The following is a 108,899-nucleotide window of genomic DNA, read 5'->3' on the forward strand; positions in this document are numbered from 1 at the left end:
ACCCCGAACACCATCTCGCGGGTCACGATGCCGCCTGCTGCCGCTGCGGAAAGAGATTCTTTCAGGGCATAGAGCGGGCTCGTTCCGATGTCGCCATAGACGACGCCGAGGGTCCCGAGCGTGAGGGTGAGGAAGCCGGAGCCATGGCCATCCCGGGTCCGGGAGGCCGGGTCGGATGGGATGATTGAGTCCTGCGCATATGCGGACATGGTGTGATCTGCCTGGAAAAGTCGAGCGATACGGAGCTCAGCCGCGTGCTATCGCGGGGAGCCCCCCTGGTCGCGGCTCCGCCGCTTCATTGGTCGTGAGGGATTGTGGACGTCCCGCGAGGGGCATCGCCAGCCTGACCTGTCAGGCACCCGGGTGCGCCCAGGATTTCCGGCCCGATGATGTCTTGGCCGCATCATGGCTGTCCAAGCGAACGGCTTCGAAGAACCGCGGGTCTGCCTGATGCAGCGTCCGTGACCCGTTGCCGTCGCGGCGTAGGAAGTTAGGCCTGTTGCACTGCAAAATCAATTTCGAAAGAGGATGAGGAGCCTCACCCGAAGCGGTGCAGGGCGCTGCCATACGCCTTGAGCCAGGCCTCGGCCTCCTCCGTGCGCGGGCAGAGATCGTGCGTCAGCTTCCAGAACCGGTGGGAATGGTTCAGTTCGCGCAAGTGCGCCACCTCGTGGGCGGCCAGATAGTCGAGCACGAAGGGCGGCGCCATGATCAGCCGCCAGGAGAAGTTCAGCGCGCCCGTCGCGGAGCAGGAGCCCCAGCGGCTCTTGGTGTCGCGAACGGTGATGCGCTTCGCCTTGACGCCGAGGGTGGCAGTGTGGCGCTTCACGGCCTCCGCGAAATCGCGCTTCGCCTCCGCTTCGAGGAAGTCCTGGACCCGCCGCGGCACATGCGGGCGCTCGCCGGAAACCGCCAGGATCGCGGTGCCGTCGCCGGTTCTGGCAGTCTGGGTTGTTCCCCTAATGTTCGACCAGTGAACGATCTTGTGAGGCACTCCGCGGACGGGCACCAGGGACCCGGGCTCGAAGAGCACGCGCGTGGGCACCCTGGCGAGGCGGGCCGCGATCCAGCCGCCATGGCTGTCGGCAAAACGCTGGGCCATTCCGAGGTCGGTCCGCTCGGGAATGGTCAGCACCACCTCCCCCGTCGCGTTGGAGACGCGCAGGGTGATCCGCTTGGCGGTCGGGCGGCGTTTCAAGGCCACCTTAAAGGCTTGGCCTTCATGGGAAACTTTGAGATGGGGAGGGTCCGCAGGGACGCGGCGGAACAGGGCGAATCTCATGTCCGCAATTTGCCCCGGCGGGGTATTTTTGTCAGCGCAGCCGTTTGCCGCTGCCTCGGCCAGACCAAAATCGCACAGAGACTCTTGACGTCCCAGCGACTCTCTCCACCACATCCAGAACAGCCCTGTCTCGGCCATCGGTTTCCGTCAGCTCGGCGACACTCTCACAGCGGGGCGCTTGAACGGATCGACCGCCGGGCCGACTGCCTCTGTCTCATCGGTACAGGATTTCAGTCTCGATGGCGATGTCATCGGTCAGGCCGCCGTGGCTACTTTCTGTTCATGCGACGCAATGAATTCGCAGATGCGCGGGGCAATCTCCGCACGGAAGCGGGAGCCATTGAAAACGCCGTAATGGCCAACGCCCTTCTGCAGGTGATAGAGTTTCCTGTCGGACGAGAGGTTGGGCGTCAGTTCCAGGGCGGCCTTGGTCTGGCCGATGCCCGAAATGTCGTCCCGCTCGCCTTCGATCGCCATGATGGCGCAACGGCGGATCGCCATCAGGTCGACGGGCCTGTCCCGGTGCATCATCTCGCCCTTCGGCAGCTCGTGCCGGACGAAGACCTTGTCGACGGTCTGCAGGTAGAACTCGGCCGTGAGATCCATGACGGCGAGATATTCGTCATAGAATTCCCGGTGCTTCTCGGCCGAATCGCCGTCGCCCTCGACGAGGTGGTCGAACATGTCCCAATGGGCGTTGACGTGCCGGTCGAAATTCATCGCCATGAAGCCGGACAGCTGCAGGAATCCGGGATAGACGCTGCGCCAGAAGCCGGGATGGGACGGCGGGACCCTGGTGATGCAGTGGCTCTCGAACCACTCGATGCCCCGCTCTTCCGCGAGCTGGTTGACGGCGGTCGGCGAACGGCGGGTATCGATGGGCCCGCCCATGAGGATCATGGAACGAGGCGTACAGGGATCCTTCTCGGCCTCCATCCGCGCGATGGCGGCGATCACCGGCACCGCCGGCTGGCACACGGCCATGACATGGAGATCCGGCCCGAAGGACCGGAACATCGCGATCAGGTAGTCGATATAGTCGTCGAGATCGAAGCTGCCTTCCGCCAGGGGGACCATGCGGGCATCCGCCCAGTCGGTGATCATCACCTGGTGGGTGGGCAGGAAGGTTTCGACCGTGCCGCGCAGGAGGGTCGCATAATGGCCCGACATGGGGGCCACGATCAGGAGCCTTGGCTGCGCCCTGGCGCCGGCGAAGTCCCGCTCGAACGAAATCACGTCGCAGAAGGGCCGCTCCCACACGACCCGCTCGGTGACCGCGACCTCCCTGCCGTTGATGGCGGTGGTGGCGAGGCCGAACGACGGCTTCCCATAGCGCCGCGTGGTGCGTTCGAACATCTCGCAGGCAGCGGAGACGGTGCGGCCGTAGGCCGTGTTCGCCAAAGGATTGTCCGGGTTCTCGAACAAGGATCTGGTGACATCCGAGGCCGCCCTGGCCGGACCGAGCAGCCAATGGGCGGTTTCATACCAATAATAGGAAAAGTTCATTAAAAAATCCCCATATGGCCGGGTGTCCCTTTTCTCCTCGAAACAAACGAGCCGGACTTATCCTCAACCATGACAATAAGATGAAAGTTCCTGTCCTTAAAAGCAAGGCTCCATAAGTCTGATGCGGAATCCTGGGATTATCGGCCCGTTCTTTCGAGGCAGGACCCGGAGCGATGAGAAATTTTGCGCACGCCATCTTTCTTGGCGCTTGCCGGGGCGGCCCTATCCTGTTGCCATATGATGATGGACATCGGACCGGCCCGCCTGACATACAACGCTCGGCAGCTGCGCCTGGACACGCTCGTGCGCCTGCGCTGGCTCGCCGTCGCCGGACAGATCGCGGCCGTCGCCGTCGTGCGGTTCGGTCTCGGGTTCAGCCTGCCCTTCGGTCTCTGCCTCGCGGTGATCGCCGCCTCCGCGGGCATCAACCTGGCGCTGCGCATCGAATATCCCGCCAGCCACCGGCTCGGCGATGATGCGGCGACGGGTCTCCTCGCCTTCGATACCCTGCAGCTGGCGGCGCTGCTCTATCTCACGGGAGGGCTGGAGAATCCCTTCGCGATCCTGTTCCTGGCCCCGGTTCTGATTTCGGCCACGGCCCTGACGCCGGAGCGGACCTTGGCCCTGGGCCTCCTGGCTGTGGGGCTCGCCACCCTCCTGACGCTGGCGCATCGTCCGCTGCCCTGGTTCCCCGGGCAGCCCTTCGCCCTGCCCTTCCTGTACGTGACCGGCATCTGGACGGCGATCCTGCTCGGCACGGTGTTCATCGGCATCTATGCGTGGCGGGTGGCCGAGGAGGCGCGCCAGCTCGGCCAGGCGCTGGCTGCGACGGAACTGGTGCTCGCCCGGGAGCAGCATTTGTCCCAGCTCGACGGCTTGGCCGCGGCGGCCGCCCACGAGCTCGGAACGCCGCTCGCCACCATCGCTCTCGTCGCCAAGGAGCTCGACCACGCCACGCCGCCGGACAGCCCCATTGCCGACGACCTCAAGCTCCTGCGCGAACAGGTCGAGCGCTGCCGAACCATCCTCACCAAGCTGACCTCCATGGGCCAGGAGGAGGGCGGGTTCCTGGAAACCATCTCCCTGCATCACCTGGTTGAGGAGATCGTCGAGCCACAGCGGGCGCTCGATCTCGACATCGAGGTTCTCTGCCACGGGGACGGGCCGGAGCCGATGGTCCGCCGCAATCCGGGGGTGGTCTACGGGCTCTCGAACATTCTCGACAACGCGGCGGATTTCGCGGCCGCCCGGGTGACCGTGGAGGCGACCTGGACGGCGCAGGATGTGACCCTCGAGATTCGCGACGACGGCCCGGGCTATGCCGCCGACATTCTGCTCCGGGTCGGCGAGCCCTATGTGACCACCCGCAGCGCCACCAAGCGCGTGGAAGGAGAGGAGGACGAGGGGGGATCGGGCCTGGGTCTCGGCCTGTTCATCGCCAAGACGCTGATCGAACGATCCGGCGCGCAGCTGACCCTCACGAACGCCCCGCCGCCCGATACCGGGGCCATCGCGCGGATCGTTTGGCCGCGTCATGCGTTTGAACAGGGTGCGGCAATTTCGCCGCAGGTGGAGGCAGGGAGAAGCCTAACCGAATAGGGGAACAATTCCCATATAGGGAAGCGAGCCGCACCGAGCTCGCTTTTCAAGGAGTCTTCTCGGATGCAAGGAGATGGTCTGATGGCCGACGCGCCCGTGGCGTTCGAAGATCGTGCCGACAAGAGCCTCTTGATCGTGGACGACGACCGTCCCTTCTCGACGCGCCTCGCCCGCGCCATGGAGAGCCGCGGCTATCAGGTCCGCGTGGCGGAGAGCGTGGCGGAAGGAATCGCCGCGATCGAAAGCGATGCGCCCGCTTTTGCCGTGATCGACATGCGTCTCGGCGACGGCAACGGCCTCGATGTGATCGAGCGCCTGAAGACCCGCCGCCCCGACGCCCGCGGCGTGATTCTCACCGGTTACGGCAATATCGCCACCGCGGTCACCGCCGTGAAGATGGGGGCCTTCGACTACCTCGCCAAGCCCGCCGACGCCGACGAGATCCACTCCGCCCTCATGGCCAGCCCCGGCGAACGGGCGAACCCGCCCGAAAACCCCATGTCCGCGGACCGGGTCCGGTGGGAGCATATCCAGCGGGTTTATGAACTCTGCGGTCGCAACGTGTCGGAAACAGCGCGGCGCCTCAACATGCACCGCCGGACATTGCAGCGCATCCTCGCCAAGCGCGCGCCGCGCTGAGGCGGCAGGCCATTTTGCGGAATGATCTAGAGCCGCCCGTCGTGGATCACGTCCGGATCGGCAAGGGCGTGTAGGGTCAATGCGGCCGCCCGTGCGAAGCGCAGGGTGACAGCCTTGCGGCGGGCGCCGGCAAGGGGGTGGCGCTGGGCCTCGCGCATGATGGCAGCGCCGAAGCTGTCGGCGATGATCAGGCCCCGATCCTCCGGCAGGATGGCCAGGGGCAGGGTTTCCGGCACGGCAAAATAGAACCGGTCGCAGAAATCCTCGTAATCCAGCCATTTCCGATCGGCCCGGAAATCCGCTGCGCTCGACTTGATCTCGATGATGGTCAGCGCCCCGTCGGGCGCCAGGGCCATGATGTCGGCGCGGCGGCCGTTGGCGAGGCTGAACTCCGGAATTGTCACGTGGCCGAGCTGGGCGAAGAGCCGGCGCACGCCCCGCTGCACGCCTGCGGCGACGGGCGACTGGCGGCCATCAGGGGGAAGGACGGGTGGGACGAGAATACGGGCGGACGAATCGGACATGGTTCCAGCCTACTCGCGGGCGCACGGCCCGCAACGTCACGTTTGTCGCGCCGACGGCCGGCGATGGAACTCAGTGGAGCATCAGATTGTCCGGCGCGAGGTCCTCGAGCATCTCCCGCAGGTCCTTCAGATGCGGGTTGATCGACAGGGCGATCTGAAAGGCCGCCCTCGCCTCGTTGAGGTAGCCGTGGCGAAGGCAGATCTGGCCAAATCCGGAAATGGCGCCGAAATGGCGCGGCTCGAGCTCGAGGGTCCGGGCGATATCGCGCAGGCTGTCGGCATCCCGCTTCTCGATGACATTCAACGTGGCGCGCTTGTTCCAGGCCTCCGCCCAGTCGGGATGGCGGGAGACGAGATGGTCGAGCAGGGGCCGCGCCTGCTTCAGGGCGCCGGAGGCCAGCGCCTCGATCGCGGCTCCCATCGCTTCCTCCGCCTTCTCGTCCTCGTGCGAGGCCCAGATCGCCCAGATCATGTCCTCGATATCCTCGGGCGGCCTTTCGCATTCGCTCCGGGCCAGTTCCCGAAACAGTCCATCGAGATCGCGGGGCATGCCGGGGGACGGGCTGCGGGACGGCAGGTCCAGGATCAGCCCGAACAGGGAATCGACCGGCAGGGAGGCGGTGGGGGGTCTCATGAAGGCTGTCGATGAGTCTTTCAGCTGCGGAATCCGGTGAGACCTGACACATAGGGAAAAAGCTCTTGGCGACGAGGGGCGCGGCCTACTTTCTCGCCTCCCTGACTTTCCATCGCCGATGTGGCCGAGCCCTCTGGCCCTCGCGGTCCGGCTTGGCTAACGTCGTGGCAGAGACCGAGCCCTGGAGCTGACATGGAGCGCGATCCGCTTCGCCTTGCCTGGAAGACCAATCGTATCCGCCACCTGCTGGGCTTTCTCCTCCTCGCCGTTGCCGGAAGCCTCCTCGTGCTCGGCTTCGACCTTGTCCGCGCGGTTGTCGACCTGGCCGTCGGGGCGGCGAGCCCTGCGGCCCCGTTCCTTCCTCTCTCCGTCAGCCTGCCGGAGGCGGTCGGCCGGGAAGCAATCGTGCTCTTTCCGGGCTTCATGCTGAGTCCGGATATCCATATCCAGGCTGCCATCACCGCCCTGGCGCTTACCCCCATCCTGATCGCCCTCGTTCTGACGCTTCTCAACTGGGTGACGGTCGGCATCCGCGCCCAGACCCTGGCGCGGATCCTGTCGCGCGTGCTCGACACGGTCCTCAAGGCGTCCCCCGCGGCGGGGGCCGACCTGGCGGAGACCGCGGAACTCGCCAGCGAGACCCTGTCCCGCGAAAGCGGAATTCTCGGCTCGGCCCTGATCTCCTCCGTGCGCCAAGGGGGCATGATCGGCCTGTGCTTCGCCTATGTCCTGGTCACGGACTGGCGATTGGGCCTGACGCTGGCGGTGATGCTCGGCCTCGGCGGCATTCTCAACGCCCGGCGGATCGTCCTGCGGCTCGACACGGCCAAGGCCCGCCGCCGGGAGGGCGAGGGCATCGAGGCCGCATGGAACGATCTCGTCCATCGCCTGCCCGCCCTGCGCGCGCACGGCACCGCCACCTTCGAGCAGGAGCGGATCGGCAGGAGCCTGGCGCAGCGCCACCACCCGGTCGTCACCCGGGAGCGGCGTCTCGCGCTGGCGGATTCCTTCGCCGCGGCGATCCTGCTGCTGGCACCCCTCGCCGTCCTCGCCGTCGGGACATGGCTCGCGCCCGAGCGATCCCTGACGGCCGGCGCTCTCGCGGCCGGCGCCCTGGCTGCATCCCTTGCCGCATTCGGGATCCGCGAACTCGTCCAGTGGCAGCAGCTCGTGGACCAGACGCGGCGGCTGTTGTCCGAGCTGGCCCAGAGATTGTCGAGCCTCCAGACCCGGGACCGGCTGCCCGCCACGACGCCCCTGCCGCAGAACGGCGCGCTGGTGGCGCACGGCGTCTCGGCCTACGACCCGGCCAGCGGCGCCCGTGTCGCGGGGGTCGATCTGCACATCTCCTTTCCCTCCCACATCGCCCTGGTCGGCGACGGCGATGCCGGACCTCGGGTCCTGGCAGCCCTGATCGGCGGCCAGCTTTCGCCCTCGACGGGGCGCCTGACCTATGGCGGCGTCGACCTGAGCACTGCCGATCCGGTCTCGCGGGCGCATCGCATCGCGCTCGCAGGAGAGACGGTGTTGATCCCAGGATCGATGCGGGACAACCTGGTCTATGGGGCGACGGCACCCGCCGCGGAGCTGGACAGGCGTCTCGCCGATGCGATCGTCACCGCGGGGCTCGACCGGCTGGTCCATGCACGGGGTCTGTCCGGCACGGTGGACCCCAAGCACGAGCCGCAGATCGCCGCGACCCTGGTGGAAACCCGCCGGGACGTCCAGAAGGCCCTGGCGCAGGAGGGGCTCGACCGGCTCGTCGACCCGTTCCATGCCGAGCGCTACAACCGCTACGCGACCATCGGCGAGAACCTCCTGTTCGGCAAGGCGATCGGCGACACCTTCCGGGAGGACCGCCTGGCCGGCCATCCTTTCGTGCGGGCGATCCTGGAGGCCGAGGACCTGACCAAGCCCCTCGCCCGGATCGGCCTGTCGATCGCCACGAGCATGATCGAGATCTTCGCCGATATCCCGGACGGGCATCCCCTGTTCGAGCGCTTCTCGTTCTTCTCGGCGGCGGACCGGACCTATTTCGAGGATCTGGTGGCGCGCCGGAAGGAAAACCGCCGCGGAATCCAGACGGGGCGCGATCAGGAACGCCTGATCGGCCTCGCCCTCCTCTACAATGAAAGCCGCCACCGCCTCGGCCTTCTCGACGAAGGCATGGAGACCCGGATCGTGGCCGCCCGCGGCGATTTCACCCGCATGCTGCCGGTCAGCCTGCAGCCCGCCATCGAGTTCTACGACGAGAACCGCCTCTGCACCGCGGCGAGCGTTCAGGACAACCTGCTATTCGGCCGCATTGCCGCCGATCAGGCAGGGGCCGGACAGGCCGTGCAAAACGTGATCCGGCGCGTCCTGACGGACCGCGGCCTGGATGCCGACGTATCCCGCATCGGCCTGGCCATGCCTATCGATCCGCAGGGCGGCGACCTCACCTCCAGCGAGATCGCGGCCATCGACGTGGTCCGATGCCTGGTCCGCCGGCCCGACATCCTGGTGATCCAGCGCGCCCTCGACGGGCTGCCGGGACCGGCGGCCGACAAGCTGGTGTCCGATCTGCGCCGCACCATGATCGGGCGGGGCCTCGTCCTCGTCACCCCGGAAATCACCCCCGCCATGGATCACCCGCCCTTCGATTCGGTTATCCGTTTCGAGAGAGGCGAGCCCGTTGCGGATACCCGCAGGAACCAGCCGGAGGCGATATCGGCATGACGATCACGGCACGAGCGATCGGACCCACCCGCCCGTGTGCGCTAGCGCACATGCGTGACCCCGAACATCAGCGATTGTCTTGACATGGTCAGGCGCGCGGAACCCTCCGATCCGCTCCAGGTCCGCTTCTGGGGCACTCGCGGCTCGATCTGTGCGTCGGGTCCGGGCTTCGTGGAATTCGGCAGCCACACGGCCTGCGTCGAGGTCCGGTGCGGCGACCGGCTGTTCGTGGTCGACGCAGGCAGCGGCCTTTCCGCCCTGGGGGCCGAGCTCGGCGCCTCGGCGCCCGGCGAGATCGATCTGCTCTTCAGCCATCTGCATCTCGACCATGTCTGCGGCCTCCCCTTCTTCAAGCCCGCTCTTCTGAGCAGCCACCGGGTCATCCGCACCCATTGCGGCAATCTCGACGGGCAGAGCGCCCGGGACGCCCTCGAGCGCCTGTATGCCCCGCCGCTCTTCCCGATCCATCTCGACCAGCTGCCGGCGACTTTCGAGCATTACGGCTTCAAGGCGGGCGAGACTCTGACCTTCCCGGACGGCGCCACGGTTGCGACCCATTGCCTGAACCATCCCGGCGGCGCGACCGGTTATCGCTTCCACCACGGCGGCCGCAGCGTGTGCTACATCAGCGATCTCGAGCACAGCGATCCCTGGCCCGATCCCGGCCTGACCGATTTCATCCGCGATGCCGACCTCGTCATCTATGACGGCATGTTCTCGGACGCCGAATATTGCCACTGCAAGGGCTGGGGCCACTCCACCTGGCAGAAGGGCGTCGTCCTCGCGCAGGCGGCCAATGTGAAGACCCTCGCGATCTTCCATCTCTATCCCGGCCATGACGATGCGTTCCTCAAGGCCGCCGAAGCCGAGATGCAGAAAGCCATGCCCTCCTCCTTCGTCGCCCGCGAGCGCCAATCCGTCTCCCTGGCTCCGCTGAGCGAAGCGGTTGCGGAACAGGCAAAGCCCGCTAAGGTGCCCGCCGTCTGAAGCAGGATGCATCGCGGCGGTCCCTCCGCCTCGATTCCCTTCTCCATGACGAGAATCGATCACGGAGCGGTCTCGGAATCTCATGTCGGCACCCATTCTTGTAACCGGCGCCGCCGGTTTCATCGGCTTTCATGTGGCCCAGCGGCTCCTGAGGGATGGCCGCCACGTGGTCGGCGTCGACAGCTTCACGCCCTATTACGACGTGAGCCTGAAGGAGGCCCGCTTTGCGAACCTGACGCCGCACAACGCCTTCGTCCCCGAGCGGATCGATCTCGCCGATCCCCAGGCGACGAAGGACCTGTTCCAGCGCCATCGCTTCGAGCACGTGGTCCATCTCGCCGCGCAACCCGGCGTGCGCTTCGTGGACGTCATGCCCTATGCGAGCTCGAACCTCGTCGCCTTCGTCAACATGCTGGAAGCCTGCCGCCATGCTCAGGTGAAGCACCTGGTCTATGCCTCCTCGAGTTCCGTCTACGGGGCAAACCGCAAGCTGCCGTTTTCCGAGCACGATGCGGCGGACCACCCGATCAGCGTCTATGCCGCGACCAAGAAGGCGAACGAGATGCTGGCGCATTCCTACGCCCATCTCTTCGGGCTGCCGGCCACGGGTCTGCGCTTCTTCACGGTCTACGGCCCCTGGGGCCGTCCGGACATGGCGGTCTACACCTTCACCCGGGCCATCGCCGAGGGCCGCGAAATCCAGGTCGCCAATGCGGGCAGGGTCTGGCGCGACTTCACCTACGTGGACGACATCGTCGAAGGCATCGTGCGCCTCGTGGACAGGGCCGCGCACGCAGACCCGGCCTGGAACGCGAAAGCGCCCGATCCGGCGACGAGCGATGCACCGCACCGGGTCTACAATATCGGCAACGACAGCCCGGAGGAGGTGAACCGGCTCATCGCGATCATCGAGGAGGCGCTGGGCCGCAAGGCGATCCGCGTCGACAAGCCCCTGCCCCCGGGCGACGTGCTGGAAACCCGCGCCGACGTGTCGGACCTGCGCCGCGACGTGGGCTTCGCGCCGTCGACCTCCCTCGAAGAGGGCGTGCGGCGGTTCGTGGCCTGGTATCGCGACTATCACGGCGCCTGACATGCCGCTCATTCTCGCTCTTGCCGCATCGGCGCTCCTTTCGGCCCTGCTCATCGTCGCGCTCAAGCCCCTGCTCGTGCGCTATGCCCTGGCGCGGCCGAATGCGCGCTCGAGTCACAAGGTGCCGACACCGCAGGGAGGAGGGATCGCGATCCTCGCCGCGACGGTCTCCGTCGCGGCCGCTCTTCTCGTATGGACCGATGTGCCGCTCCGCGACTTCGCGCTCGTGACCGGGGCTTCGGTCGTGCTCGGTTTCGTCGGAGCCATCGACGATATCCGTCCGCTGCCGCCGGCACCGCGCCTTCTGCTGCAGGTGCTCGCGGTGGCCGCCGTCGTCCTCGCCGCCGATTTCAGGATTTTCCCCGAGGCTGTTCCCCCGAGCCTCGAACGCGCCTTTCTCGTCCTCGGCGGTGTCTGGTTCGTGAACCTCGTCAACTTCATGGACGGTCTCGACTGGATCACCGTCGCCGAGATGGTGCCTGTCACGGGCTTCATCGCACTCGCCGGCATGTCCGGAGGGCTGCCGGCGCCGACCGTCCTCGTCGCGGCCGCCCTGTGCGGTGCCCTTCTCGGCTTCGCCCCCTTCAACAAGCCCGTGGCACGCCTTTTCCTTGGCGATGTCGGGTCGCTTCCCATCGGCCTTCTGGTCGGTTGGCTCCTCCTGAACCTCGCCGGAACCGGCGCCCTCGCAGCAGCCCTGCTGCTGCCCCTGTACTATCTCATGGACGCCACCATCACCCTGCTCCGGCGCCTCGCGCGGGGCGAAAAGGTCTGGGAGGCCCATCGCAGCCACTTCTACCAGAAGGCCATCGACAACGGCTTCTCGGCGCTGTCCGTGAGCGCCCATGTGTTCGGGCTCAACATCGCCCTCGCGGCCCTCGCGGCCATGACGATGCTGTGGCCCTCGACGCTCGGACAGCTTGCCGGCGTCATCGTGGGCATCGCCCTTGTCGCAGGGCTGCTCAACCGATTTGCAAGACCGCGTCCGGAGCCTGTCCGATGAGCGCACCCCTGATCGCCCTGACCGGCGCCACCGGCTTCATCGGGCGCCACCTCCTCACCGAGCTGCCGCGGCGCGGCTACCACGTCCGCGTGCTGCTGCGCCGCCCGTCCGAAGTGTCGCCCGGCGCCACGAGCGCGGTCATCGGCGACATCGCGCAGCCCTTCAACATGGCGGCGGCCCTCCGGGGCGTCGATGCGGTGATTCATTCCGCGGGGTTGGCCCATGCCATGTCCGGCATGCCGGAGGACGATTACCGCGCGATCAATACGCAGGCGACGATCGGCCTAGCCCAGGCGGCCGAACGCTCGGGCGTGAAGCGCTTCGTCTTCCTCTCCTCCATCCGCGCCCAGAGCGGCCCCACCGCCGAAGGCATCCTGACCGAGGACATGCCCCCGCTGCCGACCGATGCCTATGGCCGCTCCAAGCTCGAAGCCGAGCAGGGCCTCGCAGCGCTCGGGCTCGACTGGGCGGCCCTGCGTCCGGTTCTCGTCTACGGGCCCGGCGTGAAAGGCAACATGGCGTCCCTGCTCGCCCTTGCCCGGTCGCCCTGGCCCCTGCCGCTGGGGGGCCTGACGGCGCGGCGCTCGCTCCTCTCCCTGGACAATCTGACCGCCGCGGTGGATGCGGTCCTGAAGGCGCCGGCCCCCCTCAGGCGGCCTTTCATCGTCGCCGATCCGGAGGCCGTGACGGTGCCCGAGATCGTGACGGCCTTGCGATCCGGCCTGGGGCGCGGGCCGGGGCTGATGCCCGTGCCGGTCGCGCTCCTGAAGGCAGCGGCTCACCTCGCCCGACGCGGCGAGGCCTATGAGAGGCTTGCCGGCTCGCTGGTTGCCAGCCCGGCGGCGCTGAAGGCGCTCGGCTGGGAGCCGGTCATTGCGACGCGAGACGGGCTGGCGCAGCTGGCTGCGGCGGCGCCTTCGCCCGGCGGGTGAATTCCGGAATCGCCTCCTCGAAGACGTCTTCGGCCGCCGCGCGGTCTCCCGTCTCGACGGCCCTCGCCAGCCGTTCGAGCCACAGGGCGAGCCGGGCGCGGTCGGCGAAGATCGGACGGGCCGCCATGACGCCGTCGATGCCGATCTCGGCGCGGGGCTCCTCCCGGGCGAAGAGGATTTCATGGAGCCGCTCACCGGGCCGCGTGCCGGTGACGGAAATCTCGATCTCCTCTCCGGGCTCGAAGCCGGCGAGGCGGATCATGCGCTCCGCCAGTTCGTAGATGCGGACCGGCTGGCCCATCTTCAGGACGTAGATCGAGGTGCGCTCGTCGGCATTGGCGCTGTCCGTCAGCCTTCGCCCCTCCGCATCCGCATGCGAGGCGGACGTGAGGACGAGATCGGCCGCCTCGCGGGTGGTCATGAAATAGCGCACCATGTCCGGATGGGTGACGGTGACGGGACCGCCGCGGGCGATCTGCGCCTTGAACTTCGGCACCACGGAACCCACCGAGCCCAGCACGTTGCCGAAGCGGACCGCGATCAGCCGCGTGGCGCGGTCGCGATCCATGAACTCCGCGTCGAGCGCCTGCCCGTACATCTCGGCGAAGCGCTTGGTGACGCCGAGCATCGAGACCGGGTCGATGGCCTTGTCGGTGGAGATGATGACGATGGCGCGGGTCCCCGCCTCCACGGCCGCGTCGGCCACGTTCACCGAACCGAACACGTTGGTCTTGATGCCCTCGGTCCAGTTCTTCTCGAGATAGGGCACATGCTTGAGCGCGGCGGCATGGAAGACGACGTCCGGCTGGAACTCGCTCATGATCTCGCGGATGCGCTCGCGGTCGCGCACATCGGCCAGGACGCCGTCCACATCCGTGTCGCTGGACAGGATCGTGGGATTCTCGAGGATGCCGTGCAGGGATGGTTCCGAGCTCTCGACGATGAGGAGATGGCTCGCGCCGAAGGCCACGACCCGGGTGCAGATCTCGGACCCGATCGAGCCGCCGCCGCCGGTCACGAGGACGCGCTTGCCGCGGATGAAATTCTCCAGTCGGTTGCGGTCGATCTGCACGGTGGGCCGCAGGAGAAGGTCTTCGATCTCGAGGGGGGCGAGCTCCGCATCGCGCATGCCTTCGCCCAGGCTCGTCACGCGCACCAGGGGCAGGCCGAGGCGGCGGGCGCGGGCGATGAGCATGTCGGGATGCGCTTCCGGCGCCAGCGCGCTCGGTGTCGCGACGAGGCGGCGGATGGGAACGCCGCGCTCCTGGAACTCCTGGATCACCCGGTCGAGATCGGCGAAGGTGCCGAGCACAGGCACGCCACGGATCGACTGGCCGAGTTCGTCGGACCGGTACGACAGGACGCCTTTCGGCTGCAGCTTCTTGACCGCGCCGGATTCGATGGCGCGCAGCACCACCTCGGTATCGCTGCTGCGGCCGAGCAGCAGCGTCGGCGTGTTGGCGTCGCGCTCGATGGTGTTGCGGGAGCGGGCGTATTTCACATAGCGGAACGCGAGGCGCGGGCCGCCCAGCAGGAACATCTGGATCAGCCAGTAGAGGGCGATGGTGATCTTGCCGAAGAAGAAGGCCCCGAAGAACTGCGGCGAGACCAGCACATAGTCGATGACGAGGAGCGTCAGCGCCAGGACGGTCGAGGCCCGGAAGATATTGAACAGGTCGGGCAGGGAGGCGAACCGCCACTTGGACCGGTAGAGCTGGAAGAACCAGTAGACCACGCCGGCGAAGGCCACGAAGGGCGGCAGGAACAGGGGCAGACGGACCAGGCGCTCGTCGAGAAGATAGCCTTCGAAGCGCACGAAGAACGTCGCCAGGACGGCGATAGCCGTCATCGCGAGATCATGCACGACGATAAGGGTTTTCTTGAAGTCCTGGCTGGTCATGGGCCCCCGTCACATTGTGGAAGGCGGTATCCGCCGAGGCCGGAGCTTTGTCAATGTGAGGGCGGGCCCGCCCGCCGGGACGGATTTCAGGCCTGCGGAAGGGGCCGGTCTGCGACCACCACGAGGCCGCCCTCCTCGTGGGCGATATGGGCTGCGATGCCGAAGCTCCGGGCCAGCAGCGCCTCCGTCAGCACCTCCGCTGGCGGGGCGTGGGCCTGGAGGCGGCCCCGGTCGAGAAGCACGATCTCGTCGGCGAAACGGGCGGCCAGGGTGAGGTTGTGCATGATCGCGACCACGAGGGCGCCGGCCTTCGCATGGGCCTTGAGCACCTCGAGCACGACCAGTTCGTGACGCGGGTCGAGGGCGGCGATGGGCTCGTCCACCAGGAGCACGGGCGCCCGGGTCGCAAGGGCGCGAGCGAGGAGAACGCGGGCGCGCTCGCCGCCGGAGAGTTCCGTGGCGGGGCGATGCTCGAATCCCTGGAGGCCGACTGCCGCGATGGAAGCGGCCACGGCCTCCCGGCCCTCGGGCGGCAGGGCATCCGGTGCCTCGCCGTGCGGCAGGCGCCCGAGGGTGACCACGCTTTCGACCGACAGGGGCCATGCGACATGGCCGCCCTGCGGCAAATAGGCGACGGCCCGCGCCCGCTCGGCGGAGCGCATCCGCGCCACGGGCGCGCCGGCAAGGGTCACGCTTCCCCCGGAGGGCTCCACGAGGCCGGCAAGGGCCCGCAGGAGGGTCGATTTTCCTGCCCCGTTCGGCCCGACGATGACGGTGAACCGTCCGGGCGAGAACGTGAGATCGATGCCCGCGAGCGCCTGGTTGCGCCCGAGGCGGACGGAAAGGGACCGGGCGGCCAGGGTGGTCATGCCGGGGTCTCCGCAAGCTCGGCCTTGCGGCGGGCAATGACCCAGAGAAAGAACGGCACGCCGAGGATGGCGGTCAAAACCCCGATCTTGACCTCGACGCCGGACGGGATGAGGCGCACGGCGCAATCCGCCGCCAGGAGAAGGACGGCGCCGGCAAGGCCCGCGGGCACCAGGGTCCGGGCGGGGTCGTACCCGACGAAGGGGCGGACCAGGTGCGGGGCGACGAGGCCGACGAAGCCGATGGAGCCTGCCACCGCCACCGAGGCTCCCGTGCCGATGGCCGCCCCGCCGACGATGAGAAGCCGCAGGCGGGCGACATCGATGCCGAGGCTCTTCGCGGTCTCCTCGCCCAGGGCCAGGGCACGCAGTCCCGGGGCGGCGGCGAGGAGCATGAGGCTCGCAACCAGCACGAAAGGCGTGGCCAGGACCACGTGAACCATCGACCGGTCCTCGAAGGAGCCGAGGAGCCAGAACACGATTTCCGTGACGGCGAAGGGGTTCGGCGACAGGCTGATGGCAAGCGAGGTCCCGGCGCCCGCGAGACTTCCCACCGCGAGCCCCGCCAGAACCAGGACCACCACGGTCGCGTTGCGGCCGGCCACCGCCACCACGAGGGCGATGGAGACGAGCGCCCCGGCGATGGCGGCGAAAGGCAGGGCCCAGGACAGGGCGCCCGCGAGGCCGAAATAGAGCACCACCACGGCCCCCAGGGCTGCGGCCTGGGGCGCGCCGAACACGGCCGTATCGGCGAGCGGATTGCGCAGGAGGCCCTGGAGCCCGGCCCCGGTGAGGCCGAAGATCCAGCCGACGAGCAGGCTCAGGACGGTGCGCGGCAAGCGGATCTCCCGCACGACGATGCTGGCGCTGCCCTGGTCCGAGACGAGCGCCTTCACCGCCACGGCCGGGTTGATCGGTGCCGGACCGATGGCGAGGGAGGCGCAGCCCAGAATCGCGACGAGGATCGCAAGGATGAGGACGAGGAGGATCCGGGACGGAAGCATGGCGACTGCCTGGTAGGGTCCGCTGGCGATAGCAACAGCAGGGGCCGGTGTCACCCGTTCATTCCTTGTCGTCCCGGAACGACGAAGAAGCGCAATGAATGCCGGGTTCGATTGTGCCCGACTCCGTGCTACGAACGCATCGACCCTGCATTCCAACGAACGAGAGCGCCGCATGAACCCGATCTTCGCCAACAGTCCCACGACCATCTTCGAGGTGATGTCGGGTCTCGCGCGGGAAACGGGCGCCGTCAATCTCGGCCAGGGCTTTCCGGACGACCCGGGGCCGGAAGACGTGCGCCGCATGGCCGCCGACGCGGTGCTCAACGGCTACAACCAGTATCCGTCCATGATGGGCCTGCCGGAACTGCGCAGCGCCATCGCCGCCCATTACAAGCACTGGCAGGGCCTGGATCTCGACGCCAATACGGAGGTCATGGTCACCTCCGGCGCCACCGAGGCGCTCGCCGGCGCGATCCTCGGCATTGTCGAGCCGGGGGACGAGGTGGTGCTGTTCGAGCCCATGTACGACGCCTATCTGCCGCTCGTGCGGCTCGCCGGCGGCGTCCCGCGCTTCGTCACCCTGCAGCCGCCCCATTTCCGCCTGACAGAGGAGGCGCTGGCAAAGGCCTTCTCGCCCAGGACCAAGGCCGTCGTTTTCAACAACCCGCTCAACCCGACGGCAACGATCTTCTCCTCCGAGGACCTGGCGCTGCTCGCCGATTTCTGCCGCCGCTACGATGCCATCGCCATCTCCGATGAGGTCTGGGAGCACGTGGTCTTCGACGGCCGCCGGCACCAGCCCGTGCTCGGGCTCGAGGGCATGCGCGACCGGGCCGTCAAGATCGGCTCGGCGGGAAAGATCTTCAGCCTGACGGGCTGGAAGGTGGGCTTCGTCTGCGCCGCGCCGCACATCCTCAAGGTCCTGGCGAAGTCGCACCAGTTCCTGACCTTCACCACCCCGCCCAACCTCCAGACCGCCGTCGCCTACGGGCTGGGCAAGGAGGACGGCTATTTCGAGACCATGCGCCGGGATTTCGCCAGGAGCCGCGACCGGTTCGCGGCGGGCCTGAAGACCCTCGGTTTCGAGGTCATCCCGAGCCAGGGAACCTATTTCCTCAACATCGACATCGCCCCCCTGGGCGAGACCGACGACGTCGCCTTCTGCCGCCGCCTCGTCATGGATCACGGCGTCGCCGCCATCCCGGTCTCGGCATTCTATGCGGAAGGGGCTGTGAGGAACGTGGTGCGGTTCTGCTTCGCCAAGAAGGACTCGACCCTGGATGCGGGCCTGGAGCGTCTGGCGAAGGCGGCCCGGAAGGCCGCCTGAAGACCGAGGAACATTGTTCTTTTCGGCGTTGTGTCCGTCGCCGGAACCTCCTAGCTTGCAATCCTTCCCGTGGCTCACCTTCAAGGAGTTCAGCCCTCGATGATCCGACTTCTCGTTTCGCTGGTTCTCGGCTTCGGCCTTGCGACGGCGGCCGCCGCTCAGGAGCGCGTCGTCAATGTCTACAACTGGTCCGACTACGTCGATCCGAAGGCGCTGGACGAATTCACCAAGGCGACCGGCATCAAGGTCGTCTATGATACCTACGACAACAACGAGATCGTCGAGACCAAGCTCCTCGCGGGCAAATCCGGCTACGACATCGTCGTGCCGTCCGGCCCGTTCCTGCAGAGGCTGATCGGCGCCAAGATCTTCCAGAAGCTCGACAAGTCCAAGCTGCCGAACCTCGCCAATCAATGGCCCGACATCACCCAGCGCCTCGCGGTCTTCGATGCGGGCAACCAATATGCCGTCAACTACATGTGGGGCACGACGGGCATTGGCATCAACACCAAGAAGGTGCGCGAGATCCTCGGCAACGAGATGCCGCTCAACACCTGGGACCTGGTGATGAAGCCGGAGATCGCCTCCAAGCTGAAGGCCTGCGGCATCTACATGCTGGACAGCCCGGAGGACCTCTTCCCCGGGATTCTCGCCTATCTCGGGCTCAACCCCGACTCGAAGCGCAATGAGGATCTCACAAAGGCGGGCGACGCCCTGTTCCGCGTCCGCGGCAATGTCCAGAAGTTCCATTCCTCCGAGTACATCAATGCCCTTGCCAACGGCGATATCTGCGTCGCGGTGGGCTATTCGGGCGACGTGATCCAGGCCAGGAAGCGCGCCGAGGAAGCCAAGAACGGCGTCGAAATTTCCTACATCATCCCGCGCGAGGGCGCGCTGATGTGGTTCGACAACCTCGCCATTCCCGCCGATGCCAAGAACGTCGCTGAGGCGCATGAATTCATCAATTTCATGCTCAAGCCTGAGATCGCGGCCATGAACACCAACTTCGTATCCTATGCCTCCGGCAACCTGGCCGCGAAGCAGTTCGTGAAGCCGGAGATCCTCAACGATCCGGGCATCTATCCGGACGATGCCACCTTCAAGCGGCTGTTCACCAACACGGCCTATGACGAGCGCTCCCAGCGCACGGTGACCCGTCTCTGGACCCGGGTGAAGACCGGTCGTTAATCCGCCGCTCAGGAACGCTCCGCCAATCTGGCCTCCCATGCTCCGCCTCTCCGGCGGAGCATCCGTTTCGGGAGACCTCTGAACCATGCGCCTTGCCCCCCTCGCCGTCTGCGCCGCGCTTCTCGCCACGCCCGCTCTCGCGGATACGTCCACCACCCCGCCGCCGGCCACGATCAGCGTCATGGGCACGGGCGAGGCGCAGCTGAAGCCCGATTTCGCCCGCCTCTTCGTAGCGGTGGAAACCCAGGGCGACATCATTGCCAAGGTGGTGGAGACGAACCGCGCCTCCTCGGAGGAGGTGCTGGCGCGCCTCCAGGCCCTCGGGATCAAGAAGGAGGACATTCGGACCGAGAACTTCCAGGTGTTCCAGACGCCGCAGCGCACCGACAGCGCGGGCCGCGACGTCAAGGCGCCGAAATTCACCGCGAATCACCGCCTTCGGATCACCACGCGCGACCTCGAGGGCGTCGGGCGCCTGGCGGGCGAGATCCTCGCCAGTTCCAACATGCTGTTCCAGTCGGTCTCGTTCGGTCTCGACAAGCAGGAGGAAGGCGGCGACGAGGCGCGCCGCGCCGCCGTTCGCGACGCCAGGCGCCAGGCCGAGCTTTATGCCCAGGCCGCCGGCGTGGGTCTCGGCCGCGTGCTCGAAATCCGCGACGGCTCGGTGCAGCCCTACGAGGCGCCGCAGGGCGGGATGCGCATCCAGACGATGAAGGCCGCGGCCCCGGCGGAGGAGATCCCGATCGTGCCTCCGGCGACCCTGCGCTACACCTCGCACATTCAGATGGTGTGGGAGATCGCGGCAAAGCCGTGAGGAAGAATCACCTGCCCTCCCGGGCCTCACCTTTCCGGGCTGTGCGCCGCCGCCCCGGGATGGCAGGGCAGGACGGCCACGGTCTTGCCCGGGGTTCTTGCCTCAGGCCGCCTGGGGCAGCTCGGTCATGATGGCGTAGAGGGCATTGGCGTCGCGCGTCGCCCGGACACGCTCGACGAGGCCGGGCTCGCGCAGGACCCGGGCGACCCGGGCCAGGGCTTTCAGGTGATCGGCGCCGGCGCCTTCCGGAGCCAGGAGCAGGAACAGCACATCCACCTGCTGGCCGTCGAGGGCCTCGAAATCGATCGGCTTCTCGAGCCTCGCCACCAGGCCGAAGATCCGGCCGAGGCCGGGCAGCTTGCCATGGGGGATGGCGATCCCTTCGCCGATTCCTGTGGAGCCGAGGCGTTCGCGCTGCAGCAGCGCTTCGTAAATGGTGTTCTCGCTCAGGCCGACCAGCTTGGCCGCATGAGCGGAGATTTCCTGCAGGGCCTGCTTCTTGCCGCTGACGCGCAGCGCGGGCAGGACGGCCTGGGGATCAAGAAAGTCCAGCAAAGGCATCGATCAAGCTACATCCGTTGTGAAGCCGGCACGGCCGCGCGCCCTTCTAAGCAAATTCCGGGCCAAGAGAGAGAACTCAAGACTGGCCGAGCGGCGGGTCGATCCAGCCGATCGCCCCGTCGCTGCGGCGGTATACGACGTTCACGCGGCCGGTGCTAGCGTGGATGAAGACAAGTGCCGGAACTCCGGTCAGGTCGAGCTGCATGACGGCATCGCTGACCGAGAAACGATGCAGCGGCTTCGTGGTCTCGGCAATGACCACGGGGTGGTATCCCTCTTCCTGGACGGCTTCGTCTGTGGGCGTCTCAAAGACGGCATAGGGCGCCTGCAGGGCTGTCTCCCGCCCGTTGCGGCCCGGCGCATGCTCCCTCAGCCGCTTCTTGTAGCGGCGCAGGCGCTTTTCGATCCGCTCGGCGGTCTGGTCGAAGCTGGCATAGGCATCGCCGGCGGCGCCGGAGGCTTCCAGGGTCATGCCGGTCGGAAGGTGAACGACGCAATCCGTCCTGAATCCGCCGCCGTCACGGGTCACCGTCACGTGGCCCTTGTAGCCTCCCTCGAAATATTTGGTCATCGCCGTCGCCATCCGCGCCTCGACCTGGGTGCGCAGGGCTTCCCCGATATCGAGATTCTTGCCGGATACCCTCAAAGCCATGTGTTCCATCCCTCTTTCGTTGTTGACGGAAAGCCGCTTCCGATGGGCGACACGAGTGTGATGATGACGCTTCCTGCGGCCAATACAAGACTTGACCGCCCATCAGGACGCGCGCCGGTGCTTCGCCATGGTCCGGCGCTGCGCGGACGAGGGAATACGCATCGCCTCGCGGTACTTGGCCACCGTGCGCCGAGCAATATGGATGCCGTCGGCCTTCAATTTTTGGGCAATTGCATCGTCCGACAGCACCCGGCCGGGCTCCTCGGCCGCGACGATCTGACGGATGCGGTGCTGCACGGATCGGGCGGAATGCTCCGTCCCCGTGTCGCCGGAGAGGGTGCTGCCGAAGAGGAACCGCATCGGGAAGGTTCCGCGGGCCGTTCCGAAGGCCTTGTTGGCGGTGACGCGGGAAATGGTCGATTCGTGCAGGCCGATCTCCTCGGCGATCTCGCGCAGGGTCAGGGGCCTCAGGTGGGATACCCCATGCCGGAAAAAGGCCTCCTGATGCCGTACGATGGCGGTAGCGACCTTGAGGATCGTATGGGCGCGCTGATCGAGGCTGCGGGTCAGCCAGTGGGCGCTCTGCAGGCAATCGGAGAGAAATGCCCGGTCCTCCTCGCTGCGGGCCGCGGGCAGGACCCGGGCGTGATAGGACTTGTCGAGGAGGAGACGGGGCAGGGTCTCGGGGTTGAGCTCGACCATGAACCCGCCAGCGGGATCCTGGCGGACCAGCACGTCGGGAAGGAGAAGATCGACGGTGGCGGAGGAGAAGGCCAGGCCAGGCTTGGGATCGAGGCGGCGGATCTCCGCCAGCCGCTCCGCGAGCTCGTCCGTTCCAAGGCTGCACAGGCGCTGCAGTGCGGGGAAATCGCGCTTCGCCAGCAGATCCAGGCGTGAGAGCAGGATCTCCATGGGCCTGTCGAGCCGGCCCCGCTCGCGCAGCTGCAGCGCAAGGCATTCCGACAGGCTGCGGGCGCCGATGCCGGCCGGGTCGAGATCCTGGACCACGGCAAGTGCGGCCTCCACCTCCGCCTCGGTCCGGCCGAGGCGCACGGCGACGTCGCTCACGGCTTCCCTGAGATAGCCGGCCTCGTCGAGGCTGTGGACGAGATCGTGCCCGATGGCGCGCAGGACCGGGTCCGCAGTGGCGAGGTCGAGCTGGGATTCGAGATGCCCGGCAAGGCTCACCGACTGCGCCAGGCCCGAGTCGAGGTCCGGGGCCGCTTCGCTGGAGACCGAGCCGCCGGAGAGGCTGGCGCCCCTGGCCATCGCCGCCTCGCGGCGGCGGGGGGGAAGGCGGGGAAAAAGACGACCGATGGCCGCGTCGGCTGCGGGTCCGTCCCGTCCGGCGGACATCTGGGGAAGCCCGGAGACCTCGGAACCGGCCTCGGCCTGCTGGAGCAGCGGGTTGCGCTCGAGCTCCGCCTCCACGAAGGCACAGAGCTCGAGATGGGAGAGTTGCAGGAGTTTGATCGATTGCAGCAGCTGCGGGGTCAGGGTCAGGGATTGACCCTGACGCAGTTCCAGCCGTTGCGACGAGGTCATGACGCCATTCCGGAAACCCTCGCCATGTTCTCCATGGCTGCACAAGGTTTACCGCGCGGCCCCGGCATCGTCAAAGCCGGGACGGTCCGGATCAGAGGCGGAAATCCTCGCCGAGATAGAGGCGCCGGACATCCTCGTTGGCGACGATGGCGTCGGGATGGCCCTCCGTCAGCACGCGCCCCGAGTGAATGATGTAGGCCCGGTCGATCAGCCCGAGCGTCTCGCGGACATTGTGGTCCGTGATCAGCACGCCGATGCCGCGGCGGGTCAGGTGGCGCACGAGATTCTGGATGTCGCCCACCGCGATCGGGTCGATGCCTGCGAAAGGCTCGTCGAGGAGCATGAAGGTCGGCTCTCCGGCCAGCGCCCGGGCAATCTCGCAGCGCCGCCGCTCGCCGCCCGACAGGGCGATGGAAGGGGCCTTGCGCAGCCGCGTGATGTTGAACTCGTCCAGGAGGGCGTCGAGCTTGCGCTCGCGCTCCTTGCGGCTCGGCTCGACGATCTCGAGCACGGCGCGGATGTTGTCCTCCACGTTGAGGCCCCGGAAGATCGACGCCTCCTGCGGAAGATAGCCGATGCCCAGCCGGGCGCGACGATACATGGGCAGGTTGGTCACATCGTGCCCGTCGAGGCTGATGAGGCCGCGATCCGCAGAGACGAGGCCGGTGATCATGTAGAAGATCGTGGTCTTGCCGGCACCGTTGGGGCCGAGAAGGCCGACAGCCTCGCCGGCGCGCACGTTGAGGGCGGCATCGTGCACCACGGTGCGGCCGCGATAGCTCTTCTGCAGGCCCTTGACGGCAAGCGTGCCGGGCCCGCCGAAGCTGGCGACCCCTTCGCGCGGATCGAAGCTGGGAACATCCCGGTCGGATGGCGCAGCCGGGAACGGCATCTTGCCGGAGGCGGCGGGAGGGCGGTTGAAAAGCGATTTCAAGGGAACGGACCGACTACCAGGGAACAGGAATGACGCGAGGCACGACGTCAGTTCGCCGCCGGCTTCTGCGGCTTGGGCTTGGCGGGAGCGGGAGCCGCGCCCGGCTTCGCTTCGCTGCTGCCACTGCCCGGAACGAAGAGGGCCCTCACGCGTCCGCCCGGCTTCGTCTCCACATTGGCGATGCCGGTGTTGAGGTCATAGACCACCCGCTCGCCGCGGGTCACGTTCGGCCCGTCGCTCAGGGCGGCATTGCCGATCAGGTAGATCTTGTTCGCCACCCGGTCGAAGGAAGCGTTGTCGCCCGTCGCCACCTGCGTCTTGGACACGATGGTGACGGGACCCTTGCAGTCGATCTTCTTGATGGCGCTGTCGTCGGCGCCGGGGGCGCTCGGCCCGCTGTTCTGGCCGTCCCGCTTCTGCTCGTACAGAACGGTCATCAGAGTGCAGTTCATGGTGCTGTCACCCTGGACGGCGACCACGTTGCCGGTGAAGACCGCCCGGCCTTCCTTGTCGTAGACGTCGAGCTGGTCGGCATCGATCTTGATCGGCTCCTTGCTGGCGCCGAAATTGCCGAAGCCGGCCGCGCGCTCCTTGCCCGCCGGCGCGGGGGTCTGCGCGGAGGCAGCCTGGATTCCTGCGGGGACCGCGAAGACGAGCGCGCTCAGGAGCGCCGCGTGCTGGATCATCATCATGGACGGAGACTTGTCGGTTGCGCCGGCGGCGCGGGCTCGCCTGCGGCAGGAGGAGAGGAGGAATCGGACTCGGCGTTGGCAAACGTGGTGCGCACGCGGCCCTTGAAATGCATCACCTTGCCGTTCTCCGTGACCTCGAGGCCCGTCGCCTCGATCAGCCCGTTGCTGAGGGTCACGGTGACGGGCTCCTCGGAGAGCACCCGCCCGGCCTTGAAATCCACGAAAGCGGAGCGGAGATTGACCTGCTGGCCCGCGTCGGTGTGGACCTGGACGTCATCGCGCAGGTTCATCTGCTCCTTCTGGGTATCGAGAACGCCGGAGGAGGCCCGGAGCCGGGCGGCGCTGCCCTTGTCGTCGGTGACGACGCGGGCGCGCAGATCCTTGAGCTCGACGAAATTGGGCTTGCGGACGTCCTGGGTCGCCTGGCTCGCGGTCACCTCGTAGGGCTGGGACCCGTTGCGGAACCCGGTCAGCTTCGGACTTTCCATGGTCACCTGGGTCCCGCTGACGCCGATCGCCCCCACGGACAGGCCCTCGATGTTCCGGAACGGGTTGAAGTAGGCGAGGAGGATGACGACGCCCAGGGCGATCACCGAACCGAGAGGGATCGCGATCTTGGCGAACCGGACCCACCGGGAATGGCGTCGGGCGCGGGAAAAGTCGCGCAGGCGCGAGCCCGACCGCGCGGCCGAACCGGTTCCCATCGTGATTCCCTTCGATCCCGCCACGCTTGAACGCCCCTTCCCGTCAGAAACCGTGATGGCGCGCCTTGGCCGAGCGCCGTGGCGAAGTTATGACGGACATCAGGTTATATCCTCAGAAAAGTTTAAGGGCCCGTCAACTATGGGCAAAAATGTCCGTCTCCTGCCAGCCGAGCAGATCGAGCTGGGCCCGGGTCGGCAGGAACGAGAAGCATTGATGGGCGATGCCGAGGCGGTTCTCGCGCTCCAGCATGCCGTCGAGCTTCGCCTTCAAGGCGTGAAGGTATAGCACATCCGAGGCGGCGTAATCGAGCTGGGCCGGGGTCAGCGTCTCGGCGCCCCAGTCCGAGGATTGCTGCTGTTTGGACAGCTCGACCCCGATCAGTTCGCGCGCGAGATCCTTGAGGCCATGGCGGTCCGTATAGGTGCGCACGAGCCGGGACGCGATCTTGGTACAATAGACCGGGCGCGGCATGACCCCGAAGGTGTGGAACAGAACCGCGAGGTCGAAGCGGCCGTAATGGAAGATCTTGAGGACGCTCTCGTCGCCGAGGACGCGGATCAGGTTCTCCGGGACCGGACCGTCCTTCAGGATCTGCACCACGTCCGCGGTGCCGTCTCCGGTCGAGATCTGCACGACGCAGAGCCGGTCCCGGTGGGGGTTGAGGCCGAGCGTCTCGGTATCGATCGCGATCGCCGGGCCGGGCCGGTAGTCGGCGGGCAGATCGCCACGGTGGAAGCGCGTTGTCATGGGGTATCCAAAATCAGCAATGCCAGACCGGACGCTCTAACCTTTTCCCGTCGCCTCAGCAACGCGCAACAGCCGAGGCGCTCCGGTCATCTGTGCGCGCGCCGTTAGGAAAGAACGTGCGCATGGGCCGCACCGGGATTGGGAACGGCCTGTCCGGGACCACGTTGACCGCCCTGACATTCCGTTCTCGATCTCATCAGGGAGAATTGTCATGCGTGTCACATTCCTGTCCACAGTCGCCGCGGCAGTGCTGGCCTTGAGCGTCCCGGCCTTCGCCCAGACCGGGGGAACCTCGGGCACGACGTCGGGCGGCGTTTCGGGCTCGACCTCCGGCTCGACTTCCGGCGGCGTTTCCGGCAGCGCCACAGGCGGCACCTCCGCCCCGGCCATGAAGCCCTCGAGCGGCTCGGGCGGCGCAGCCGTCGCTCCGGAGGCCGGGGCGACCACCGGCACCACGGGAACTTCCGGCAAGGCCTCGTCCGGCGCGGCGAGCGGCACCATGGGGACCTCGGGCTCCACAACCTCGACGCAGATGAAAAGCGCGCCGAACACCACCGGCAGCACCACGGGCAGCGTCTCCGTCTCCACGCAGCAGCGGACCGAAATCGGTCATGCGTTCCGCTCGGTGCACGTGGAACCTCTCAACAATGTGAACTTCAGCATCAGCGTCGGCTCGGTGATTCCGACAACGGTAACGACCCTGCACACCTGTCCGAGCGACGTGGTGCGCATTCTCAACGGCCTTCCCGAATGCCGCTACGTGGTCGTGCGCGACAAGATCGTCATCGTCGAGCCGAGCACCCGCAAGATCGTCACCGTGATCGAGCGGGAAGGCTGAGTTTGGCCGCTTTCGCGTGAAGCGTCATCAGCGCGATGAGGCGGCTGCGGACATGCCCTGCCCGCAGCCGTCATGTCCGAAAAATGGGAACAGTTTCGCGCCCCGGCCTTTAACCTAACGAGAGATCTTCGGGAGCAAAAGCATGAAGAAGCTTATTGTCGCCGTGAGTACCGTGGTTCTTGCCGCGTCGGCATGGGCCGGTTCCGCCGATGCCCGTCCGGGCCGCGGCCACGCCTATGGTCACTACAAGCATCACAAGGCTTATCGCGGATACTACGCCGCCCCACGCCATTATCGCAGCTCCAACGGCGCGGCCATCGCCGCGGGCGTGACGGGCGCGATCATCGGTGGCGCGCTGAGCGCGGCCACGCAGCCGTCATACCGCTATCGCGCACCCGTCTATGAGGCGCCGCCACGGCGCTACTATCGGGAAGATTACTATTACGACCCCTATTGATGGCGGCGTGAACGTTCATCAATTGAAGACCCTTCATGCCTGGCGCGCCTTCTGCGCCAGGCTCATCAGCATCGGGCGCAGGTCCTCGGGACCCGTCAGGACAGTCGGGAAGGGCAACCGCAGAATCTCGTCGCCGAGAGCGAGTTGAAGGCCTTCCGGATCGATGCCGATCAGGCGCCAGGCGCCGTCCTGCGCACCGCAGAGCCGTGTCGCATAGAGGGCGACCGCATCGCGGTGATCCCCGTTCATATGAGCAATCGCATCGGCCTCGCGGTCGTAAAAATCCGCAAAGGCCGAGAGGTCGGCGAGAAGATCCGTTCGCGTCAAACGATAGGCCCGGCCGAAGCCGCCGTTCAGGCTGGCTGACATCACGTTCAGGCGCCAGAACGAGAAATCGGGAAAATCCACATAGAGCGCAGCCTTCGGATGCTGCAGCAGGTAGCGGCGGCGGATCTGTTGCGTCAGGGCGGCGTCACGCTCCAGCCGCTCGCCCTCCGCCAGCAGCGTCAGGCGCGGATGGGCCAGCGGGTCGCCCTTGCCACTCGCGGACAGGAGAAGGGAACAGCGTGGGTCGGCGGCGAGCAGCTTCGTATGGGCGGAGAGTTCCGATGTCAGGATCAGGGGCGAGCCATCGAGATCCGTCCCGACCTGCACGAGGCTCGCGAAGGGCAGGCCGGCTTCATGGTCGTGAGTGGCGAGGGCACCGGAACGGGCCGTACGCATCAACTTTTTCGCCAGAAGCCGGGCCTCGTCGTCGACGGGCAGGATCGGATCTTTCGCCATTGTCCTCTCGTCCCTTCTATGGGAATCGTCCTCAGGCCGCTCCACCATGCTTGTGGCGGAGCGCCTCGAATTTCACAAGCTGGTCCGCTCTCAAGCTGCGGTCCTCGTTGCGGCCGACGAAAATCTTGAACATGGCTCCTCCGTCCTCGTTGATGAACTGCACCGAGCAGGAGCGTTTGCCGAAGAACGGCCGGTCCACGAAATAGATGAACCGGCAGCGCTCCGCACGCAAATGTCCGCCGATCGGAGTGTCGCCGTGGATGTTGAAATATCCGCGCCCGGGCGTCCCCGGCGGCACGCGACCCTTGCATTCGAAGACGCCGTCGCTCGTATGCACGACGAAGGTGATCTCGCCCCAGCCCGTGAGGTCGCTCCAGATCTCTTCGAACAGGGTGCCTGCGACCCGGCTCGCCGCCCCGGGTGGAAGACAGTCCAGCACGGCCTGGAGGGACACGCCGCGTGTCTCCGCGACCGCTTCAAGGACGCCGTCCGGCTTCGCGGCAAGATCCTTCTGGATGAGGTTCTCCAAGGGATCCGACATGGATCTCACTCCGCCGCCTTGAGGGCGGGAGCGATGGTCTGGATGACCTCGAAGCCCTCGAATTCCGGATGCCCGAGCGTCAGGGGCTTGTTGGTGCCCGTGGCGGCGCGGGTATGCGACGCGCGGAACTGGTCCGAGCGTGTCCAGGCCTCGAAATGCGCTTTCGACGCCCAGAGCGTGTGCGACGAATAGAGCACGTGATCGTCCCGCTCAGGCCCGCGCAGCATGTGAAATTCCACGAAACCTTCGAGTTCATGGAGATGACTCTCGCGGGAGAGCCAGAGTTGCTCGAAATCCTGGGCGGATTCCTTGATGACCTTGAAGCGGTTCATGGCGATGAACATGATGATCTCCGTTGCTGGTTCGTGTCGTAGGCGATGGGCGGAAACGGCGATGCGCGCCGCACCGTGGCGGCGGGCATCCGTCCGGCGGCATCGAGAGAAGAGGTCACCAAGACCCGCCCGCGCACGTGCCTGATGCGGGCGACCCCGGGGATAACGCCTGAAGCGGAGGAGATGTGCCACCGCGCGGGCGCGGCGGCTGGCGGCGTGGCCGCTTCCCGCCGTGCCGGTCCGGTCCTTGGACCCGTGCGCCTTGATGGACATGGTAAGCCCTCGTTGCTGCCGTTGCGGATGCGGCCTACCGGCTGGCGAATTTGACCGTGAGGCCGAACTTCGCCGTGAGGCCGGGGCTCGCATTGCTGTTCTGGTACTGGGTGTATTGCCGGTCGAAGACGTTCTGGATGCTTAGATCGCCGCTGACGTTCTCGCTGTAGCGGTAGGAGGCGAACAGATCGACGAGACCGTAGCCCTTCTCCGGATTCGCCACGTTCCATTTGGTGTCGTCGACGAAGGTCAGGCGCGTTCCGACCGTAAGCTTCTCGTCGAAGAAACGGAGGCCGATCGTGGTGCTGATCCGGTTCGGCGCGACCGAGTTGAGAGGGTCGTCGCTCGCCTTGTTCCTGCCGTCGACGATGGTGCCGGCAATAGTGACGAATCCTCCGCCCCAATCGTAGGCGGCTTCGAGTTCCGCTCCCTGCAGGCGCGCCTTGGCGATGTTCTGGTACTGCTGGTCCTGGATTCCGATCTGGCACAGTCTCGGCACGAAGGCGCAGACGCGAAACGGCATGCCCGGGACCACGGGCACGTTGTAGACGGGCCCGACCGCAACGCTGTCGATGTAGTCGTCGATCTCGTTGTGGAAGGCCGAGACCTTGGCGCGAAACCTGTCGCCGTCCCTGAAGATGTTGTCGTATTGGACGTTGACGCCGCCCTCGATGTTATGCGCCACTTCCGGCCGCAGGGACGGGTTCGGCAGGATATTGAAGATCGGGAACGGGTGCGAACCCTGGATCAGCGTTTCCGTGATCGACGGAGCACGATAGCCTTCCGCATAGGTGCCGTAGAACTCGATCCCCTTGAGCGGTTCGATGCCCATGGTGAACTTCGGCGAGATGCGCGATCCATCCGTCCCGACGCCGCCGCCATCCAGTTCATAGCTGTCGAAGCGAAGGGCTCCGATGGTGCGCAGCCAGGGCGTGAACCGCACTTCGTCCTGAACGAAACCGCCGAACAGCGTGCGCGTGCCGGACGGGGTGAAGGCCGACCCGTAGCCGCCGGCGTTGTCGTTGGTGCGGCCCTCGTCCTGCGCACCGTCGATGCCGACGGTCAGGGTGTGGTTGAATCCGAAGGTTTCGAACCGGGAGGTGTTGTTGATGTCGAACCCGGCCGTCTCCATGCTGTAGTTCAGGCGTGCGCCCGGCGTCACCCCGAGCGCGTCATAGGTCGTGGTCGGCGTGATGACCCGCTTCCTGTCCTCCGTCGTGGTGTAATATCCCTTGACGCTCAGATCGAACCACTGGATGTCGGGCCGGCTGAAGCGGTAACCGAGCGTATAGGTATTGGAGGTGACGTCGTTCTTGAACCGCGTGCCGGACCCGGTGTCGCCGTTGTTCCTGAAATCGTAGTTCTGCAGCAGCGCGGAACCGCTCACCGTGTGGCCATCCGCCGGATAGAGATTGAATTTGAACAGGCCGGACGTCAGCTCCGAGTCGGAATCCCGGACCTTGTCGCCGTTGCCGTCGCGATAATTGCCGGTGTCACGATAGAGGAACTGCCCGAAGACATCCGCCGCCGTGCCGATGCGGGCACCGACCATGCTGTTCGTCAGGAAACCGGCCCCGTTCGTGCCGAAGCCGACCTTCTGCGTGACGCCGTATTTCTCGTCCGGGTTGAGGATGTCGTCGATGGTCCGGGTGCGGAAGGAGACGACGCCGCCGATGGCGCCCGAGCCATAGACCGTAGAGACCGGCCCGCGCGTCACGTCTACCTGCCCAATGAGTTCGGGGTCGATGTAGAAGGTGCCGTTCGCGCCGTGACCGCTCACCTGATAATCCTGCCGCGCACCGTCCACCAGCACGTTCACGCGCCCGAAATCCTGAAGGCCGCGGATATTGATGGCCTGCCCGGGGTCCGTTCCCGTTTCCTGAACCGTCACCCCCGGCACACCCTGAAGGGCGTCGGAAATGCGCGAGGACTGGAAAAGGTCGATCTGCCCCCGCGTGACGACGCTCGATCCGGCGAGGTCGTTGATCACCCTGTCCTCGGTCTTGCCGGAGGTCACGGTGATGGTGTCGAGCACAAGGGCATTGCCATCCGCCGCGGGGGCGCTCTGTGCCCGGGCCGCCGAGGCCGGAGCCATCCCGGCCAGCGGTGCCAGAACAAGGAGGGCGAATCGTGAAGTGGACGCGCGAAGGCCTTCGCGCAGGAACGTAATCATCCTGACGATTTCCAGTCTTTAGCGATGTTTTCTTGATGACTGGCTGGCTCGCGGAAAAAGAAATTCACGCTGGCTGGCTATCTCAGGCCGGCTCGGCCGAAGAGGGTTTGCATTCGTTATCCAAATCAAGTAACGCCGTCAATAGCGACTTGCCTGACCGTAGTTTTACATAGTTCTAAACTGCGAATACATGCATCGACTGAAGGTTACTTAACTTAGAACCCATCAAAACTGGAGAGAACCGTGTCAAACCCGCCTCCGCCGAATCCGAAAGGCGACAGGACGATTGCAGCGAGGGAAATCGACGTGGCGAGCCTGATCGAGAAGGGCCGCGAAGTCGTCCTGCTTCATCGCGGCGAGCGCTACCGCCTGCGGGTCACGGCGAGCGGCAAGCTGATCCTCACCAAATGAAGGCTTTTCCCATGACCATGCTCTGCCGCCGGACCCTGCTTCTCGCGCCGATGCTTCTGCTCGCCTCGCGCAGCCGGGCCGCTCCTTCGCGCCGCATCGTCAGCATCGGCGGCGCCGTGACCGAGATCCTGTACCGCCTCGGCCACGAGGCCGACATCGTCGGGGTCGATTCGACCAGCCAGTACCCGGCCGAGGCTCTCGGGACGAAAGCGAATGTCGGCTACGTCCGGGCGCTTGGCGCCGAGGGCGTCCTGTCCCTGGGCCCCAGCCTCGTCCTCGCCTCGGAGGGAGCGGGGCCGCCGGATGCCCTGCGTCTCATCGAGCAGGCGGGAGTTCCCATCGTTCGCGTGCCGGACGAGCCCAGCCCCGCGGGAATCGTGAAGCGGGTCGAGGTGGTGGCGCAGGCCGTGGGAGCTCTCGACCGCGGCGCTGCTCTCGCCCGCGAGATCGAGCGCGGCTTCGCCGAGCTTGCCGAGGCGAGAGAGAAGGTGGCGCGTCCGGCGCGGGCGCTCTTCGTCCTGTCGCTTCAGAACGGAAGGCCGCTCGTCGGCGGCAGGGGCACGACCGCCGATGCCATGCTGGCGCTCGCCGGCGCCACGAATGTCGCCGCCTCGCTGACCGGTTGGAAGCCTCTCTCGGACGAAGGTCTGATCGCCGCGGCTCCGGACGCCATCGTGATGATGGACCGCGGCCCGGATGGCGGCGCGCCGGATCCCTTCGCCCTCCCGGCCTTCGCGGCGACGCCCGCAGCCGCTCAGCGGCGTCTCGTCGTCATGGACGGTGTCTATCTCCTCGGATTCGGCCCTCGTGCGCCGCAGGCGGCGCGCGATCTCATGGCGGCGCTTCATCCGGACCCGACCGGAACCGCAAAGCCATGACCTCCGCCGTGGCACGATCCCCGGCCCCGCGCCATCGCGGGCCAGTGCTGATGTTCGCCCTGGCGGCGCTGCTCGCCCTCGTCAGCATTGTGGCCCTCGGTCTCGGCGCGACGGGTGTCTCGGCCGCGCGGGTCTTCGCGATTCTTGTCGATGCACTCTCCGGACGGCAGGCGCCAGCCGGAGGCGATGCGCTCATCATCCTGCAGGTGCGCCTGCCGCGCCTGCTGCTCGGCCTTCTCATCGGTTCGGCGCTCGCATCCTCGGGGGCGCTGATGCAGGGGCTGTTCCGCAATCCGCTCGCCGATCCCGGCCTCGTCGGCGTCTCCGCCGGGGCGGCGCTCGCGGCGGCGGCGACCATCACCCTCGGCGATGCGCTGCTCGCGCCACTCGTCGGACCGCTGCCCTTCGGGGCCCTGCCGGTGGGCGCCTTCGCCGGGGGATTGCTCACAACGCTGGCGCTCTATCTCGTCGCCACCCGCGGCGGGCGCACATCGATTGCGACCATGCTGCTCGCCGGTGTCGCCTTCGGCGCGCTCTCGGGCGCCGGGATGGGGCTTTTCTCGTATCTGAGCGACGACCGGCAATTGCGCGACCTGTCGTTCTGGTCCCTCGGCTCGCTCGGCGGCGCCACCTGGACGAAGGTCGTCACCGTGCTGCCGCTGATCCTGCCCGGCCTTCTGGCGATGCCTTTCCTGGCGCGCGGACTGAACGCGCTTTCCCTCGGCGAGGCGGAGGCCTTCCATCTCGGCGTGCCCGTGCAGCGGGTGAAGGCCGTCGCGATCCTCATCGTGGCGGTGGCCGTCGGCGCGTCGGTCGCCTGCGCCGGCATGATCGGCTTCGTCGGAATCGTCGTGCCGCATGTGCTCCGCCTCGTCGCCGGCCCCGATCACCGGATGCTGCTGCCGGCTTCCGCGCTGCTGGGAGCGGTGCTTCTCGTGGCGGCCGACACGGTGGCGCGGACCATCGCGGCGCCGGCCGAGCTTCCGATCGGCATCCTCACCGCGGCCATCGGCGCGCCGTTCTTCCTCTGGCTCCTGCTGCGCCGCCCGGGAGGTATCGCCCTGTGAGTGCGATCCTGGAAGCCAAGAACCTCTCCTACCGCAGCGGCGGGCACGTCTTGCTCGACGGGATCGACCTGTCGGTCGCGGAGAGTTCCTTTACCATCGTCCTCGGGCCCAACGGCGCCGGCAAGTCGACGCTGCTGCGGCTGCTGTGCGGCGAGCTCGTCCCGACACGGGGCGAAATCGTCCTCAAGGGACGGCCGCTCCGCTTCCTCCCGCCATGGCTGCTCGCCCATCACCGGGCGGTCATGCCGCAGGCCTCCGACCTCGCCTTTCCATTCACCGCTTTCGAGGTCGCCCGTCTCGGAGTCGAGGGTCTCGGGCGCGGATTGTCACACCGCGACCGCCAACGGGTCGCGCTCGATGCCCTGGACAAGGCGGATGTCGCGCATCTGGCCTCCCGCACCTACCAGACCCTCTCGGGCGGCGAGCGGCAGCGGGTCCAGTTCGCCCGCGTGCTGGCTCAGCTGGAGGCCGGACGGACCATCGAGACCCGGCAGGTCCTGTTCCTGGACGAGCCGATCGCGAGTCTCGACCTGAAGCATCAGCTCGCGCTGCTCCATGCGACGCGCGATCTCGCCCGGAACGGCCTCACGGTGGTGGCGGTGCTCCACGATCTCCAGCTCGCGGCGGGCTTCGCGGATGAAGTTCTCCTGCTCGAAGAGGGACGCCTCGTCGCGCACGGGCAGCCCGACGCGGTTCTGACTCCCACGCGCCTCGCCGACGTTTTCGGGGTCACCCTGGCGACGCCCGGTCTCCCGCCCCACCCCTGGAGCGTGGCGACGGGCGAGGCGGCAGCGGACCTCGATCAGAACCCCTGACCTTGCAAAGCCCTTGACCTTGCCATCCTGGAAGGCCTCACCTTTCCGTTCCGATGATGCCGGAGCGAGGTCTCGCCATGAACGAAGGTCCAACGTCCAACGGCCCCCCGGGCGGGCACGGCCATGGGAGCCATGGCGACCATACCGAACACCATCATCACCATGAACCCGCGGCGGATGCCGGAATGGTGAAGGATCCGGTCTGCGGGATGATGGTCGATCCGCACGCGACACCGCATCGTGCCCAGCACGAGGGCAAGCCGTATTACTTCTGCTCCGCGGGCTGCCGGGCTCAATTCCTGGACGCACCGTCCAACTTCATCGAGCCGGCAGCGACCCGAGAGGCCGAGCCCCTTCCCGAGGGCACGATCTATACCTGCCCGATGCATCCGCAGATCCGGCAGGTCGGCCCCGGCTCGTGCCCGATCTGCGGCATGGCCCTCGAACCGGTTCTTGCAACCGCGGAGACGGGGCCGAGCCATGAACTGGCCGACATGACGCGCCGCTTCTGGATCGGCTTGGTCCTGTCCGTGCCGGTGGTGGCGCTGGAGATGGGCGGTCACCTGACGGGCCTCAGCCACTACATCAGCCAGCAGACCTCCAACTGGATCCAGTTCGCCCTTGCCACGCCGGTGGTGCTCTGGGCCGGCTGGCCGTTCTTCGAGCGCGGCTGGCTGTCGCTCAAGAACCGCAGTCTCAACATGTTCACCCTGATCGCCATGGGCACCGGCGTCGCCTGGCTCTACAGCGTCGTCGCGATCTTCACCCCCGGCATCTTCCCGGCCGCCTTCCGCGGCCATGATGGCGCGGTCGCGGTGTATTTCGAGGCCGCGGCCGTGATCACCGTCCTCGTCCTGCTCGGACAGGTGCTGGAACTCCGGGCCCGGGAGAGCACCAGCGGCGCCATCCGCGCCCTCCTCGACCTTGCGCCCAAGACGGCCCGGCTGATCGCATCCGACGGCGCCGAGCAAGAGATTTCCTTGGATACCGTGCAGGTCGGCGACCGCCTGCGGGTGCGCCCCGGTGAGAAGGTGCCCGTGGACGGCACGGTGGTGGAGGGGCGCAGCGCCGTCGACGAGTCCATGGTCACTGGCGAGTCGATGCCCGTCACCAAGGAAACCGGCGCCAAGGTCATCGGCGGCACCATGAACCAATCCGGCGGCCTGGTGATCGAGGCCGAGAAAGTCGGGCGCGATACCATGCTGTCGCAGATCGTCCAGCTCGTGGCTGAAGCCCAGCGCAGCCGCGCGCCGATCCAGCGCCTCGCCGACCAGGTCTCGGGCTTCTTCGTGCCGGCGGTGATCGGCGTCGCCCTGCTCGCCTTCGCCGCCTGGGCGATCTGGGGGCCGGAGCCGCGCCTGGCCTTCGGCCTCGTCGCGGCGGTCTCCGTGCTCATCATCGCCTGTCCCTGTGCTCTCGGTCTCGCGACACCGATGTCGATCATGGTCGGCGTCGGGCGCGGGGCGCAGGCGGGCGTGCTGATCAAGAACGCCGAGGCGCTGGAACGCATGGAGAAGGTCGACACCCTCGTCATCGACAAGACCGGCACGCTCACCGAGGGCAGGCCGGCCGTGACGGCGATCGTGCCGGCGCAAGGCTTCACGGAAGAGGAGGTGCTGCGCCTCTCCGCCAGTGCGGAGCGGCCCAGCGAACATCCGCTGGCCGTCGCCATCGTCGCCGCGGCGGAGCAACGGGGCGTCGCAACCGCACCGGTCACGGATTTCGACTCGCCCACGGGCAAGGGCGCGCTCGGCACCGTCGAGGGCCGACGCGTGGTGCTCGGGAACGCCGCCTTCCTGGCGGAGCATAACATCGACGTTGGTCCTGTGGCGGAACAGGCCGACCAGCTCCGCGAGAACGGCGCCACGGCGATCTTCGCCGGAGTCGATGGGCGCGTGGCGGGCGCCCTCGCCATCGCCGATCCGGTGAAGGCCACGACGCCCGAGGCGCTCGCGGGCCTGAAGGCGGAAGGCCTCCGTGTGGTGATGCTCACCGGCGACAACTGGACCACCGCCAAGGCCGTCGCCCGCCGGCTTGGCATCGATGACGTCGAGGCGGAGGTCCTGCCGGACCAGAAGAGCGCCGTGGTGCAGCGCTACAGGGCCGCCGGGCGCGTGGTCGCCATGGCCGGCGACGGCGTCAACGATGCGCCGGCGCTGGCCGCCGCCGATGTCGGCATCGCCATGGGCACCGGCACCGATGTCGCGATGGAGAGCGCGGGCGTGACGCTGCTGAAAGGCGATCTCACGGGCATCGTGCGGGCGCGGCGGCTCTCCGAGGCGACCATGCGCAACATCCGCCAGAACCTGTTCTTCGCCTTCATCTACAACGCGCTCGGCGTGCCGGTGGCAGCGGGTGTGCTCTACCCGTTCTTCGGCATCCTGCTGTCGCCGATCATTGCCGCCGCCGCCATGGCCCTGTCGTCGGTCAGCGTGATCGGCAACGCCATCCGCCTGCGCACGGTGAAGCTGTGACGGCGAGCCGGGACCGTCGGAGCCGGGAGCGGATTCCGCTGTCGGATCCGATGCGGCAAGAAGGGTCCCGGGCGCCTGCACTCCGCCGAGACGAAGTGAGAGACTCAGTCCGGTTGCCTGGTGATCTCGACGGCTTCCAGGAACGGGAATTCCAGGATGATCTGTCCCGCGTCGTCCCTGACTGCGATATGACTGGACGCCCAGTTGACCGGCTGGGAGAATTCGGTGGCCATGAGGTTCCGGGCCATCGCCCTGGTGGCGTCCCACGCCGCATCCGCATCGGGGAATTCCTGCCCTTCCGGATCCCTGATGACATGGTCACCGATATGCACATTGAAGAAGTAACGAGGCATGGCGCCGCCCTGAGCTGACCGGTCCGGTTTCAAGGACAATCGAAGCGAGGGGCTCGGGTTCCGGCCGGGACGCGTCCCTACGCCTTTGGGTTTCTCGAAAGAGATCCTACCCAGAACTGACCATGCGGGCCCAATCTTTTGGACAGGACACCGGATCATTGGGATGCAGATCCTATCGGACCTTGTCGGTCTGATTATTCTTGCTCCTCCGCAGTGAGGGAGCGAGGCCGACGTGCCGTCAGATGATCCATTTCCCGTTGAGAGTTTCGGGCATCGTGTTCGAGAAACCATCCTGGAGGAATTCGGCGGACGCTGCCCGTCCATGTCCGAAGTTGCGAGCATACCGGAATCGTATCTGCTGCAACTCCCAGGATTTGGTCGCTCGACGGTCGAGAAGTTTCGATCCGTGATCCACGGCATCCAGGACGATACCGACGCGGTCGCGAACTGGAGCAGCCTGCGATTGCAATCGGAGCATCATCGCCTGTTGAGCAAGCTGATCAACCTGCAGGACAAGCTCAACCGGCAGCAGCAGGAGCTCCGATTCCAGCTCGAAAAGATCAGGACGGAACTTCGGATGCGGGGCCTGCATCCCAAGTGAGCATCTGGATCCCAAGTGAGCATCTCAAGTGAGCGGAGAGCTCCCGGACGGCACTCGCTGAGCCTCGGCAGGAAACCGGAACTCTCGGGGGTATCCCCGGCAGAACCGGAACACTTCTGCCTTCGGACGAGGCGCTCGACGGACGCCTGAACGATCCCGGAAACGAAAAAGGCCCGGCGCGGGCGTCACCCTCGTATCATACGAGCGCCATCGCATCGGACCGAGCTTAGTGTTCTGATTCAGAAACCATTCAAAGGAATGGTGCCCAGGAGAGGACTCGAACCTCCACGGTGTTACCCGCTGCTACCTGAAAGCAGTGCGTCTACCAATTCCGCCACCTGGGCATGCCTTAACGGCGAGCCTCGTTTAAGGCCATGCAGGCGGCGCGTCAATCGTCCAAAGCGATCCTTTTTACATTCGGGCACCTTGCGCCCCTTCACAGGGGGGCAGGCTTTGACTAGAGACGTTGCAGGTTCCACTTGCAGGTCGGCCCGGCCAGGCTTTCGCGCCGCCGGCGGCCCCTCTTCCACGTCCCATGGGGACAGGAGGCTTTTCATGATCGCCCCGCTTCGTACGCCCGCGCAGCAGCTTGTGACGGTTTTCGGCGGCTCGGGCTTTCTGGGCCGCTATGTGGTGAGCGCGCTGGCCAAGCGCGGCTATCGCATCCGGATCGCGACCCGGCTGCCGAACCGCGCGAACTTCCTGCCCCAGGGCATGGTGGGCCAGATCCACGCCGTCCAGGCCAACCTGCGCAATCGCGATTCGATCGCCCATGCCGTCGCCGGGGCGGACCATGTGATCAACCTCGTCGGCATCCTGAAGGAAGGCGGTCGCCAGCGGTTCGACGATCTGCAGGCGAAGGGCCCCGGGCTGATCGCGGAGCTCGCGGCGCCGAAGGCCACGATCGTCCATGTTTCCGCCCTCGGCGCCGATGCCAAGTCCGAGTCGGCCTATGCGCGCTCCAAGGCGGCGGGCGAGGCGGCGCTGCTCCAGGCGAGGCCCGATGCCGTGATCTTCCGGCCCTCCCTCATGTTCGGCCCGGGCGACAGCTTCTTCAACCGCTTCGCCTCTCTGGCCCGCATGCTGCCGGTGCTGCCGCTCGCCGGAGCCGAGACCCGCATGCAGCCCGTCTATGCCGCCGACGTGGCGGAGGCCATCGCGCGCGCGGTGGAGGGCCGGGTCGCGCCCGGCAAGATCTACGAATGCGGCGGGCCGGAAACGCGGACCTTCCGTGAGCTGGTGCAATACGTGCTCGACGTCACGGAGCGCAGGCGCCTCATCCTGCCCCTGCCGGCGCCGGCGGCGCGGGCGCAAGGGACGGTGCTCGGCTTCCTCGACCGGCTGACCCTCGGGCTGATGCCGGACGCCTTCGTGATGACCCGCGACCAGGCGATCCTGCTCGAGACCGACAACGTCGTCTCGGAGGCGGCCCGGCAGGAGGGCCGCACCCTCGAGGGCATCGGCATCCTCCCGGCCTCCTGCGAGGCCATTGTGCCGTCCTATCTCGTGCGCTTCCGCAAGACCGGCCAGTTCGATCTCAGGCGCAACACGGCCCCGTCCCCGGCGCCGGACCTGCTGCGCTCCGAATCAGAGGGGCCGGCCCCCGGCGTCGAGACGCGCGGCCCCGTCTCGCGCGGCGAGACGCCGAGCCACTAGCCGCTTGTGCAGGTGCACCATCATCGCCGCGCCGAAGATCGGGATGAGAAGGTTCACCACCGGCACCAGAACGAGGGCGGCGAGAACCGCGCCGCCGGCCAGCACGGTCAACCGGTGCGTGGTGCGGATCCGGACCACGTCTTCCGGCGGCCAGAAGCGTCCCGCCGCCAGCTCGAAATACTCGCGCCCGAACAGATAGGCGTTGGCGGCGAAGAACACGATGATGTTCGGCCCCGGAATGAAGAACAGCAGCAGGGCGATCAGGTTCACCAGCAGCGACAGGCCGGCGAAGCGCAGCCCGTAGAGGAGCGCCTGCCCGAACGGCAGCGCCTGGCCCGGCCGGTCCCCGGGATATTCGCGCGTCTCCACCACCTCGGCCACGTCGTCGAGGAAATAGCCGGCCACGACGGCCGAGACCGGCGGCAGGAGATAGGCGAGCCCGACGAAGATCCCGGCGCCGGCGAGGAACGAGGCGATGCCGTCGAGGATGGGATAATCCGTGCTCAGGGGATGACCCTGGAGAAACAGGCCGATCAGATAGGTGAGGCCCGCCCAGACGAGGGCCAGCAGCGCCACGGTGAGCGCCAGCGACTTCCACAGGATGCGTCGCAGCGGCGGCGAGAACACGTCGCGGGCGGCGGCGATGACCGACGAGATCAGCATGGGACGGCTTTCGCGTGCGGCGGAACGAAGACGAGCGGAACGGTCATGAACTCTCCTGGAAGGCGGGGCGGACTTTACTTATGAACGCTCTCTCCGCAAGACGAGGGGCGGAGGATCCGATGCCATCACGAAACGCGCGCCCGCCGGGCGGCACGCCGGGAGATGTCGATGTCGCCATCGTCGGCGCGGGCGCGGCGGGAATCGGCGCGGCCCGGGTTCTTCTCGCGGCGGGGCTGACGGTTGTCATGCTCGAGGCGCGAAGCCGCATTGGCGGGCGGGCGGTGACGGTGCCGCTGCGGGGCCACCCCATCGATCTCGGTGCCCATTGGCTGCATAACGGCCCGATCAATCCGCTGGTGCGTCTCGGCCGCAGGCGGGGCGAGCCCCTGCGCACGGCTCCTGGCGAACGGCACCTCTTCATTCGCGGCCGACCGGCGACCCCGGCGGAGGACGCCGGGTCCCACCGCGCCTTCGCGCTCGCCGACGCCGCCCTGAGCCGGGCATCGCGCCAGGGTCCCGACCGGGCCGCGGCCAAAGTCCTGCCGCCGCTCGGACCTTTCGGGCGCCGCGTCGTCGCCGTCGAAAGTCTCGTGTCCGGCCGCCCCTTCGACGAGGTCAGCCTGCATGACGTGCCCGACATGCCCTATGGCGACAATTCCTTCATCCGGGGCGGGCTCGGCGCCTATGTGGCCCGCCTTGGGCGGGGCATGCCGGTACGGCTCCGGACGCCGGTCCGTGCTCTCGACTGGTCGGGCGCGGGCGTCCGGCTCGACACGGATGCGGGAAGCCTGCATGCGCGGGGGGCCATCGTCACCACACCCATGGCCGTGCTGCAGGCGGGCGGCATGCGTTTCACGCCGGATCTTCCCGTTCCCGTTCAGGAGGCGATCCATGGTTTCACGCAGGGAATTTACGAGCATGTGGTGCTCCACTGGCCGGACGCGCCCTTCCGGGGAGCCGACCGCCTGGCGAGCCTGATGGGCCTCCGGGAGGAACCTCCGGGCCTGCTGACACGGATCGACGGCATGCCGTTCCATTACTTCGAATACGACCTGAAAACTGCGTGCCGCTTCGACGGTCGCGACGCCGACGCGCCGGGGCGCCATGCGCGGGCCGTGCTGGCGGAGCAGTTCGGGCATCGGGCCATCGGGCGCCTGAGCGTCTGCCGCAGCACCGCATGGCGGCGTGATCCCTGGTCGCGCGCGTCCTGGGCCGTCGTTCCGCCCGGCCTCGTCCCGATCCGCGACCGGCTCAAGGAGGCGGTGGGCAACCGGATCTGGTTTGCGGGGGAGGCGCTCTCCCGGGCGCAGTGGGGCACGGTGGGCGGCGCCTGGGAGGAGGGTGAACGGGCGGCGGAAGAGATTGTGGGCCGGTTTGGATGATCGCAGGTGCGCTTGAACCTGCCGTTCTGGGCCGCGGCGCGAGAGGATCCACACCGCTGTCGATGCTGGATCAGGCACATCGGCGGCCGCAGCACTCCCATGAAGCGCTGGCGGCTATGGGTTCCGGACTCGCCTACGGCGCCCCGAAATGACCTTCGGTATGGCAGCGGCCGCGAGACTGCAGGGCCACGCGGTCAGTGCGCCTTCACGGTCTCGACGATCAGGCGCACGCCCAGGGCGCCCATCACGGCACCGGCGGCCCGGTCGATCCAGGCCTTGGCGCTGCCATAGGCCGTGCGGGGTCCGCTGGCGGAGAGGGCCAGCGCCACCACCGCGTACCAGACGGCTTCCACCAGGAAGATCAGCGGCGGCAGCGACACGAGCATCCAGGCCGGGGGAGCGGCCGGCAGAAGCGCGGCGAAAATGCTCGCGTAGTACACCGCCGTCTTCGGGTTGCTGAGCTGGGTCGCGGCCGCCACGGAGAAGGAGCGCAGCACCGAGGTCGAGGCGCCCTGACCCGTTGCAGCCACCACGAGCGGCGCAGAGGCGCCCCGCCAGATACGGATTCCAAGATAGACCAGATAGGCTCCGCCGAGCAGCTTCAGGGCCAGGAAGAGCCATTCGACCTGGGACAGAAGCGCGTTCAGGCCGAGCAGCGCCAGGGTTCCGAACGCGGCGCCGCCCAGGCCCATTCCGAGCGCCGCGGCCAGGCCGTCGCGGCGTGAGCCGGCGATGGCAATGCGCGACACGAGCACGAAGCTCGGGCCCGGACTCATGGCGCCGATCAGCAGGGCCCCGAGAATGCTCGCGAGAACGGTCGACATGGCCATGGGCGATCTCCCTGAAACGGTCCTATTCCGCCCGCGCGATCCCGGTCGCGTCGGGACGGGCTGTCACAGCATGCTCGGCAGCACCCGGTCCGGCGGCTTGTGGCCGTCGATGAAGGAGCGGATGTTGACGATCACCTTCTCGCCCATGGCGACGCGGCCTTCCTGCGTGGCGGAGCCCATATGCGGGAGGAGCACCACCTTGCCCTGCTTGGCGAGCCGGACGAGCCGCGGGTTGACGGCGGGTTCCTCCTCGAACACGTCGAGGCCGGCGCCGGCAATGGCGCCCGCCTCGATGAGACGCGTCAGGGCGGTTTCGTCGATCACCTCGCCGCGGGCCGTGTTCACCAGGATCGCATCCGGCTTCATCAGCTTGAGGCGGCGGGCCGAGAGCAGATGATACGTCGCCGGCGTATGCGGGCAATTGACGGAGACGATGTCCATCCGCGCCAGCATCTGGTCGAGGGATTCCCAATAGGTCGCTTCGAGCTCGGCCTCGATCTTCGGCGCCACGTGGCGGCGGTTGTGATAGTGGATCGACAGGCCGAAGGCCTTGGCCCGCCGCGCCAGCGCCTGGCCGATGCGGCCCATGCCGACGATGCCGAGGCGCTTCCCGGTGATGCGCCGGCCAAGCATCCAGGTGGGGGACCAGCCGGCCCATTTGCCCTCCGGGATGACACGGGCCCCCTCCGGAATGCGGCGGGCGACGGCGAGAATCAGCGCCATGGTCATGTCGGCCGTGTCCTCGGTGAGCACGCCCGGCGTATTGGTGACGGTCACCCCCTTCGCCAGGGCGGCCTGCACGTCGATATTGTCGACGCCATTGCCGAAATTGGCGATGAGCTTGAGATTCGGTCCCGCCTCGGCGATCAGGGACGCGTCGATCTCGTCCGTCACCGTGGGCACCAGGACATCGGCCGCCGCCATCGCCTCCGTGAGGGCCTCCCGGGACAGGGGTTCGTCCTCGAGATTGAGGCGCGTGTCGAAAAGTTCGCGCATGCGCGTCTCGATCACGTCGGGCAGCCGGCGGGTGACGACGACGACAGGTCTCTTTTTCATCGGATCGCAAAGCCCCCCAAATGCTCGAAAACCGGGAGAATCGAGAGAGCTTTCACGCTCCCTTAACTCTGTTTCAGCCACTAAGGCGACGAGCCGCCGCGTGGCGGCCCCCGCTACGCTTCTCTACCAGAGGCACGACCCGAGACAAACCCGACGCGAGGAAACATGCGCAGGATCCTTCTTCTCCTTGCCTTGATGGCCTTTGGGGCTTCGGCCTCCCTCGCGCAACAGCAACCTCCGGGCGGGCGCCTCGGCACCGGCCTGCCCGTACCGCGTTACGTGAGTCTCAAGACGGACCGGGTCAACCTGCGGGAAGGCCCCTCGAAGGATCACCGCACGGCCTGGGTGTTCCAGCGCGCCGGCCTGCCCGTCGAGATCATCGCCGAATACGAGACCTGGCGCCGCATCCGCGATTCGGAAGGCACCGAGGGCTGGGTGCTCCATTCCCTCCTCTCCGGACGGCGCACGGCCCTCGTCATGCCCTGGGCCAAGGGCGAGGTTCCGCCGATCCCGCTTCACGAACAACCGAACGACAAGAGCGGCACCGCCGCGCAGCTGCAGCCGGGCGTGATCGCCAGCATCAAGAGCTGTGACGGCACCTGGTGCCGGGTGGTGATCGTCATGGAGCGCGCCCGCGACGTGGACGGCTATGTCCACCAGGACAAGCTCTGGGGCGTCTATCCGAACGAGACGGTCGAGTGAGCGGTGCGCCGCGCCTCACCTCCTGACGACCTACTGGGAAAACTGAAAGCATGACTCTGTCCTTCAGCCTCAAGAACATTCTGCCGCTGCTGGCCCTCATCCTCGGGATCGCATCGATCGTGGCGCCCCGCTTCCTCAACATCTTCGTGGCGATTTTCCTCATCGCCTATGCGGTGGTCGGCTTCGGCCTGATTCGCTGATCGCTCCTGCCCCCCTCAGGCGAGGGTGAAGAGCTCCCGCTCGGTCGGCACGCCGCGCAGCCGGTGACGGCCGAGAGGGCGGACGGGCACCGGGCTCGCGGCGGCGACGGCCGCGGACATGACGAGGGCGCAGTCGAGCGCGCCGCAGAGCGTCTCCATACGGCTGACCTCGTTCACGGCCGGGCCGATGACCGTGAAATCCAGCCGGTTGGCGGCGCCGATATTGCCATAGAAGACGTCGCCGCTGTGGAGCGCGACGTCGAGGCTGAGCGGCCGTGCATCCGGATGGGCCCGGTTGACCCCCTCGTTGCGCAAGAGCGCCGCGCGGGCGGCCCGAACGGCCGCGGCGCAGGCGGCGTCATGCGGCCGCGCGTCGGTGATCGGGAAGGCGGCGAGCAGTCCGTCGCCGAGAAACTTCAGCACCTCTCCTCCCTCCTCCGCCACCGGGCCGGCCATGGCCTCGAGATGCTCGTCGAGCCGGCCGATGAGCGACATTCCGATCTCGTCGGCAAGGGCCGTGAAGCCCCGGAGATCGGCGAACAGCAGCGCCGCCGTGATGGTGGTGCCGGAGCCGCGCCGGATCTCGCCGCTCAGGACGCGCCGCCCCGCCGAGAGGCCGACATAGGTATCGAGCATCCCGACCGTGAGATCGTAGAGGCCGATGCGGTAGGCGGAGAGGCCGAGGAGCGGCATCAGCGCGCCGATCCGGGCGATCTCGTCGGGCGTGAAGCCGCCGGCGCGATGGCTGGAAAAGGCGGCGGCGATGCCGCGAAGGTCAGGCATGCCGTCATTCTGGAACGGGATGAGATGCGCGAGATAATCCGTACCGCCCTGGCGCCGGATCTCCTCGAAGATCGCAAAGGGGGCGGCGCCCGGCGCATCGAAACGCCAATGCCGCTGATTCAGGCCCTCGCGCAGCATGTAGCCGAAGGGACTGATCTCGAAGGCTTCCTGGTTGCGTTCGTGCGACAGCCCTTCGACCACGGTTTCCGCCGTATGGGTCCAGATGTGGTTGAACACGCGGATCGTGGGGTTGACGGTCGGCAGGGCGATATAGGCCCGCGCCAGCGGAAGGCCGCCTTCGGTCAGGCGGTCGGCGAAGCCGGTCAGGAGCGCGCCGATGCTCGATCCGCTCAATCCCTGTTCGATGATCCAGGTCTCGATGCTCGTCATGGCCCTCATCCTAGCACGGGCGGGCGTATCGGTGGCCGCGCACCCGTCTCAGATGGCGCGGAGCCGTCGCACCAGGCGGATCCCGAAGACGTTGATGATCAGGCCCAGCACGATCACGCCGCCGCCGACGGCCTCGATGGGGCGCATGGTCTCGCCCAGAATCAGGGCGGAGCCGAGGATTCCCGCCACCGGCACAAGGAGGGCGAAGGGGGTGACGGTCGCGGCCGGATAGCGGGAGAGCAGGAAGCTCCAGACCGCGAAGGCGAAGACCGTGGTCGGATAGGCGAGATAGGCCACTGCGCCGATCATTCCGCCGTTCACATGGGAGAGGGCCGCCAGCACCCGGTCGGGCCCGTCGAGGATAAGCGAAAAGGCCAGGAGCGGCAGGGGCGGGATCAGGCTCGCCCAGACCACGAAGCCGAGCATGTCGACCCGGCCGGCCTTCTTGGAAACGATGTTCGCGACACCCCAGGCCGCGGCCGCCGCCACCGTCATCAGGAACGGCACGGCGCCGCCGCCGGACAGGCGCGGCCAGGCGATGAGAATGAGCCCCAGGCAGGCGACGGCGCCGCCGACGATCTGGTGCGGCCCGGGCCTTTCATTCATGAGAAGCGCGGCGAAAAGGATGGTGAAGAAGACCTGCGCCTGCATCACGACCGAGGCGAGGCTCGCCGGCATGCCGAGCGCGATGGCTGCGAAGAGCAGCCCGAACTGGGCGACGCCGAGAAAGAAGCCGTAGCCGGCGAGGATCCGCCAGCTGGTCCGCGGCCGTGGGATGAGGAACACCGCCGGCAGGGCGGCGAAGACGAAGCGCAGGGAAGCCAGCAGGAGGGGCGGCGTGCTTCCGACCCCGAGCTTGATGACGACGAAACTGAGGCCCCAGATGACGGTGACGATCAGGGCGAGAAGCACATGGGCGAGCGGCATGTTCTGGAATCCGAGCGCCGCTCCGGTCCGGCAGGGCGGGTTTTTTACGCGGCTTTGCGGCGGAGGCGCACGATCACTTCGACGCCGGCCACTTCCATCCCCGGCGGCGGTGCCGGCAGGTCGGCGACGCTGACGCCCGTCGAGGGCATATCGACCAGTTCACCCTCGTCCTCGAGGAAGAAATGGTGGTGCTCGGTGGGGTTGGTGTCGAAATAGGCCTTGGCCCCGTCCACCGCGAGCTGGCGCAGCAGGCCCGCCTGGGTGAACTGGTGCAGGGTGTTGTAGACGGTGGCGAGGGAAACCGGCACCCGGGCGCGCGTGGCCTCGTCGAAGAGCATCTCGGCCGTGATGTGGCGGTCGCCCTTGCCGAACAGGAGCCAGCCCAGCGAGACCCGCTGGCGGGTCGGCCGCAGACCCACGCGACGCAGCTTGTCCCGCAGCTCGGACAGAGGACAGCCCCGCCGGTGGGCGGGAGCGGAGGTGGATTCGATATAGGCGGCCAAGGGATCGGTCATCTTCGGAACTGATTGCAAGAAAAGATGCTTCTATCCTTACAATGATAGGGAAGCGAGGCCCTGGCCGCAAGGCTGGATGCCGCAGACCCGGGCTGCGATGTGCAAAGTTTCGGGCTCTGCGGCCCAGGTCCCTTTGAAGGACGGCGAAGCCTGTGCTACCAGAGCCCCGTTTCGATGGCCGCAGGCGCTCCCTGGGGCTGGTTTTGTAATGCGATGAAAGGATCGGCATCCGGCATGGCGCGCCCGTCGAGCTTTACTTACGAGGAGCTTCTCGCCTGCGGGCGCGGAGAGATGTTCGGCCCCGGCAATGCACAATTGCCCCTTCCGCCGATGCTCATGTTCGACCGCATCACCTCCATCGGCGAGGATGGTGGCGAGCATGGCAAGGGCCATGTGCGCGCCGAACTCGATGTCCGGCCGGATCTCTGGTTTTTTCCCTGCCATTTCAAGGGCGACCCGGTGATGCCCGGCTGCCTGGGGCTGGACGCCCTGTGGCAGATGGTCGGCTTCTTCCTCGGCTGGTCCGGCTCCCCGGGCCGGGGCCGGGCGCTCGGCGTCGGCGAGGTGAAATTTTCCGATCAGGTGCTGCCGACCGTCAAGAAGGTGGTCTATGGCGTCGATCTCAAGCGCGTTTTCCGCTCCAAGCTCGTTCTCGGGATCGCCGATGGCTGGCTCGAGGCGGACGGACGGCGCATTTACGAAGCCAAGGACCTGAGGGTCGGTCTGTTCCAGACCGAGGCGGCCGGCGGCTAGCACTTCGTGATATGGTTGTGGTCGGTCACGGCCGACCTTACCTGTGCTCCGTCGGGTTCGGTCCGGCTTTTCTTTGGAAGAGGTAGCTATGAGGCGCGTCGTCGTCACCGGAATGGGCATCGTATCGTCCATCGGCAACACCACGCAGGAGGTGCTGGCCTCTTTGCGCGAAGCGAAATCCGGCATCGCCAAGGCCGATGATTACGAGAAATACAATTTCCGGTGCCAGGTTCACGGCGCCCCGACCCTGAATCCGGAAGAGATGGTCGACCGCCGTGCCATGCGCTTTCACGGCAAGGGCACCGCCTGGAACCACGTAGCCATGGATCAGGCGATCCGTGATTCCGGCCTTGAGGAGGGTGACATCTCCAACGAGCGCACCGGCATCGTCATGGGCTCGGGCGGTCCCTCCACGCGCACCATCGTCGAGGCCGCCGACATCACCCGCGACAAGGGCCCCAAGCGCATCGGGCCCTTCGCGGTGCCGAAGGCCATGTCCTCCACCGCCTCCGCGACTCTCGCCACCTGGTTCAAGATCAAGGGCGTCAACTATTCCATCTCCTCCGCCTGCGCGACGTCGAATCACTGCATCGGCAATGCCTACGAGATCATTCAGATGGGCAAGCAGGACGTGATCTTCGCGGGCGGCTGCGAGGATCTCGACTGGTCCCTGTCGTCGCTGTTCGACGCGATGGGCGCCATGTCCACCAAGTACAACGACACGCCGGCCAAGGCCTCCCGCGCCTATGACGTGAACCGGGACGGCTTCGTCATCGCCGGCGGTGCCGGGGTGCTGGTGCTGGAGGAACTCGAGCACGCGAAAGCGCGCGGCGCGCGCATCTACGGCGAGATCGTCGGCTACGGCGCCACCTCGGACGGCTACGACATGGTCGCCCCGTCCGGCGAGGGTGCGGTACGCTGCATGCGCATGGCGCTGCAGAACGTGAAGACTCCGGTCGACTACATCAACCCGCACGCCACCTCGACCCCCGTCGGCGACCTGAAGGAGATCGAGGCGATCCGCGAGGTGTTCGGCGCCGGGGACAAGTGCCCGCCGATCTCCGCCACCAAGTCCCTCACCGGCCACTCGCTGGGCGCCACCGGCGTGCAGGAGGCGATCTACTCGCTCCTGATGATGAACAACGGCTTCATCTGCGAAAGCGCCCATATCGAGGAACTCGACCCGGCCTTCGCCGACATGCCGATCGTTCAGAAGCGGATCGACAACGCCGCCCTCGAGACGGTCCTGTCCAACTCCTTCGGCTTCGGCGGCACCAATGCGACTCTGGTGTTCAGCCGTTACAACGCTTAAGGAAACGTCACATCGCTGAGACATGGCCGTGCGAGGTCCCGACGCCAACAGGGAGGGAACCCGCATGGACATGCTCGAAAATACGACCATCACGGCTCGCAATGCACGGTTTGATAACGATCCGCATCGCAACCTGGAGCCGATGCACAAGGGGACCCGAGTGACCGGTCTGATGCAAGGAAAGCGCGGCCTCATCATGGGCGTCGCGAACGATCATTCCATTGCCTGGGGCATCGCCAAGACCCTGGCGGCGCACGGGGCGGACCTCGCCTTCACCTACCAGGGCGAGGCGCTCGGAAAGCGGGTGACGCCCCTCGCCAAGTCTCTCGGCTCCGATCTGGTCCTGTCCTGCGACGTGGAGGATCTCGCCTCCGTCGACACGGCGTTCGACACGCTCGACGCGCGCTGGGACGGCATCGATTTCGTGGTCCATGCCATCGGCTTTTCCGACAAGTCGCAGCTCAAGGGCTCCTACGTGGACGTCACCACCCGGGAGAACTTCTCCCGCACCATGGTGATCTCCTGCTTCTCCTTCACGGAAATCGCGCAGCGCGCGGCGAAACGCATGAAGGACGGCGGCTCGCTCCTCACCCTCACCTATGGCGGTTCGACCCGCGTCATGCCGAACTACAACGTGATGGGCGTGGCGAAGGCGGCTCTGGAGGCGAGCGTCCGTTACATCGCCTCCGATCTCGGCCCCCGCGGCATCCGCTGCAACGCGATCTCCGCCGGCCCCGTGCGGACGCTGGCCGGCGCGGGCATCTCCGATGCGCGGCTGATGTTCACCTACCAGAAGGCGCACGCTCCCCTTCGCCGCACGGTCAGCATCGAGGATATCGGCGGCTCGGCGCTGTATCTTCTGTCCGACCTCGCCAACGGCGTGACCGGCGAAATCCATTACGTGGATTCCGGCTACAACATCATCTCCATGCCGCGCCCGGACGTGCTGAAGGCGCAGGACGCGGCCGGCGTGACGGGCGAAGAGGACTAGTCCGACCCGAGCCGGTCACTCCGCAGGCGTGATTCCCACATGCGGGTTCGGCGCCATGGACGCTGCCGGACGGAAGACGAAATAGCCGAACAAGAGCATGGCGGCGAGCACGACGAGGGATGCCAGTGCGGCAACCGGATCCATGGCCTCGTAGCCGAGGTGAATGCCGGCGACGGCAATCGTCAGGATGACCGTTCCCGCCGACCACAGGCCGACCTGGATCACGGCCAGCCGGCTCGCGTCGAGAGCGGGACGCCGCTCGTAATAGATGCCGAACAGGAAAAGCGATACCCATCCCAGCAGGTTCAGGTGGGCATGAGCCGGCATGATGGAATGGTCCCGAGCCGCTGCCATTCCGATCCCCATCGCCATTCCCGCGACGACGAACAGAACGGCGAGCCTGAAGCTGAGTGCGGATGCTTTCATCACAATTCCTCCTTGAAGTGCCCTCTTCTGCTCGTTCTGAGCTTATCTTTACCTAAAGGCAGGCCTGTATTGGCCGCTGTGCGAGAAAGCACAACGACTATTTCGGATCAGGATTTTGCGACAGAGCCGCTTGCCTCGGCGCAATCCGGAGGCGCCGCGTGGCCCTGGACACCCGTGACCGGCATGGGACCGGGCTCACGAGCGCGTGAGGCGGCGAAGCTCGGCCTTGCTCCCGACACGTTCCGGCGTCAGGAGGGCGTCGTCCCCGACGCGAGTTCCCATTCCCATGATTCTCTCCCGCCGCACTTTGCTCGCAGGCCTGTCCCTTTCGGGCTTCGCCTCCTCTGCCCTCGCCCAGAAGGCGCCCGAACCGGAGCGCATCCCGGTCGAGCTTTTCGAGGAAACCCTCGACCTGCCCTCGGCCGTGAAGCTCGGGCACGCCCATGGCGACGTGATCATGGTCGAGTATTTCGACTACAACTGCCCCTATTGCAAACGCTCGGCCCAGGACCTGCCGGCCCTGCTGAAGGCGGAGCCGGATCTCACCTACTATCTCGTCAATTTCGCCGTGCTGGGCCTGCCGTCGGTCACCGCCACGAAGGCCGCGCTCGGCTACCTGCAGGTCTATGGACCGGATCGCTACCTGCCCCTGCATCTCGCCCTGTTCCAGCTCCGTGGAGCCGTCGACGGCGACCGCGCCCTGAACGAAGCCGAGCGCCTCGGCGGCGACCGCAAGCGGGTGACCGAGGCGGCCAACCAGGAGCGCACCGTGCAATGGATGAAGCAGGCTCTTACCCTCGGAAACTCCCTCGGCTTCGTCGCGACGCCGTCCTATCTCGCCGGCACCGAGAGCTATGTCGGCGGCATGAATCTCGACCAGAAGCGGGCCGCCATCGCCCGCGCGAGGGGCTGAGCGTTCGCCTGTCCAGGCCGCGCCCGGAAGAAGGGGCGGGGCGGAAAGGGGCACGTTCCGCCGCACAGTTTCACGCCGGTCCCGTCCGCAGGGAAGCGACACCCGATCATTTCTTAGACAATTCCTTCGGGACGCTTTAAGCGCGGCGATCATGTCGCTCCTGCGCTCCTCACTCCTGGTCGGAACCGGGGCCATCGCGTCGCGGATCCTCGGATTCGCCCGGGACATCCTGTTCGCGCAGGTGCTCGGGGCGGGACCGGTGGCGGATGCGTTCCTGGCCGCCTTCCGCCTGCCCAACCTGGTGCGCCGGGTGGTTGCCGAAGGCGGCCTCAACCCGGCCCTGGTGCCCGTCCTCGGACGTCTGGAAGCGGAGGAATCTGCGAAGGTCGCGGGGGATGTGACCCTCGTCTTCGCGCTCATGCTCCTGGGCCTCGTCGCCTTCGTCGAAGCGGCCGCGGGAACGATCGGCCTGCTGCTCGCTCCCGGCCTCGCGACGGTGGACGGCGCGCCCGACCTCGTGGCGCTCTATACCCGCCTCGCCTTCCCCTCCGTCTTCGGCGTGACCCTCGCCTCCATCGGTGCGGCTTTCCTCAACCTCCACCGCCGATATGGTGCCGTGACTGTCGCGCCCCTCGCCGTCAATGGCGGCCTGATCGTGGCCTTGATCGTCATCGACCGTCTGTCCCTGCCTCCGGAGCGCGAGGCGGCCTGGCTTGCCGTCGGCTCGAGCCTCGCCGGGTTCCTGCAGCTCTCCCTCATCGCCGCGGCGCTCCTGTCCGGCGGCGGAAAGCCGCTCAGGTTCCGGCGTCCGGTCTGGACGCCGGCGCTGAAGAACCTTCTCCTCGCCGGCCTGCCCGCCCTCCTGGCGAGCGGCGCGGTGCAGCTGTTCTTTCTGGTCGGGACGCAGATCGCCTCCTTCTTTCCGTCGGGTGTGTCCTGGCTCTACTACGCGGAAAAGGTGATGCAGCTGCCGCTGGGGCTGATGGCGGCCCTGGCGGCCGGGATCCTCCTGCCCGAGCTCGCCACCCGGCACCGGGCGGGACAGGCGGAGCCCATCGTCGCGGCGCAGAACCGGGCCCTCGGGCTGGCGCTGACATTGGCCCTGCCCGCCGGAGCGGCCCTGGTAATCCTGGCCGGGCCCATCGCCACGGTCCTGTTTCAGCGCGGCGCCTTCGACGCCGCCGATGCGCACGGCACCGCCCTCGTTCTCATGGGCCTGGGCGCCGGGCTGCCCTTCGCGACCCTCGGCAAGGTGCTGAGCCAGACCCTTTTCGCAAAGGGAGCCCTGCGCGGAACCCTGCTCGCCGCCCTGGCGGGCATCGCCGTCACGGCGGGTGCGGCCGCGATCCTGGGCGCTCTCCTCGGCATGAGCGGGATCGCGCTCGGGATCAGCCTGGGCTGCCTCGCCCATGCGGGCGTGCTCGTCCTGCTGCTCCGCCGGGTGGGGCTGTGGTGCCTGACGCCGGACCTCGCGTCCCGGGCCCTGCGAATCGCGCTTGCGACGGCGGCGATGGCGCTCGGCCTCTTCGCCGCCCTGCCGTGGCTGCCGGGGGCCGTCGGCCTGGCCGTGCTCTGCGGCGGCGGGCTTGTCCTCTATGCGGCGGCCGCATGGCTTTCCGGCGCCGTGACGCGGGAGGATCTCGCGCTCGCGACGAAAAAGCCGTAAGAGCGCTTGCGTCGCGGCCCGGCCCTGTCATAACCCGCCGCAACCAAGCGTGGGAGTCGATCAGGATGGCGCAGTTCAAGGAGCTCGTGTTTTCGGGCGTTCAGCCGACGGGCAATCTCCATCTCGGAAACTATCTCGGCGCCATCAAGCGCTTCGTGACGATGCAGGAGACGCATGACTGCATCTACTGCGTGGTCGACATGCACGCGATCACCGTCTGGCAGGACCCCAAGGAGCTGAACCGGCAGATCCGCGAGGTCACGGCCGCCTTCCTCGCCGCCGGAATCGATCCCCGGAAGCACATCGTCTTCAACCAGAGCCAGGTCTCCCAGCACGCCGAACTCGCCTGGGTGTTCAACTGCATCGCCCGCATGGGCTGGGCGAACCGCATGACCCAGTTCAAGGAGAAGGCGGGCAAGGACCGGGAGAACGCTTCCGTGGGCCTCTTCGCCTACCCGATGCTGATGGCCGCCGACATCCTGGTCTACCGCGCCACGCATGTGCCGGTGGGCGAGGACCAGAAGCAGCACCTGGAGCTGACCCGCGACGTCGCCCAGAAATTCAACAACGACTACGCGGAGTCCATCGCCGCGCACGGATTCGGCGATGCCTTCTTCCCGCTGACCGAGCCGCTGATCGCCGGCCCGGCCACCCGGGTCATGTCCCTGCGCGATGGTTCGAAGAAGATGTCGAAATCGGACCCGTCCGACTATTCGCGTATCAACCTGACCGACGACGCGGACACCATCGCCCAGAAGATCCGCAAGGCGAAGACCGATCCCGAGCCGCTGCCGACCGAGAGCGAGGGGCTCAAGAGCCGTCCCGAGGCGGAGAATCTCGTGGCGATCTATGCCGCCCTGACCGACACGACCCCCGAAGCCGTCCTGCGCGAGCACGGCGGCGCCCAGTTCTCCGGCTTCAAGGCAGCGCTGGTGGATGTGGCAGTGGCGAAGCTGGCTCCCATCGCCGGCGAGATGCGCCGTCTCATGGCCGATCCCGGCCATATCGAGGCGGTGCTGGCGGAGGGATCGGCCCGGGCACGGGCCGTTGCCGGGCCGAACATGGATGCGGTCAAGGATATCGTCGGCTTTGTGCGGGCGCGCTAGTTTGCTCTCCTGCCGCTGCGGAATCGGGGCGGAGTGACAGGGGAGACGAGCTTTGAGCGGCAAACGCCAATCCTATGAGACCGGCCACCGGCCGAAATTCATGGTGGTGGTCGACAAGACCACCGAATGCTCGCGCGCGATCCATTTCGCGGCACGCCGGACCGCGCGCACCGGTGCGAGCATGATCATGCTCGCCGTCGTCGACCCGCCCGCCAATTTCGAGTGGATCGGCGTCGGCGAAGCCATGGTCGAGGAAGCGCGGGACGAGGCCCGCAAGCAGCTGGAAGCCGCCGCGAGCGAGGCCCGCAGTGCCGCCGGCGTCGAGCCGGAACTGGCGATCAGGGTGGGCCCGCGCGCCGACGAGATCATCAGGCTCATCAACGAGGACGAGGACATTTCCTTTCTCGTCCTCGCGGCGGGCATCGGCAAGGAGGGGCCCGGCCCTCTCGTCTCCACTCTCGCCGGCAAGGCCGCCTCGACCTTCCCCGTGCCCATCGTCATCGTCCCCGGCAGCCTGACCGACGAGGAGATCGACGCCCTGGCGGGATGATCATGTCACTGCCCTGCCCTTCCAGGACGGCCTGCAGGGCCTGGCCCGGACCGACAATCCTGCGCTATCGGCGAAGCATGCGCGCGTGTCCGGCCCTTGGAATCGCGCCGCCCCCATTCCACATCTGGACCAGAACCTGTTAGAACGATTCCAAGCCCGGGATGAGCCCCGGGTCCCACCGCTCGGCCGGCCTTGAACCGGCGCAGAGGACGACACGATGTTCATTCAGACTGAAGCGACTCCCAATCCCGCGACCTTGAAATTCCTGCCCGGCCGCATCGTCATGCCGGAGGGCACCTTCGAGGCCCGCAGCGCCGAGAATGCCGGCGCCTCGCCGCTCGCGGAGCGGCTCTTCGCCGTGCCGGGCGTCACCGGCGTCTTCTTCGGCTACGATTTCATCACCGTCACCAAGGGCGACGGGGAGTGGCAGCACCTGAAGCCCTCCATTCTCGGCGCGATCATGGAGCATTTCATGACGGGCGCTCCCCTGTTCCGGGACGGTGCAGGCGTGAGCGAGGAGGATGGCGAGGAATTCTTCGACGCCGAGGACGCCCCCACCGTCGCCACCATCAAGGAACTCCTGGAGACCCGCATCCGGCCGGCGGTCGCCGGCGACGGCGGCGACATCACGTTCCGCGGCTACAGGGACGGAACCGTCTATCTCGTCATGAAGGGCGCCTGCTCCGGCTGCCCGTCCTCGACCGCGACCCTCCGGCATGGAATCCAGAATCTTCTGCGCCACTTCCTCCCGGACGTGCGCGAGGTCCAGGCGGTTTGATCCGACGGGAGGCGCTCTAGATTCAAAGCGCGGCCGCAAGCCGCGCTTTTTCTTTGGAGGTGTCCATGCCGGCCCTTCCCGACGCCGCCCTCGACCAGGTCTTCCGCGAGGCACGCACCTTCCGCTGGTGGGACGGAAGGCCCCTGGCGCCGGACACGCTCCGGGCCATCGCCGATCTCGCCAAGCTCGGGCCGACCAGCGCCAATTCCTCGCCGGGTCGCTTCGTCTTCGTGGTCTCGGCTGAGGCCAAGGAAAGGCTGCGCCCGCATCTCGACGCGGGCAACGTGCGCCAGACCATGAGCGCGCCGGCCACCGCCATCGTGGCCTACGATACGGAATTCTACGAAAAGCTCGCCTTCCTCGCGCCCAACAGCCCCGACGCCCGCAGCTGGTTCGCGGGCAAGCCCGCCGTGATCGAGGAAACCGCCTTTCGCAATGGGAGCCTGCAGGGCGCGTACCTGATCATGGCCGCCCGCTCCCTCGGGGTCGATTGCGGTCCCATGTCCGGCTTCAGCCGCGCGGGGGTCGACGAGGCCTTTTTCCCGGACGGCAAGATCAAGTCCAATTTCCTGATCAATCTCGGCTACGGCGTCCGCGAGAAGCTCCATCCGCGCCAGCCGCGCTTCGCCTTCGACGCGTTCTGCCGGATCGCGTGAACGGGCCGGGCGATGGCGCCCATACCTCCAATGCGGCAGGCGGGGAGCCGTGTCTCGGGCGCGCATCCGCGATAGAATTGCCTTTCAGCCGTGTGCGGGCCTGTCCGAAGGACCGGCCCGTCGTCGGGACATGTCGAGCAAGAGGCAGTTCCCATCATGGTCGACAAGACACCCGACGCGCCTGTCCACCCGCCGAGGATCGAGGCCATCTTCCGCAGCGGTTCGATCACCGCCATCAGCGTCATGGTCGGTTTCTCGCTGGGATTTCTCAGCCGCTGGGGCGGGCTTCCCGGGGAGTGGGCCAGGTCCGACGTCTTTGCGGTCTTCGCGATCACGCTCGGCATCGTGCTGCAGATCAAGTCCCTGGTCGACCTGCTGTCGGTCAAGTCCCTCATCCTGGCATCCTACGAGCGCGCGATCCGCATCTTCGTGATCGGCCTCGTCCTCGTGGCCCTCGGCGTCACCGCCGCCATCTTCGCGGAGCTCATCGGCTATGGCGGGATCGCCCTGCAGGGATGAGGAGAGGGGAGCGGGGAAACAAGTCAACGCCGAGCTTGATGGGAAAGACGCAGCGGTCACCGCGGATCCCTGTCTTCGACCCCCGTCGCTCCGCGCCGTCCCGGAATGGCGGCGGAACCGCATTGGGACGGCGTCGCCGCCGAAAACCCATTCCCTCCCGTCATGGTCTTGCTCTAAAGAGACGGGATCAGACGGAGACGAAGGTTGCGCATCCTTGCTATCGATACCGCGCTCAGCGCCTGCTCGGCCTGTCTTTACGAGACCGGGGCCTCGGAGCCGCTCGTCCGCGAGACCATCCCCATGGAGCGCGGCCACGCGGAAGCCCTGCTGCCCCTGATCGACCGGGTGGTCTCCCAGGTGGATGGCGGCTTCGGCACCCTGAGCCGGGTCGCCGTCACGGTCGGCCCCGGCAGCTATACGGGCCTGCGGGTCGGCATCGCCGCGGCGCGGGCGATCGGGCTCGCCGCCGGCATCCCGGTGGTCGGGGTCGCGACGCTCTCCGCCTATCTCGCGCCGCTCATGACCGGAGAACGGCGCGGGCTGTTCACGGCCGCCATCGATGCCAAGCACGGGCAGATGTACATCCAGGCCATCGGCGCCGGCGGGCGCGCCATCATTCCCCCGGGCGTCATGGGCTACCGGGAGGCCGTGCGGCTCCTCGGCTCCGGGCCGATCCTCGTCGCGGGCACCGCCGCGTCGGCGCTCGCCGCGGAGGCCCGGGCACAGGGGGTGGAGGTGATCGCCATCGACGATTCGCCGGGCCCGGACATCGCCTGGGTCGCCCGGATCGGCGCCATGGCCGATCCCGCTCAGGCCCTGCCCAAGCCGCTCTATCTCCGCGAGCCCGACGCCAAGCCGCAGGACGGGGCGCGAATCGCCCGGCGATGAGCCTCCTCGACCGCTTCATGAAGCCCTCCGGCTTCCGGATCGCTCCCATCGGGACGGAGACGGCCGCCCGTCTCGCCGCCATCCACGCGACCGCCTTCGCGAGGCCCTGGAGCAGCCTCGACTTCGCACGGCTCCTGGCTGAGCGGTCCCATGTCGCCGATGGCCTTTTCACCGGCCGTTCCGCGCAGCCCTCCGGATTCGTCCTGTCGCGAATCGTTCTGGACGAAGCGGAGATCCTCACGGTCGCCATCGCGCCGGGGGAGCGCGGCAAGGGTTATTCCCGCCCGCTCCTCGATGCCCATCTCGACGGCCTCTCGCACCGGGGCGTGCGCCGGATTCATCTGGAAGTCGAGGACGGCAACCAGGCGGCGCTCGCACTCTATCGCCGCCACGGTTTCCGCGAGACCGGTCGGCGGCCGGGATATTACCTTAAGGAAGACGGCTCGCGGGTGACGGCGCTGACCATGGCCCTCGACCTATAGCCCCGACTGGCTGGGTCCCCTATAAGCAACTCCAGGAGGGCAATCTTGGCGGAACGGAACAGCAAATCGGCACGAATCCGGCGGTCCGACCCGATCGAGCGGGCCTGCCGCGAGAAGGGGCTGCGCATGACCGGCCAGCGCCGGATCATCGCCCGCATCCTGGACGATGCCGCCGACCATCCGGACGTGGTCGAGCTGCACCGGCGCGCGGCCGAGGTGGACGATCGCATCTCCCTCTCCACCGTGTACCGGACGGTGAAGCTCCTGGAGCACGAGGGGATCATCGAACGGCGCGACTTCCGCGGCGGGCGCTCCCGCTACGAGCAGGCGGCGCGGGAGCACCACGACCACCTCATCAATCTCGAGACCGGAGCCGTGATCGAGTTCCATTCGGACGAGATCGAGGCCCTGCAGACCGAGATTGCCCGGAAACTCGGGTACAGGCTGGTCTATCACCGGCTCGAGCTCTACGCCGTCCCGCTGGACAAGGACGAGGCGTGAGACGCGTAGGCGGTTATGCGAGGCTTCTGCTCCTCGGTCTGCTGACCCTCGCGCTCATTCCGCTGCAGATGCTCGCCCTGCGCTGGAACTGGCCGGTCCTGCACGACGTCCCCGTCTGGTTCCACCGGACGCTGCTCGGCCTCTTCGGCGTCCGGGTGGTTGAGCGCGGCCAGCCGCCGGGGGAGGCGCCGACCCTGGTCGTGGCGAATCACGTCTCGTGGCTCGACATTCCGGTGATCGGGTCCCTGCACCCGCTCTCCTTCATCGCCAAATCCGAAATCGAGGGCTGGCCGGTGGTCGGGCTCTTCGCGAGGCTGCAGCGTTCCGTCTTCATCGATCGCCAGCGCAAAAAGGCGACGGCGGAGGTCAACGACGCCCTCGCCCACCGCCTCGTGAAGGGCGAGATCATCGTGCTCTTCGCCGAAGGCACGACGGGCGACGGGACCCGCCTGCTGCCGTTCCGCTCGTCACTGGTGGGCGCGGCGCAGACCGCCCTGATGCACGACAGCGTCGAGAAGGTTTTTCTGCAGCCGCTTGCCATTCGCTATACGCGACGCAACGGCCTTCCCGTGACCCGGCGCGAGCGGCCCTTCATCGCCTGGTATGGCGACATGGAGCTGGCGCCGCACCTGAGGCTCTTCATCGAGGGCCATCCCCTCGACGTGACCGTAACCTGGGGCGAGCCGATCCCCTTCAACGGCAACCGCAAGGAAGCGACCGCCGCCGCGGAGGCTTCGGTGCGGGCTGCGCTGAAGGCGGAATGACCGGGGTCGCCGTCGTCCGAACCTCCACCGTCATTCCGGGCCAGCTCGAAGAGCTGGGCCCGGAACCCATAGGCGCTGATGGTCCAGCATGGGGCGCCGTGGCTGCCGTAGTTCTTTATCAAGGCTGGTGGCTATGGGTTCCGGGCTCCGCTGCGCGGCCCCGGAACGACGGTGGCGACTCGAATGACAGGAGCGCGAAAGAGCCGCTATTCTCTTGTCATTCCAAAAGCCGTAAAAGGACGCTCCGTCTTCTCCTCGATCCCAAGCACAGGCCGGTCCAGCGTGAAAAAAGTCTTCGTCAAATCCTACGGCTGCCAGATGAACGTCTATGACGCCGAGCGCATGGCGGATGTTCTCGCAACGGAAGGCTACAGCGAAACCGCGGCCATGGAGGAGGCGGACCTCGTCATCCTCAACACCTGCCATATCCGCGAGAAGGCGGCGGAGAAAGTCTATTCCGAGCTCGGCCGGGTCCGCGAACTCAAACAGGAGCGCGCTGGCCAGGGCCAGGAGACCAAGGTCGTCGTCGCCGGCTGCGTCGCCCAGGCCGAGGGCCGCGAGATCCTGAACCGGGCTTCCGTAGTGGACGTGGTGGTGGGGCCGCAAAGCTATCATCACCTGCCGGAGCTTTTGAAGAAGGCGCGCACCGGGCGCGTCGTCGATACGGATTTCCCCATCGAGGACAAGTTCGACCATCTGCCCCAGCCGAGCCGCGCGAAGACCGTGAGCCGCGGGGTCTCGGCCTTCCTGACGATCCAGGAGGGCTGCGACAAGTTCTGCACGTTCTGCGTGGTCCCCTATACCCGCGGCGCCGAGGTCTCGCGGCCGGTGGCCAGGATCCTCGACGAGGCCGTCCGCCTCGCGGAGGCGGGGGTCAGGGAGATCACCCTGATCGGCCAGAACGTGAACGCCTATCACGGCGAGGGCCCGGACGGGAAAACCTGGTCCCTGGGCCGCCTGCTGCATCGCCTCGCCGACGTGCCGGGCATCGCCCGGCTGCGCTACACCACCAGCCATCCCCGCGATATGGACGAGGAGCTGATTGCCGCCCATGGCGACCTGCCGGCGCTGATGCCCTACCTGCATCTGCCGGTACAGTCGGGCTCCGACCGGATCCTCGAGGCCATGAACCGCAGGCATACGGGCGACGAGTACCGCCGCCTGATCGACCGCATCCGCAAGGTCCGGCCCAACCTGGCCCTGTCCTCGGACTTCATCGTCGGCTTCCCGGGCGAGACGGATGCGGATTTCGAGGACACCATGCGGCTCGTGGCCGATATGGGCTTTGCCAGCTCCTTCTCCTTCAAGTACAGCCCGCGCCCCGGCACTCCCGCGGCGGAGATCGCGCAGCAGGTTCCCGAGCCGGTGAAGGCGGAGCGGCTGGCCCGCCTGCAAAACCTGTTGGAAACCCAAAGACAGGCTTTCAATCACGGAACCGTCGGCCAGACTCTCGACGTTCTCCTCGAGAAGCCGGGCCGCCATGCGGGGCAGATGGCGGGCAAGTCCCCCTACCTGCAGCCGGTCCATTTCGAGAGCGACGCTCATCGGATCGGCGAGATCGTGACGGTCCGGATCGTGCGGGCCGGATCGAACAGCCTGTTCGGGGAATGGATCCGTCCCGGAGACCGGGCGGCCGCCTGACCGGCGGAATGCGGATTCGCCGAAAGGGCGGCGCGGCGGGGAAGACTTTGAGGGGACGATCTGCGACGATCCGTGTCGCACGCCGTTCCGGAGCATGAGGAGAGCCATTTGAGGCAAGCGGACAACGTGACCGCACGAGCGCAGAAGGGCCGCAATCCCGCCACTCTGCATCCCGGCGTCGAGGAAGAGGCCGAAATCATCCTCACCTTCGAAGACAACCGCCTCGCCAGCCTCGTCTTCGGGCAATACGACCAGAATCTCGCCCATCTCGAACGCCGGCTGAACGTCGTCGCCATCGCCAATGGCAACCGGGTCACCGTCAAGGGCACGCCGGAGGGCTCCGAGCTGGCGCGCCGTGTCCTCGAGGGCCTCTACGAGCGGGCCCGCCAGGGCGTGACGCTTGCGCCCGGCGACGTCGACGGCGCCATCGAGGAGAGCACCCTGCAGGGCAGTCTCTTCCCGGCCGAGGAGGAGCCGGCCCTGCCGGGCGTGACCGCCTTCGACCAGATCGCCACCCGCAAGCGCGGCCCGGTCCGGGCCCGCAACGCCGCGCAGAACGCGTATATCAAGGCCCTGAAGCAGCATGAGCTCGTCTTTGCGGAAGGTCCCGCCGGCACGGGCAAGACCTGGCTCGCGGTCGGCTATGCGGTTTCCCTGCTGGAACAGGGCCAGGCGGACCGCCTGATCCTGTCGCGGCCAGCGGTCGAGGCAGGGGAGCGGCTCGGCTTCCTGCCCGGCGACATGCGTGAAAAGGTCGATCCCTATCTCCGCCCGATCTACGACGCGCTCTACGATTTCATGGAGGCGCGGCACGTGGACAGGGGCCTCCAGACCGGCATGATCGAGATCGCGCCGCTCGCGTTCATGCGCGGGCGCACGCTCACCAACGCGGTGGTGCTTCTCGACGAGGCCCAGAACACCACCACCATGCAGATGAAGATGTTCCTGACCCGCCTCGGCGAGGGTTCGCGCATGATCATCAACGGCGACCCGACCCAGATCGACCTGCCGCCCGGCCAGAAGTCGGGGTTGATCGAAGCCGTGCGGATCCTCGACGGTGTCGAGGGCATCGCGCGGGTCACCTTCAAGGAGCAGGACGTGGTGCGCCACGACCTCGTGCGCCGCATCGTCACCGCCTATGACGCCGATGCCCGCAGGGATCAGCTCCGCAAGGACCAGGACCGCCGGCCGTGATCGTCCTCGACACCATGGTCGAAGCAGGCGACTGGGGCGGCCTCGAGGACGCGGAGGCCCTTGCGCAGCGCGCCGCCGAGGCAGCGGCCGCCGTGGCCGAAGGCGCGGACGAGGATGTCGAGGTCAGCGTGATGCTCACCGACGACGCCAGCATCCGCGAGCTGAACCGGCAATGGCGGGGCAAGGACAAGGCCACCAACGTGCTGTCCTTCCCGGCGCCGGAGCAGCCCGGCTTCGAAGGCCCTCGCCATCTTGGCGATATTGCATTAGCCTATGAGACATTGGTTCGCGAGGCGGAGGAGGAATCCAAGTCCCTTTCGGACCACTTTGCCCATTTGGTCGTCCATGGCGTTCTCCATCTCCTCGGCTACGATCACGAGGTCGAGGAGGAGGCGGAGGTCATGGAGGCTCTGGAGGTGAAGGCGCTCGCCACCCTTGGCATCGCCGATCCCTATCGCGATATGGCAGCGTGAGCCCGCAGGTTCATGCTGAAACTCAAGAGACAATGAACGAAGATCGAAGTCGTAGCGACCGCCCCGTCTGGACCCCTCCGGACCACGATGGGCTGCGCGACCACTGGTACGACCGGGTTCTGACCCGGCTCGGCCTGAAACCCCGCGATTCCATCCGCCACGATCTCGAGGATGCCCTCGCGGAGACTGTCCAGGACACGGATTTCTCGCCCCAGGAGAGGGCGATGCTGAAAAACGTGCTGGGCTTCCACCGCATACGCGTCGACGACGTGATGGTGCCGCGGGCCGACATCGTGGCGGTTTCCGCCGATACCAGCCTCGGCGACCTGCTCAACCTCTTCCGGACCGCCGGCCATTCCCGTTTGCCGGTCTATGGCGAGACCCTCGACGACCCGAAGGGCATGGTCCATATCCGCGATTTCCTCGACTTCATCGCCATGCGGGCCGATACCGGCAACGGCCGGCCCAAGGAGGATGAGGACGGCAATCCGCCGCCCGGCCCGAGCCTGGGGCAAGTCGATTTCTCCATGACCCTCGCTTCCGCCCAGATCCTGCGCCCGGTCCTGTTCGTGCCGCGCTCCATGCCCGCCATCGACCTCCTGGTGCGCATGCAGGCGACCCGTACCCACATGGCCCTGGTCATCGACGAATATGGTGGCACCGACGGCCTGGTCTCGATCGAGGATCTGGTCGAGATGGTCGTGGGCGACATCGAGGACGAGCACGACGACGCGGCCGCGGTCGCGGTGGTGGCGAGTTCCGACGGCACCTTCATCGCCGATGCCCGCGCCAGCCTCGACGAGGTCAAGGAGACGCTGGGCGTCGACCTGACCGAGGAGGAGGGCGCAGAGGACATCGACACGATCGGCGGCTTCATCGTGACCCTCGCCGGCCGGGTTCCGTCCCGCAACGAGCTGATCGTGGGACCGGAGAATCTGGAATTCGAGGTGCTCGACGCCGATCCCCGCCGCGTGAAGCGGCTGCGCATCCATCGCCGCAGCCCGGCACCGCTCGACGCGGCGAACGGGGTGCTTCCACCCGAAAGCACGGCGGCCGAATGACGGCGCCGGCGCGCCGCGTCGTCTTCGCAGGAGCACCGGGCCCGAAAGCGGCCTTCCCTCTTGGAATTCATCGGATGCTGCCTCTATCAAGCGACGCATCGCCGGTTGCGGAACACCGGATTCCCCTTTTCATGCAACGCGCCAGAGGGTGGCGGCGCGGTCTCATGGCCGTGGCGGCCGGGGCCGTCGGGGCGCTCGCCATGCCGCCCTTCGGCTTCTTCCCGGCCCTCGTCCTGTCCCTGACGCCGGCGATCTGGCTTCTCGACGGCTCGGCCCGCGAGTCCCCCTCCGGGACCCTGAAGGCAGCCGCGATGACCGGATGGTTCTGGGGCTTCGGCTATTTCGTTGCCGGCCTGTGGTGGCTCGGCGCAGCCTTTCTGGTGGAGGCGGACCAGTTCGCCTGGGCGCTGCCCTTCGGCGTCCTCGGACTGCCGGCCCTGCTCGCCTTCTTCCCCGCCTTCGGCTTCGCGCTCGCCCGCGCCCTGTGGATGCCGGGGGCTCCGCGAATTCTCGCCTTCGTCTTCGGCCTGACGGTCAGCGAGTGGCTGCGCGGCCATCTCTTCACCGGGTTTCCCTGGAATACGCTGGGCATGGCGCTCGGCCAGAATCTCTGGCTCATGCAGGGCGCATCCCTGTTCGGTCTCTATGGACTGACCGTCCTCGCCATCGGAATCGGCGCGGCCCCTGCCCTTCTCGGCACGGGCCGGTCGTCCCGTGAGCGCTGGACGGCGCCCGTCCTCGCCGCGGGACTCTTCCTCGCTTTGGCGGGGTTCGGCCTGTGGCGGGTTCCGACGGCCGCGGTCGCGACGGTCCCCGACGTGCATCTGCGCCTGATGCAGCCCAACCTGCCGCAGGATGCCAAGTTTCATCCCGGCAACCGGCAGGCGATCATGCGGCGCTACCTGACCCTCAGCGCCAGCCAGGCCCTGGGCATTGCGGGCACCGCGCCGCCGACGCACGTCATCTGGCCGGAATCGGCCTTTCCCTTCCTGCTGCACCGCAGCCCGGCGGAGCTCAACCAGATCGCGGAGCTTCTGGCACCGGGGACGCATCTCATCACCGGGGCCGCCCGCATGGACGATCCCCTCCCGGGAGAAGCGGTGGGCAAGTTCTTCAACGCCATCCAGGTGGTCGACGACCGCGGCACGATCCTCGGCTCCTACGACAAGGTCCACCTGGTGCCGTTCGGGGAATACGTGCCGGCATTCCTCAATGCCGTGATCAAGGCGGTCGGGCTCCGCCAGTTCGTCCAGATTCCGGGCGGATTCGAGCCGAGCCCGGTGCGGAGGAACCTCGCCGTGCCGGGACTGCCGCCGGTGGCTGCGACAATCTGCTACGAGGCGATCTTTCCCGGCGAGGTCCTGCCCGAGGGACCGCGCCCGGCGCTGATCCTCAACGTGACCAACGATGCCTGGTTCGGCCATACGCCGGGACCGTATCAGCACTTTGCGCAGGCCCGCCTCCGCACGGTCGAGGAGGGCCTGCCTCTCGTGCGCGCCGCCAACACGGGCATATCGGCGGTGATCGATCCTTACGGGCGCGTGGTGAACAGCCTGGGCCTCGGAGCGGAAGGGGCCATGGATTCCGATCTGCCCGTGGCCATTGCGCCTCCGTTCCATGCGCGTTTCGGCATGTTTGTTTTGACTGCCATGCTTCTCATCTGCTTAATGGCGTCGATTGCGCATCATCGGCGGTTTCGGCCGTTCTGAATGACCTTATTGCCGTAGCGAATTTTGCAAGGAAGCATGTGCTGATGAAGAAGTCGACCGGCTCCATCGATAAGGAAATCGGAAGCAGGGTACGCATGCGCCGTATTTCGGTCGGCATGAGCCAGGAGAAGCTCGGCGACATGCTCGGCCTCACCTTTCAGCAGGTGCAGAAATACGAAAAAGGCACCAACCGCATCAGCGTCGGTCGTCTTGTCGACATTGCCAAAATTCTTGGGGTCGACATTCATTTCTTCTTCAACGGCATCAAGAGCGGCAAGGCGGATTCGGGTTTCGCGGAGGGGGAAGGCTCGCCCTACATCTCCGAGGTGATGTCGACTCCGGAAGGCCTGCAGCTCATCCGCACCTTCACGGCGATCAAGAACGCCAAGATCCGGAAAAGCATCGTGCAGCTCGTCTCGGTGCTCGCCACCCAGGACGACGAGGAGCGTTCTTCCTAACGAACGCGTTCGCTTGACCTTTCCGTGGCTCTGCGGCATGACCATGCTCAAGAGCCTACGGCTGTAGGCGGTTTATCCATCCGCAAAGGGGCGACGGTCGTGCGGCGGTCAAGCTATCTTTTCACCAGCGAATCGGTTTCCGAGGGTCATCCGGACAAGGTCTGCGACCGCATTTCGGATTCCGTGGTCGATGCCTATCTCTCCGCCGAGCCGGAAGCCCGCGTGGCCTGCGAGACGCTGGCGACGACCAACCGGGTCGTCATCGCAGGCGAGGTGCGCGGTCCCGAATCCATCACCAAGGATCGCGTGATCGAGCTCACCCGCGAGGCGATCAAGGATATCGGCTACGAGCAGGAAGGCTTCCACTGGAAGAACGCGGACGTTTCCGTCTACCTCCATGCCCAGTCGGCTCACATCGCCCAGGGCGTCGATGCCGCCGGCAACAAGGACGAGGGCGCGGGCGACCAGGGCATCATGTTCGGCTATGCCTGCAACGAAACGCCCGAGCTCATGCCGGCGCCGATCTTCTATGCCCACAAGATCCTCGAAGACCTGACCCGGGCGCGCAAGGCAAAGGCCAACGGCGCCGCCGTCCTCGGACCGGATGCCAAGAGCCAGGTCACCGTCAAGTACGAGAACGGCCGGCCGGTCGGCGTGACGCAGATCGTGCTCTCGACCCAGCACCTGGACGAGAACCTGTCCTCCGACGACGTGCGCGAGATCGTCGAGCCCTATATCCGCAAGACCCTCCCCGCCGGCTGGGTTTCCGCAGACACGGTCTGGCACGTGAACCCGACGGGCAAGTTCGTGATCGGCGGCCCGGACGGCGATTGCGGCCTCACCGGCCGCAAGATCATCGTCGACACCTATGGCGGCGCGGCGCCCCATGGCGGCGGCGCCTTCTCCGGCAAGGATCCGACCAAGGTCGACCGGTCGGCGGCCTATGCCGCGCGCTATCTGGCGAAGAACGTCGTCGCAGCCGGTCTCGCCGACCGTTGCACCCTGCAGCTCTCCTACGCCATCGGCGTCGCAAAGCCCCTGTCGATCTATGTCGACCTGCATGACACGGGCAAGGTCGACGAGGGCAAGCTCGAATCCGTGCTCATGGACGCGATGGACCTCTCCCCCCGCGGCATCCGCACGCACCTCAGCCTCAACAAGCCGATCTATGCCCGCACCTCCGCCTATGGCCATTTCGGCCGCAGGCCCGACGCGGACGGCGGCTTCTCCTGGGAGCGGACCGACCTCGCCGACGCCCTCAAGTCCGCGCTCGTCTGATCGCCATGGCCGCCGCCTCCGAACGGGCCGGCGCCTTCTTCGGGCGCCGGAAGGGAAAGAGGCTGCGCGCCGGTCAGGACGATCTGGTCCGGACCCTCCTGCCCGCCTTGCGCGTCACGCCCGGCGTCGCGCCGGATGCGCTGTTTTCCCCTAGGGGCCAGGAAATCGGGAGCCAGGAAATCGGGAGCCAGGAAATCGGGGGCCAGGAAACCGCAGGTCCAGAATCCGGAGGCCGGGAGACCTGGCTTGAAATCGGCTTCGGCGGTGGCGAGCACCTCGCCGCCCAGGCCCGGTCCCGCCCCGATGTGAACTTCATCGGCTGCGAGCCCTTCGTGAACGGCATGGCGAAGCTCCTCGCTGTGGTCGACCAGGAAAAGCTCGGCAATGTCAGGATCTGGGACGAGGACGTCACCGATCTCCTTCCCCACCTGCCCGACGCCTGCCTCGACCGGGTCTATATCCTCTATCCCGATCCCTGGCCGAAGCGACGGCAGCGCAAGCGCCGCCTGGTCTCCGACGAGACCCTGAGCGCCTTGGCCCGCGTGATGAAGCCGGGCGCCGAACTGCGCTTCGCCAGCGACATCGACAACTATATCGGCTGGGTCCTCGCCCGGATCCTGCGGTCCCCGCACTTCCGGTGGACCGCGACGGGCCCCGACGACTGGCGCAAGCCCTATGACGGCTGGCCCGGAACCCGCTACGAGGCCAAGGCCATCCGCGAGGGGCGCGTGCCGAGTTATTTGCGGATCGTGCGGATCTGAAAAACCTGTGCCGCAGAACGGTTCTTGCATCCCGCCCGGGGAATCGCTATGTTTTGCCCTGTCAGCTCTGGTTGCAGTGTAAACTGCTGTTCGGGAGTGGGCCCCGCCGGGTCCGCTCTTTTTTATTGGTCGCAGCCGGGGCGAAGTGAATTGCGAGAGAATGCACGAAGCCCATGGCGAATGACCGTGACAAGCGTCTGGTGACAGAATCCGGCGTAGCCGCCCGGGTCGCGGCGATCGTCGAGCCGGTGATCGAGGATCTGGGCTTCAACCTGGTGCGGGTCCGGGTGACCGGCACCAATGGCTGCACGGTGCAGATCATGGCCGAGCGGCCGGACGGCACCATGTCGGTGGACGAATGCGAGACGATCAGCCGGGCGGTTTCGCCGGTGCTGGACCTCGAAGATCCCATCGATCGGGAGTATTATCTCGAAGTCTCGTCCCCTGGGATCGACCGCCCCCTCGTGCGCGGCAGCGATTTCGAGCGGTGGACGGGACACGAGGCGAAGATCGAGCTGGCCGTGCCCCTCAACGGCCGCAAGCGCTTCCGGGGCTTTCTCCGAGGCGTGACGGACGGAATGGCGGCGGTCGAGCTGCCGGACGTGAAAGAGGGCGAAGAGCGGATCGTGCATCTGCCTCTGGCGGATCTGGGCGAGGCCCATCTCGTCCTGACCGACGAGCTGATCCGCGAATCCCTGCGCCGGGGATCGGCGCCGGCGGCGGACGATGCCGACCATGACGATGACGATTCCGATGTGACGAACGCGGAGCCGGTGCCTCAGCCGCGCGGCCCGCAAAGCAAGAAATCGAAGAAGGAGTGACCTCGATGGCTGTAAGCGCCAACAGGCTTGAACTCTTGCAGATCGCCGATGCGGTCGCGCGTGAGAAGGTGATCGACAAGCAGATCGTGCTGGACGCCATGGCCGATGCCATCGCCAAGGCCGCACGCTCCCGCTACGGCGCCGAGACCGACATTCATGCGGAGATCAACCCGAAAACCGGTGAGCTCCGCCTGTCGCGGCATCTCCTCGTCGTCGACGATGGCGCCCTCGAGAACGATTCCCGCGAGATCACGCTGTCGGAAGCCCGCAGCCGGCACAATCCGGCGGCTCAGGTCGGCGACAGCATCGCCGAGACGCTGCCACCCTTCGATTTCGGGCGCATCGCGGCGCAATCCGCCAAGCAGGTGATCGTGCAGAAGGTGCGCGACGCCGAGCGCGACCGTCAGTACCAGGAATACAAGGACCGGATCGGCGAGGTCGTCAACGGCGTCGTGAAGCGCGTCGAATACGGCAACGTGATTGTCGATCTCGGCCGCGGCGAGGCCATCGTGCGGCGCGACGAGCTGATCCCGCGCGAGACATTCCGTCCCGGCGACCGCATCCGCGCCTATCTGTTCGACGTGCGCCGGGAGGCGAGAGGGCCGCAGATCTTCCTGTCGCGCACCCATCCCCAGTTCATGGCGAAGCTCTTCGCCCAGGAGGTGCCGGAGATCTATGACGGCATCGTCACCGTCCAGGCCGTGGCCCGCGATCCGGGCTCCCGCGCCAAGATCGCCGTGACCTCGCGCGACAGCTCCATCGACCCGGTCGGCGCCTGCGTCGGCATGCGCGGCTCCCGCGTCCAGGCGGTGGTGGGCGAGCTCCAGGGCGAGAAGATCGACATCATTCCCTGGTCTCCGGACCAGGCGACCTTCATCGTCAACGCCCTCCAGCCCGCGGAAGTGGTCAAGGTCGTGCTCGACGAGGAGGCCGACCGCATCGAGGTGGTGGTACCCGACGACCAGCTCTCGCTGGCCATCGGCCGCCGCGGCCAGAACGTCCGTCTCGCCTCCCAGCTCACCGGATGGGACATCGACATCCTGACCGAGGCGGAGGAATCGGAGCGCCGCCAGAAGGAATTCGCCGAGCGCACGGAGCTGTTCATGAACGCCCTCGACGTGGACGAGGTCGTCGGCCAGCTCCTCGCCTCGGAAGGCTTCCGCTCGGTGGACGAGATCGCCTACGTGGATCTGGCCGAGGTCGCCTCCATCGAGGGCTTCGACGAGGACACGGCGCGGGAGATCCAGGATCGCGCCCAGGAATATCTCGCCCGCATCGAGGCCGAGAACGAGGCCCGCCGCAACGAACTCGGCGTCGCCGACGACCTGAAGGAGATCGAGGGCGTCACCACGGCCATGCTGGTGGCTCTCGGCGAGAACGACATCAAGAATGTCGAGGATCTGGCCGGCTGCGCCACCGACGACCTCGTCGGCTGGACGGAGGGCCGGGGCCAGGAGGCGACCCGTTATGCGGGGGCGCTCGATGGCTTCGATCTGTCGCGGACCGAGGCGGAGGCCATGATCATGGCCGCCCGCGTGAAGGCCGGCTGGATCGAGGCTCCCGAGGAGCCGGTGGAGACCGAGGGCTCGGCGGAAGAAGCCGAGACCGAGGCCCAGCCCTCCTGACGGCCATGGTCGAGCGAGGTCAGCACCCGTGCCGCGGCATGAACCGGAGCGCACCTGCATCGTCACCCGCACGGTCCATCCGCCCGCGGAGCTGATCCGCTTCGTCCTGGGGCCCGACCACCAGGTCGTCCCGGATCTGAAGCACAAGCTGCCGGGCCGGGGCGTCTGGGTCACGGGCCGGCAGGATCTTGTGGAGGAGGCCGTCAAGCGCCGCCTCTTCGCCCGCGCCTTCAAGGCCGAGGTCAGGGCGCCAGAAACCCTGGCGGAGGATATCCGGCAGGCGCTCCGGACCGATTTGCGCCAGGCTCTGGCGCTCGCCAACAAGGCGGGCGCGGTGGTGACCGGCTTTCACAAAGTCGAGTCGGTTATCGCCGAAAAGCCTCTCGCTGCCCTTATTCATGCCGCAGAAGCGGCCGAAGATGGGCGAAGAAAGATCACGAACCAGTTGCGAAAACGCCTCGGCGACGCAATATCAAGCGTTCCGGTCGTCCAAGATTTGTCGAATGACGAATTGGATTTGGCATTAGGCCGGTCACATGTGATACATGCTGCCCTCGTCGCGGGCGCTGGGAGCGACGGCTTTCTGAACCGCTGGCATCGTTACCGCACCTATTGCGGCCTCGATGCCGATCAGGCTGGCCTCCAGGGCGAGACCGGCGAACCGACGATTTTGAAACCCGCAGGATAATTGAGCGGAATGAGCGATACGAAAAATCCGGGCGACAAGACACTCCATGTGTCGTCCAAGACGCTTTCACTGAAGCGACCCGTCGAACAGGGCGTGGTGCGCCAAAGCTTCTCCCATGGCCGTTCCAAGGCGGTCGTGGTTGAGACGGTGAAACGTCGCCCCGTCGGCCCCGGCGGAGCGCCTGAACAGCACAAGGCTGCGCCACCTCCGGCCGCGGCCCCGGCGCCGGCTGCGCCGAAGCCGCCACAGCCGCAGCAGGGCCGCGGACAGCGCCAGGGCGCCTCGTCGTCCAACGCGCCACGCTCCGGCGTCGTGCTGCGAACGCTCTCCGACCAGGAGCGCGACGCCCGCGCCAGCGCGCTCGCCGATGCGCGTCGCCGCGAGGAAGAAGACCGCAAGCATCAGGAAGACGAAGCCCGTCGCCGCGCCGAGCGCGAGGTAGCCGAAGCGCGTGAGCGCGAAGCCGCCGAGACCCGCAAGCGCGAGGAGGACGAGCGCCGCCGCCAGGAAGACGAGCGCAAGCGCGTCGCGGAGGATCAGGCCCGCCGCCGTCTCGGCGAGGAGGCCGCTCCGGCCGCGGCTGCCCGCCAGGGCGCCGCGCCCCAGGGCGCCCGTCCCGACAGGGGTCCCGCCGGCCGCACCGGCGAGCGCAGCTTCGGTGACCGTCCCCGTCCGGCGGGCGACCGCCCTGCCGGCGACCGCGCCGCAGGACCGCGCCCGGCCGGTGCCGGTCCGCGTCCCGGTTTCGGGGGCCCCCGCAGCGGTGGCGGCACCACCGGAGGCCGCCCGCCGAGCCTCAACCATATGGCACGCCCCGCCGCCCCGGTGGCACCGGATCCGACAACGGCGAAACCGAACACCCGGACAGCTCCGCCTGTCGCCGCCCGCGCCGTCGAGGTCGAGGACGAGGAAGGTCCGCGCGCGGTCCGGCGTCCCGGCACACCCGCGAAGCCCGTTGCCGTGCCGAAGGTCCCGAAAGCCGCGCCCGGCGAGGAAAAGCGCCGCGGCCGCCTGACCCTGACCGCGGCGACCGCGGGCGAGGACGAGCGCACCCGCTCGGTCGCCTCGTTCCGTCGTCGCAACCAGCGCCTGACTGGCCACCGCCAGGTGGAGCAGAAGGAAAAGATCGCCCGCGAGGTGACGATTCCGGAGACGATCACCATCCAGGAACTCGCCAACCGCATGTCTGAGCGCGGCGTGGACGTGATCAAGCTGCTCATGAAGCAGGGCCAGATGCACAAGATCACGGACGTGATCGATGCGGATACCGCCCAGCTCGTGGCCGAGGAACTCGGCCACACGGTGAAGCGCGTCGCCGAATCGGACGTCGAGGAAGGCCTCTTCGACACCCCGGACGTGGACGAGAACCTCGAGGCGCGCCCGCCCGTCGTGACCATCATGGGCCACGTCGACCACGGCAAGACCTCGCTCCTCGACGCCATCCGCAAGACCAACGTGGTCTCGGGCGAGGCCGGTGGCATCACGCAGCATATCGGCGCCTATCAGGTGACCTCGCCGCTCGGCGGCAAGATCACCTTCATCGACACGCCGGGCCACGCGGCCTTCACCGCCATGCGCGCCCGCGGCGCCAAGGTGACGGACATCGTCGTCCTCGTGGTGGCCGCCGATGACGGCGTCATGCCGCAGACGGTCGAGGCGATTGCCCACGCGCAGGCGGCCGGCGTGCCCCTGATCGTGGCGATCAACAAGGTCGACAAGCCCGACGCCAATCCGCAGCGGGTCCGCACCGAACTGCTCCAGCACTCGATCGTGGTCGAGTCGATGGGCGGCGAAACCCTCGAATTCGAGGTTTCCGCCAAGACCGGCCAGGGCCTCGAAACCCTGCTCGAGGGTCTGCAGCTCCAGGCCGAAATCCTGGATCTGAAGGCCAACGCGGATCGTTCGGCGGAAGGCACCGTCATCGAGGCGAAGCTCGACCGCGGCCGCGGTCCCGTTGCCACCGTCCTCGTGCAGCGCGGAACGCTGCACACGGGCGACATCGTGGTCGCCGGCGCCGAGTGGGGCCGCGTGCGCGCCCTCATCAACGATGTCGGCAGCACCGTGAAGGAGGCAGGTCCCTCGGTCCCTGTCGAGGTGCTCGGCTTCAACGGCACGCCGGAAGCGGGCGACCGCGTCGCGGTGGTCGAATCGGAAGCCCGCGCCCGCGAGGTCACCGAATACCGGACGCGCCAGAAGCGCGAGCGTCAGGCGGCCCGCATGGGCGCAGCCGGCCGCACCCTGGCCGACATGATGCGCGATCTGAAGGCCGGAGCGGGCCGCAAGGAATTCCCGCTGGTGGTCCGGGCGGACGTGCAGGGTTCGGCGGAGGCCATCGTCGGCGCTCTCGACAAGCTCGGCACGGACGAGGTCGGGGCCCGCGTGGTCCAGGCCGGCGTCGGTGGCATCTCGGAATCGGACATCACCCTCGCGGAGGCCTCGGGCGCCATCGTCCTCGGCTTCAACGTGCGCGCCCACAAGGAAGCCCGCGAGGCTGCCGAACGGGCCGGCGTCGAGATCCGCTACTACAACATCATCTACGATCTCGTGGATGACGTGAAGGCGGCGATGTCGGGCCTTCTCGCCCCGACGCTCCGCGAGGAGCGGCTTGGCGAGGCGCAGATCCTCGAGGTGTTCAACGTCTCCAAGGTCGGCAAGATCGCCGGCTGCCGCGTCCTCGACGGGGTGGTCCAGCGTGGCGCCCATGTCCGCCTGATCCGCGACAACGTCGTGATCCACGAAGGCCGGCTCTCGCAGCTCAAGCGCTTCAAGGACGACGCCCGCGAGGTCACGTCGGGCCAGGAATGCGGCATGGCCTTCGAGAACTACCAGGACATGCGCGTCGGCGACCTGATCGAATGCTACCGCGTGGAAGAAGTGAAGCGGACGCTGTAAGCACCGCTTCCGCCTTCACGCGAAGGCCTCAAATCCATGTCTCCATGGCCGGGTCATCCCGGCCATGATTTTTTGAAGGATCCGGTCCAATCCCGGAGGATGAGTATGGCAAAACGTTTCGAACAGACCACCGGCCCCTCCCAACGACAGCAGCGCGTCGCCGAACTTGTGCGCCACGCCCTGGCGGAGGTTCTCTCCCGCGGCGACTTCCAGGACGAGGCGTTGACGAAGAACGTCATCACGATTCCGGAAGTGCGCATGTCTCCGGACCTGAAGCTCGCGACCGCCTATGTCATGCCGCTCGGCGGCAAGGACGAGGACGCGGTGCTCAAGGCGCTCGACAGGAACAAGAAGGTGTTGCGCCAGGAGGTCGCCCGCCGGGTGAACCTGAAATTCGCGCCCGACCTCCGCTTCCTGCGCGACGAGAGTTTCGATGAGGCCGCACGCATCGACGCGCTGCTGCGCAGCGAGAAAGTGGCCCGCGACACGGCCAAGCCCGGCGCCGACGACGAGAACGACGAGTAGGATCCATGACAGAGGAACGTCCCCAGCGGAGGCCGCAGGCCGACCGCCCCAAGAAGCGCGACGTCAATGGATGGATCATCCTCGACAAGGGCGTCGGCATGACCTCGACCCATGCGGTCGCCGTGGTCAAGCGCAGCCTCTCGGCCAAGAAGGCGGGCCACGCGGGCACTCTCGACCCCCTCGCCTCCGGTATCCTGCCGATCGCCCTGGGCGAGGCCACCAAGACCGTGCCCTTCATCATGGACGGGCGCAAATCCTACGTATTCACGGTGGCCTGGGGCGAGGAGACCAACACCGACGACGCGGAGGGCGATGTGGTCGGGCGGACCGACCTTCTTCCCGATCCCGCCGCGATCGAGGCGCTGCTGCCCCGCTTCACCGGGTCGGTGGAGCAGGTGCCGCCGCGCTTTTCGGCCATCAAGATCCAGGGCGAGCGGGCCTACGATCTCGCCCGTGACGGCGAGGCGGTGGAGTTGCAGGCCCGCACGGTCGAGATCGACCGGCTCAGCCTCGTGCATCACGAGGGCAACCGCTCCGTGCTGGAGGCCGATTGCGGGAAGGGCACCTATGTCCGCGCCATCGCCCGCGATCTCGGCCGGGCGCTGGGCTGCCTCGGCCATATCGCGGCGCTCCGGCGCACCCGGGTCGGCCCCTTCTGCGAGAGCGACGCGGTCACCGTCGATGACCTCGCCACGGATCCTGCCGCCCTCCGTCCCGTGGAGGCTGCGCTGAGCGACATCCCCGCGGTGCCGGTGAGCCGCGACATGGCCGGCCGCCTGATGCGCGGCCAGTCCATCATTCTGCGCGGGCGCGAGGCGCCCGTCTCCGGCAAGGTCTATGCGACCTGCAGCGGCGTCCTTGTCGCCGTCGGCGACGTGGAGCGTGGCGAACTGGTGCCGCACCGGGTGTTCAACCTGGGGGCGTGACCGCGGCCATGATTCGGGAACGGCGCGGAGCGCCGACCCGGCCCGAAGGGCCACGAGGCGGGGAGGCCATCACCGCCTGTGACGAAGGACAGGAAGCCGCTGTGCCTTTCTCATCCGGGCTCAGCGGCCGGAGGTCCCGGGAGCGTCTCCCACAGCCGCTCCGCAGCGACGGCGAGGCGAAGCACGCCGCACGTTCTACCGGTCGGCCTTCAGCCCCTGCGCCTCGCGCATCAGGTACTTGCGGGTGATCGGCTCGATCTGGTCGCGGATCAGCTCCGCCGCCTTCTGCTCCTCGCGCAGGGTTTTTTCCAGCGCCGGCACGAACCGGTCATAGCCGCTGGCCTGAGCCATGGCGATCAGCGACATGTAGGACGCAATCTCGAAGTTCTCGAAGGCGTGATTGGCGAAGGTGTTCTTGAGAACTTCATCCGCCATGGGCATGTGGCCGGCAGCCGCCATGTTGGCCATGAACTGGGTCGCGACGTCCTTCAGGAGCGAGCGGTCCTCGCCAAAGGTGTGGAGCATCTCGTCGAGGCGGCGGATCTGTTCCTCCGTCTCCTGGAGATGCGTGCGGAGGATCTGCGACATTTCCGGATAATGCTCGAAGCGCTCCAGCTGGCGGTTCATGAGCTGAACGGCCTCCTTCTCGAGGGCGTGCGCATTCTGGAGTCCGGTGACGAAGATGGATCGGACGGTTTCGGACGAGGCCAGGTCGGTGGTGGCCATGCTTTCAACTCCCGGGGTTCGGTGGCTTTGAGTCCCCAACCCTGCGTTCGCGGGACTTGTTCCACCCGACACCGGTCCGCGACGGCTATCCTATTGCCGTGCTTGACGAAAACGATTCCTCTGGCACTGGCGCCGAATTCGTGTATGGTGCGCTCACCTCCCGTAGGCTGATGCCCGCGTGATGCGCCTCGAGATCAGACCGCGCTGGACGACATCCCGGCCCGGCCTTCTCCGGCGAAACGGACCTCTACGCTCCCAGGAGCGAGGTCGTCTTTTTAAAGCCAACCTGAAAGGACTGACGATGTCGATCACGGCTGAGCGCAAGAATGCGCTGATCAAGGAATACGCTCAAAAGGCAGGCGATACCGGCTCCCCCGAGGTGCAGATCGCCATCCTGACCGAGCGGATCACCAACCTGACCGAGCACTTCAAGACCCACGCGAAGGACAACCATTCCCGCCGCGGCCTTCTGAAGCTCGTGTCCCAGCGTCGCTCCCTTCTCGACTATCTGAAGAAGAAGGAAGAGAGCCGCTACAAGACCGTTATCGAGAAGCTCGGCATCCGCCGGTAAGCTTTTCGGGAAAATTCCGTCCGGAGCCCGGCTCCGGACGGCCTCTTGACGCAGGCGGCCCGAAAGTCGGCCGATCATGATGCGTCCTATACCAAGAGGCGGATGACGCGATGACCATGGCAGGATCGCAAGAGGCTTCGAGGCGGCGGGCCGTCCCCTCCGCGGAGCCTCTTGCCGTCTTGCTCATGGCATCGAGCCCCGCCGTGTCATGAAAGACAAAACCATGTTTGATGTTCAACGCGAAGAACTGATCTGGGCCGGGCGCAAGCTCGTGCTCGAAACCGGCCAGATGGCCCGCCAGGCCGACGGCGCCGTCGTCGCCACCTATGGCGAGACCACCGTGCTCGCCACCGTCGTCTCGGCCAAGGAGCCGAAGGCCGGAATCGATTTCTTCCCGCTCACGGTCAACTACCAGGAGCGCACCTACGCCGCCGGTCGCATCCCGGGCGGCTACTTCAAGCGCGAAGGCCGCCCGACCGAGAAGGAGACTCTCGTCTCCCGCCTCATCGACCGCCCGATCCGTCCCCTCTTCCTCGACGGCTACCGGAATGAGACCCAGGTCGTCGTGACTGTCCTGTCCCACGATCTCGAGAACGATCCCGACATCGTCGCCATGGTCGCCGCCTCCGCGGCGCTTACCCTGTCCGGCGTGCCCTTCATGGGTCCCGTGGGCGCCGCCCGCGTCGGCTATATCGGCGGCCAGTACAAGCTGAATCCGCCGCTGCAGGAGATGGACCAGACGTCTCTCGACCTCGTGGTCGCCGGAACCGCCGATGCCGTCCTGATGGTCGAATCCGAGGCCAAGGAACTGCCCGAGGACGTGATGCTCGGCGCCGTGATGTTCGGCCACAAGCATTTCCAGCCGGTGATCGAGGCCATCATCCGCCTCGCCGAGAAGGCGGCGAAGGAGCCGCGCGACTACCAGCCCGCCGACCTCTCCGACGTGGAGAAGGCCGTTCTCGACATCGCCGAGAAGGACCTGCGCGAGGCCTACAAGATCACCAAGAAGCAGGACCGCTACGCCGCCGTCGACGCCGTGAAGGCGAAGGTGATGGAGGCTCTGGTTCCCGCCGATGGCGAGCCCCTGTTCGATCCCGAGAAGGTCAAGGCGGTCTTCAAGGAAGCCCAGGCCAAGGTCGTGCGCTGGAACATCCTCGACACCGGCAACCGCATCGACGGCCGCGACCTCAAGACCGTGCGCCCGATCGTGAACCAGGTCGGCGTCCTGCCCCGCACCCATGGATCGGCGCTGTTCACCCGCGGCGAGACCCAGGCCCTCGTGGTGACCACCCTCGGCACCGGCGAGGACGAGCAGTTCATCGACGAGCTCGAAGGCACCCGCAAGGAAACCTTCCTGCTGCACTACAACTTCCCGCCCTACTCCGTCGGCGAGACGGGCCGCATGGGTTCGCCCGGCCGTCGCGAGATCGGCCATGGCAAGCTCGCCTGGCGCGCCATCCACCCGATGCTGCCGGCCTCCCATGAATTCCCCTACACGATCCGCGTCGTGTCGGAGATCACGGAATCGAACGGCTCCTCCTCCATGGCCACCGTCTGCGGCGCGTCCCTGGCGCTCATGGATGCGGGCGTGCCGCTGCGCCGTCCGGTGGCGGGCATCGCCATGGGCCTCATCCTCGAGGGTGAGCGCTTCGCGGTTCTCTCCGACATTCTCGGCGACGAGGACCACCTCGGCGACATGGACTTCAAGGTGGCCGGAACGGAGCAGGGCATCACCTCGCTCCAGATGGACATCAAGATCGCCGGCATCACCGAGGAGATCATGCGCGTCGCGCTCGATCAGGCCAAGGGCGGCCGCGCCCACATCCTCGGCGAGATGAACAATGCGCTGACCGCCCCGCGCGCCGAGCTCGGCGAGCATGCCCCGCGCATCGAGACCATGCAGATCCCGGTCGACAAGATCCGCGAGGTCATCGGTTCGGGCGGCAAGGTCATCCGCGAGATCGTGGAGAAGACCGGCGCCAAGATCGACATCAACGACGACGGCCTCATCAAGATCGCGTCCGCCGACGGCAAGTCGATCAAGGCGGCCTACAACTGGATCCGCTCCATCGTCGCCGAACCCGAGGTCAACACGATCTACGAGGGCACGGTGGTGAAGGTGATGGAATTCGGCGCCTTCGTGAACTTCTTCGGTTCGCGCGACGGCCTCGTCCACATCTCGGAGCTCGCCAAGAACCGCGTCAACAAGGTCACCGACGTGGTCAAGGAAGGCGACAAGGTGAAGGTGAAGTTCCTCGGCACCGACGAGCGCGGCAAGGTCCGCCTCTCCATGAAGGTCGTCGACCAGGAGACCGGCGAGGACATCACCGAGAAGCTCAAGGCCGAACGCGACGCCGAGCGTGCCGAGCGCGACGCCCAGAAGCAGCAGGCCGGCGAGTAATTGCATCAAGCCTGATTGGAATTCAGAAAGGCGCGGCTTCGGTCGCGCCTTTTTTGTTGTTTCTTTGCGCGGTTTTCTCTGCGGCCGGAGGTGGATGCGCGTCTGGCTGCTAAGGGCGCTTCGCTAAATCCAGTTTGTGAGTCGACCCGCCATTGGCGCAAATCAGCCATAGCAATAAGCTTAATGATCTCGACGACTCTCGATTCCTAGTGACCGTTGCAGCATTGGGTGAATTCGGATGCGGGAATCATCCTGAAGTTCTGCCATATCGAAAATCGGCTGATCCAAGTGAGAATAGTAGAAACGCTCGCCCGGATTGGGTTTCACTGCTACTGCGCCAACACGATAAAGAATACTCAAGACCTCGCGGATAAATCTCTGCGGATCTGCGTGAGCTTCAAACACCTTATTGGCTTCCTCGAACAGTGGATCGAAGGCGACTTTCTTGTCTGAAATTGGTAATGCCAGTTCCTCAACCTTATCCTTGTCGCACAATTCTAAAAAATCTATATTTGCACTCTTAAATTGCTTAAGAAAATCCAAAAGCCTATTCAAATGCGGGAATGCGCTTTGCCACTCGTACTCTAAGGCCTGCCGACGGATGCGTGAATATTCGCCCTCGGCATCACGGATACCTCTCGCAGTGACTTCGTACTGACCCTCCGCGCGATTAAGACATTCGTTAACAAATGTAATGACATCCCTAGGTCGCATAAGTGTACGCTCGACTATGTAGTCAAACGGATCCATATTCCCAACCTTGTAAGGAAAAATATCCTCGAAGGTTACGCTTGCACTATTCGAATATTGGCGCCTAAATAGAAGTCCGATGCGCTTTTGCACCAAGTCCTTCAATTCGCGCTTACTCCATTTAAGCCTTATGAAATAATCCTCAAATTTTTCTCTTTGGAAGGTTAAATCACCGGTTTCTTGAACAACCCGTTCCAAAATATCGGAACGCAATGCCACAAGTACCTTAAGGTTAGTGATGCGTCGGAACGATTTAAGCGCTTCAATCAGTGACCGAATAAGTCGAAATCGGATCGAAATATCCACCCAGCGATCGTCAAGCTTGTCAATCAGTATGTAATAGCGAGACATCTCGTCATCCTTGACCTGATCGGCTAACATTTCGACAACGCCGGCTAGTTCGCTGAGTTGATCAGAGTTAATAATCTTTCGAGCTCTAGCGACCAGTTCCGACTTTTTTTCCGTACTGATACGCTTCTCATACTGACCGCCTGCCTTAAATTTATTGATATCGCCACCAAGCTCTGCTTGCAGCTTATTTTCATACTTTTCAGTGATGTCTTTAATATTCTGATCCATCGTGATCCAGAATTTTCCCTCCCAATCCCTCAAATATTGTAAGGACTTTTTCTTGCGAGCGTCGCCGCTAAATTTCTCTGAAAGCCATTGGAATACTGTACGAGATTTCGCCTCATCTATTACCTTGTACCTGAGGCGGATGAATTCGATGCATAGTACGTGCTTCCATAGAGCAAGGAAGAGAAGATCCAGATCGCCACCGATTGCCTGTACAAATCTTAGCGTGTCAGAATTCGATACATAACTGAGCGACATCTCAGTAGGGTCAAGATGAATCGCATGTTCCGATGTTCGGTCGATGTATCGAAGGATTGCGGTCTTTCCTGATCCTGTGCGTCCGGCAAGGACCATTCCTGGCGCCTTCACACTCTTTGAAGCAGCAACGGCAGGATGATCAATGAAACATTCGAACAAAAACTCATCATCAGTTTCCGCGGACAAGCTCCCTATAGACATGCCTGCGCGAAGATTTACTGCGTTATTCTTCTTTTTCTTTGATGCCTTGGACATTGAGCTTCCTGGGATTCTAGCTAGTTCCGTAAGGTTAGGTGCAAAGAGGGCGTGCGCAACAATGGGATGGGACGAATCCACAAGCTCTTCCGTTGCGAAACTAAAGAAATGTACTGATCTATAGGGACCTGTGAAAAGTGAAATATAATAATATTAATATATTGCATTCTCTAGGTTAGCTTATGCAGGTGCAATTGACGCTCGAGTTAAGGAACAGTAATTAGAATTGTTCTAAACAGGGCCCTCCACCCATGCTCTCCCGCGTCTTCGGCTTCGACCGCCGTCCCTTCGACTCTCTCAGCGAGCAGGAAATCCTGGCGCTCGCCATCTCCTCGGAGGAGGACGATGCGCGGATCTACCGGGCGTATGCGGACGGGTTGCGGGCGGATTATCCGCAATCGGCCAAGGTCTTCGAGGAGATGGCCGTCGAGGAAGACGGGCATCGCTCCGCCCTGATCGAACTGCACCGCAAGCGGTTCGGGGAGACCATTCCGCTGATCCGGCGGGAACATGTGCGCGGCTATTACGAGAGGAAGCCCGACTGGCTCGTGCGCCCGCTCGGCATCGACAAGGTCCGCAGCGCCGCGGAAGACATGGAGGCGCAGGCGCACCGCTTCTATGTCGAGGCCGCCAAGCGCACCACCGACGCCTCCACGCGAAAACTTCTCGGCGATCTCGCGGCGGCGGAGATGGTGCACGAATCGCTCGCGCGTCGGCTCGGCCTCACCTACACGCCGGAATCGGTGAAGGAGGAAGAGGCTCACACGGAGCGCCGGAAATTCATCCTGACCTTCGTCCAGCCGGGCCTTGCAGGCCTCATGGACGGGTCGGTCTCGACGCTTGCTCCGATCTTCGCTGCGGCCTTCGCCACGCAGGATACGTGGCAGACTTTTCTCGTCGGGCTTTCCGCGTCGGTCGGTGCCGGCATTTCCATGGGCTTCACGGAAGCCGCCCATGACGACGGCAAGCTCTCGGGCAGAGGCTCTCCGGTCAAGCGCGGCTTCGCGTCCGGCATCATGACCGCCATCGGCGGGCTGGGCCACGCCCTGCCCTACCTGATTCCGCATTTCTGGACCGCGACCTTCATCGCCGCCGCCGTCGTATTCGTGGAGCTCTGGGCCATCGCCTTCATCCAGAACCGCTACATGGAGACGCCCTTCCTGCGCGCCGCCTTCCAGGTGGTGCTCGGCGGTGCACTGGTCTTCGCGGCGGGCGTCCTGATCGGCAACGCGTAATCCACACGTCTCTTCGCGTTTCGAAGCCGCCCTCGTGGCGGGCTGCGTCACGAGCATTGCGGATCGCGCCCGCCTGTTCTGAGATGGGGACAGCACGACGGAACCGGGAGGGGTCCATGCTGTTCATGGTCATCGAGACGTTCGGGCGCGATCCGAAGGCGATCTATCGCCGCTTCCGTGAAAAGGGTCGCCAGATGCCCGAGGGTCTGGATTATGTCGACAGCTGGATCACAGCGGATTTCAGGCGCTGCTTTCAACTGATGCGCTGCGACGACGCCACCCTTCTCCAGCGCTGGGTGTCGGAATGGTGCGATCTCGGTGAGTTCGAGATCGTGCCCGTCGCACCCAGCGCGGACACCGCCGCGGCCATGGCAGGGCACCTCTGACGATGTCTCAATTTATCACCACCCTTTCCAGCCTCGAATCCCTCTACGGCGAGGTCGGCGACGCCTCCCGCGTCAAGGAAACCGACCGGATCGTGCCGGTCTACCGCGCGCTGATCGAGGCGGCTCCCTTCGCCGTGCTGGCGACCACCGGCCCTGGCGGACTCGACTGCTCGCCGCGGGGCGACGGGCCCGGCTTCGTGCGGGTGGCGGACGAAAGGACCCTGCTGCTCCCGGACCGGCGCGGCAACAACCGCATCGATTCGCTGCGCAACATCGTCCACGATCCGCATGTCGCCCTGCTCTTCCTGATTCCCGGCATCGGCGAGACCCTGCGCGTCAACGGCCGCGCGGCGATTTCCATCGACCCTGCCCTGCTGGAGAGCTTTTCCGTCGACGGCAAGGCGCCGAGGACGGTGCTGTCGATCGCCGTCGAGACGGTGTTCTTCCAGTGCTCCCGCGCCGTGGTCCGAGCTGACCTCTGGAATCCCGACAAACGTCTTGCTCGGAGCACCCTGCCGAGCGCGGGCGAGATCCTGGCGGCCCTCAGCGGCGGCGCGACCGGCGGCGAGGCCTACGACAACGCGCTGCCGGATCGGGTGAGGACGACGCTGTATTAGGGCCCGTCAAGCCTTGACCTGAGGCCGATGCGCCTCGACAAAGCAGGTCTCGCGTTTCACGTTCTCCGAAGGGACCATCCATGACGATCCAACGCATCAATCCCGGCCAGCGCATGAGCGGCGCCGTCGTTCACGGCAACACGGTCTATCTCGCCGGCCAAGTGGCGGATAAGACCGCCGGCCAGAGCGTCGCCGAGCAGACCAAGGAAATCCTCGCCAAGATCGATGCCCTTCTCGCCGAAGCCGGCACCGACAAGTCGAAGCTGCTGATGACCAATATCTGGCTCACCGACATGGCCACGTTCCAGGAGATGAACGGCGTGTGGGATTCCTGGGTCGCGCAGGGCAACCCGCCCGCCCGCGCCACCGTCGAGGCGAAGCTCGCCGCCCCCCAGTTCAAGGTCGAGATCGCCGTCATCGCGGCGAAGTAAGGCCTGAGGCATCGGCGCCAAAGCGAAGCGGGCCCCGAAGGGCCCGCTTTTTTGATGGTCTCGCCCGGCGGCTACGGGCAGCGATGCCGCCGTCCGTCGTAACCGAGATAGGTTCCTGTTGCAGGATTGTAGGACTTGAAGCGCTGCATGCAGTAGGAGACCGCCGAATTCGGCGCCGCGTAGACCGGGGCTGCCTGCTGCGCCAGGGCGCCGCCGATGATCGCGCCGGTGGCGAGTCCGATGGCGCCCGCCGCGGCCGCGCTGCCGTAATCGTGCCGGTAATAGCGGCCGCCATAATACCGCGAGCCGTAGTAGGGCCTGCCGTAATAGCCGCCGCGATAGCCGTAGAACGGCCTGCCGGGCCGGTTGTCCCGGAAATAGGGGCGCGGCCCCGGGCCGGCTCGGAAGCCTGTCCGAGGCGGATGAAGACCGCTGGAGCGATACTGCGCATAACCCGTGTCGAGATCGCCGCTCAGCAGCGCCGCCAACGGTGCGGCAGCCGGTTTTGCCGGTGCCGGGGCAGCATCCGCGCTGGCCGGGATCATCGTGGAACCCAGGGCCAGTATTGCGGCGGAAGCCAGAAGTATGTGACGCATGGAATGACTCCTTCCTGCGGGGTCGAACGTCTTTCGGAAGCAGTCGTTCCGCCACGACAGAGGAATTCCTTCAGGATCGCAGAGTTGTGAGCCTCATTCGTAGGGGAAAGGCCGCGATGTTCTTTGGCCCCGAAACGGTCCTGTATCCGTCCCCAACCTCAAAACTTGCGAAAGCGGCCGCAGCTCCCAGACATTCCTTCGCGAAAACGCTTTCTCCGCCGATGAGCGGCCATCGGCTGGCGGTCCGCGCCGGTCGCTTTGGATCATTCGCAGGGATACTGCAATCCGTCGGAGCCCCGGTAGGTATTGGATGCGCTGTCGTAGGAGGGGTATTTGCGCGAGCAATAGCTCTGCCAGGTTTCTCCCGGCATCGGGTTCATCTGCCGTGGCATGGTCATGATGTTGCCGGTGGCCAGGGGTTCGGTCTCCGTCATCGGGGCAGCGGAATGATAGCCGGGCGGGTAATTGGGCTGGCTCCTGTGGATCGGGGCCTGCCGGTCCGTCGAGGGCTGGGCGCTGGCCATGCTCCCGTCGAGGGCCGAAACCGCCGCCAGAGCCGCGGCCAAGCTCATGAGACATGCTTTTCGCACGGGAAACTCCCTGGGGCGGGCGCCGGCATGGCGTGACGCCGGTTGAGGGCCAGTGTCCCGACCCGGACGGTAATCCGGGGTTGGGAAGACTGGTTCCATCGCTCGCGACAATTCGCGAAAGTTCCCTTCCGGGCCTCGACTTGACGCCCGGCGGCACCGGGCCGAAGCTGAGATCCATCGCGCCGGATGCCTGGGAGGTTTCATGCCGCCACGCATGTTGCTCGTCGGATTGGGGGCGCTGCTGGTCCTTTGCGGATTGGTGCTCATCGCCGTCCGGATCATTCGGGCCGGGCCGATGAGCCGGGCAGGGCGCAGGGCCGCGGACGTCACGTTGGAGCCTCAGGGGCGCAGCGGTCTCTTCGACCTCAGGGCGCAGGCGCCCGGCATCGGTCTGCTCGCGCTGGGAGCCGTCCTCCTGATCGCGGGGGCCGTCCTGTGACGGGACGGCCGTTGGCGACGAAAGAGACGCCTTCTCGAGGCGTCAGAGAATGAAGCGGCTCAGGTCCGTATTCTTCGCAAGGCTCTCGACCTCGCCTCGCACATAGGCGGCATCGATGGTAACCGCTTCGCCGTTACGGTCCGGAGCCGTGAACGACACGTCGTCCAGAACCCGTTCGAGGACCGTCTGCAGGCGCCGGGCGCCGATATTCTCGACGGAATTGTTCACGTCCACCGCCACCTGGGCAAGCGCGTCGATGGCATCGTCCGTGAACACGAGCTCGACGCCCTCCGTCTTCATCAGGGCGACGGATTGCTTGATGAGGCTCGCCTCCGTCTCGGTCAGGATGCGCTTGAAATCGTCCACCGTGAGCGGCGACAGCTCGACGCGGATCGGCAGGCGGCCCTGGAGCTCGGGCAGGAGATCCGACGGCTTCGACACATGGAAGGCACCCGACGCGATGAACAGGATGTGGTCGGTCTTCACCGGCCCGTACTTGGTTGCGACGGTCGTGCCTTCGATGAGCGGCAGCAGATCGCGCTGCACGCCCTCGCGGGACACGTCGCCGCTGGCGCGGCCTTCGCGGGCGCAGATCTTGTCGATCTCGTCGAGGAAGACGATGCCGTTGTTCTCCACCTGCCGGATCGCCTCCTGGACGATGGCGTCCTGGTCGAGGAGCTTGTCGGATTCCTCCGTGATCAAGGGCTCATAGGCCTCGCGCACGGTGGTGCGGCGCATCTTGGCGCGGCCGCCGAAGGCCTTGCCGAACATGTCGCCGAGATTGATGGCGCCGACGGAGGCGCCGGGCATGCCGGGAATCTCGAACATGGGCAGGCCCTGCTGGCCGCCGCCCTGCACCTCGATCTCGATCTCCTTGTCGTCGAGTTCGTTGTCGCGCAGCTTGCGCCGGAAGCTGTCGCGGGTCGCCGCGCTGGCCGTGGTGCCGACGAGGGCGTCGAGGACGCGCTCCTCCGCCGCGAGATGGGCCTTGGCCTCGACCTGCTTGCGGCGCTCGGCGCGCACGAGGCCGATGCCGACCTCCACAAGGTCGCGAACGATCTGCTCCACGTCGCGGCCCACATAGCCGACCTCGGTGAACTTCGTCGCCTCGACCTTGAGGAACGGCGCATTGGCGAGCCGCGCCAGACGGCGCGATATCTCGGTCTTGCCGCAGCCGGTAGGCCCGATCATCAGGATGTTCTTGGGCGCCACCTCCTCGCGCAGGGAACCTTCCAGCTGCTGGCGGCGCCAGCGGTTGCGCAAGGCGATGGCGACAGCGCGCTTGGCCTCGTACTGGCCGACGATGTGGCGGTCGAGTTCGGAAACGATTTCGCGGGGGGAGAAGGAGGTCATTCGGTTTCCAGCGTCTCGATGACGATGTTGGCATTGGTGTAAACGCAGATTTCGGCCGCGATCGTGAGCGAGCGGCGGACGATGGCTTCGGCGTCGAGGCCCGAATCGTCGAGGGCGCGGGCGGCGGCGAGGGCATAATTGCCCCCCGATCCGATGGCCATGATGCCTCCCTCCGGCTCCAGCACGTCGCCCGAGCCGGAGAGGAGGAGGCCCACCTCCCTGTCGGCGACGAGCATCATCGCCTCCAGGCGGCGCAGGTAACGGTCCGTGCGCCAGTCCTTGGTCAGTTCGACGCAGGCCCGGGTGAGCTGGCCCGGATATTGTTCGAGCTTGCCCTCGAGCCGCTCGAACAGGGTGAAGGCATCCGCCGTCGAGCCCGCGAAGCCGCCGATCACGCCGCCCTTGGACAGGCGGCGGACCTTTTTCGCGTTGCCCTTGACGATGGTCTGGCCCAGGCTGACCTGGCCGTCGCCACCGATGACGACGCGTCCGCCCTTGCGGACCATGAGGATCGTGGTGGCGTGCATGCTGGGAGGGGTCGTATCGGACAAGGGATCACTCCGGCGGGAATGCGACTGACTTAATCATCCTTACGGCAAAAGCAACGCGGGTGGCGTTTCTCGCGCCGGCTTGATAGAAGGCGCCGTCACTTCATCGCGCCGTCTCTTTCACGAAGGATCCCTATGATGCGCGCCGCGAGCGTCAGCCGTCGCACCGCCGAGACCGATGTCAACCTGTCGATCGCCCTCGATGGCACCGGCAAGGCCGAGATCGCCACGGGAGTCGGCTTCCTCGACCATATGCTCGAACTCTTCGCCCGGCACGGCCTTTTCGACCTCAACGTGAAGGTGAAAGGCGACCTTCATGTGGACCAGCATCATACGACGGAGGATACTGGCATCGCCCTCGGCCAGGCGTTCCAGCAGGCGCTGGGCGACAAGAAGGGCATTACCCGCTATTCCGACATCCACCTGCCCATGGACGAGACTCTGACCCGGATCGCGCTCGATATTTCCGGACGTCCCTTCCTGGTGTTCCGGACCGCCTTTCCGACACAGAAGATCGGCAGTTTCGACACCGAGCTGGTGCGCGAGTTCTTCCAGGCTTTCGCCATCAATGCCGGTCTGACGCTCCATGTGGAGACCCTCTACGGCGAGAACAGCCATCACATCGCCGAGAGCTGCTTCAAGGGCCTGGCCCGCGCGCTTCGGCACGCCGTGTCGGTTGACCCGAAGGAGGGCGGCCGCATTCCCTCCACCAAGGGAACGCTCTAGCGGCTCGTGCGGAACCGGACGTGCAATCCACTTTCGGGTCCGATGCTCTAGATCTTCGGTCTCTCGGTTTTCCAAGAGACCGTGCAAGAGACCCGTGATTGCCATATCCGCCGGCAAAAGCCCCGACGGACAAGGCTTCTCAAGGATCGTGTCATGACGACCTATACTCTGCATCTCGCGCGTGATGCGCGACCGGGCGACCCGGAGGCATTGGACGAGGCGGAAATCGTGAAGGACGGCTTCTCCTGGGGCGCCTTCATCTTCACCTTCCTCTGGTTCTTCTACCATCGGCTGTGGCTGGCCGGGATCCTCGTCCTGCTGGTCCTCGTCGCCCTGAACGTGGCATTCAATCTTCTGGGCGTGCATCCGGCGGCCCGCTTCGCGGCGGAGCTGCTCCTGCAGATCCTGATCGGCCTCGAGGCCAACAGCCTCTGGCGCTGGACCTATGAGCGCCATGGCCGGCCGGCCGTCGACGTGGTGACGGCCTCCGACCGGGACGAGGCGGAAGCCAAGACCTTCGCCCGCTGGCTGCTGCAGCAGGCGGCGCCGTTCCGAACCCCTTCTTCGCCGATGTCGCCGACCATCCGCCCCCGTCCGGGCGCGGAGCCGGTGATCGGCCTGTTTCCCGATGCGGAGCGTCCCCGGTGAGCGTGGTGATCGTCGATTACGGGTCCGGCAACCTGCACTCCGCCGCAAAGGCCTTCGAGCGCGCGGCGCGGGAGGCGGGGCTGGCGGACAGGATCGAGGTCAGCTCGGATCCGGCTGCCGTCGCCAGGGCCGACCGGATCGTGCTGCCGGGCGTCGGCGCCTTCGCCGATTGCCGGCGCGGCCTCGACGGCGTGCCCGGCATGGTCGAGGCCCTGAACCGCCGCGTGCGGGAGGAGGGCCATCCCTTCCTCGGCATCTGCGTCGGCATGCAGCTCATGGCGAGCCGCGGCCTCGAATACGTCACCACGCCGGGGCTCGACTGGATCCACGGCGATGTGAAGGCGATCGTGCCGAGCGATCCCGCCCTGAAGATCCCCCATATGGGCTGGAATACCCTCGACCGGCACAGGGCCCACCCGGTGCTGGAGGGCATTCCCACCGGCCCCGACGGACTGCATGCCTATTTCGTCCACTCTTACGCATTCTCGCCCGCGGACCCGGACGACGTGGTCGCCACCGTCGATTACGGCGGGCCGGTCACGGCCATCATCGCCAGGGACAATGTCGTCGGCACCCAGTTTCATCCCGAGAAGAGCCAGGCCCTCGGCCTCAGGCTCATCGCCAATTTTTTGAGGTGGCGCCCGTGATTCTCTTTCCTGCCATCGACCTGAAGGAGGGCCGTTGCGTCCGTCTCATCCAGGGCGACATGGACCAGGCGACCGTGTTCAACGACGATCCGGCGGCCCAGGCGGCGACCTTCGAGCGCCAGGGCTTCGAATGGCTGCACGTGGTCGATCTCGACGGCGCCTTCGCCGGCAAGCCCATGAATGCCGCCGCCGTGGAGGCGATTCTCAAACGCATCCGGATTCCGGTGCAGCTCGGGGGCGGCATCCGCGACATGAAGACGGTGGAGGGCTGGCTCGCCAAGGGCGTCGCCCGGGTCATCATCGGAACGGCCGCCGTGCGCGATCCCGCCTTCGTGCGCGAGGCCGCCCGGCTCCATCCCGGCAAGGTGGCGGTCGGCATCGATGCCAAGGACGGGCTCGTGGCGGTGGAGGGCTGGGCGCAGACCTCGACCCTGACCGCCGAGGAGCTCGGCCGCCGCTTCGAGGATGCGGGCGTCGCGGCGATCATCTACACCGACATCTCCCGCGACGGGATCTTGAAGGGGCTCAACATGCCCATGACCCTGGCCCTGGCCCGCGCGGTGAAAATTCCGGTCATCGCCTCGGGCGGTCTCGGCTCCATGGCCGATATCGAGAGGCTCACGCAGCCCGACTGCGCCATTCTCGGCGGCGCGATCTCGGGCCGCGCCCTCTATGACGGGCGCATCGACGCGGACCAGGCCCTGGCACTGCTGCGGACGGCGCGCAGGGAGAATGCCTGATGCTGAAGGTCCGCCTCATTCCCTGCCTCGACGTCAAGGACGGCCGCGTCGTCAAGGGCGTCCAGTTCGTGGACCTCCGCGATGCGGGCGATCCGGTGGAGGCCGCCAAGGCCTATGACGCGGCCGGGGCCGACGAGCTCTGCTTCCTCGATATCACCGCGAGCCACGAGGCACGCGGCATCCTGCTCGACGTGGTCACCCGGACGGCGGAGGCGTGTTTCATGCCGCTCACCGTCGGCGGCGGCGTTCGGACGGTCGACGACATCCGCAGGCTCCTGCTCGCCGGGGCCGACAAGGTGTCGATCAATACGGCCGCGGTGAAGAACCCGGAATTCGTCCGCGAAGCGGCGGAGAAATTCGGCAATCAATGCATCGTGGTCGCCATCGACGCCAAGAAGGTGTCGGGGGAGGGCGAGGAGCCGCGCTGGGAGATCTTCACCCATGGCGGCCGCAATGCTACCGGCATCGATGCGATCGCTTTCGCCAAAAAGGTCGCGGAGCTCGGGGCAGGAGAGCTGCTCGTCACCTCGATGGACCGCGACGGCACCAAGGGCGGCTACGATCTCGCCCTGATCCGCGCCATCTCGGATGCGGTGTCCGTGCCGGTGATCGCGTCCGGAGGCGTCGGCACTCTTGACCATCTGGTCGAGGGCATCCGCGACGGCCATGCCAGCGCCGTGCTCGCCGCCTCGATCTTCCATTTCGGCACCCACACGATCGCCGAGGCGAAGGATTCCATGGCGAAGGCCGGGCTCAAGGTGCGGCTGGACAAGGCGGCCTAGACGATGGGGACCGAAGCGATGACCACCTTCACCCTCGATGACCTCGCGCGCATCGTCGCGACACGCGCCGCGGCGCCGCCATCGGAATCCTATACGGCCAAGCTTCTGGCGGACGGCCCGGCCAAGGCAGCGAAGAAGCTCGGCGAGGAGGCGGTCGAGGCGGCGCTCGCGGCCGTGCTGCAGGACCGGGCGAACCTCACGGCGGAAGCGGCCGACGTGCTGTATCATCTTTTGGTCGTGTTGCAGGGCGCGCGCATTCCGCTAAGTGACGTGATGGCGGAACTGGAGCGCCGCACCGCACAATCGGGGCTGGCCGAGAAGGCCGCGCGCAAGGACTGAAACCGGCAGGCCCTCAACCCGAAAGGGGACTTTCATGGATCAGCGCAACGCGGTGTCCTTCGACGAGGACAACCTCTCCCCCTACCGCGTCTTCACGCGGGACGAATGGGCGAAGCTGCGTGCCGACGCGCCGATGACCCTGACCGCCGAAGAAGTCCTGCAGCTGCAATCCCTCAACGATCCGATCTCGCTGGACGAGGTCGCCGCGATCTATCTGCCGCTGTCGCGCCTGCTCTCCCTCTACGTCGCCGCGACACAGGGGCTGTTCAAGGCGACGCAGCGCTTCCTTCTGGCCGAGAAGGAGCCCAAGGTCCCCTACATCATCGGCGTCGCGGGCTCGGTGGCGGTTGGAAAATCCACCACGGCCCGCGTGCTCAAGGCGCTCCTCGCCCGCTGGCCCAACACCCCGAAGGTCGATCTCGTCACCACGGACGGCTTTCTCCTGCCCAACGCGGAGCTGACCCGGCTCGGGCTGATGGAGCGCAAGGGCTTTCCGGAGAGCTACGACACCGGCGCGCTGCTGCATTTCCTCGCCGACATCAAGGCCGGCAAGCGCAATGTCCGCGCGCCGCTCTATTCCCACCTCGTCTATGACGTTGTGCCGGGCGAGGAGACGGTCGTCGACCGTCCCGACATCCTCATCGTCGAGGGCCTCAACGTGCTCCAGCCCGCGCGCATGCCCAAGGATGGCGCGGCGATCCCCTTCGTGTCCGACTTCTTCGACTTCTCGGTCTATATCGACGCCGAGGAGGAGGATCTGCACCGCTGGTACGTGAACCGGTTCCTGCGCCTGCGCCACACGGCCTTCCGCGATCCGCTCTCCTATTTCCGCCGCTACGCGGAACTGGCGGAGGGCGAGGCTATCACCGTCGCCGACGGGCTTTGGAACCGCATCAACCTCGTCAACCTGCGCGAGAACATCGTGCCGACCCGGCAGCGCGCCAGCCTGATCCTCAAGAAAGGCGCCAGCCACCGGATCGAGACCGTGGCGCTGCGGCGACTTTAGGGACGCGATCTTTCCGCCATCTCGCGCGTTCCTCCTCCGCTTCATGGAGGATGCATGGCCACCCAACCGATTGAGAAGCAGATCGAGCGCAGCGCCGAGCAGACCCAGGAGGCGGCCGAGAACACGCAGGTCGCCGCGCAGAAGACGGCCAAGGCGACCGTCCAGCTCAAGGACAGCGCCGACCGGCGCACGGAGCTGGCGGCGGACCGGACGGTCTTCGCGGCCGAGCGCACCTATGCGGCCTGGGTGCGCACCGGGCTCGCGGCGCTCGCCTCGGGCATCGGTGCGAAGAAACTCCTCGAAGGAGTCGTTCCGGACTGGCTGGTCACCGGGACCGGGACGCTTCTCGTTCTCTTCAGTGCGTTCTGCTTCGCAGCGGCGGTCTGGCGCCAGGTCTTCGTGGGCGCGCCGCCGCCCGTGCCGGACGTGCGCCGGATCCCGCCCTTCCTGCTCGTCGTCCTGAACGGCTTCCTGGTGCTCGTGGCCCTGGCGGCCCTGATCAGCCTCTGGTTCGGGCGGACGGGCGGGTGAGAGAGGCCTCGACCTCTCCGCCATCCCCGGAGAGACCGGGACGGCGGCCTGAATTCAGCTCAACAGCCCTTCCTGCCGCGCCAGATCGCGCAGGCTCGCCTGCGGACGGGCGCCGAGATGGCTGATGATCTCGGCGGCGGCAAGGCCGCCGAGGCGGGCGCAATCCACCAGATCGAGCTCCTTGGCGAGGCCGGCAAGGAAACCCGCGGCGAAGAGGTCGCCCGCGCCCGTGGTGTCGATCACCCGTTCCACGGGGAAGGCGGGCACGGCCCGCGTCTCGCCCCGGCTGACGATCATCGCGCCCTCGGCCGAGCGGGTCACGACGCCCAAAACCTTCTCCTCGCGCAGGGCCGCGAGGGCGCTGTTGGCGTCGGAGGTGCCATAGAGGCTCTGCAATTCATGGATGTTGGCGAATAGGATGTCGAGGCTGCCGTCGCGCATGAGGCCGAGGAACTCGTCCCGGTAGCGGTCGACGCAGAAGGCGTCGGAGAGGGTCAGCGCCACCTTGTTCCCGGCATGGTGGGCAATCTTCACGGCCTTGCGGAAGGCCTCCTTCGCCGCCGGCGGATCCCAGAGATAGCCTTCGAGGTAGACGTAGGCGGAGGCCTGCACGGTCTCGGGGCGGATATCCTCGGGCGTCAGGTTCTGGCAGGCGCCGAGATAGGTGTTCATGGTGCGCTCGCCGTCCGGCGTCACCAGGATGAAGCTGCGCGCCGTGGCAGGGCCGTCCTCCGCGAAGGCGACGTCGTAATGCACGTCGATGGCCTTGAGATCGTGGGCGAAATGGCGGCCCGTCTCGTCGTTCTTCACCTTGCCGATGAAGCCCGCCTTAACCCCGAGCGAGGCGATGCCGGCGGCGGTGTTGGCCGCGGAGCCCCCGGAGACCACGATGGCGGGTCCCATGTCCCCATAGAGCTCTTCCGCCCGCGCCTCGTCGATGAGCTGCATGGCGCCCTTGTGGACGTTCTTCTGGAGGAGGAAAGCCTCGTCCGTATGGGCGAGCACGTCAACGATGGCGTTGCCGAGCGTGAGCACGTCGATGCGGGGATGGGACATGGATGACCAGCGCTTGATGGGAAAGGGGCGCTTTCGCATCCGGCGGCGCGGCGGTCAAGCCTCGGGGCGTTTTCGGCCGGCCGGAGCGACATGCGGGAAGGTGGGAACCGGCTCCGCGCGAAAAGCGGTGCGATACGACATCGGGAGCGCCCGTTCCAAGCCGGCGGAGTGTCCAGCGCGCTAGAAGGACGGCGCGGATTGTTCGGCCTCGAGGGACTTTTCGGCGAAGGCGAGGGCGCGCCGGTGTCTGTCCTGGGCCTGGTCGAGCACCGCGAGAATCTCGTCGACCTCGTCCTCGGACAGGTTGCCGACCTCCCGCGCCAGGCGGTTGGCGAGCAGGGTCGCCTGGGCATGGGTGCCGGAGGTATCGATCCTGACCCGGGGATCCGAGAGATCGGCGAGTCGGATCAGTTCGTCGGCCTCGTCCCAGATGATGTTGAAATACTGCAGAACGCCCTGGATCAGCGTCCAGGTGGGCTTGCCGCGTTCCCCGCGCTCCAGGGCCGAGAGATAGGCGCTCGAAACGCCCAGATGGGCGGCCATGTCCTTCAACATCAGGCCGCGCTGGCGGCGGAGGTGCCGCACCCGTTCACCGAAGGGAGTCATCCGTTCATCCTGCGCCTCGCCTGCGGCGAAGCCGGATATAGAGTGCACCGGATCCGCCGTGTTGGGGAGAGGCCTCCTCGAAGCCAACCACAAGAGATCTGAGGTCGGGCAGCCGCAGCCAGTGCGGCACCATCCGGCGCAGGACGCCCCGCTCCTCGAAGAGCCCGCCGGTGCTGGCGCCACCCTTGCCGGTGATGACCAGGACGAGGGAATGGCCCGAGCCCTGCGACCGGTGGAGGAAGCGCAGCAGGGCCCCGTGCGCCTCATCCTGCCGCATGCCGTGCAGATCGATGATCCCGTCCACCGCCTTCGTGCCGCGCCGCAGGGCCTGGAGTGTCTTGCGCTCCATGGGGGCGAGGGGCGGCAGCGCGGGCCGGCGGGCCGGCGCGGGAGGCGGGGCGGGCGGTTGCGGGAGAGCCTCCGCGCCGGTCTCGGTGGCCTTGACGCTGTCCTCTTCCGGCTCGGGCAGGATCTTGCCCTTCATGGGCGCGACGCCGCGGACCACGTGCGCCCAGAGCCGGCGCTCCTCGGCATTGAGCTGGCGGGAGCGACGGCGGCGGGTCATGACGAGGTTTTGGGCTGCAGAACCACGAAGCGCACCGGATGGCGCAGAAGCCCGGCGCGGGTGCCGGCTTCCGCGCCGGTGCCGACATAGAAGTCGCCCCGGGCCGGGCCGACGATGGCGGAACCGGTATCCTGGGCAATCATGAGGCGCTGGAGGGGCTCCGCGCGGTCGAGCGCCAGGGGCATCTGTCCCTCGAGCCAGAAGGGCAGGCCGTAGGCCCAGAGGGAGCGGTCGACCGCAAGGCTGCGTCCGGGGGTCAGCGGCACGCCGGCGCCGCCGATCGGACCGTCCTCCGCCGCCAGCTCGTCGGCCTCGCGGAAGAAGATGTAGGAGCGGTTCTGCCGCATGAGATCGCGGGCGGGGCCGGGATGCTCCTTCAGCCAGTCCATGAGCTTCTCCAGCGTCATGGTCTCCAGGTCCATGACGCCCTGCTGCACCAGCAGGCGGCCGATGGAGGTATAGGGCCGGCCATTGCGCCCAGCGTAGGCCACGCGCATGGACGAACCGTCGGCGAGACGGATCCGGGCCGAGCCCTGGACATGGATGATGAACGCTTCGCCCGGTTCGCGCAGGTACACGACCGGCCTTGCCCGGTCGCCGAGAGCGCCGTCCTCGATGGCGGCGCGGTCGGGATAGGGCTCGTAGCCCTTCGCCGTGCGCCGCGCCGCCTGGAAACCGGGATCGAGGCCGGGGAGGGTTTCACCCTGCGGAATCGTGACGAGATCGTCCGGCCGGGCAAGGAGGGGCACCGTATGGACGGCGTCTTTCGTCCGCGAGCCATGGAACTCGGGTTCATAATATCCGGTGAGAAAACCGGCGCCTTCCAGGGGCGCCACGGCGAAAGGCTGGAAATGCGTCTCGAAAAAGCGCCTCGCCGCGGCGGCGGGCAGGGATCCGGCCTCGAGCGCGCTGCGGCAGACGGCGACGAGAGGGGCCTGCGCCCTCTGCGCCGGGCGCAGCTCCGCCGCCTGAGCGACGAGGGTCCGGCAGGAGCGGCGGAACGTCTCGAAGGCCGCCGCATGGTCGTCCTGCGCCCAGCCCGCGAGGTCGGAAAACGCCAGAGGTTCGAGCCTCGCCTTGCCGGCGAGCTTCGGCGTGGCCTCCGGGGCAGACATGGTCAGGATCCAGCAGAACAGGCCGAGACAGAACGATCCGGCATGCCTCATTGTCCCGATTCGGTGGCAATCAGCAGCCAATTGGGATCCCGGCTTCCGAGAGTCCGCGAGAAGGTCCACACGTCGGTGACGTCGACGACCGTGTCCGGGCTCCCGTCCACCACCGCTCCCGAGGCATCGCGGGTGGCGGTGATGAGCTTCGAGAGGAAGCGCACCACGATCTGGCCCGTCTTGCCCTGGACCTCGGCGCCGGCCATCTCGGCCTTGTCGATGGAGACGAAGGTGCTCTCCACCTTCTCGCCGCGGCGCTCGCGCTCGGTGATGGCGCGCTCGAAGCCGTCGTAGACGTCCTTGGACAGGAGATCCTTGAGGGTCTTGCGGTCGCCCTGCGCAAAGGCGGTGACGATCATCTCATAGGCGGCCTTGGCGCCCTCGAGGAAGGTCCCGGCATCGAAGCTGGGCTCGGCCCGGGCGATTTCGTCGAGGCTGTTCGCCATCGGCGTCCCGGCCTCGGCATATTCTTTCCAGCGTTCGGCCGGGGGCGTCGCCGGCTCCGGCGGCCGGGCGCCGTTGGCGGGCAGACGGACCACGTTGTTGTCCTGGTCGGTCTTGGGGGCGCCGGACCGCATCGGCGCGTCGCGACGGGCGAGGGGATCGAAGGGCGGTTGTTCGTTGCCCGTCTTCTGGCCCAGCACCGATCTCAGGCGCCAGACCACGAAGACTGCGAGTACGATGAATATGAGGGTCGTGATGTCGAAGGAATCCTGCATCGTCGATCCGTTGAGGGCCTGCCCGCTCAGCTTGTTATACCCGGCTTGTCTTTTCCAGGCTCATGTCCCCGCCGAACGAAGGGACATCCTTCGCATATGGGGTCAGAGGGTCGTAACATCCACCTCCCGATGGGACAAGCAGCCTCAAACAGCTCAAACTTGTTCGTGAGAGTGAAGCATGGTAGCGCGAAGATCCACGGCCCGCTGGCGATCTGGCGCTTTCGTGAAGCGCATCCTGTGGGTTCAACCGACAAATCTCGCCGACTCTTCTCTTGGGAGCATCACAACATGGCCGACAACCCGGCAAACAACGGAGCGCAGGACGGCAGCATGCCCTCGCTCAACGCGCTCGCCCAGTACTGCAAGGATTTCTCCTTCGAGAACCCGAACGCGCCGCGCTCCCTTCAACCCCAGAACGAAGGCCCGCAGATCAACCTGCAGGTGAACGTCAACGCCAAGCAGCTCGCGGAAGCCGATTTCGAGGTCGACCTGACCCTCGAAGGCGACGCCAAGGTCGGCGGCAAGGACGTGCTCTTCGCCTTCGAGCTGACCTATTCCGGCGTGTTCCGGGTGCAGAACATCCCGCAGGACCAGATCCATCCCGTGGTGATGATCGAGTGCCCGCGCCTGCTGTTCCCCTTCGCCCGGCAGATCGTCGCCGAGGCCGTGCGCAACGGCGGCTTCCCGCCCCTCTATATCGATCCGATCGACTTCGTGGCGCTCTATCGCCAGCGCGCCGCCGAGGTCCAGGCCCAGGGCCAGGCGGGCGGCCAGATCCTTTCCTAAGGGAAGGGCGCCCGGACCCCGCCTATTCGGCGGGAGCCTCGTCGAGGTAGTCCCGCCAGAGCGGCGTTCCGCCCAGGGTCTTGATAAAGGCCTCGTGGGCCGCTCGTTCCGCATCGGTGAGACGCAGAATCGTGGTTCGCGGCCGTGCCTCCCGGGGCGCGGCCGCTCCCGTTCTGGGGTCGAAGCCGAAGCGCCCCGCGGCCGGCTGCATGTCGAGATCGAACCCGACCTGCTTGCCGCCGATCAGCTCGATATAGACCTCGGCCAGGATTTCCGCGTCGAGCAGCGCCCCGTGCTTGGTGCGCTTGGAATTGTCGATGCCGTAGCGGGAACAGAGTGCGTCGAGATTGTTGGCAGCGCCGGGATGCTTCCGTCGCGCCATCGACAGGGTATCGATCGCGTCGGCCAGGGAGAAGGGCCTGTGGCCGGTCCGCGAGAGCTCGGCGTTGAGGAAGCCGACATCGAAGGCGGCGTTGTGGATCACCAGGCGCCCGTCACCCACGAATTCCATGAATTCCTCGACGATGGCGGCAAAAACCGGCTTGTCGGCGAGAAACTGGTCGCTCAGCCCATGGACCGCGAAGGCGCCTTCCGACATCGCCCGCTCGGGATTGATATAGACATGGTAGAAGCGGCCTGTCGGGATGTGGTTGAACAGCTCGACGCAGCCGATCTCGACGACCCGGTCGCCCTTGGCGGGATCGGTGCCGGTGGTTTCCGTATCCAGAACGATTTCACGCACGATCAAAACTCCGCTCGGCGCCGGACGCGCCCCGGCCTGCCGGCGAGGCAGGCCAGGATAGCCCGGACCTGGGCCTCGGCCGAAGCGAAGCCGCGGCCGGTATCAACAAGGAAATGGGCTCTCGCCCGTTTTTCGGAATCGGGCATCTGCCTTGCCAGGATCGCGTTAAATTTCTCCTCCGTCATTCCGGGCCGGGACAGGACCCGCTCGCGCTGGACCGCGGCCGGGGCCGTGACGACCACGACCGCATCGCAGCGGCCCTCGCCTCCGGTCTCGAACAGGAGCGGGATGTCGAGCACCGCGACCGGCGTCAGGGGCGAGATTCTCTCGAAGAAGGCTTCCTCCTCCTCCCGCACCAGGGGATGGACGATGGCCTCGAGCTCCTTCATCCGCGCCGGATCGTCGAGCACCGCGGCGGCGAGGCGGGCGCGATCGACGATGCCATCGACCACCGTCCCGGGAAAGGCCTTCCCGATCAGCGGCGCGGCGCGACCGCGATAGAGCGCATGGACGGCGGCATCCGCGTCGTGCACCGGCGCGGCGAGCTTCCGGAAGAGGGCGGCCGTGGCCGATTTGCCCATCCCGATGGAGCCGGTCAGTCCCAGGACAAAGGTCATCTCTTCTCCTCGAGGTCGGCCACGATCAGGGCCCGCAGGGCGGGCGTGACGGCGGGCGTGACACCGAACCAGCGGGCAAAGCCGGGCACGGCCTGATGGAGCAGCATCCCGAGCCCGTCGACGACGCGCAATCCCCGCGCCCGGGCGGCGGCGAGAAGCGGCGTCATCAGGGGAACATAGACGATATCCGCCACCGCGGCGCCGGGGCGGGCCGCAGCCAGATCGAGGTCGAGGGGCGGCTGTCCCGCCATGCCGAGAGAGGTGGTGTTGACGATGAGATCGCAGGTGCCGATGGCGCCGGCGATCCTCTCCCAGGGCAGGGCTTCGAGCGCGACGCCGCCTCCGGCGAGGTCCCGGACCAGCTCCTCGGCCTTGGAGAGGGTGCGGTTCGCGACCAGGATTCGCCCGACCGGCCGATCCTGCAGCCCGGCGACGATGGCCCGCGCCGCGCCGCCGGCGCCGATGACGAGGGCGGTGTCCACAGCCTGCTCCCAGCCTTTCCCCAGGCTCTGGTCGAGATGGGCCATGAAGCCGAGCACGTCCGTATTGTCGCCCCAGACGAGGCCATCCTCCACCCATAAAGTATTGACGGCCTTCAGCCTTTCGGCCCGCTCGGTCCTGCGGTCGACCGCGAGATAGGCGGCTTCCTTGTGCGGGAGCGTGACATTTCCACCGGCGAAGCCCCGGGCGGCAAAGCTGCGCACGAAGGCCGGAAACTCGGCCGGGGTCACGTCGAGGCGTTCATAGGAGCCCTCGAGCCCGTGCGCCGCGATCCAGTGATTGTGGATCAGCGGCGAGCGTGAATGCCTGATCGGATGTCCGACGATGAAGGCCTTGGTCATGAACGTCCTCAAAACGACAGATGCCCGCGACGCCGCAGCGCCGCGAGGAGGGGGATCAGGGGCAGTCCCAGGATGGTCGAGTGATCGCCTTCCACGCTTTCGAACAGATGGATGCCGAGACCCTCGAGCTGATAGGCGCCGACGCTGAGCCACACCTCCGGTCCGGCGAGATCGAGATAGCGGTCGATGGCGTTTCCGTCCAAACCGCGCATGACGAGGCGGGCACTGTCGAGGATGGTTTCGACGACCATGCCGTTCTGCGCCAGCACCGCCGCGGAATGGAGGGCATGGGATCGCCCCGCGAGGCGCTCCAGATGCTCACGGGCCGCCGTCCGGTCGGCCGGCTTGTGAAGGACCTCGCCCTCGCAGTCGAGCACCTGATCCGCGCCGAGCACCAGGCGGTCCGGGTTCCGCCGGCTGACGGCGAGGGCCTTCTCCGCGGCGAGGCGGAGTGCGAGTTGGGGCGGACCGAGCTTTTCCGTGCGCGCCGCCGTTTCGACGGCGCGTTCGTCGACCTCGGGGTTCTGGGTCTCGACCGGCAGGCCGGCGCCGACGAGAAGCAGCAATCTCGTCCGGCTCGTCGAGGCGAGAAGCAGCGGCGAATCTGCGATCCAGGGAGATGCCATCGGGCTATTCCGCGATGAAGCGCAGACGATGGTCGCGGTAAAGGTCGAGGATCGCCGCGGCGGTCTCCTCGATGGAGCGCCGCGTCACGTCGATGGTCGGCCAGTTGTGGCGGGCGAAGAGCCGGCGCGAGGCCGCGATCTCCTCCGCCACCGCATCCCGGTCCACATAGGCGGTGTCATCGTCGGCATTGAGGCTGAGGAGCCGGTTCTGCCGGATCTGCACGATGCGTTCCGGCGTCGCCACGAGACCGACGATGAGCGGTTTGCGCGTCGATTCCAGGACCTGGGGCGGCGGCACGCCGGGGACGAGCGGCACGTTGGCGGTCTTCATGCCGCGATTGGCGAGATAGATCGCCGTCGGGGTCTTCGAGGTGCGGCTGACGCCGAGCAGGATCACGTCCGCCTCCTCCAGGTCGTGGGGCAGGTGCCCGTCGTCGTGGAGGAGGGTGAAGTTCATGGCATCGATGCGCTTGAAATACTCCGCGTTGAGCATGTGCTGCGCCCCGGGACGCGCGGTGGAATGGGCACCGAGATAGGATTGCAGCAGGGCATGGACCGGCGCGAGCACGGAGAGGTGAGGCGATCCGGTGGTGCGGCAGACCTCCTCGAGACGGCCCGCCAGGTCCTGCTCGACGAGGGTGTAGAGGACGATGCCGGGCGCGGCTTCGATCTCGGACAGGACCCGCTCCAGCTGCGTGTTGGAGCGCACGAGGGGATAGACGTGCTCGATTGCAGCGATGCCCTCGTATTGCGCCACCGCGGCACGCGCGACGGTGATCAGGGTCTCGCCGGTGGAATCGGAGACGAGGTGGAGATGGAAGTAGCTGCGTCCCACAGGAGCCTCCGGATAAGGAGTCGATGAGTGTGGATAGTTCGCGCGGCTTCCAAGGTCCAGCACGGGGGCCTGTGGGTTATCGCTCCGATCGTCAACAGCGCTCCTGAATGTGGGGTCCCGGAATCGGAGTCATGGGAGAATCCGGCACGAATCACCCATGGCCGATGCCTCCGGACGACCGGCAATCCCGTTAGGGATCTGTTAAGCTTTAAGAATTCGGAAAGGATTGTGGCGGCTCTGCCCCACTCGTAAACGGATCGTTAACGCCAGCGCCCATGTGGACCGCTTGTGGACGGGCTTGCGGCTTTACGATTCACGGCCCAAGAGAAACAACAGATTCTCGATTCAAAGAATTTAAGTAGTTAGAGAGGTCTTGTGAGCGAGCGTCCCACCAAACCGATTCTGCGTGTTCTCGACGGCGAGCCGGTCTGGCCTCTGCCGGTCTGGATCATGCGCCAGGCCGGTCGCTATCTGCCGGAGTACCGCGAGACCCGAAAACAGGCGGGCTCCTTCCTCGACCTCTGCTACACGCCGAAGCTCGCCGAGGAGGTGACCCTTCAGCCGATCCGCCGCTTCGGCTTCGACGCCGCCATCCTGTTCTCCGACATCCTCGTCATTCCCCATGCTCTCGGCCAGGATGTGCGCTTCGTCGAGAACGAGGGGCCGAAGCTTGACCCGGTCACCTCTGCCGCCGATCTCGCCCGGCTCGCCGAGGAGCTCCCCCTGGACCGTCTCTCGCCGGTCTTCGAGACCCTCGACCGGCTCGGCAAGTCCCTGCCGAAGGAGACGACCCTCCTCGGCTTCTGCGGCGCGCCCTTCACGGTGGCGAGCTACATGATCGCCGGCAAGGGCACTCCGGACCAGGCGCCGGCGCGACTGACCGCCTATCGCGACCCGGACTTCATGGACCGGCTCATCGACATCCTGGTTCGCGCCTCCACCGCCTATCTCATCCGCCAGGTCGATGCCGGCGCCGAAGCGGTGCAGATCTTCGAGAGCTTCGGCTCCGCCCTTCCTCCGGCGCTCTTCGACCGGCTCTCCCTCGACCCGATCCGCCGGATGGTCACAGGGCTGAAGGAGGCGCGGCCGGATGCGAAGACCATCGTCTTCGTCCGTGGAGGAGGCGCCCATCTCCACCGCTTCGCCGCGGCCGGGGTGGGGGATGCGCTCGCCCTCGACTGGACCCTCGATCCGGCCCTGGTGCTGCCCCAGCTTCCCGGAGGGGTGGCGACCCAGGGAAACCTCGACCCCCTGGCCCTCGTGGCCGGCGGAGATCCGTTGCGCCAGGGGATCGATCATATCCTCTCGGCCGTGCGCGGCCGCCCGCACATCTTCAATCTCGGGCACGGGATCGTTCCCGAAACCCCGATCGATCACGTGTCGCAGCTGATCGCCCGCGTCCGGGGAGCCTGACATGGAATATTATTTCTGGATCAAGGCATGTCACGTGATCGCCGTCATCAGCTGGATGGCGGGAATGCTCTATCTGCCGCGCCTGTTCGTCTACCACAGCGAGACCCAGAAGGGATCGATCCAGTCGGAAACCTTCAAGATCATGGAGCGGCGCCTGCTCAAGGCGATCATCAATCCGGCCATGATCGCGACCTGGATCCTCGGGCTGATCCTGGTCTGGCAGGGCGGCTGGTACACCGCCGGCTGGTTCCACGCCAAGTTCCTGCTGGTGCTGATCCTCTCCGGGGTCCACGGCTTCCTGTCGAAGACGGTCAAGGTCTTCGCCGCCGACAAGAACGTGCGTCCGGCGAAATTCTACCGTATGATTAACGAGGTTCCGACGGTCCTGATGATCGTCATCGTCATCCTCGTCATCGTGAAGCCGTTTTAAATCTTCCGGTCTAGTCCGTCGTGGGGCTTGAGACCCGGCCGGAAAAGAGGTAGAGAAGAGTTCTCTTCCCCTCAAGACAGGTTGCGCCGCACCGGGCCTCAAGGCTCTTCAAGTCACACTTCGTGAACTGGGCGGCCCTGTCGAACGTTCCCCTTAATCTCCCGCGCGGTCACGTGTCCTGGCCGCGAAATCCTACCGTGAGAGTGTTCCCCGATGAGGGAAATCAAACTTCAAGACCTGAAATCCAAGACCCCGACCGAGTTGATCGCCTTCGCCGAGGAGCTCGAGGTCGAGAACGCGAGCACCATGCGCAAGCAGGAGCTCATGTTCGCCATCCTCAAGCAGCTCGCCGCCCGCGATGTCGAGATCATCGGCGCTGGCGTCGTCGAGGTGCTCCAGGACGGCTTCGGCTTCCTGCGCTCGGCCGATTCGAACTACCTGCCGGGCCCGGACGACATCTATGTCTCCCCGTCGCAGATCCGCCGCTTCGGCCTGCGCACCGGCGACACGGTGGACGGCCCGATCCGCGGCCCCAAGGAGGGCGAGCGCTATTTCGCGCTGCTCAAGGTCAACACCATCAATTTCGAGGATCCCGAGAAGATCCGGCACAAGGTCCATTTCGACAACCTGACGCCGCTCTTCCCCTCCGAGCGCTTCAAGCTCGAGATCGACGATCCGACCCGCAAGGATTATTCCTCCCGCGTCATCGACATTGTCTCGCCCATCGGCAAGGGCCAGCGCGCCCTGATCGTCGCGCCGCCGCGCACCGGTAAGACGGTGCTGATGCAGAACGTGGCGCAATCGATCACCACCAACCATCCGGAATGCTACCTGATCGTGCTGCTCATCGACGAGCGGCCGGAGGAAGTGACCGACATGCAGCGCTCGGTGAAGGGCGAGGTCGTCGCCTCCACCTTCGACGAGCCCGCCTCCCGTCACGTGCAGGTGGCCGAAATGGTGATCGAGAAGGCCAAGCGCCTCGTGGAGCACGGCCGCGACGTGGTCATCCTGCTCGATTCGATCACCCGCCTCGGCCGTGCCTACAACACGGTGGTGCCGTCGTCCGGCAAGGTGCTGACCGGCGGTGTCGACGCCAACGCCCTGCAGCGTCCGAAGCGCTTCTTCGGCGCAGCGCGCAACATCGAGGAGGGGGGCTCGCTCACCATCATCGCGACGGCGCTCATCGATACCGGCTCGCGCATGGACGAGGTGATCTTCGAAGAGTTCAAGGGCACCGGCAACTCGGAAATCATCCTTGACCGCAAGGTCGCCGACAAGCGCACCTTCCCGGCCATCGACATCACCCGCTCCGGCACCCGCAAGGAAGAACTGCTGGTTCCCGCCGACACGCTCAAGAAGATGTATGTGCTCCGCCGCATCCTCAATCCGATGGGCACGGTGGACGCCATCGAGTTCCTGCTCGACAAGCTCCGGCAGACCAAGTCCAACGCCGAGTTCTTCGAATCCATGAATACCTGACAGAGCGTCGGGACTGATTCCGAGAGCCCCATCCTCGACCCCGAGGGTGGGGCTTTTTTCGTTCGGGCTGGAGTTCGCCTTTGGTTCGGCGGCCGTCACAGGCGCACGACCCCGAGAAGCGCCAGCACCACGAGGGTCAGGACAGCGGAGATCAGGAGCGATCCCAGGCAGCCGAGGCGGTTCGAGAAAAACAGAAACATCGCCGGTTCCCTCCTGTCCCCATGGCCGGAGCCTCAGCCCGGCGTCGCGGGAACGGGCATGTTGCCATGCCATTGCGCGACTTGGGGAGATTTGCGCCTGGAGGCTTGCCATTTCAGGCTGGCGGGGCGTTGTCTCAGCCTGTGTCTTGTGCGTTGGCTTCGAGCTGTCGACATGCCCCGGTGACGGGGCTTGATTTTAATACGTTCGTACGTATTATGCCGCAATGGCAAAGCGATCTCTCCGTGAAGACATTCTCGACGCCGGTCTGCGCGTCATGTTCCGCCAGGGCTACAACGGCTCCGGGATCCGCGACATCGTTGCCGAGGCCAACGCTCCGCAAGGCTCCTTCACCAACCATTTCCGGTCGAAGGAGGCTTTCGCGGAGGAGGTGCTCGAACGCTATTTCGCGCATGTCCGCGGTCTTGTGGCGCAAGCCCTGGAGAACCGCGGCCTCCCACCTCGCGACCGGCTCCGGCATTACCTCGACCTTATCACCAGTCGTCTCGAGGCGGACGAGTACAGCCGGGGCTGCCTGATCGGTGACCTCAGCCTCGAAGCGTCCTCCCACAGCGAGAGGCTGCGGCTGCGCCTGGACGAGATTTTCCGCGAATGGCGCTCTCCCTTCGCCGCCTGCATCGCCGAAGCCCAGGCCTCGGGGGACCTCGTTTCGACCATTCCGCCCGAGGATCTCGCGGAATTCCTTCTCGCTTCGTGGCAGGGCGCGATCCTGCGCATGAAAGTCGAGCGGAGCCCGGCGGCCCTCGAGCGCTTCAAATCCATCGCGTTCCAGACCGTGTTCAAGGAGCCGACATGACCGACATCACGCTGCCCCGCCTCCCGACCCTGGATTCGTATATGGCCTTCCGGGAAGCGGGATCCATCGAGGCGCCGGCCGTGCTGTTCCTGCACGGCAACCCGACCTCTTCCTTCATCTGGCGCGACATCATTCCCCATGTCGCCCCGGTGGCGCGCTGCATCGCGCCCGATCTCATCGGGTTCGGCCAGTCCGGCAAGCCCGCCATCGCGTACCGGTTCATCGACCATGTGCGCTATCTCGATGCTTTCATCGCAGCAGCCGGGATCGAATCGGCCTATCTGGTGGCCCAGGACTGGGGAACCGCCCTGGCCTTTCATCTGGCGGCGCGCCGGCCCGAGATGATCCGCGGCCTCGCCTTCATGGAGTTCATCCGCCCCATGGCGGGCTGGGACGATTTCCATCAGGTTCCGGCGGCGCGCGAGACCTTCCGGAAATTTCGGACCCCGGGGGAGGGCGAAAGAATGATCCTGGAGGACAACGCCTTCGTCGAGCGCATTCTGCCCGGATCGGTCAAGCGCCGCCTGAGCGAAGCCGAAATGGCGGCTTACCGCGAACCTTTCCCCGACTCCGCCTCCCGCGTCCCGACCTGGCGGCTGCCGAACGAGCTGCCGATCGCGGGCACGCCGGCCGACGTCCATGCCCTGCTGACGGAGGCTCACGACGCGCTGGCGGCGTCCGCCTACCCGAAGCTCCTTTTCGTGGGTGATCCGGGAGCTCTGGTCTCCCCGTCCTTCGCGGCGTCCTTCGCGGCCCGCCTGAAGCGCTGCGATCTGATTCATCTCGGGCCCGGCGCCCACTACCTTCAGGAGGATCACCCCGAGCCGATCGGCCGCTCTGTCGCCGATTTCATCCGTCGCTGCGAGTCTGTCCCGCCGGTCGTCCAGGCGGCTTGACGGCCGGGATGGTCAATGCCCGCGACCGTCGCCTGCGGGCTCCGGCCGTCGGAGGACTATCCGGCCCTGTCCGGATGTCAGACATGCTCAGCCGCCGAGGAGGCCAGCATCGACCGGGCCTGGGCTGCCAGGCCGTCCGGATCGCGGACAGGCAGCGAGCAGCGCATGCCGGCGCAGACGAGGGCTTTCGCCTCGCCGTCGGCTGCAGCGAGGGCCTTGGCCGGATGGCTTTCCTCCAGGGTTTCTTCTTTCCCGTCTTCATGGAGGCTGCGTTCGAGATAGGGCAGGCGCAGGGCCGCGGCGCGCAGGGCCTCCGATCCGTCGCCCGTGACGAGGATGCTCAGGCCCCTGAGGTGAAGGTCGAGGGCATTGAGGATCGAGGTGTGACCGAGGGGTGCGGCGGCGGCGACGGCGCCAAGCCGGGCCAGAACCGCTTCCGCCCGGTCCCGGTCCTCGGCACGCCCCGTGATCTGCGCCAGCCGGACCAGGGCCTCGGCAAACACGCCGTTGGCATTGGGCACCGCATCGTCGTGGCTCGGTTGGGGGCGGACCATGAGCGGATCCGCCTCCGCCGCGGTCATCGCGAGAAGGCCCGTCTCCGGGACGGTGAACTCCGCCGCCAGGACGTCGCGCCATCGCAGCGCGTCCTCCCGATAGGCATCGTCCCTCGTCGCCTCGAACAGGGCGAGCGCCGCCCGCATCATGGCGGCATGGTCGAGGGCGAAGCCCGGATAGATGAGCGAACCGCTTCGCCAGGAGTGACCGAGCCGATCGTCACGGCTCATCGTCTCCCGCACGAACCGGTAGGCTCTTGCCGCCAGCTGGATCCAGTCCGGCCGGTCGAGAATCGGGGCCGCGCGCACGAGGGCTGCGATCATGAGCCCGTTCCAGTCCGCCAGCACCTTGTCGTCGAGACCGGGACGGACGCGGCTCGCCCGCTGGTCCAGCAGCTTGGCCCTTAGAGGAGCCAGCCGCTGTTCGACGGCTGGTGGGGCCTCCTCCGACAGGAGGCGGTTGAGGATCGTGCGGCCCTCCCAGTTTCCCTCCGCCGTGACATCGTAGATCTTGGCGAAGAGATCGGCGTCGTCGCCGAGGATCTGCCGGATCTCGTCGAGACTCCAGACATAGAAGAGCCCTTCCTCGCCCTCCGAATCCGCGTCGAGGCTCGAGGCGAAGGCGCCGTCCGGCATGACCATCTCCCGCTCGAGCCAGAGGACGATCCCCTCTGCCGCGTCCCTGAACAGGGGGCGGCCGGTTTCCGCGAAGGCGAGGGCATAGAGCTCCAGGAGCTGGGCATTGTCGTAGAGCATCTTCTCGAAATGGGGCACGAGCCACCGCTCATCGACCGCATAGCGGGCAAAGCCGCCGCCGAGATGATCGTGGATGCCCCCCAGGGCCATGCGCTCGAGCGACAACAGGAAACTCTGGCGGGCGTGGTGGTTGCCGCCGCGATGGGCATAGCGGAGGAGATATTCGAGGATCGGCGGATTGGGAAATTTCGGCGCCCCCTGCAGGCCTCCGTTGACCGGATCCATGACCGCGACGAGCCGTGCTCCGAGGTCGTCGAGATCGGACAGCGTCAGCCCTTCGCCCTCGGTGCCGGCCGCCTGCGCCAGATGCTGCTTGAGCGCGGCCGCGTTCTTGGCGACCCTCTCGGGCTCGGCTTGGTAGATGCGGGAAATCTCGCGCAGGACCTGGACGAAGCCGGGCCGTCCGAAGCGCGGCTCCTTCGGAAAATAGGTTCCGCCCCAGAACGGCTCGCCCTCCGGTGTCAGGAACATGGTGAGCGGCCACCCGCCCTGCTCGCCGAGAAGATGGAGGGCGCTCATATAGAGGTGGTCCACGTCGGGCCGTTCCTCCCGATCCACCTTGATATTGACGAAGAGGTCGTTCATGACCGCGGCCACAGCGGGGTCCTCGAAACTCTCGTGGGCCATCACGTGACACCAGTGGCAGGCGGCATAGCCGATGGAGATCAGCACCGGCCTCTGAAGCCGGCGCGCCTCGGCGAGGGCCTCGGGTCCCCATTCCCACCAATGGACAGGGTTGTCCCTGTGCTGCAGGAGATAGGGAGAGCTGGCGTCCTTCAGGCGGTTCATGGGGTGCGTCTCCGCTGGCTGGGCCGTACGATGTGGAGCTGAACCGAAAGGGAGGCTCCAGGCCTTAAAGCTTTCAGTCCATCAAGGTTCATGGTCATGCGCTCGGACGACACCATCTTCGCACCGGCTTCGGGTTATGGTCGAGCGGCTATCTGCGTCATCCGCATCAGCGGCGGGCAGAGTCGATTCATTCTCGAAACGATTGGCGGAGGGCTTCCCGCTCCCCGGCGGCTGGCCCTGCGCACCGTTCGCGATGGCGAGGGCGCGGCGCTCGACGAGGCCCTGGTTGCCTGGATGCCGGGACCGGAGAGCTTCACGGGCGAGGATCAGGCCGAACTTCATGTCCACGGAGGCCTCGCAACCCGCTCGGCGGTGCTGAAGGCCCTCGGCTCGCTTCCCGGTTGCCGGCCTGCCGAGGCGGGCGAGTTCACCCGGAGGGCCTTCCTGAACGGGCGGATGGATCTCAGCCGGGTCGAGGGCCTTGCCGACCTGATCGACGCCGAGACGGAGGCGCAGCGCCGGCAGGCCCTGTCGCAGCTGGAGGGCCGCC

At 66.5% G+C, this 108,899-nt stretch carries 116 protein-coding genes and 1 tRNA gene (2 of these 117 cut by a window edge); 72 read left to right on the forward strand and 45 right to left on the reverse strand.

The window, feature by feature from the left end:
* The 3 genes from AC522E_RS19770 to AC522E_RS19780 all read right to left on the reverse strand — a co-directional run.
* Window positions 1-209 carry the 5' end (the start) of a potassium transporter Kup gene (locus AC522E_RS19770; protein WP_500747935.1) on the reverse strand. It extends 1,711 nt beyond the left edge of the window, so 209 of the gene's 1,920 nt are visible here — the first part of the coding sequence; its start codon is at window positions 207-209; the stop codon falls past the left edge of the window.
* Window positions 210-538: 329 nt separating this feature from the next.
* On the reverse strand, window positions 539-1,282 hold the full coding sequence (locus tag AC522E_RS19775; RefSeq protein ID WP_500747936.1) for a M48 family metallopeptidase: 744 nt from the start codon (window positions 1,280-1,282) through the stop codon (window positions 539-541).
* Between the two features lie 255 nt (window positions 1,283-1,537).
* A complete protein-coding gene (locus tag AC522E_RS19780; RefSeq protein WP_500747937.1) occupies window positions 1,538-2,788 on the reverse strand; it encodes a polyhydroxyalkanoate depolymerase in 1,251 nt (416 codons plus the stop codon).
* A 240-nt stretch (window positions 2,789-3,028) separates the two neighbouring features.
* On the opposite strand from AC522E_RS19780, the gene AC522E_RS19785 reads away from it, so the two are divergent.
* Both AC522E_RS19785 and AC522E_RS19790 read left to right on the forward strand, forming a co-directional pair.
* Window positions 3,029-4,387, forward strand: coding sequence for an ActS/PrrB/RegB family redox-sensitive histidine kinase (locus AC522E_RS19785; protein ID WP_500750774.1), 1,359 nt, complete (start codon window positions 3,029-3,031; stop codon window positions 4,385-4,387).
* Window positions 4,388-4,468: 81 nt separating this feature from the next.
* Window positions 4,469-5,026 (forward strand): ActR/PrrA/RegA family redox response regulator transcription factor, encoded by a 558-nt coding sequence (locus AC522E_RS19790; RefSeq protein ID WP_500747938.1) that lies wholly within the window; start codon window positions 4,469-4,471, stop codon window positions 5,024-5,026.
* Window positions 5,027-5,052: 26 nt separating this feature from the next.
* Here the strand turns inward: AC522E_RS19790 and AC522E_RS19795 are convergent, their stop codons facing one another.
* Entirely contained in the window at window positions 5,053-5,550 is a 498-nt protein-coding gene (locus AC522E_RS19795; protein WP_500747939.1) for an MmcB family DNA repair protein, read from the reverse strand.
* Between the two features lie 70 nt (window positions 5,551-5,620).
* Complete coding sequence (locus AC522E_RS19800) at window positions 5,621-6,184, reverse strand: tetratricopeptide repeat protein (RefSeq protein ID WP_500747940.1); 564 nt, start codon at window positions 6,182-6,184, stop codon at window positions 5,621-5,623.
* Between the two features lie 192 nt (window positions 6,185-6,376).
* On the opposite strand from AC522E_RS19800, the gene AC522E_RS19805 reads away from it, so the two are divergent.
* The 5 genes from AC522E_RS19805 to AC522E_RS19825 all read left to right on the forward strand — a co-directional run bounded on the left by AC522E_RS19805 (window position 6,377) and on the right by AC522E_RS19825 (window position 12,914).
* On the forward strand, window positions 6,377-8,902 hold the full coding sequence (locus tag AC522E_RS19805; RefSeq protein WP_500747941.1) for an ABC transporter ATP-binding protein: 2,526 nt from the start codon (window positions 6,377-6,379) through the stop codon (window positions 8,900-8,902).
* Between the two features lie 84 nt (window positions 8,903-8,986).
* Window positions 8,987-9,889, forward strand: a complete 903-nt coding sequence (locus AC522E_RS19810) for an MBL fold metallo-hydrolase (protein ID WP_500747942.1) — start codon at window positions 8,987-8,989, stop codon at window positions 9,887-9,889.
* A gap of 82 nt (window positions 9,890-9,971) precedes the next feature.
* On the forward strand, window positions 9,972-10,979 hold the full coding sequence (locus AC522E_RS19815; protein WP_500747943.1) for an NAD-dependent epimerase/dehydratase family protein: 1,008 nt from the start codon (window positions 9,972-9,974) through the stop codon (window positions 10,977-10,979).
* Window position 10,980: 1 nt separating this feature from the next.
* Complete coding sequence (locus tag AC522E_RS19820) at window positions 10,981-11,982, forward strand: MraY family glycosyltransferase (RefSeq protein WP_500747944.1); 1,002 nt, start codon at window positions 10,981-10,983, stop codon at window positions 11,980-11,982.
* Window positions 11,979-12,914, forward strand: a complete 936-nt coding sequence (locus AC522E_RS19825) for an NAD-dependent epimerase/dehydratase family protein (RefSeq protein ID WP_500747945.1) — start codon at window positions 11,979-11,981, stop codon at window positions 12,912-12,914. The genes AC522E_RS19820 and AC522E_RS19825 overlap by 4 nt, the downstream gene beginning before the upstream one ends.
* Here AC522E_RS19825 and AC522E_RS19830 read toward each other — a convergent pair.
* The 3 genes from AC522E_RS19830 to AC522E_RS19840 form a co-directional block, all read right to left on the reverse strand.
* A complete protein-coding gene (locus tag AC522E_RS19830) occupies window positions 12,853-14,814 on the reverse strand; it encodes an SDR family NAD(P)-dependent oxidoreductase (RefSeq protein ID WP_500747946.1) in 1,962 nt (653 codons plus the stop codon). The genes AC522E_RS19825 and AC522E_RS19830 overlap by 62 nt on opposite strands.
* Window positions 14,815-14,900: 86 nt before the next feature.
* Window positions 14,901-15,683, reverse strand: coding sequence for an ABC transporter ATP-binding protein (locus tag AC522E_RS19835; RefSeq protein WP_500747947.1), 783 nt, complete (start codon window positions 15,681-15,683; stop codon window positions 14,901-14,903).
* Window positions 15,680-16,684, reverse strand: coding sequence for a FecCD family ABC transporter permease (locus AC522E_RS19840; RefSeq protein WP_500750775.1), 1,005 nt, complete (start codon window positions 16,682-16,684; stop codon window positions 15,680-15,682). Before AC522E_RS19840 ends, AC522E_RS19835 begins: the two co-directional genes overlap by 4 nt.
* Window positions 16,685-16,856: 172 nt before the next feature.
* On the opposite strand from AC522E_RS19840, the gene AC522E_RS19845 reads away from it, so the two are divergent.
* The 3 genes from AC522E_RS19845 to AC522E_RS19855 all read left to right on the forward strand — a co-directional run bounded on the left by AC522E_RS19845 (window position 16,857) and on the right by AC522E_RS19855 (window position 20,013).
* Window positions 16,857-18,011, forward strand: a complete 1,155-nt coding sequence (locus tag AC522E_RS19845) for an aminotransferase (RefSeq protein WP_500747948.1) — start codon at window positions 16,857-16,859, stop codon at window positions 18,009-18,011.
* A gap of 99 nt (window positions 18,012-18,110) precedes the next feature.
* On the forward strand, window positions 18,111-19,199 hold the full coding sequence (locus AC522E_RS19850) for a polyamine ABC transporter substrate-binding protein (protein WP_500747949.1): 1,089 nt from the start codon (window positions 18,111-18,113) through the stop codon (window positions 19,197-19,199).
* An 85-nt stretch (window positions 19,200-19,284) separates the two neighbouring features.
* Complete coding sequence (locus AC522E_RS19855; RefSeq protein ID WP_500747950.1) at window positions 19,285-20,013, forward strand: SIMPL domain-containing protein; 729 nt, start codon at window positions 19,285-19,287, stop codon at window positions 20,011-20,013.
* 102 nt (window positions 20,014-20,115) lie between these two features.
* Here the strand turns inward: AC522E_RS19855 and ptsN are convergent, their stop codons facing one another.
* The 7 genes from ptsN to AC522E_RS19890 form a co-directional block, all read right to left on the reverse strand.
* Window positions 20,116-20,574 (reverse strand): PTS IIA-like nitrogen regulatory protein PtsN, encoded by a 459-nt coding sequence (gene ptsN, locus AC522E_RS19860; RefSeq protein ID WP_500747951.1) that lies wholly within the window; start codon window positions 20,572-20,574, stop codon window positions 20,116-20,118.
* Window positions 20,575-20,650: 76 nt separating this feature from the next.
* Window positions 20,651-21,226 (reverse strand): ribosome hibernation-promoting factor, HPF/YfiA family, encoded by a 576-nt coding sequence (gene hpf / locus AC522E_RS19865; protein WP_500747952.1) that lies wholly within the window; start codon window positions 21,224-21,226, stop codon window positions 20,651-20,653.
* A gap of 102 nt (window positions 21,227-21,328) precedes the next feature.
* On the reverse strand, window positions 21,329-22,771 hold the full coding sequence (gene rpoN, locus AC522E_RS19870) for an RNA polymerase factor sigma-54 (RefSeq protein ID WP_500747953.1): 1,443 nt from the start codon (window positions 22,769-22,771) through the stop codon (window positions 21,329-21,331).
* 91 nt (window positions 22,772-22,862) lie between these two features.
* Window positions 22,863-23,663, reverse strand: coding sequence for an LPS export ABC transporter ATP-binding protein (gene lptB, locus AC522E_RS19875; RefSeq protein ID WP_500750776.1), 801 nt, complete (start codon window positions 23,661-23,663; stop codon window positions 22,863-22,865).
* Between the two features lie 89 nt (window positions 23,664-23,752).
* Window positions 23,753-24,397 carry an LptA/OstA family protein gene (locus AC522E_RS19880; protein WP_500747954.1) on the reverse strand — a complete coding sequence of 215 codons (645 nt, stop codon included), beginning with the start codon at window positions 24,395-24,397 and terminating at the stop codon, window positions 23,753-23,755.
* Window positions 24,394-25,101, reverse strand: coding sequence for an LPS export ABC transporter periplasmic protein LptC (lptC, locus tag AC522E_RS19885; protein WP_500747955.1), 708 nt, complete (start codon window positions 25,099-25,101; stop codon window positions 24,394-24,396). The genes AC522E_RS19880 and lptC overlap by 4 nt, the downstream gene beginning before the upstream one ends.
* A 133-nt stretch (window positions 25,102-25,234) precedes the next feature.
* Window positions 25,235-25,849 (reverse strand): ribonuclease D, encoded by a 615-nt coding sequence (locus tag AC522E_RS19890; protein ID WP_500747956.1) that lies wholly within the window; start codon window positions 25,847-25,849, stop codon window positions 25,235-25,237.
* Window positions 25,850-26,060: 211 nt separating this feature from the next.
* On the opposite strand from AC522E_RS19890, the gene AC522E_RS19895 reads away from it, so the two are divergent.
* Complete coding sequence (locus AC522E_RS19895) at window positions 26,061-26,687, forward strand: DUF1236 domain-containing protein (RefSeq protein ID WP_500747957.1); 627 nt, start codon at window positions 26,061-26,063, stop codon at window positions 26,685-26,687.
* Window positions 26,688-26,829: 142 nt separating this feature from the next.
* Window positions 26,830-27,144, forward strand: a complete 315-nt coding sequence (locus tag AC522E_RS19900) for a hypothetical protein (RefSeq protein WP_500747958.1) — start codon at window positions 26,830-26,832, stop codon at window positions 27,142-27,144.
* Window positions 27,145-27,177: 33 nt separating this feature from the next.
* Here AC522E_RS19900 and AC522E_RS19905 read toward each other — a convergent pair whose 3' ends face one another.
* The 4 genes from AC522E_RS19905 to AC522E_RS19920 form a co-directional block, all read right to left on the reverse strand.
* Window positions 27,178-27,927, reverse strand: coding sequence for a HugZ family pyridoxamine 5'-phosphate oxidase (locus tag AC522E_RS19905; RefSeq protein WP_500747959.1), 750 nt, complete (start codon window positions 27,925-27,927; stop codon window positions 27,178-27,180).
* A gap of 31 nt (window positions 27,928-27,958) precedes the next feature.
* Window positions 27,959-28,468 carry a heme utilization cystosolic carrier protein HutX gene (gene hutX / locus AC522E_RS19910; RefSeq protein ID WP_500747960.1) on the reverse strand — a complete coding sequence of 170 codons (510 nt, stop codon included), beginning with the start codon at window positions 28,466-28,468 and terminating at the stop codon, window positions 27,959-27,961.
* Between the two features lie 5 nt (window positions 28,469-28,473).
* Window positions 28,474-28,812 carry a heme-degrading protein HmuQ gene (gene hmuQ / locus AC522E_RS19915; protein ID WP_500750777.1) on the reverse strand — a complete coding sequence of 113 codons (339 nt, stop codon included), beginning with the start codon at window positions 28,810-28,812 and terminating at the stop codon, window positions 28,474-28,476.
* Between the two features lie 295 nt (window positions 28,813-29,107).
* Window positions 29,108-31,246, reverse strand: a complete 2,139-nt coding sequence (locus AC522E_RS19920) for a TonB-dependent hemoglobin/transferrin/lactoferrin family receptor (protein WP_500747961.1) — start codon at window positions 31,244-31,246, stop codon at window positions 29,108-29,110.
* Window positions 31,247-31,489: 243 nt separating this feature from the next.
* Between AC522E_RS19920 and hemP the strand changes: the two genes are divergently transcribed.
* The 5 genes from hemP (at window position 31,490) to AC522E_RS19945 (ending at window position 36,891) form a co-directional block, all read left to right on the forward strand.
* Window positions 31,490-31,657, forward strand: a complete 168-nt coding sequence (hemP, locus tag AC522E_RS19925; RefSeq protein WP_500747962.1) for a hemin uptake protein HemP — start codon at window positions 31,490-31,492, stop codon at window positions 31,655-31,657.
* 11 nt (window positions 31,658-31,668) lie between these two features.
* The gene (locus tag AC522E_RS19930; protein ID WP_500747963.1) at window positions 31,669-32,535 is read left to right on the forward strand and encodes a heme/hemin ABC transporter substrate-binding protein; all 867 of its coding nucleotides are present in this window, start codon (window positions 31,669-31,671) and stop codon (window positions 32,533-32,535) included.
* Complete coding sequence (locus AC522E_RS19935; RefSeq protein WP_500747964.1) at window positions 32,532-33,602, forward strand: FecCD family ABC transporter permease; 1,071 nt, start codon at window positions 32,532-32,534, stop codon at window positions 33,600-33,602. Before AC522E_RS19930 ends, AC522E_RS19935 begins: the two co-directional genes overlap by 4 nt.
* On the forward strand, window positions 33,599-34,417 hold the full coding sequence (locus AC522E_RS19940; protein WP_500747965.1) for a heme ABC transporter ATP-binding protein: 819 nt from the start codon (window positions 33,599-33,601) through the stop codon (window positions 34,415-34,417). The genes AC522E_RS19935 and AC522E_RS19940 overlap by 4 nt, the downstream gene beginning before the upstream one ends.
* Before the next feature lie 77 nt (window positions 34,418-34,494).
* On the forward strand, window positions 34,495-36,891 hold the full coding sequence (locus AC522E_RS19945; protein ID WP_500747966.1) for a heavy metal translocating P-type ATPase: 2,397 nt from the start codon (window positions 34,495-34,497) through the stop codon (window positions 36,889-36,891).
* A 104-nt stretch (window positions 36,892-36,995) separates the two neighbouring features.
* Here AC522E_RS19945 and AC522E_RS19950 read toward each other — a convergent pair whose 3' ends face one another.
* Window positions 36,996-37,244, reverse strand: a complete 249-nt coding sequence (locus tag AC522E_RS19950) for a DUF6894 family protein (protein WP_500747967.1) — start codon at window positions 37,242-37,244, stop codon at window positions 36,996-36,998.
* Between the two features lie 322 nt (window positions 37,245-37,566).
* On the opposite strand from AC522E_RS19950, the gene AC522E_RS19955 reads away from it, so the two are divergent.
* Window positions 37,567-37,845, forward strand: a complete 279-nt coding sequence (locus AC522E_RS19955) for a hypothetical protein (RefSeq protein WP_500747968.1) — start codon at window positions 37,567-37,569, stop codon at window positions 37,843-37,845.
* A 259-nt stretch (window positions 37,846-38,104) separates the two neighbouring features.
* Here the strand turns inward: AC522E_RS19955 and AC522E_RS19960 are convergent.
* Window positions 38,105-38,189: transfer RNA gene (locus AC522E_RS19960), tRNA-Leu, on the reverse strand.
* Between the two features lie 211 nt (window positions 38,190-38,400).
* Here AC522E_RS19960 and AC522E_RS19965 point away from each other — a divergent pair.
* Window positions 38,401-39,501, forward strand: coding sequence for a complex I NDUFA9 subunit family protein (locus AC522E_RS19965; protein ID WP_500747969.1), 1,101 nt, complete (start codon window positions 38,401-38,403; stop codon window positions 39,499-39,501).
* Here the strand turns inward: AC522E_RS19965 and AC522E_RS19970 are convergent.
* On the reverse strand, window positions 39,433-40,164 hold the full coding sequence (locus tag AC522E_RS19970) for a sulfate transporter family protein (protein WP_500747970.1): 732 nt from the start codon (window positions 40,162-40,164) through the stop codon (window positions 39,433-39,435). The two genes, AC522E_RS19965 and AC522E_RS19970, sit on opposite strands and share 69 nt — an antisense overlap.
* 119 nt (window positions 40,165-40,283) lie before the next feature.
* On the opposite strand from AC522E_RS19970, the gene AC522E_RS19975 reads away from it, so the two are divergent.
* Complete coding sequence (locus AC522E_RS19975; protein WP_500747971.1) at window positions 40,284-41,546, forward strand: flavin monoamine oxidase family protein; 1,263 nt, start codon at window positions 40,284-40,286, stop codon at window positions 41,544-41,546.
* Window positions 41,547-41,740: 194 nt separating this feature from the next.
* Here AC522E_RS19975 and AC522E_RS19980 read toward each other — a convergent pair whose 3' ends face one another.
* The gene (locus AC522E_RS19980) at window positions 41,741-42,376 is read right to left on the reverse strand and encodes a LysE family translocator (protein WP_500747972.1); all 636 of its coding nucleotides are present in this window, start codon (window positions 42,374-42,376) and stop codon (window positions 41,741-41,743) included.
* Window positions 42,377-42,439: 63 nt separating this feature from the next.
* The gene (locus AC522E_RS19985) at window positions 42,440-43,432 is read right to left on the reverse strand and encodes a 2-hydroxyacid dehydrogenase (RefSeq protein ID WP_500747973.1); all 993 of its coding nucleotides are present in this window, start codon (window positions 43,430-43,432) and stop codon (window positions 42,440-42,442) included.
* A gap of 165 nt (window positions 43,433-43,597) precedes the next feature.
* On the opposite strand from AC522E_RS19985, the gene AC522E_RS19990 reads away from it, so the two are divergent.
* Window positions 43,598-44,134 carry an SH3 domain-containing protein gene (locus tag AC522E_RS19990; protein WP_500747974.1) on the forward strand — a complete coding sequence of 179 codons (537 nt, stop codon included), beginning with the start codon at window positions 43,598-43,600 and terminating at the stop codon, window positions 44,132-44,134.
* A gap of 50 nt (window positions 44,135-44,184) precedes the next feature.
* On the forward strand, window positions 44,185-44,334 hold the full coding sequence (locus AC522E_RS19995; protein ID WP_224313412.1) for a DUF3096 domain-containing protein: 150 nt from the start codon (window positions 44,185-44,187) through the stop codon (window positions 44,332-44,334).
* A 15-nt stretch (window positions 44,335-44,349) separates the two neighbouring features.
* On the opposite strand, the gene AC522E_RS20000 is transcribed toward AC522E_RS19995, so the two are convergent.
* The 3 genes from AC522E_RS20000 to irr are packed head-to-tail and all read right to left on the reverse strand — an operon-like array spanning window position 44,350 to window position 46,949.
* Window positions 44,350-45,507, reverse strand: a complete 1,158-nt coding sequence (locus AC522E_RS20000) for an adenylate/guanylate cyclase domain-containing protein (protein ID WP_500747975.1) — start codon at window positions 45,505-45,507, stop codon at window positions 44,350-44,352.
* 48 nt (window positions 45,508-45,555) lie between these two features.
* The gene (locus AC522E_RS20005; protein ID WP_500747976.1) at window positions 45,556-46,434 is read right to left on the reverse strand and encodes an EamA family transporter; all 879 of its coding nucleotides are present in this window, start codon (window positions 46,432-46,434) and stop codon (window positions 45,556-45,558) included.
* 44 nt (window positions 46,435-46,478) lie between these two features.
* Window positions 46,479-46,949, reverse strand: coding sequence for a Fur family transcriptional regulator Irr (irr, locus tag AC522E_RS20010; RefSeq protein WP_500750779.1), 471 nt, complete (start codon window positions 46,947-46,949; stop codon window positions 46,479-46,481).
* Window positions 46,950-47,183: 234 nt separating this feature from the next.
* On the opposite strand from irr, the gene fabA reads away from it, so the two are divergent.
* The 3 genes from fabA (at window position 47,184) to fabI (ending at window position 50,005) form a co-directional block, all read left to right on the forward strand.
* A complete protein-coding gene (gene fabA, locus AC522E_RS20015; RefSeq protein WP_500747977.1) occupies window positions 47,184-47,702 on the forward strand; it encodes a 3-hydroxyacyl-[acyl-carrier-protein] dehydratase FabA in 519 nt (172 codons plus the stop codon).
* A gap of 88 nt (window positions 47,703-47,790) precedes the next feature.
* Window positions 47,791-49,014, forward strand: a complete 1,224-nt coding sequence (gene fabB / locus AC522E_RS20020) for a beta-ketoacyl-ACP synthase I (RefSeq protein WP_500747978.1) — start codon at window positions 47,791-47,793, stop codon at window positions 49,012-49,014.
* Between the two features lie 160 nt (window positions 49,015-49,174).
* Window positions 49,175-50,005 carry an enoyl-ACP reductase FabI gene (fabI, locus tag AC522E_RS20025; RefSeq protein ID WP_500750780.1) on the forward strand — a complete coding sequence of 277 codons (831 nt, stop codon included), beginning with the start codon at window positions 49,175-49,177 and terminating at the stop codon, window positions 50,003-50,005.
* A gap of 15 nt (window positions 50,006-50,020) precedes the next feature.
* Here the strand turns inward: fabI and AC522E_RS20030 are convergent, their stop codons facing one another.
* The gene (locus AC522E_RS20030) at window positions 50,021-50,431 is read right to left on the reverse strand and encodes a hypothetical protein (protein WP_500747979.1); all 411 of its coding nucleotides are present in this window, start codon (window positions 50,429-50,431) and stop codon (window positions 50,021-50,023) included.
* A 286-nt stretch (window positions 50,432-50,717) separates the two neighbouring features.
* Between AC522E_RS20030 and AC522E_RS20035 the strand changes: the two genes are divergently transcribed.
* The 25 genes from AC522E_RS20035 (at window position 50,718) to truB (ending at window position 75,306) form a co-directional block, all read left to right on the forward strand.
* Window positions 50,718-51,344: a thioredoxin domain-containing protein gene (locus tag AC522E_RS20035; protein WP_500747980.1), complete on the forward strand. Its 627-nt coding sequence runs from the start codon at window positions 50,718-50,720 to the stop codon at window positions 51,342-51,344.
* A gap of 151 nt (window positions 51,345-51,495) precedes the next feature.
* Window positions 51,496-53,010 carry a murein biosynthesis integral membrane protein MurJ gene (murJ, locus tag AC522E_RS20040; RefSeq protein ID WP_500747981.1) on the forward strand — a complete coding sequence of 505 codons (1,515 nt, stop codon included), beginning with the start codon at window positions 51,496-51,498 and terminating at the stop codon, window positions 53,008-53,010.
* Between the two features lie 65 nt (window positions 53,011-53,075).
* Window positions 53,076-54,116 carry a tryptophan--tRNA ligase gene (gene trpS, locus AC522E_RS20045; protein WP_500747982.1) on the forward strand — a complete coding sequence of 347 codons (1,041 nt, stop codon included), beginning with the start codon at window positions 53,076-53,078 and terminating at the stop codon, window positions 54,114-54,116.
* A gap of 52 nt (window positions 54,117-54,168) precedes the next feature.
* Window positions 54,169-54,666, forward strand: coding sequence for a universal stress protein (locus tag AC522E_RS20050; protein ID WP_500747983.1), 498 nt, complete (start codon window positions 54,169-54,171; stop codon window positions 54,664-54,666).
* Between the two features lie 217 nt (window positions 54,667-54,883).
* Complete coding sequence (locus AC522E_RS20055; RefSeq protein ID WP_500747984.1) at window positions 54,884-55,444, forward strand: NifU family protein; 561 nt, start codon at window positions 54,884-54,886, stop codon at window positions 55,442-55,444.
* Between the two features lie 65 nt (window positions 55,445-55,509).
* Window positions 55,510-56,100, forward strand: a complete 591-nt coding sequence (locus tag AC522E_RS20060) for a malonic semialdehyde reductase (RefSeq protein ID WP_500747985.1) — start codon at window positions 55,510-55,512, stop codon at window positions 56,098-56,100.
* A 156-nt stretch (window positions 56,101-56,256) separates the two neighbouring features.
* Complete coding sequence (locus tag AC522E_RS20065) at window positions 56,257-56,619, forward strand: hypothetical protein (protein ID WP_500747986.1); 363 nt, start codon at window positions 56,257-56,259, stop codon at window positions 56,617-56,619.
* 204 nt (window positions 56,620-56,823) lie between these two features.
* Window positions 56,824-57,507 carry a tRNA (adenosine(37)-N6)-threonylcarbamoyltransferase complex dimerization subunit type 1 TsaB gene (tsaB, locus tag AC522E_RS20070; RefSeq protein ID WP_500747987.1) on the forward strand — a complete coding sequence of 228 codons (684 nt, stop codon included), beginning with the start codon at window positions 56,824-56,826 and terminating at the stop codon, window positions 57,505-57,507.
* On the forward strand, window positions 57,504-57,989 hold the full coding sequence (locus AC522E_RS20075) for a GNAT family N-acetyltransferase (protein ID WP_500747988.1): 486 nt from the start codon (window positions 57,504-57,506) through the stop codon (window positions 57,987-57,989). The genes tsaB and AC522E_RS20075 overlap by 4 nt, the downstream gene beginning before the upstream one ends.
* Window positions 57,990-58,034: 45 nt before the next feature.
* The gene (locus tag AC522E_RS20080; RefSeq protein WP_500747989.1) at window positions 58,035-58,490 is read left to right on the forward strand and encodes a Fur family transcriptional regulator; all 456 of its coding nucleotides are present in this window, start codon (window positions 58,035-58,037) and stop codon (window positions 58,488-58,490) included.
* Window positions 58,487-59,254, forward strand: a complete 768-nt coding sequence (gene olsA / locus AC522E_RS20085) for a lyso-ornithine lipid O-acyltransferase (protein WP_500747990.1) — start codon at window positions 58,487-58,489, stop codon at window positions 59,252-59,254. The genes AC522E_RS20080 and olsA overlap by 4 nt, the downstream gene beginning before the upstream one ends.
* Before the next feature lie 282 nt (window positions 59,255-59,536).
* Window positions 59,537-60,895 (forward strand): tRNA (N6-isopentenyl adenosine(37)-C2)-methylthiotransferase MiaB, encoded by a 1,359-nt coding sequence (miaB, locus tag AC522E_RS20090; RefSeq protein WP_500747991.1) that lies wholly within the window; start codon window positions 59,537-59,539, stop codon window positions 60,893-60,895.
* A 108-nt stretch (window positions 60,896-61,003) separates the two neighbouring features.
* Complete coding sequence (locus AC522E_RS20095; RefSeq protein ID WP_500747992.1) at window positions 61,004-62,089, forward strand: PhoH family protein; 1,086 nt, start codon at window positions 61,004-61,006, stop codon at window positions 62,087-62,089.
* The gene (ybeY, locus tag AC522E_RS20100) at window positions 62,086-62,562 is read left to right on the forward strand and encodes an rRNA maturation RNase YbeY (RefSeq protein ID WP_500747993.1); all 477 of its coding nucleotides are present in this window, start codon (window positions 62,086-62,088) and stop codon (window positions 62,560-62,562) included. The genes AC522E_RS20095 and ybeY overlap by 4 nt, the downstream gene beginning before the upstream one ends.
* A gap of 32 nt (window positions 62,563-62,594) precedes the next feature.
* Window positions 62,595-63,623, forward strand: coding sequence for a hemolysin family protein (locus AC522E_RS20105; protein WP_500747994.1), 1,029 nt, complete (start codon window positions 62,595-62,597; stop codon window positions 63,621-63,623).
* Window positions 63,620-65,332 (forward strand): apolipoprotein N-acyltransferase, encoded by a 1,713-nt coding sequence (gene lnt, locus AC522E_RS20110; RefSeq protein ID WP_500747995.1) that lies wholly within the window; start codon window positions 63,620-63,622, stop codon window positions 65,330-65,332. The genes AC522E_RS20105 and lnt overlap by 4 nt, the downstream gene beginning before the upstream one ends.
* Window positions 65,333-65,376: 44 nt before the next feature.
* On the forward strand, window positions 65,377-65,790 hold the full coding sequence (locus AC522E_RS20115; RefSeq protein WP_500747996.1) for a helix-turn-helix domain-containing protein: 414 nt from the start codon (window positions 65,377-65,379) through the stop codon (window positions 65,788-65,790).
* 99 nt (window positions 65,791-65,889) lie between these two features.
* A complete protein-coding gene (metK, locus tag AC522E_RS20120) occupies window positions 65,890-67,068 on the forward strand; it encodes a methionine adenosyltransferase (RefSeq protein WP_500747997.1) in 1,179 nt (392 codons plus the stop codon).
* A gap of 5 nt (window positions 67,069-67,073) precedes the next feature.
* A complete protein-coding gene (gene trmB / locus AC522E_RS20125; RefSeq protein WP_500747998.1) occupies window positions 67,074-67,829 on the forward strand; it encodes a tRNA (guanine(46)-N(7))-methyltransferase TrmB in 756 nt (251 codons plus the stop codon).
* 173 nt (window positions 67,830-68,002) lie between these two features.
* The gene (rimP, locus tag AC522E_RS20130) at window positions 68,003-68,650 is read left to right on the forward strand and encodes a ribosome maturation factor RimP (RefSeq protein ID WP_500747999.1); all 648 of its coding nucleotides are present in this window, start codon (window positions 68,003-68,005) and stop codon (window positions 68,648-68,650) included.
* Window positions 68,651-68,655: 5 nt separating this feature from the next.
* The gene (gene nusA, locus AC522E_RS20135) at window positions 68,656-70,275 is read left to right on the forward strand and encodes a transcription termination factor NusA (protein ID WP_500748000.1); all 1,620 of its coding nucleotides are present in this window, start codon (window positions 68,656-68,658) and stop codon (window positions 70,273-70,275) included.
* A gap of 28 nt (window positions 70,276-70,303) precedes the next feature.
* Entirely contained in the window at window positions 70,304-70,963 is a 660-nt protein-coding gene (locus AC522E_RS20140; protein WP_500748001.1) for an RNA-binding protein, read from the forward strand.
* Window positions 70,964-70,972: 9 nt separating this feature from the next.
* A complete protein-coding gene (gene infB, locus AC522E_RS20145) occupies window positions 70,973-73,855 on the forward strand; it encodes a translation initiation factor IF-2 (RefSeq protein WP_500748002.1) in 2,883 nt (960 codons plus the stop codon).
* Between the two features lie 105 nt (window positions 73,856-73,960).
* Entirely contained in the window at window positions 73,961-74,380 is a 420-nt protein-coding gene (rbfA, locus tag AC522E_RS20150) for a 30S ribosome-binding factor RbfA (protein ID WP_500748003.1), read from the forward strand.
* 5 nt (window positions 74,381-74,385) lie between these two features.
* Window positions 74,386-75,306 carry a tRNA pseudouridine(55) synthase TruB gene (gene truB, locus AC522E_RS20155; RefSeq protein WP_500748004.1) on the forward strand — a complete coding sequence of 307 codons (921 nt, stop codon included), beginning with the start codon at window positions 74,386-74,388 and terminating at the stop codon, window positions 75,304-75,306.
* 195 nt (window positions 75,307-75,501) lie between these two features.
* Here the strand turns inward: truB and AC522E_RS20160 are convergent, their stop codons facing one another.
* Complete coding sequence (locus AC522E_RS20160) at window positions 75,502-76,032, reverse strand: ferritin-like domain-containing protein (RefSeq protein WP_500748005.1); 531 nt, start codon at window positions 76,030-76,032, stop codon at window positions 75,502-75,504.
* 301 nt (window positions 76,033-76,333) lie between these two features.
* Here AC522E_RS20160 and rpsO point away from each other — a divergent pair, with 301 nt between their 5' ends.
* Together rpsO and pnp are read left to right on the forward strand one after the other, a co-directional pair.
* A complete protein-coding gene (gene rpsO, locus AC522E_RS20165; protein WP_500748006.1) occupies window positions 76,334-76,603 on the forward strand; it encodes a 30S ribosomal protein S15 in 270 nt (89 codons plus the stop codon).
* Window positions 76,604-76,826: 223 nt separating this feature from the next.
* On the forward strand, window positions 76,827-79,004 hold the full coding sequence (gene pnp / locus AC522E_RS20170) for a polyribonucleotide nucleotidyltransferase (RefSeq protein ID WP_500748007.1): 2,178 nt from the start codon (window positions 76,827-76,829) through the stop codon (window positions 79,002-79,004).
* Window positions 79,005-79,184: 180 nt separating this feature from the next.
* Here the strand turns inward: pnp and AC522E_RS20175 are convergent, their stop codons facing one another.
* The gene (locus AC522E_RS20175; RefSeq protein ID WP_500748008.1) at window positions 79,185-80,843 is read right to left on the reverse strand and encodes a P-loop ATPase, Sll1717 family; all 1,659 of its coding nucleotides are present in this window, start codon (window positions 80,841-80,843) and stop codon (window positions 79,185-79,187) included.
* Between the two features lie 251 nt (window positions 80,844-81,094).
* On the opposite strand from AC522E_RS20175, the gene mbfA reads away from it, so the two are divergent.
* The 4 genes from mbfA to AC522E_RS20195 all read left to right on the forward strand — a co-directional run bounded on the left by mbfA (window position 81,095) and on the right by AC522E_RS20195 (window position 83,512).
* A complete protein-coding gene (gene mbfA, locus AC522E_RS20180; RefSeq protein WP_500748009.1) occupies window positions 81,095-82,078 on the forward strand; it encodes an iron exporter MbfA in 984 nt (327 codons plus the stop codon).
* A gap of 116 nt (window positions 82,079-82,194) precedes the next feature.
* Window positions 82,195-82,464: a DUF3303 domain-containing protein gene (locus AC522E_RS20185; protein WP_500748010.1), complete on the forward strand. Its 270-nt coding sequence runs from the start codon at window positions 82,195-82,197 to the stop codon at window positions 82,462-82,464.
* A gap of 2 nt (window positions 82,465-82,466) precedes the next feature.
* Window positions 82,467-83,081 (forward strand): pyridoxamine 5'-phosphate oxidase family protein, encoded by a 615-nt coding sequence (locus AC522E_RS20190; protein WP_500748011.1) that lies wholly within the window; start codon window positions 82,467-82,469, stop codon window positions 83,079-83,081.
* Window positions 83,082-83,161: 80 nt separating this feature from the next.
* Window positions 83,162-83,512 carry a RidA family protein gene (locus AC522E_RS20195; protein WP_500748012.1) on the forward strand — a complete coding sequence of 117 codons (351 nt, stop codon included), beginning with the start codon at window positions 83,162-83,164 and terminating at the stop codon, window positions 83,510-83,512.
* A gap of 71 nt (window positions 83,513-83,583) precedes the next feature.
* On the opposite strand, the gene AC522E_RS20200 is transcribed toward AC522E_RS20195, so the two are convergent.
* Window positions 83,584-84,108, reverse strand: coding sequence for a BA14K family protein (locus AC522E_RS20200; protein WP_500748013.1), 525 nt, complete (start codon window positions 84,106-84,108; stop codon window positions 83,584-83,586).
* Between the two features lie 263 nt (window positions 84,109-84,371).
* Window positions 84,372-84,680 carry a BA14K family protein gene (locus AC522E_RS20205; RefSeq protein ID WP_500748014.1) on the reverse strand — a complete coding sequence of 103 codons (309 nt, stop codon included), beginning with the start codon at window positions 84,678-84,680 and terminating at the stop codon, window positions 84,372-84,374.
* Between the two features lie 220 nt (window positions 84,681-84,900).
* Here AC522E_RS20205 and AC522E_RS20210 point away from each other — a divergent pair, with 220 nt between their 5' ends.
* Complete coding sequence (locus tag AC522E_RS20210) at window positions 84,901-85,137, forward strand: hypothetical protein (protein WP_500748015.1); 237 nt, start codon at window positions 84,901-84,903, stop codon at window positions 85,135-85,137.
* Window positions 85,138-85,179: 42 nt separating this feature from the next.
* On the opposite strand, the gene hslU is transcribed toward AC522E_RS20210, so the two are convergent.
* Window positions 85,180-86,490, reverse strand: coding sequence for an ATP-dependent protease ATPase subunit HslU (gene hslU / locus AC522E_RS20215; protein ID WP_500748016.1), 1,311 nt, complete (start codon window positions 86,488-86,490; stop codon window positions 85,180-85,182).
* Entirely contained in the window at window positions 86,487-87,017 is a 531-nt protein-coding gene (gene hslV / locus AC522E_RS20220) for an ATP-dependent protease subunit HslV (RefSeq protein WP_500750782.1), read from the reverse strand. The genes hslU and hslV overlap by 4 nt, the downstream gene beginning before the upstream one ends.
* 159 nt (window positions 87,018-87,176) lie before the next feature.
* Between hslV and hisB the strand changes: the two genes are divergently transcribed.
* From hisB to AC522E_RS20260, 8 genes are all read left to right on the forward strand, one after another.
* A complete protein-coding gene (hisB, locus tag AC522E_RS20225) occupies window positions 87,177-87,764 on the forward strand; it encodes an imidazoleglycerol-phosphate dehydratase HisB (RefSeq protein WP_500750785.1) in 588 nt (195 codons plus the stop codon).
* Window positions 87,765-87,917: 153 nt separating this feature from the next.
* Complete coding sequence (locus tag AC522E_RS20230; RefSeq protein WP_500748017.1) at window positions 87,918-88,412, forward strand: DUF2628 domain-containing protein; 495 nt, start codon at window positions 87,918-87,920, stop codon at window positions 88,410-88,412.
* Entirely contained in the window at window positions 88,409-89,059 is a 651-nt protein-coding gene (hisH, locus tag AC522E_RS20235; protein WP_500748018.1) for an imidazole glycerol phosphate synthase subunit HisH, read from the forward strand. The genes AC522E_RS20230 and hisH overlap by 4 nt, the downstream gene beginning before the upstream one ends.
* A complete protein-coding gene (gene hisA / locus AC522E_RS20240) occupies window positions 89,047-89,799 on the forward strand; it encodes a 1-(5-phosphoribosyl)-5-[(5-phosphoribosylamino)methylideneamino]imidazole-4-carboxamide isomerase (RefSeq protein WP_500748019.1) in 753 nt (250 codons plus the stop codon). Before hisH ends, hisA begins: the two co-directional genes overlap by 13 nt.
* A complete protein-coding gene (gene hisF / locus AC522E_RS20245) occupies window positions 89,799-90,581 on the forward strand; it encodes an imidazole glycerol phosphate synthase subunit HisF (protein ID WP_500748020.1) in 783 nt (260 codons plus the stop codon). The genes hisA and hisF overlap by 1 nt, the downstream gene beginning before the upstream one ends.
* Before the next feature lie 18 nt (window positions 90,582-90,599).
* Window positions 90,600-90,920, forward strand: coding sequence for a phosphoribosyl-ATP diphosphatase (locus AC522E_RS20250; protein WP_500748021.1), 321 nt, complete (start codon window positions 90,600-90,602; stop codon window positions 90,918-90,920).
* Between the two features lie 34 nt (window positions 90,921-90,954).
* Window positions 90,955-91,926, forward strand: a complete 972-nt coding sequence (coaA, locus tag AC522E_RS20255) for a type I pantothenate kinase (RefSeq protein ID WP_500748022.1) — start codon at window positions 90,955-90,957, stop codon at window positions 91,924-91,926.
* Between the two features lie 54 nt (window positions 91,927-91,980).
* On the forward strand, window positions 91,981-92,457 hold the full coding sequence (locus tag AC522E_RS20260; RefSeq protein WP_500748023.1) for a YidH family protein: 477 nt from the start codon (window positions 91,981-91,983) through the stop codon (window positions 92,455-92,457).
* 54 nt (window positions 92,458-92,511) lie between these two features.
* Here the strand turns inward: AC522E_RS20260 and AC522E_RS20265 are convergent, their stop codons facing one another.
* The 5 genes from AC522E_RS20265 to AC522E_RS20285 form a co-directional block, all read right to left on the reverse strand.
* Window positions 92,512-93,513, reverse strand: a complete 1,002-nt coding sequence (locus tag AC522E_RS20265) for an adenosine kinase (protein WP_500748024.1) — start codon at window positions 93,511-93,513, stop codon at window positions 92,512-92,514.
* Window positions 93,514-93,693: 180 nt separating this feature from the next.
* Entirely contained in the window at window positions 93,694-94,119 is a 426-nt protein-coding gene (locus AC522E_RS20270) for a helix-turn-helix domain-containing protein (RefSeq protein ID WP_500748025.1), read from the reverse strand.
* Window positions 94,120-94,123: 4 nt separating this feature from the next.
* Window positions 94,124-94,684 carry a Smr/MutS family protein gene (locus AC522E_RS20275; RefSeq protein WP_500748026.1) on the reverse strand — a complete coding sequence of 187 codons (561 nt, stop codon included), beginning with the start codon at window positions 94,682-94,684 and terminating at the stop codon, window positions 94,124-94,126.
* Window positions 94,681-95,799: a murein transglycosylase A gene (gene mltA / locus AC522E_RS20280; RefSeq protein WP_500748027.1), complete on the reverse strand. Its 1,119-nt coding sequence runs from the start codon at window positions 95,797-95,799 to the stop codon at window positions 94,681-94,683. Before mltA ends, AC522E_RS20275 begins: the two co-directional genes overlap by 4 nt.
* Before the next feature lie 47 nt (window positions 95,800-95,846).
* Window positions 95,847-96,569: a Tim44/TimA family putative adaptor protein gene (locus AC522E_RS20285; protein WP_500748028.1), complete on the reverse strand. Its 723-nt coding sequence runs from the start codon at window positions 96,567-96,569 to the stop codon at window positions 95,847-95,849.
* A gap of 288 nt (window positions 96,570-96,857) precedes the next feature.
* On the opposite strand from AC522E_RS20285, the gene secB reads away from it, so the two are divergent.
* Complete coding sequence (gene secB, locus AC522E_RS20290) at window positions 96,858-97,355, forward strand: protein-export chaperone SecB (protein ID WP_500748029.1); 498 nt, start codon at window positions 96,858-96,860, stop codon at window positions 97,353-97,355.
* 22 nt (window positions 97,356-97,377) lie between these two features.
* On the opposite strand, the gene dnaQ is transcribed toward secB, so the two are convergent.
* The 5 genes from dnaQ to AC522E_RS20315 are packed head-to-tail and all read right to left on the reverse strand — an operon-like array spanning window position 97,378 to window position 101,017.
* A complete protein-coding gene (gene dnaQ / locus AC522E_RS20295; RefSeq protein ID WP_500750787.1) occupies window positions 97,378-98,100 on the reverse strand; it encodes a DNA polymerase III subunit epsilon in 723 nt (240 codons plus the stop codon).
* Window positions 98,100-98,714 (reverse strand): dephospho-CoA kinase, encoded by a 615-nt coding sequence (gene coaE, locus AC522E_RS20300; protein WP_500748030.1) that lies wholly within the window; start codon window positions 98,712-98,714, stop codon window positions 98,100-98,102. Before coaE ends, dnaQ begins: the two co-directional genes overlap by 1 nt.
* Window positions 98,711-99,556: a shikimate dehydrogenase gene (locus AC522E_RS20305; protein ID WP_500748031.1), complete on the reverse strand. Its 846-nt coding sequence runs from the start codon at window positions 99,554-99,556 to the stop codon at window positions 98,711-98,713. The genes coaE and AC522E_RS20305 overlap by 4 nt, the downstream gene beginning before the upstream one ends.
* Before the next feature lie 8 nt (window positions 99,557-99,564).
* The gene (locus AC522E_RS20310) at window positions 99,565-100,182 is read right to left on the reverse strand and encodes a Maf family protein (protein WP_500748032.1); all 618 of its coding nucleotides are present in this window, start codon (window positions 100,180-100,182) and stop codon (window positions 99,565-99,567) included.
* Window positions 100,183-100,186: 4 nt separating this feature from the next.
* On the reverse strand, window positions 100,187-101,017 hold the full coding sequence (locus AC522E_RS20315; RefSeq protein ID WP_500748033.1) for a pyruvate, water dikinase regulatory protein: 831 nt from the start codon (window positions 101,015-101,017) through the stop codon (window positions 100,187-100,189).
* Between the two features lie 375 nt (window positions 101,018-101,392).
* Here AC522E_RS20315 and hemE point away from each other — a divergent pair, with 375 nt between their 5' ends.
* From hemE to AC522E_RS20340, 5 genes are all read left to right on the forward strand, one after another.
* Window positions 101,393-102,430: a uroporphyrinogen decarboxylase gene (gene hemE, locus AC522E_RS20320; protein ID WP_500748034.1), complete on the forward strand. Its 1,038-nt coding sequence runs from the start codon at window positions 101,393-101,395 to the stop codon at window positions 102,428-102,430.
* Between the two features lies 1 nt (window position 102,431).
* Entirely contained in the window at window positions 102,432-102,860 is a 429-nt protein-coding gene (gene hemJ, locus AC522E_RS20325; protein WP_500748035.1) for a protoporphyrinogen oxidase HemJ, read from the forward strand.
* A gap of 213 nt (window positions 102,861-103,073) precedes the next feature.
* Window positions 103,074-104,339 carry a transcription termination factor Rho gene (gene rho, locus AC522E_RS20330; RefSeq protein WP_500748036.1) on the forward strand — a complete coding sequence of 422 codons (1,266 nt, stop codon included), beginning with the start codon at window positions 103,074-103,076 and terminating at the stop codon, window positions 104,337-104,339.
* 424 nt (window positions 104,340-104,763) lie between these two features.
* A complete protein-coding gene (locus AC522E_RS20335) occupies window positions 104,764-105,354 on the forward strand; it encodes a TetR/AcrR family transcriptional regulator (protein WP_500748037.1) in 591 nt (196 codons plus the stop codon).
* Window positions 105,351-106,250, forward strand: a complete 900-nt coding sequence (locus AC522E_RS20340) for a haloalkane dehalogenase (RefSeq protein ID WP_500748038.1) — start codon at window positions 105,351-105,353, stop codon at window positions 106,248-106,250. Before AC522E_RS20335 ends, AC522E_RS20340 begins: the two co-directional genes overlap by 4 nt.
* A gap of 77 nt (window positions 106,251-106,327) precedes the next feature.
* Here the strand turns inward: AC522E_RS20340 and AC522E_RS20345 are convergent, their stop codons facing one another.
* A complete protein-coding gene (locus AC522E_RS20345; protein WP_500748039.1) occupies window positions 106,328-108,349 on the reverse strand; it encodes a thioredoxin domain-containing protein in 2,022 nt (673 codons plus the stop codon).
* 96 nt (window positions 108,350-108,445) lie between these two features.
* Between AC522E_RS20345 and mnmE the strand changes: the two genes are divergently transcribed.
* Window positions 108,446-108,899, forward strand: the beginning of a protein-coding gene (gene mnmE / locus AC522E_RS20350) for a tRNA uridine-5-carboxymethylaminomethyl(34) synthesis GTPase MnmE (RefSeq protein WP_500748040.1). Its footprint extends 854 nt past the window's final position; 454 of the gene's 1,308 nt are visible here — the first part of the coding sequence; the start codon lies at window positions 108,446-108,448; its stop codon lies off the right edge, out of view.

This window comes from Microvirga sp. BF8, from assembly GCF_059888585.1.

What these genes read in the sequence shown, in the direction of transcription:
- AC522E_RS19775 (WP_500747936.1), bottom strand. Translation starts at nt 1,282, where the DNA reads ATGAGATTCGCCCTGTTCCGCCGCGTCCCTGCGGACCCTCCCCATCTC.
- AC522E_RS19780 (WP_500747937.1), bottom strand. Translation starts at nt 2,788, where the DNA reads ATGAACTTTTCCTATTATTGGTATGAAACCGCCCATTGGCTGCTCGGT.
- AC522E_RS19785 (WP_500750774.1), top strand. Translation starts at nt 3,029, where the DNA reads ATGATGGACATCGGACCGGCCCGCCTGACATACAACGCTCGGCAGCTG.
- AC522E_RS19790 (WP_500747938.1), top strand. Translation starts at nt 4,469, where the DNA reads ATGGCCGACGCGCCCGTGGCGTTCGAAGATCGTGCCGACAAGAGCCTC.
- AC522E_RS19795 (WP_500747939.1), bottom strand. Translation starts at nt 5,550, where the DNA reads ATGTCCGATTCGTCCGCCCGTATTCTCGTCCCACCCGTCCTTCCCCCT.
- AC522E_RS19800 (WP_500747940.1), bottom strand. Translation starts at nt 6,184, where the DNA reads ATGAGACCCCCCACCGCCTCCCTGCCGGTCGATTCCCTGTTCGGGCTG.
- AC522E_RS19805 (WP_500747941.1), top strand. Translation starts at nt 6,377, where the DNA reads ATGGAGCGCGATCCGCTTCGCCTTGCCTGGAAGACCAATCGTATCCGC.
- AC522E_RS19810 (WP_500747942.1), top strand. Translation starts at nt 8,987, where the DNA reads ATGGTCAGGCGCGCGGAACCCTCCGATCCGCTCCAGGTCCGCTTCTGG.
- AC522E_RS19815 (WP_500747943.1), top strand. Translation starts at nt 9,972, where the DNA reads ATGTCGGCACCCATTCTTGTAACCGGCGCCGCCGGTTTCATCGGCTTT.
- AC522E_RS19820 (WP_500747944.1), top strand. Translation starts at nt 10,981, where the DNA reads ATGCCGCTCATTCTCGCTCTTGCCGCATCGGCGCTCCTTTCGGCCCTG.
- AC522E_RS19825 (WP_500747945.1), top strand. Translation starts at nt 11,979, where the DNA reads ATGAGCGCACCCCTGATCGCCCTGACCGGCGCCACCGGCTTCATCGGG.
- AC522E_RS19830 (WP_500747946.1), bottom strand. Translation starts at nt 14,814, where the DNA reads ATGACCAGCCAGGACTTCAAGAAAACCCTTATCGTCGTGCATGATCTC.
- AC522E_RS19835 (WP_500747947.1), bottom strand. Translation starts at nt 15,683, where the DNA reads ATGACCACCCTGGCCGCCCGGTCCCTTTCCGTCCGCCTCGGGCGCAAC.
- AC522E_RS19840 (WP_500750775.1), bottom strand. Translation starts at nt 16,684, where the DNA reads ATGCTTCCGTCCCGGATCCTCCTCGTCCTCATCCTTGCGATCCTCGTC.
- AC522E_RS19845 (WP_500747948.1), top strand. Translation starts at nt 16,857, where the DNA reads ATGAACCCGATCTTCGCCAACAGTCCCACGACCATCTTCGAGGTGATG.
- AC522E_RS19850 (WP_500747949.1), top strand. Translation starts at nt 18,111, where the DNA reads ATGATCCGACTTCTCGTTTCGCTGGTTCTCGGCTTCGGCCTTGCGACG.
- AC522E_RS19855 (WP_500747950.1), top strand. Translation starts at nt 19,285, where the DNA reads ATGCGCCTTGCCCCCCTCGCCGTCTGCGCCGCGCTTCTCGCCACGCCC.
- ptsN (WP_500747951.1), bottom strand. Translation starts at nt 20,574, where the DNA reads ATGCCTTTGCTGGACTTTCTTGATCCCCAGGCCGTCCTGCCCGCGCTG.
- hpf (WP_500747952.1), bottom strand. Translation starts at nt 21,226, where the DNA reads ATGGCTTTGAGGGTATCCGGCAAGAATCTCGATATCGGGGAAGCCCTG.
- rpoN (WP_500747953.1), bottom strand. Translation starts at nt 22,771, where the DNA reads ATGACCTCGTCGCAACGGCTGGAACTGCGTCAGGGTCAATCCCTGACC.
- lptB (WP_500750776.1), bottom strand. Translation starts at nt 23,663, where the DNA reads ATGCCGTTCCCGGCTGCGCCATCCGACCGGGATGTTCCCAGCTTCGAT.
- AC522E_RS19880 (WP_500747954.1), bottom strand. Translation starts at nt 24,397, where the DNA reads ATGATGATGATCCAGCACGCGGCGCTCCTGAGCGCGCTCGTCTTCGCG.
- lptC (WP_500747955.1), bottom strand. Translation starts at nt 25,101, where the DNA reads ATGGGAACCGGTTCGGCCGCGCGGTCGGGCTCGCGCCTGCGCGACTTT.
- AC522E_RS19890 (WP_500747956.1), bottom strand. Translation starts at nt 25,849, where the DNA reads ATGACAACGCGCTTCCACCGTGGCGATCTGCCCGCCGACTACCGGCCC.
- AC522E_RS19895 (WP_500747957.1), top strand. Translation starts at nt 26,061, where the DNA reads ATGCGTGTCACATTCCTGTCCACAGTCGCCGCGGCAGTGCTGGCCTTG.
- AC522E_RS19900 (WP_500747958.1), top strand. Translation starts at nt 26,830, where the DNA reads ATGAAGAAGCTTATTGTCGCCGTGAGTACCGTGGTTCTTGCCGCGTCG.
- AC522E_RS19905 (WP_500747959.1), bottom strand. Translation starts at nt 27,927, where the DNA reads ATGGCGAAAGATCCGATCCTGCCCGTCGACGACGAGGCCCGGCTTCTG.
- hutX (WP_500747960.1), bottom strand. Translation starts at nt 28,468, where the DNA reads ATGTCGGATCCCTTGGAGAACCTCATCCAGAAGGATCTTGCCGCGAAG.
- hmuQ (WP_500750777.1), bottom strand. Translation starts at nt 28,812, where the DNA reads ATGTTCATCGCCATGAACCGCTTCAAGGTCATCAAGGAATCCGCCCAG.
- AC522E_RS19920 (WP_500747961.1), bottom strand. Translation starts at nt 31,246, where the DNA reads ATGATTACGTTCCTGCGCGAAGGCCTTCGCGCGTCCACTTCACGATTC.
- AC522E_RS19930 (WP_500747963.1), top strand. Translation starts at nt 31,669, where the DNA reads ATGACCATGCTCTGCCGCCGGACCCTGCTTCTCGCGCCGATGCTTCTG.
- AC522E_RS19935 (WP_500747964.1), top strand. Translation starts at nt 32,532, where the DNA reads ATGACCTCCGCCGTGGCACGATCCCCGGCCCCGCGCCATCGCGGGCCA.
- AC522E_RS19945 (WP_500747966.1), top strand. Translation starts at nt 34,495, where the DNA reads ATGAACGAAGGTCCAACGTCCAACGGCCCCCCGGGCGGGCACGGCCAT.
- AC522E_RS19950 (WP_500747967.1), bottom strand. Translation starts at nt 37,244, where the DNA reads ATGCCTCGTTACTTCTTCAATGTGCATATCGGTGACCATGTCATCAGG.
- AC522E_RS19955 (WP_500747968.1), top strand. Translation starts at nt 37,567, where the DNA reads ATGTCCGAAGTTGCGAGCATACCGGAATCGTATCTGCTGCAACTCCCA.
- AC522E_RS19965 (WP_500747969.1), top strand. Translation starts at nt 38,401, where the DNA reads ATGATCGCCCCGCTTCGTACGCCCGCGCAGCAGCTTGTGACGGTTTTC.
- AC522E_RS19970 (WP_500747970.1), bottom strand. Translation starts at nt 40,164, where the DNA reads ATGCTGATCTCGTCGGTCATCGCCGCCGCCCGCGACGTGTTCTCGCCG.
- AC522E_RS19975 (WP_500747971.1), top strand. Translation starts at nt 40,284, where the DNA reads ATGCCATCACGAAACGCGCGCCCGCCGGGCGGCACGCCGGGAGATGTC.
- AC522E_RS19980 (WP_500747972.1), bottom strand. Translation starts at nt 42,376, where the DNA reads ATGGCCATGTCGACCGTTCTCGCGAGCATTCTCGGGGCCCTGCTGATC.
- AC522E_RS19985 (WP_500747973.1), bottom strand. Translation starts at nt 43,432, where the DNA reads ATGAAAAAGAGACCTGTCGTCGTCGTCACCCGCCGGCTGCCCGACGTG.
- AC522E_RS19990 (WP_500747974.1), top strand. Translation starts at nt 43,598, where the DNA reads ATGCGCAGGATCCTTCTTCTCCTTGCCTTGATGGCCTTTGGGGCTTCG.
- AC522E_RS19995 (WP_224313412.1), top strand. Translation starts at nt 44,185, where the DNA reads ATGACTCTGTCCTTCAGCCTCAAGAACATTCTGCCGCTGCTGGCCCTC.
- AC522E_RS20000 (WP_500747975.1), bottom strand. Translation starts at nt 45,507, where the DNA reads ATGACGAGCATCGAGACCTGGATCATCGAACAGGGATTGAGCGGATCG.
- AC522E_RS20005 (WP_500747976.1), bottom strand. Translation starts at nt 46,434, where the DNA reads ATGCCGCTCGCCCATGTGCTTCTCGCCCTGATCGTCACCGTCATCTGG.
- irr (WP_500750779.1), bottom strand. Translation starts at nt 46,949, where the DNA reads ATGACCGATCCCTTGGCCGCCTATATCGAATCCACCTCCGCTCCCGCC.
- fabA (WP_500747977.1), top strand. Translation starts at nt 47,184, where the DNA reads ATGGCGCGCCCGTCGAGCTTTACTTACGAGGAGCTTCTCGCCTGCGGG.
- fabB (WP_500747978.1), top strand. Translation starts at nt 47,791, where the DNA reads ATGAGGCGCGTCGTCGTCACCGGAATGGGCATCGTATCGTCCATCGGC.
- AC522E_RS20030 (WP_500747979.1), bottom strand. Translation starts at nt 50,431, where the DNA reads ATGAAAGCATCCGCACTCAGCTTCAGGCTCGCCGTTCTGTTCGTCGTC.
- AC522E_RS20035 (WP_500747980.1), top strand. Translation starts at nt 50,718, where the DNA reads ATGATTCTCTCCCGCCGCACTTTGCTCGCAGGCCTGTCCCTTTCGGGC.
- murJ (WP_500747981.1), top strand. Translation starts at nt 51,496, where the DNA reads ATGTCGCTCCTGCGCTCCTCACTCCTGGTCGGAACCGGGGCCATCGCG.
- trpS (WP_500747982.1), top strand. Translation starts at nt 53,076, where the DNA reads ATGGCGCAGTTCAAGGAGCTCGTGTTTTCGGGCGTTCAGCCGACGGGC.
- AC522E_RS20055 (WP_500747984.1), top strand. Translation starts at nt 54,884, where the DNA reads ATGTTCATTCAGACTGAAGCGACTCCCAATCCCGCGACCTTGAAATTC.
- AC522E_RS20060 (WP_500747985.1), top strand. Translation starts at nt 55,510, where the DNA reads ATGCCGGCCCTTCCCGACGCCGCCCTCGACCAGGTCTTCCGCGAGGCA.
- AC522E_RS20065 (WP_500747986.1), top strand. Translation starts at nt 56,257, where the DNA reads ATGGTCGACAAGACACCCGACGCGCCTGTCCACCCGCCGAGGATCGAG.
- AC522E_RS20075 (WP_500747988.1), top strand. Translation starts at nt 57,504, where the DNA reads ATGAGCCTCCTCGACCGCTTCATGAAGCCCTCCGGCTTCCGGATCGCT.
- AC522E_RS20105 (WP_500747994.1), top strand. Translation starts at nt 62,595, where the DNA reads ATGAACGAAGATCGAAGTCGTAGCGACCGCCCCGTCTGGACCCCTCCG.
- lnt (WP_500747995.1), top strand. Translation starts at nt 63,620, where the DNA reads ATGACGGCGCCGGCGCGCCGCGTCGTCTTCGCAGGAGCACCGGGCCCG.
- AC522E_RS20115 (WP_500747996.1), top strand. Translation starts at nt 65,377, where the DNA reads ATGAAGAAGTCGACCGGCTCCATCGATAAGGAAATCGGAAGCAGGGTA.
- trmB (WP_500747998.1), top strand. Translation starts at nt 67,074, where the DNA reads ATGGCCGCCGCCTCCGAACGGGCCGGCGCCTTCTTCGGGCGCCGGAAG.
- rimP (WP_500747999.1), top strand. Translation starts at nt 68,003, where the DNA reads ATGGCGAATGACCGTGACAAGCGTCTGGTGACAGAATCCGGCGTAGCC.
- nusA (WP_500748000.1), top strand. Translation starts at nt 68,656, where the DNA reads ATGGCTGTAAGCGCCAACAGGCTTGAACTCTTGCAGATCGCCGATGCG.
- infB (WP_500748002.1), top strand. Translation starts at nt 70,973, where the DNA reads ATGAGCGATACGAAAAATCCGGGCGACAAGACACTCCATGTGTCGTCC.
- rbfA (WP_500748003.1), top strand. Translation starts at nt 73,961, where the DNA reads ATGGCAAAACGTTTCGAACAGACCACCGGCCCCTCCCAACGACAGCAG.
- truB (WP_500748004.1), top strand. Translation starts at nt 74,386, where the DNA reads ATGACAGAGGAACGTCCCCAGCGGAGGCCGCAGGCCGACCGCCCCAAG.
- AC522E_RS20160 (WP_500748005.1), bottom strand. Translation starts at nt 76,032, where the DNA reads ATGGCCACCACCGACCTGGCCTCGTCCGAAACCGTCCGATCCATCTTC.
- rpsO (WP_500748006.1), top strand. Translation starts at nt 76,334, where the DNA reads ATGTCGATCACGGCTGAGCGCAAGAATGCGCTGATCAAGGAATACGCT.
- pnp (WP_500748007.1), top strand. Translation starts at nt 76,827, where the DNA reads ATGTTTGATGTTCAACGCGAAGAACTGATCTGGGCCGGGCGCAAGCTC.
- AC522E_RS20175 (WP_500748008.1), bottom strand. Translation starts at nt 80,843, where the DNA reads ATGTCCAAGGCATCAAAGAAAAAGAAGAATAACGCAGTAAATCTTCGC.
- mbfA (WP_500748009.1), top strand. Translation starts at nt 81,095, where the DNA reads ATGCTCTCCCGCGTCTTCGGCTTCGACCGCCGTCCCTTCGACTCTCTC.
- AC522E_RS20185 (WP_500748010.1), top strand. Translation starts at nt 82,195, where the DNA reads ATGCTGTTCATGGTCATCGAGACGTTCGGGCGCGATCCGAAGGCGATC.
- AC522E_RS20190 (WP_500748011.1), top strand. Translation starts at nt 82,467, where the DNA reads ATGTCTCAATTTATCACCACCCTTTCCAGCCTCGAATCCCTCTACGGC.
- AC522E_RS20195 (WP_500748012.1), top strand. Translation starts at nt 83,162, where the DNA reads ATGACGATCCAACGCATCAATCCCGGCCAGCGCATGAGCGGCGCCGTC.
- AC522E_RS20200 (WP_500748013.1), bottom strand. Translation starts at nt 84,108, where the DNA reads ATGCGTCACATACTTCTGGCTTCCGCCGCAATACTGGCCCTGGGTTCC.
- AC522E_RS20205 (WP_500748014.1), bottom strand. Translation starts at nt 84,680, where the DNA reads ATGAGCTTGGCCGCGGCTCTGGCGGCGGTTTCGGCCCTCGACGGGAGC.
- AC522E_RS20210 (WP_500748015.1), top strand. Translation starts at nt 84,901, where the DNA reads ATGCCGCCACGCATGTTGCTCGTCGGATTGGGGGCGCTGCTGGTCCTT.
- hslU (WP_500748016.1), bottom strand. Translation starts at nt 86,490, where the DNA reads ATGACCTCCTTCTCCCCCCGCGAAATCGTTTCCGAACTCGACCGCCAC.
- hslV (WP_500750782.1), bottom strand. Translation starts at nt 87,017, where the DNA reads ATGCACGCCACCACGATCCTCATGGTCCGCAAGGGCGGACGCGTCGTC.
- hisB (WP_500750785.1), top strand. Translation starts at nt 87,177, where the DNA reads ATGCGCGCCGCGAGCGTCAGCCGTCGCACCGCCGAGACCGATGTCAAC.
- AC522E_RS20230 (WP_500748017.1), top strand. Translation starts at nt 87,918, where the DNA reads ATGACGACCTATACTCTGCATCTCGCGCGTGATGCGCGACCGGGCGAC.
- hisF (WP_500748020.1), top strand. Translation starts at nt 89,799, where the DNA reads ATGCTGAAGGTCCGCCTCATTCCCTGCCTCGACGTCAAGGACGGCCGC.
- AC522E_RS20250 (WP_500748021.1), top strand. Translation starts at nt 90,600, where the DNA reads ATGACCACCTTCACCCTCGATGACCTCGCGCGCATCGTCGCGACACGC.
- coaA (WP_500748022.1), top strand. Translation starts at nt 90,955, where the DNA reads ATGGATCAGCGCAACGCGGTGTCCTTCGACGAGGACAACCTCTCCCCC.
- AC522E_RS20260 (WP_500748023.1), top strand. Translation starts at nt 91,981, where the DNA reads ATGGCCACCCAACCGATTGAGAAGCAGATCGAGCGCAGCGCCGAGCAG.
- AC522E_RS20265 (WP_500748024.1), bottom strand. Translation starts at nt 93,513, where the DNA reads ATGTCCCATCCCCGCATCGACGTGCTCACGCTCGGCAACGCCATCGTT.
- AC522E_RS20270 (WP_500748025.1), bottom strand. Translation starts at nt 94,119, where the DNA reads ATGACTCCCTTCGGTGAACGGGTGCGGCACCTCCGCCGCCAGCGCGGC.
- AC522E_RS20275 (WP_500748026.1), bottom strand. Translation starts at nt 94,684, where the DNA reads ATGACCCGCCGCCGTCGCTCCCGCCAGCTCAATGCCGAGGAGCGCCGG.
- mltA (WP_500748027.1), bottom strand. Translation starts at nt 95,799, where the DNA reads ATGTCTGCCCCGGAGGCCACGCCGAAGCTCGCCGGCAAGGCGAGGCTC.
- AC522E_RS20285 (WP_500748028.1), bottom strand. Translation starts at nt 96,569, where the DNA reads ATGCAGGATTCCTTCGACATCACGACCCTCATATTCATCGTACTCGCA.
- secB (WP_500748029.1), top strand. Translation starts at nt 96,858, where the DNA reads ATGGCCGACAACCCGGCAAACAACGGAGCGCAGGACGGCAGCATGCCC.
- coaE (WP_500748030.1), bottom strand. Translation starts at nt 98,714, where the DNA reads ATGACCTTTGTCCTGGGACTGACCGGCTCCATCGGGATGGGCAAATCG.
- AC522E_RS20305 (WP_500748031.1), bottom strand. Translation starts at nt 99,556, where the DNA reads ATGACCAAGGCCTTCATCGTCGGACATCCGATCAGGCATTCACGCTCG.
- AC522E_RS20310 (WP_500748032.1), bottom strand. Translation starts at nt 100,182, where the DNA reads ATGGCATCTCCCTGGATCGCAGATTCGCCGCTGCTTCTCGCCTCGACG.
- hemJ (WP_500748035.1), top strand. Translation starts at nt 102,432, where the DNA reads ATGGAATATTATTTCTGGATCAAGGCATGTCACGTGATCGCCGTCATC.
- rho (WP_500748036.1), top strand. Translation starts at nt 103,074, where the DNA reads ATGAGGGAAATCAAACTTCAAGACCTGAAATCCAAGACCCCGACCGAG.
- AC522E_RS20335 (WP_500748037.1), top strand. Translation starts at nt 104,764, where the DNA reads ATGGCAAAGCGATCTCTCCGTGAAGACATTCTCGACGCCGGTCTGCGC.
- AC522E_RS20340 (WP_500748038.1), top strand. Translation starts at nt 105,351, where the DNA reads ATGACCGACATCACGCTGCCCCGCCTCCCGACCCTGGATTCGTATATG.
- AC522E_RS20345 (WP_500748039.1), bottom strand. Translation starts at nt 108,349, where the DNA reads ATGAACCGCCTGAAGGACGCCAGCTCTCCCTATCTCCTGCAGCACAGG.